The 115,343-nt window shown below is 63.7% G+C and carries 98 protein-coding genes, 1 tRNA gene, 1 pseudogene and 1 riboswitch (2 of these 101 cut by a window edge); of the genes and pseudogenes, 58 read left to right on the top strand and 42 right to left on the bottom strand.

Annotated elements, in window-relative coordinates; translation table 11 throughout:
- Together A6B35_RS05950 and A6B35_RS05955 are read left to right on the top strand one after the other, a co-directional pair.
- Positions 1-338 carry the 3' portion of an anti-sigma factor gene (locus tag A6B35_RS05950; RefSeq protein ID WP_081482147.1) on the top strand. It extends 331 nt beyond the left edge of the window, so only the last 338 of its 669 coding nucleotides appear in the window; its start codon lies beyond the left edge, outside the window; its stop codon occupies positions 336-338.
- A gap of 42 nt (positions 339-380) precedes the next feature.
- Entirely contained in the window at positions 381-1,841 is a 1,461-nt protein-coding gene (locus A6B35_RS05955) for a S8 family serine peptidase (RefSeq protein WP_040582814.1), read from the top strand.
- Positions 1,842-2,005: 164 nt separating this feature from the next.
- Here the strand turns inward: A6B35_RS05955 and A6B35_RS05960 are convergent, their stop codons facing one another.
- Positions 2,006-2,896, bottom strand: coding sequence for a LysR family transcriptional regulator (locus A6B35_RS05960; protein ID WP_006202346.1), 891 nt, complete (start codon positions 2,894-2,896; stop codon positions 2,006-2,008).
- 208 nt (positions 2,897-3,104) lie between these two features.
- Between A6B35_RS05960 and A6B35_RS05965 the strand changes: the two genes are divergently transcribed.
- On the top strand, positions 3,105-4,031 hold the full coding sequence (locus A6B35_RS05965; protein WP_006202345.1) for a DMT family transporter: 927 nt from the start codon (positions 3,105-3,107) through the stop codon (positions 4,029-4,031).
- 123 nt (positions 4,032-4,154) lie between these two features.
- Positions 4,155-4,910: a haloacid dehalogenase type II gene (locus A6B35_RS05970; RefSeq protein ID WP_006202344.1), complete on the top strand. Its 756-nt coding sequence runs from the start codon at positions 4,155-4,157 to the stop codon at positions 4,908-4,910.
- Between the two features lie 253 nt (positions 4,911-5,163).
- Here the strand turns inward: A6B35_RS05970 and A6B35_RS05975 are convergent, their stop codons facing one another.
- On the bottom strand, positions 5,164-6,186 hold the full coding sequence (locus A6B35_RS05975; RefSeq protein WP_006202343.1) for a substrate-binding domain-containing protein: 1,023 nt from the start codon (positions 6,184-6,186) through the stop codon (positions 5,164-5,166).
- 362 nt (positions 6,187-6,548) lie between these two features.
- On the opposite strand from A6B35_RS05975, the gene A6B35_RS05980 reads away from it, so the two are divergent.
- From A6B35_RS05980 to A6B35_RS06000, 5 genes are all read left to right on the top strand, one after another.
- The gene (locus A6B35_RS05980; protein WP_006202342.1) at positions 6,549-7,904 is read left to right on the top strand and encodes an ABC transporter substrate-binding protein; all 1,356 of its coding nucleotides are present in this window, start codon (positions 6,549-6,551) and stop codon (positions 7,902-7,904) included.
- Positions 7,905-8,134: 230 nt separating this feature from the next.
- Complete coding sequence (locus A6B35_RS05985; protein ID WP_006202341.1) at positions 8,135-9,148, top strand: carbohydrate ABC transporter permease; 1,014 nt, start codon at positions 8,135-8,137, stop codon at positions 9,146-9,148.
- 1 nt (position 9,149) lies between these two features.
- Positions 9,150-10,304, top strand: coding sequence for a carbohydrate ABC transporter permease (locus A6B35_RS05990; RefSeq protein ID WP_006202340.1), 1,155 nt, complete (start codon positions 9,150-9,152; stop codon positions 10,302-10,304).
- A 5-nt stretch (positions 10,305-10,309) separates the two neighbouring features.
- Complete coding sequence (bglA, locus tag A6B35_RS05995) at positions 10,310-11,974, top strand: beta-galactosidase BglA (RefSeq protein WP_040582801.1); 1,665 nt, start codon at positions 10,310-10,312, stop codon at positions 11,972-11,974.
- A gap of 27 nt (positions 11,975-12,001) precedes the next feature.
- The gene (locus tag A6B35_RS06000; protein WP_006202338.1) at positions 12,002-13,114 is read left to right on the top strand and encodes an ABC transporter ATP-binding protein; all 1,113 of its coding nucleotides are present in this window, start codon (positions 12,002-12,004) and stop codon (positions 13,112-13,114) included.
- Between the two features lie 182 nt (positions 13,115-13,296).
- Here the strand turns inward: A6B35_RS06000 and A6B35_RS06005 are convergent, their stop codons facing one another.
- The 3 genes from A6B35_RS06005 to A6B35_RS06015 form a co-directional block, all read right to left on the bottom strand.
- Positions 13,297-13,536: a DUF680 domain-containing protein gene (locus A6B35_RS06005; protein WP_006202337.1), complete on the bottom strand. Its 240-nt coding sequence runs from the start codon at positions 13,534-13,536 to the stop codon at positions 13,297-13,299.
- Positions 13,537-13,605: 69 nt separating this feature from the next.
- The gene (locus tag A6B35_RS06010) at positions 13,606-13,812 is read right to left on the bottom strand and encodes a DUF680 domain-containing protein (RefSeq protein WP_006202336.1); all 207 of its coding nucleotides are present in this window, start codon (positions 13,810-13,812) and stop codon (positions 13,606-13,608) included.
- Positions 13,813-13,882: 70 nt separating this feature from the next.
- Entirely contained in the window at positions 13,883-14,089 is a 207-nt protein-coding gene (locus tag A6B35_RS06015; RefSeq protein WP_006202335.1) for a DUF680 domain-containing protein, read from the bottom strand.
- 522 nt (positions 14,090-14,611) lie between these two features.
- A riboswitch (cobalamin riboswitch) is annotated at positions 14,612-14,813 on the top strand.
- Between the two features lie 114 nt (positions 14,814-14,927).
- Between A6B35_RS06015 and A6B35_RS06020 the strand changes: the two genes are divergently transcribed.
- Together A6B35_RS06020 and A6B35_RS06025 are read left to right on the top strand one after the other, a co-directional pair.
- Complete coding sequence (locus A6B35_RS06020) at positions 14,928-16,175, top strand: aromatic ring-hydroxylating oxygenase subunit alpha (RefSeq protein WP_006202334.1); 1,248 nt, start codon at positions 14,928-14,930, stop codon at positions 16,173-16,175.
- Between the two features lie 77 nt (positions 16,176-16,252).
- Positions 16,253-17,353, top strand: a complete 1,101-nt coding sequence (locus A6B35_RS06025; protein WP_040582812.1) for an FAD-binding oxidoreductase — start codon at positions 16,253-16,255, stop codon at positions 17,351-17,353.
- An 11-nt stretch (positions 17,354-17,364) separates the two neighbouring features.
- Here A6B35_RS06025 and A6B35_RS06030 read toward each other — a convergent pair whose 3' ends face one another.
- From A6B35_RS06030 to A6B35_RS06055, 6 genes are all read right to left on the bottom strand, one after another.
- Positions 17,365-18,111: a ferredoxin reductase gene (locus tag A6B35_RS06030; protein WP_006202332.1), complete on the bottom strand. Its 747-nt coding sequence runs from the start codon at positions 18,109-18,111 to the stop codon at positions 17,365-17,367.
- Positions 18,108-18,719 carry a sulfite oxidase-like oxidoreductase gene (locus A6B35_RS06035; protein ID WP_040582799.1) on the bottom strand — a complete coding sequence of 204 codons (612 nt, stop codon included), beginning with the start codon at positions 18,717-18,719 and terminating at the stop codon, positions 18,108-18,110. Before A6B35_RS06035 ends, A6B35_RS06030 begins: the two co-directional genes overlap by 4 nt.
- A gap of 135 nt (positions 18,720-18,854) precedes the next feature.
- On the bottom strand, positions 18,855-20,378 hold the full coding sequence (locus tag A6B35_RS06040) for a DegQ family serine endoprotease (RefSeq protein ID WP_006202330.1): 1,524 nt from the start codon (positions 20,376-20,378) through the stop codon (positions 18,855-18,857).
- Positions 20,379-20,597: 219 nt separating this feature from the next.
- Positions 20,598-21,347, bottom strand: a complete 750-nt coding sequence (locus A6B35_RS06045) for an MBL fold metallo-hydrolase (RefSeq protein ID WP_006202329.1) — start codon at positions 21,345-21,347, stop codon at positions 20,598-20,600.
- On the bottom strand, positions 21,347-22,513 hold the full coding sequence (locus tag A6B35_RS06050; RefSeq protein WP_006202328.1) for a diphosphate--fructose-6-phosphate 1-phosphotransferase: 1,167 nt from the start codon (positions 22,511-22,513) through the stop codon (positions 21,347-21,349). The genes A6B35_RS06045 and A6B35_RS06050 overlap by 1 nt, the downstream gene beginning before the upstream one ends.
- A 99-nt stretch (positions 22,514-22,612) precedes the next feature.
- On the bottom strand, positions 22,613-23,374 hold the full coding sequence (locus tag A6B35_RS06055) for a L,D-transpeptidase (protein WP_006202327.1): 762 nt from the start codon (positions 23,372-23,374) through the stop codon (positions 22,613-22,615).
- Positions 23,375-23,602: 228 nt separating this feature from the next.
- On the opposite strand from A6B35_RS06055, the gene A6B35_RS06060 reads away from it, so the two are divergent.
- Positions 23,603-24,226, top strand: coding sequence for a LysE family translocator (locus A6B35_RS06060; RefSeq protein WP_006202326.1), 624 nt, complete (start codon positions 23,603-23,605; stop codon positions 24,224-24,226).
- A gap of 35 nt (positions 24,227-24,261) precedes the next feature.
- Here the strand turns inward: A6B35_RS06060 and A6B35_RS06065 are convergent, their stop codons facing one another.
- Complete coding sequence (locus A6B35_RS06065) at positions 24,262-26,985, bottom strand: autotransporter family protein (RefSeq protein WP_081482144.1); 2,724 nt, start codon at positions 26,983-26,985, stop codon at positions 24,262-24,264.
- Between the two features lie 220 nt (positions 26,986-27,205).
- On the opposite strand from A6B35_RS06065, the gene A6B35_RS06070 reads away from it, so the two are divergent.
- The gene (locus A6B35_RS06070) at positions 27,206-28,528 is read left to right on the top strand and encodes a tetratricopeptide repeat protein (RefSeq protein ID WP_006202324.1); all 1,323 of its coding nucleotides are present in this window, start codon (positions 27,206-27,208) and stop codon (positions 28,526-28,528) included.
- An 82-nt stretch (positions 28,529-28,610) separates the two neighbouring features.
- Complete coding sequence (gene xylB, locus A6B35_RS06075) at positions 28,611-30,065, top strand: xylulokinase (protein WP_006202323.1); 1,455 nt, start codon at positions 28,611-28,613, stop codon at positions 30,063-30,065.
- A gap of 32 nt (positions 30,066-30,097) precedes the next feature.
- Here xylB and A6B35_RS06080 read toward each other — a convergent pair whose 3' ends face one another.
- Positions 30,098-30,460 carry a nuclear transport factor 2 family protein gene (locus A6B35_RS06080; RefSeq protein ID WP_006202322.1) on the bottom strand — a complete coding sequence of 121 codons (363 nt, stop codon included), beginning with the start codon at positions 30,458-30,460 and terminating at the stop codon, positions 30,098-30,100.
- A gap of 110 nt (positions 30,461-30,570) precedes the next feature.
- On the opposite strand from A6B35_RS06080, the gene xylA reads away from it, so the two are divergent.
- Both xylA and A6B35_RS06090 read left to right on the top strand, forming a co-directional pair.
- Positions 30,571-31,896 (top strand): xylose isomerase, encoded by a 1,326-nt coding sequence (gene xylA / locus A6B35_RS06085; RefSeq protein ID WP_006202321.1) that lies wholly within the window; start codon positions 30,571-30,573, stop codon positions 31,894-31,896.
- Between the two features lie 199 nt (positions 31,897-32,095).
- The gene (locus A6B35_RS06090) at positions 32,096-32,299 is read left to right on the top strand and encodes a hypothetical protein (RefSeq protein WP_006202320.1); all 204 of its coding nucleotides are present in this window, start codon (positions 32,096-32,098) and stop codon (positions 32,297-32,299) included.
- Between the two features lie 85 nt (positions 32,300-32,384).
- Here the strand turns inward: A6B35_RS06090 and A6B35_RS06095 are convergent, their stop codons facing one another.
- On the bottom strand, positions 32,385-33,365 hold the full coding sequence (locus A6B35_RS06095; protein WP_006202319.1) for a GlxA family transcriptional regulator: 981 nt from the start codon (positions 33,363-33,365) through the stop codon (positions 32,385-32,387).
- A gap of 77 nt (positions 33,366-33,442) precedes the next feature.
- Here A6B35_RS06095 and bcoG point away from each other — a divergent pair, with 77 nt between their 5' ends.
- The 13 genes from bcoG (at position 33,443) to A6B35_RS06160 (ending at position 53,076) form a co-directional block, all read left to right on the top strand.
- Positions 33,443-34,360, top strand: coding sequence for a 3-dehydrocarnitine:acetyl-CoA trimethylamine transferase BcoG (gene bcoG / locus A6B35_RS06100; RefSeq protein WP_006202318.1), 918 nt, complete (start codon positions 33,443-33,445; stop codon positions 34,358-34,360).
- A gap of 16 nt (positions 34,361-34,376) precedes the next feature.
- Positions 34,377-35,006, top strand: coding sequence for an HD domain-containing protein (locus tag A6B35_RS06105; protein ID WP_006202317.1), 630 nt, complete (start codon positions 34,377-34,379; stop codon positions 35,004-35,006).
- Positions 35,003-36,097, top strand: a complete 1,095-nt coding sequence (locus tag A6B35_RS06110) for a carnitine 3-dehydrogenase (protein WP_006202316.1) — start codon at positions 35,003-35,005, stop codon at positions 36,095-36,097. The genes A6B35_RS06105 and A6B35_RS06110 overlap by 4 nt, the downstream gene beginning before the upstream one ends.
- Positions 36,098-36,101: 4 nt before the next feature.
- Entirely contained in the window at positions 36,102-37,265 is a 1,164-nt protein-coding gene (locus A6B35_RS06115) for an acyl-CoA dehydrogenase family protein (protein WP_006202315.1), read from the top strand.
- A 65-nt stretch (positions 37,266-37,330) separates the two neighbouring features.
- On the top strand, positions 37,331-39,409 hold the full coding sequence (locus A6B35_RS06120; RefSeq protein ID WP_040582809.1) for an acetate--CoA ligase family protein: 2,079 nt from the start codon (positions 37,331-37,333) through the stop codon (positions 39,407-39,409).
- On the top strand, positions 39,402-40,184 hold the full coding sequence (locus A6B35_RS06125) for a carnitinyl-CoA dehydratase (protein WP_006202313.1): 783 nt from the start codon (positions 39,402-39,404) through the stop codon (positions 40,182-40,184). Before A6B35_RS06120 ends, A6B35_RS06125 begins: the two co-directional genes overlap by 8 nt.
- Before the next feature lie 21 nt (positions 40,185-40,205).
- Positions 40,206-41,168 carry an alpha/beta hydrolase gene (locus tag A6B35_RS06130; RefSeq protein ID WP_006202312.1) on the top strand — a complete coding sequence of 321 codons (963 nt, stop codon included), beginning with the start codon at positions 40,206-40,208 and terminating at the stop codon, positions 41,166-41,168.
- A gap of 141 nt (positions 41,169-41,309) precedes the next feature.
- Positions 41,310-43,550 (top strand): hypothetical protein, encoded by a 2,241-nt coding sequence (locus tag A6B35_RS06135; protein ID WP_040582797.1) that lies wholly within the window; start codon positions 41,310-41,312, stop codon positions 43,548-43,550.
- A gap of 10 nt (positions 43,551-43,560) precedes the next feature.
- A complete protein-coding gene (locus A6B35_RS06140) occupies positions 43,561-47,397 on the top strand; it encodes a DUF7929 domain-containing protein (protein WP_040582796.1) in 3,837 nt (1,278 codons plus the stop codon).
- Between the two features lie 126 nt (positions 47,398-47,523).
- Positions 47,524-49,476, top strand: coding sequence for a hypothetical protein (locus A6B35_RS06145; protein WP_006202309.1), 1,953 nt, complete (start codon positions 47,524-47,526; stop codon positions 49,474-49,476).
- Between the two features lie 244 nt (positions 49,477-49,720).
- The gene (gene rpe, locus A6B35_RS06150) at positions 49,721-50,398 is read left to right on the top strand and encodes a ribulose-phosphate 3-epimerase (RefSeq protein ID WP_006202308.1); all 678 of its coding nucleotides are present in this window, start codon (positions 49,721-49,723) and stop codon (positions 50,396-50,398) included.
- 341 nt (positions 50,399-50,739) lie between these two features.
- Positions 50,740-51,486, top strand: a complete 747-nt coding sequence (locus A6B35_RS06155) for a GntR family transcriptional regulator (RefSeq protein ID WP_006202307.1) — start codon at positions 50,740-50,742, stop codon at positions 51,484-51,486.
- Between the two features lie 63 nt (positions 51,487-51,549).
- Positions 51,550-53,076, top strand: a complete 1,527-nt coding sequence (locus A6B35_RS06160) for a malonate--CoA ligase (RefSeq protein WP_006202306.1) — start codon at positions 51,550-51,552, stop codon at positions 53,074-53,076.
- Between the two features lie 36 nt (positions 53,077-53,112).
- On the opposite strand, the gene A6B35_RS06165 is transcribed toward A6B35_RS06160, so the two are convergent.
- The 6 genes from A6B35_RS06165 to A6B35_RS06190 form a co-directional block, all read right to left on the bottom strand.
- Complete coding sequence (locus tag A6B35_RS06165; RefSeq protein WP_006202305.1) at positions 53,113-54,225, bottom strand: NAD(P)/FAD-dependent oxidoreductase; 1,113 nt, start codon at positions 54,223-54,225, stop codon at positions 53,113-53,115.
- 27 nt (positions 54,226-54,252) lie between these two features.
- Positions 54,253-54,603: a hypothetical protein gene (locus A6B35_RS06170; RefSeq protein ID WP_006202304.1), complete on the bottom strand. Its 351-nt coding sequence runs from the start codon at positions 54,601-54,603 to the stop codon at positions 54,253-54,255.
- Between the two features lie 61 nt (positions 54,604-54,664).
- Positions 54,665-55,843: an N-acetylglucosamine-6-phosphate deacetylase gene (nagA, locus tag A6B35_RS06175; protein ID WP_006202303.1), complete on the bottom strand. Its 1,179-nt coding sequence runs from the start codon at positions 55,841-55,843 to the stop codon at positions 54,665-54,667.
- On the bottom strand, positions 55,840-56,877 hold the full coding sequence (locus A6B35_RS06180; RefSeq protein ID WP_040582794.1) for an SIS domain-containing protein: 1,038 nt from the start codon (positions 56,875-56,877) through the stop codon (positions 55,840-55,842). Before A6B35_RS06180 ends, nagA begins: the two co-directional genes overlap by 4 nt.
- Positions 56,874-57,653 (bottom strand): GntR family transcriptional regulator, encoded by a 780-nt coding sequence (locus A6B35_RS06185; RefSeq protein ID WP_006202301.1) that lies wholly within the window; start codon positions 57,651-57,653, stop codon positions 56,874-56,876. The genes A6B35_RS06180 and A6B35_RS06185 overlap by 4 nt, the downstream gene beginning before the upstream one ends.
- Positions 57,650-58,531, bottom strand: a complete 882-nt coding sequence (locus A6B35_RS06190; protein ID WP_006202300.1) for a glucosamine kinase nucleotide-binding domain-containing protein — start codon at positions 58,529-58,531, stop codon at positions 57,650-57,652. The genes A6B35_RS06185 and A6B35_RS06190 overlap by 4 nt, the downstream gene beginning before the upstream one ends.
- Before the next feature lie 199 nt (positions 58,532-58,730).
- Here A6B35_RS06190 and A6B35_RS06195 point away from each other — a divergent pair, with 199 nt between their 5' ends.
- The 6 genes from A6B35_RS06195 (at position 58,731) to A6B35_RS06220 (ending at position 65,026) form a co-directional block, all read left to right on the top strand.
- Positions 58,731-59,690, top strand: coding sequence for an N-acetylmuramic acid 6-phosphate etherase (locus tag A6B35_RS06195; RefSeq protein WP_006202299.1), 960 nt, complete (start codon positions 58,731-58,733; stop codon positions 59,688-59,690).
- Positions 59,691-59,692: 2 nt separating this feature from the next.
- Positions 59,693-60,952 (top strand): ABC transporter substrate-binding protein, encoded by a 1,260-nt coding sequence (locus A6B35_RS06200; protein WP_006202298.1) that lies wholly within the window; start codon positions 59,693-59,695, stop codon positions 60,950-60,952.
- A gap of 219 nt (positions 60,953-61,171) precedes the next feature.
- Positions 61,172-62,101, top strand: coding sequence for a carbohydrate ABC transporter permease (locus A6B35_RS06205; RefSeq protein ID WP_006202297.1), 930 nt, complete (start codon positions 61,172-61,174; stop codon positions 62,099-62,101).
- A gap of 10 nt (positions 62,102-62,111) precedes the next feature.
- The gene (locus A6B35_RS06210) at positions 62,112-62,951 is read left to right on the top strand and encodes a carbohydrate ABC transporter permease (protein ID WP_006202296.1); all 840 of its coding nucleotides are present in this window, start codon (positions 62,112-62,114) and stop codon (positions 62,949-62,951) included.
- On the top strand, positions 62,948-64,009 hold the full coding sequence (locus A6B35_RS06215; protein ID WP_006202295.1) for a Gfo/Idh/MocA family protein: 1,062 nt from the start codon (positions 62,948-62,950) through the stop codon (positions 64,007-64,009). Before A6B35_RS06210 ends, A6B35_RS06215 begins: the two co-directional genes overlap by 4 nt.
- Before the next feature lie 18 nt (positions 64,010-64,027).
- On the top strand, positions 64,028-65,026 hold the full coding sequence (locus A6B35_RS06220; RefSeq protein WP_006202294.1) for an ABC transporter ATP-binding protein: 999 nt from the start codon (positions 64,028-64,030) through the stop codon (positions 65,024-65,026).
- 218 nt (positions 65,027-65,244) lie between these two features.
- Here the strand turns inward: A6B35_RS06220 and A6B35_RS06225 are convergent, their stop codons facing one another.
- The 5 genes from A6B35_RS06225 to A6B35_RS06245 form a co-directional block, all read right to left on the bottom strand.
- Positions 65,245-66,090: a fumarylacetoacetate hydrolase family protein gene (locus A6B35_RS06225; RefSeq protein WP_006202164.1), complete on the bottom strand. Its 846-nt coding sequence runs from the start codon at positions 66,088-66,090 to the stop codon at positions 65,245-65,247.
- Between the two features lie 158 nt (positions 66,091-66,248).
- On the bottom strand, positions 66,249-66,980 hold the full coding sequence (locus A6B35_RS06230) for an SDR family oxidoreductase (RefSeq protein WP_006202163.1): 732 nt from the start codon (positions 66,978-66,980) through the stop codon (positions 66,249-66,251).
- 188 nt (positions 66,981-67,168) lie between these two features.
- On the bottom strand, positions 67,169-69,538 hold the full coding sequence (locus tag A6B35_RS06235; RefSeq protein ID WP_006202162.1) for an aldehyde dehydrogenase family protein: 2,370 nt from the start codon (positions 69,536-69,538) through the stop codon (positions 67,169-67,171).
- A 48-nt stretch (positions 69,539-69,586) separates the two neighbouring features.
- A complete protein-coding gene (gene deoC, locus A6B35_RS06240; protein WP_040582749.1) occupies positions 69,587-70,636 on the bottom strand; it encodes a deoxyribose-phosphate aldolase in 1,050 nt (349 codons plus the stop codon).
- A gap of 152 nt (positions 70,637-70,788) precedes the next feature.
- Positions 70,789-71,616, bottom strand: a complete 828-nt coding sequence (locus tag A6B35_RS06245; protein ID WP_006202160.1) for a ferredoxin--NADP reductase — start codon at positions 71,614-71,616, stop codon at positions 70,789-70,791.
- A gap of 210 nt (positions 71,617-71,826) precedes the next feature.
- On the opposite strand from A6B35_RS06245, the gene A6B35_RS06250 reads away from it, so the two are divergent.
- Together A6B35_RS06250 and A6B35_RS06255 are read left to right on the top strand one after the other, a co-directional pair.
- Complete coding sequence (locus A6B35_RS06250; RefSeq protein WP_006202159.1) at positions 71,827-73,899, top strand: hydantoinase/oxoprolinase family protein; 2,073 nt, start codon at positions 71,827-71,829, stop codon at positions 73,897-73,899.
- Between the two features lies 1 nt (position 73,900).
- Positions 73,901-75,643, top strand: a complete 1,743-nt coding sequence (locus A6B35_RS06255) for a hydantoinase B/oxoprolinase family protein (protein ID WP_006202158.1) — start codon at positions 73,901-73,903, stop codon at positions 75,641-75,643.
- A 181-nt stretch (positions 75,644-75,824) separates the two neighbouring features.
- Here A6B35_RS06255 and gyrB read toward each other — a convergent pair whose 3' ends face one another.
- The 3 genes from gyrB to A6B35_RS06270 all read right to left on the bottom strand — a co-directional run bounded on the left by gyrB (position 75,825) and on the right by A6B35_RS06270 (position 81,734).
- Positions 75,825-78,296: a DNA topoisomerase (ATP-hydrolyzing) subunit B gene (gyrB, locus tag A6B35_RS06260; protein ID WP_006202157.1), complete on the bottom strand. Its 2,472-nt coding sequence runs from the start codon at positions 78,294-78,296 to the stop codon at positions 75,825-75,827.
- A 161-nt stretch (positions 78,297-78,457) separates the two neighbouring features.
- On the bottom strand, positions 78,458-81,076 hold the full coding sequence (locus A6B35_RS06265) for a caspase family protein (protein WP_006202156.1): 2,619 nt from the start codon (positions 81,074-81,076) through the stop codon (positions 78,458-78,460).
- Positions 81,077-81,164: 88 nt separating this feature from the next.
- A complete protein-coding gene (locus tag A6B35_RS06270; RefSeq protein WP_040582747.1) occupies positions 81,165-81,734 on the bottom strand; it encodes an NADPH-dependent FMN reductase in 570 nt (189 codons plus the stop codon).
- Positions 81,735-81,935: 201 nt separating this feature from the next.
- Between A6B35_RS06270 and A6B35_RS06275 the strand changes: the two genes are divergently transcribed.
- A complete protein-coding gene (locus tag A6B35_RS06275; RefSeq protein WP_006202154.1) occupies positions 81,936-83,318 on the top strand; it encodes a cytochrome P450 in 1,383 nt (460 codons plus the stop codon).
- A gap of 75 nt (positions 83,319-83,393) precedes the next feature.
- Here A6B35_RS06275 and A6B35_RS06280 read toward each other — a convergent pair whose 3' ends face one another.
- The 8 genes from A6B35_RS06280 to A6B35_RS06310 form a co-directional block, all read right to left on the bottom strand.
- Positions 83,394-84,368 carry a complex I NDUFA9 subunit family protein gene (locus A6B35_RS06280; RefSeq protein ID WP_006202153.1) on the bottom strand — a complete coding sequence of 325 codons (975 nt, stop codon included), beginning with the start codon at positions 84,366-84,368 and terminating at the stop codon, positions 83,394-83,396.
- Between the two features lie 246 nt (positions 84,369-84,614).
- The gene (locus A6B35_RS06285; RefSeq protein ID WP_006202152.1) at positions 84,615-85,067 is read right to left on the bottom strand and encodes a DoxX family protein; all 453 of its coding nucleotides are present in this window, start codon (positions 85,065-85,067) and stop codon (positions 84,615-84,617) included.
- A gap of 330 nt (positions 85,068-85,397) precedes the next feature.
- Positions 85,398-85,664, bottom strand: a complete 267-nt coding sequence (gene imm45 / locus A6B35_RS35440; protein WP_139032208.1) for an Imm45 family immunity protein — start codon at positions 85,662-85,664, stop codon at positions 85,398-85,400.
- Between the two features lie 113 nt (positions 85,665-85,777).
- Positions 85,778-86,779, bottom strand: coding sequence for an Ldh family oxidoreductase (locus A6B35_RS06290; RefSeq protein WP_040582746.1), 1,002 nt, complete (start codon positions 86,777-86,779; stop codon positions 85,778-85,780).
- 90 nt (positions 86,780-86,869) lie between these two features.
- Positions 86,870-87,679, bottom strand: coding sequence for an ABC transporter permease (locus tag A6B35_RS06295; RefSeq protein ID WP_040582751.1), 810 nt, complete (start codon positions 87,677-87,679; stop codon positions 86,870-86,872).
- Positions 87,679-88,344, bottom strand: coding sequence for an ABC transporter permease (locus A6B35_RS06300; RefSeq protein WP_065518307.1), 666 nt, complete (start codon positions 88,342-88,344; stop codon positions 87,679-87,681). Before A6B35_RS06300 ends, A6B35_RS06295 begins: the two co-directional genes overlap by 1 nt.
- Before the next feature lie 215 nt (positions 88,345-88,559).
- Positions 88,560-89,357 carry a transporter substrate-binding domain-containing protein gene (locus A6B35_RS06305; RefSeq protein ID WP_006204011.1) on the bottom strand — a complete coding sequence of 266 codons (798 nt, stop codon included), beginning with the start codon at positions 89,355-89,357 and terminating at the stop codon, positions 88,560-88,562.
- Between the two features lie 57 nt (positions 89,358-89,414).
- On the bottom strand, positions 89,415-90,227 hold the full coding sequence (locus tag A6B35_RS06310; RefSeq protein WP_006204010.1) for an ABC transporter ATP-binding protein: 813 nt from the start codon (positions 90,225-90,227) through the stop codon (positions 89,415-89,417).
- Between the two features lie 222 nt (positions 90,228-90,449).
- On the opposite strand from A6B35_RS06310, the gene A6B35_RS06315 reads away from it, so the two are divergent.
- The 3 genes from A6B35_RS06315 to A6B35_RS06325 all read left to right on the top strand — a co-directional run bounded on the left by A6B35_RS06315 (position 90,450) and on the right by A6B35_RS06325 (position 93,758).
- On the top strand, positions 90,450-91,298 hold the full coding sequence (locus A6B35_RS06315) for a dimethylarginine dimethylaminohydrolase family protein (RefSeq protein WP_040583314.1): 849 nt from the start codon (positions 90,450-90,452) through the stop codon (positions 91,296-91,298).
- Positions 91,295-92,875 (top strand): 5-guanidino-2-oxopentanoate decarboxylase, encoded by a 1,581-nt coding sequence (locus tag A6B35_RS06320; protein WP_006204008.1) that lies wholly within the window; start codon positions 91,295-91,297, stop codon positions 92,873-92,875. The genes A6B35_RS06315 and A6B35_RS06320 overlap by 4 nt, the downstream gene beginning before the upstream one ends.
- 175 nt (positions 92,876-93,050) lie before the next feature.
- Positions 93,051-93,758, top strand: a complete 708-nt coding sequence (locus A6B35_RS06325; protein WP_006204007.1) for an SDR family NAD(P)-dependent oxidoreductase — start codon at positions 93,051-93,053, stop codon at positions 93,756-93,758.
- A gap of 75 nt (positions 93,759-93,833) precedes the next feature.
- Here A6B35_RS06325 and rpsA read toward each other — a convergent pair whose 3' ends face one another.
- The 4 genes and pseudogenes from rpsA to aroA form a co-directional block, all read right to left on the bottom strand.
- Positions 93,834-95,531, bottom strand: a complete 1,698-nt coding sequence (gene rpsA / locus A6B35_RS06330; RefSeq protein ID WP_006204006.1) for a 30S ribosomal protein S1 — start codon at positions 95,529-95,531, stop codon at positions 93,834-93,836.
- Positions 95,532-95,737: 206 nt separating this feature from the next.
- On the bottom strand, positions 95,738-96,388 hold the full coding sequence (gene cmk, locus A6B35_RS06335; RefSeq protein WP_040583319.1) for a (d)CMP kinase: 651 nt from the start codon (positions 96,386-96,388) through the stop codon (positions 95,738-95,740).
- 78 nt (positions 96,389-96,466) lie between these two features.
- Positions 96,467-96,697, bottom strand: a pseudogene (locus A6B35_RS37495) (DUF6881 domain-containing protein); the annotation flags it as partial.
- A complete protein-coding gene (aroA, locus tag A6B35_RS06340) occupies positions 96,694-98,052 on the bottom strand; it encodes a 3-phosphoshikimate 1-carboxyvinyltransferase (protein WP_040583313.1) in 1,359 nt (452 codons plus the stop codon). The pseudogene A6B35_RS37495 and the gene aroA, both read right to left, overlap by 4 nt.
- Before the next feature lie 193 nt (positions 98,053-98,245).
- On the opposite strand from aroA, the gene A6B35_RS06345 reads away from it, so the two are divergent.
- The 4 genes from A6B35_RS06345 to A6B35_RS06360 all read left to right on the top strand — a co-directional run bounded on the left by A6B35_RS06345 (position 98,246) and on the right by A6B35_RS06360 (position 100,525).
- Complete coding sequence (locus A6B35_RS06345) at positions 98,246-98,638, top strand: TIGR02300 family protein (RefSeq protein WP_006204003.1); 393 nt, start codon at positions 98,246-98,248, stop codon at positions 98,636-98,638.
- Between the two features lie 172 nt (positions 98,639-98,810).
- Positions 98,811-98,886 (top strand) — tRNA-Ala (locus A6B35_RS06350).
- A gap of 150 nt (positions 98,887-99,036) precedes the next feature.
- A complete protein-coding gene (locus tag A6B35_RS06355) occupies positions 99,037-99,372 on the top strand; it encodes a hypothetical protein (protein WP_244425982.1) in 336 nt (111 codons plus the stop codon).
- 133 nt (positions 99,373-99,505) lie between these two features.
- Positions 99,506-100,525, top strand: a complete 1,020-nt coding sequence (locus A6B35_RS06360; RefSeq protein WP_006204001.1) for an LLM class flavin-dependent oxidoreductase — start codon at positions 99,506-99,508, stop codon at positions 100,523-100,525.
- 73 nt (positions 100,526-100,598) lie between these two features.
- Here the strand turns inward: A6B35_RS06360 and A6B35_RS34285 are convergent, their stop codons facing one another.
- Positions 100,599-101,006, bottom strand: coding sequence for a Ros/MucR family transcriptional regulator (locus tag A6B35_RS34285; protein WP_006204000.1), 408 nt, complete (start codon positions 101,004-101,006; stop codon positions 100,599-100,601).
- A gap of 575 nt (positions 101,007-101,581) precedes the next feature.
- On the opposite strand from A6B35_RS34285, the gene A6B35_RS06365 reads away from it, so the two are divergent.
- From A6B35_RS06365 to A6B35_RS06390, 6 genes are all read left to right on the top strand, one after another.
- Positions 101,582-102,451 carry a DUF6502 family protein gene (locus A6B35_RS06365; protein ID WP_244425980.1) on the top strand — a complete coding sequence of 290 codons (870 nt, stop codon included), beginning with the start codon at positions 101,582-101,584 and terminating at the stop codon, positions 102,449-102,451.
- Positions 102,448-103,530, top strand: coding sequence for a DUF5666 domain-containing protein (locus A6B35_RS06370; protein ID WP_006203998.1), 1,083 nt, complete (start codon positions 102,448-102,450; stop codon positions 103,528-103,530). The genes A6B35_RS06365 and A6B35_RS06370 overlap by 4 nt, the downstream gene beginning before the upstream one ends.
- 680 nt (positions 103,531-104,210) lie before the next feature.
- On the top strand, positions 104,211-105,650 hold the full coding sequence (locus A6B35_RS06375) for a glycosyltransferase (RefSeq protein ID WP_139032235.1): 1,440 nt from the start codon (positions 104,211-104,213) through the stop codon (positions 105,648-105,650).
- A 31-nt stretch (positions 105,651-105,681) separates the two neighbouring features.
- On the top strand, positions 105,682-106,002 hold the full coding sequence (locus tag A6B35_RS06380) for a hypothetical protein (protein WP_006203995.1): 321 nt from the start codon (positions 105,682-105,684) through the stop codon (positions 106,000-106,002).
- A 44-nt stretch (positions 106,003-106,046) separates the two neighbouring features.
- On the top strand, positions 106,047-106,499 hold the full coding sequence (locus A6B35_RS06385; protein WP_006203994.1) for a hypothetical protein: 453 nt from the start codon (positions 106,047-106,049) through the stop codon (positions 106,497-106,499).
- Between the two features lie 87 nt (positions 106,500-106,586).
- A complete protein-coding gene (locus tag A6B35_RS06390) occupies positions 106,587-107,300 on the top strand; it encodes a DUF2161 family putative PD-(D/E)XK-type phosphodiesterase (protein ID WP_006203993.1) in 714 nt (237 codons plus the stop codon).
- 87 nt (positions 107,301-107,387) lie between these two features.
- On the opposite strand, the gene A6B35_RS06395 is transcribed toward A6B35_RS06390, so the two are convergent.
- Positions 107,388-108,335 (bottom strand): GlxA family transcriptional regulator, encoded by a 948-nt coding sequence (locus A6B35_RS06395; RefSeq protein ID WP_006203992.1) that lies wholly within the window; start codon positions 108,333-108,335, stop codon positions 107,388-107,390.
- An 87-nt stretch (positions 108,336-108,422) separates the two neighbouring features.
- On the opposite strand from A6B35_RS06395, the gene A6B35_RS06400 reads away from it, so the two are divergent.
- From A6B35_RS06400 to A6B35_RS06430, 7 genes are all read left to right on the top strand, one after another.
- Entirely contained in the window at positions 108,423-109,130 is a 708-nt protein-coding gene (locus A6B35_RS06400; protein ID WP_006203991.1) for a DJ-1/PfpI family protein, read from the top strand.
- A 122-nt stretch (positions 109,131-109,252) separates the two neighbouring features.
- A complete protein-coding gene (locus tag A6B35_RS06405) occupies positions 109,253-109,984 on the top strand; it encodes a FadR/GntR family transcriptional regulator (RefSeq protein ID WP_006203990.1) in 732 nt (243 codons plus the stop codon).
- Positions 109,981-111,183: a PLP-dependent transferase gene (locus tag A6B35_RS06410; RefSeq protein ID WP_006203989.1), complete on the top strand. Its 1,203-nt coding sequence runs from the start codon at positions 109,981-109,983 to the stop codon at positions 111,181-111,183. The genes A6B35_RS06405 and A6B35_RS06410 overlap by 4 nt, the downstream gene beginning before the upstream one ends.
- 29 nt (positions 111,184-111,212) lie before the next feature.
- Positions 111,213-112,490 carry an ABC transporter substrate-binding protein gene (locus A6B35_RS06415; RefSeq protein WP_006203988.1) on the top strand — a complete coding sequence of 426 codons (1,278 nt, stop codon included), beginning with the start codon at positions 111,213-111,215 and terminating at the stop codon, positions 112,488-112,490.
- A 174-nt stretch (positions 112,491-112,664) separates the two neighbouring features.
- Entirely contained in the window at positions 112,665-113,588 is a 924-nt protein-coding gene (locus tag A6B35_RS06420; RefSeq protein WP_006205288.1) for a carbohydrate ABC transporter permease, read from the top strand.
- On the top strand, positions 113,588-114,436 hold the full coding sequence (locus A6B35_RS06425; RefSeq protein WP_006205287.1) for a carbohydrate ABC transporter permease: 849 nt from the start codon (positions 113,588-113,590) through the stop codon (positions 114,434-114,436). Before A6B35_RS06420 ends, A6B35_RS06425 begins: the two co-directional genes overlap by 1 nt.
- Before the next feature lie 3 nt (positions 114,437-114,439).
- Positions 114,440-115,343, top strand: the 5' portion of a protein-coding gene (locus A6B35_RS06430) for an ABC transporter ATP-binding protein (RefSeq protein WP_006205286.1). 164 nt of this gene lie beyond the right edge of the window; only the first 904 of its 1,068 coding nucleotides appear in the window; it begins with the start codon at positions 114,440-114,442; the stop codon falls past the right edge of the window.

Raw genomic sequence — 115,343 nt, forward strand, 5'->3', positions numbered from 1 at the left:
CGGCGGCCGCGGTGCTGCTGGCGCTCGTCATGGTGCAGTCCTTCGTACAGCCCGGCGGCAAGGGCAGCGATTTCGAAATTGCCGGCGCGCAGGACGATCTGGCAAAGATGCCGTTCGCGCTGGTCAAGTTCAAGCCGGAGGCGAAGATGTCGGACATCGCCGTCTTCCTCGGCGAGAACGGCCTGAAGATCGCTGGCGGGCCGACCGCAGATGGTGTCTTCCGCATCGCCATCGCGGCCGAGACCGCTGCCGACTACGAGAAGCTGGTCAGCCTTATTGCCGCCCAGCCTTTCGCGGATGCTGTGATCGAGGGAAGGAAACCGGGCAGTGGCGGCTAGAGCATGATCCCGAAAAGTGGAATCCGGTTTTCGGAAAAGATCATGCTCAAACAAAAAAATAGAGCGGTCATCGGATTTGCTGGATTTCTGCTGGCGACGACGACAATCGCCGCCACGCCCGTTTTTGCGCAGAGCACGAACCAGCCGCAGCCGAAACCCGACTGTCTCGACCGGACGAACGCTGCCGGCGCCGACTGCGCCAACGACGATGGTGGCGGAACGCTCGGCGCGACGGGCGCCGTCTTTCTGCCGGCGCTGATCGTCGATCTGTTCCCCAATCCCGCCGGCGGCGGGACGCCGCTGCCGACGCCCGACCCGCGTCGCGACCCGGCCAGCGCTTTGCCATCGCCGGCCGCGCCCGCCGATGCACCGGTGGTACCGGCCGCCGCACCTGGCGGTCCGGTCATTTCGCCGACCGATCTCGTCGCCACCGAGCCGCAGCGCGCCATCGTCGGTGAACACGTGCCCGACGAGGTGCTGGTCACGGTCGACGGCGATGCCGGCGTCGTGCAGCAGATCGCCGCGTCCTTCGGCCTCGAAGTGCGCTCGCAGCGCCAGTCGCGGCTGCTGGGCACCACACTGGCGCGCTTCGGCATTCTCGACGGCCGCCCGGTCGGCGTCGTGCTGGCGCAGTTGGCCGCCGACGGTCGCACAAGGCGGCGCGAGCCCAACCATGTCTATTCGCTGCAGCAGGCGGCTGGCATCGTCAACTATGCCTTCGATAGCATCGAGCTCGACGAGAAACAGGCCAGTGGCGAGAATGTGCGCATCGCCGTCATCGACACCGGTATCGACGACACCAATCCGGCGCTCTCCGGCGTCATCGCCGGCCAGTTCGACGCCATGCCCGACGTGCCGATCGAAAAGCGCGACCACGGCACGTCGATCGATGGCCTGATCGCCGGCGTCGGCGCGCTGAAGGGCATGGCGCCGGGCGCGAAGATCTACCACGCCCGCGCCTTCGAGGGCGGCAAGTCGACCATGGACGTCATCCTTTCTGCACTCGACTGGGCGGCCGAGCAGGATGTGCGCATCATCAATATGAGTTTCGTCGGCCCCAAGAACGACCTGCTCGGCATCGCCTGCCGCAATGCCCGCGCGCTCGGCATCGTCTTGGTCGCCGCCGCCGGCAACAACGGGCCGAAGGCGCCCTATGGCTACCCGGCAGCCTATGACGGTGTCATCGCCGTCACCGCCACCGATGCCAAGGACGGGCTGATGCCGCAGGCCAATCGCGGCGCCTACGTCTTCATCTCCGCCCCTGGCGTCGAGATGGTGGCGCCGAGCGGCGCCGGCTCCGAAGTGGTCACCGGAACGTCGTTTGCAGCAGCCATCGTGAGCGGGGCCGTCGCCAATCTGATCCACATCGCGCCCGATCGCTCGGCCGACGAGATCGAGAAGGCGCTGGCGGCAACGGCCAGGGATCTCGGCCCGACGGGGCGCGACAATGATTTCGGCTATGGGTTGTTGGACACCAAGGCGGCCGAAGCGGCGAAGGAGTGAGATTCAGGCGACACGCATTTGGGCCAAAACTCAATCAACTGACTGCCGCCAATGGCCGAGATGGATGGGTTCAGAAGCCGGACACTCACGCGAGGAACAGCATTCCGCCAGGAGGGGTCACAGGAGTGGGCTGGAAGCGTGCCGGCTTTCGCAGTGCGACGCGCTCAGACGGCGATTTGAAGCGCTCCGTAACGCTTTACTTCAGCTTCGATCTCTCTGACCAACGTCTCCAGCGCGGAGTTTCGAGAGTTGCGTGCTCGCCTGACTACATAAGCTAAGTCGGGAGGCTTGGGGAAATGGTTGTCGACAATCTCCATATCGGGCAGCAGATACCGATGACTCAAGAGTGCGACGCCGAGCCCCGCGGTCACGCCTGCGATGATCCCGGCTGCGCTGGAGCATTCGAACACGGTCTCCAACACCGTATCCTCGTCCTGCCCGACGTCGATGCCCCAGCGCCGGTAAAAGCAATTTTCATCGAAGGACAGAAATGGGACCGGCTTCCCGTTCGACAGAACCAAGTCGCGAGATTTCACCCAATGCAGGGTCTCGCGGAACAGGAGGAGGTCGGCGGGGCGGACTTCGTGCTGGAATACCTGAATGATGGCGGCATCAAGGGCTCCTTGGCTTAGCAGCTCCTGCAAGACGAGGCTCATGCGCACTTGCGTGCGGACGCTCACCTCTGGGTAGAGCCGGCGAAACCGGCCAAGAATGCGCGAAAGGTCTGTGCAGGTCGTATCCTCGGTCATTCCCAGCGCGATCTTGCCTTGCAAAGTGCTTTTCGACAGGCTCAGAACCGCCTCGTCATGGATGCCCAGGATGCGCCGCGCATAACCAAGCAGATCCTGTCCAGCCGTGGTGAACATCTGCGCGTTTGCTTTTCGGGTGAGGATTTCGCAGTCGAGACTCGTTTCGAGTCTCCTAATCTTGTGGCTGACGGCCGACTGCGACAAGCCGAGAATCTCGGCCGCACGCGTGACGCCGCCGTGCTTCTCGATCGCGACCAGTGCGCGTAAGGCGTCGACATCCAGGCGGCGGTTCATCACTCCGGCCATGACAATCCTCGCTCGATACAAAGGCAACGCGCCGATTTCTGATCCGCAGGCGCGTTTCAGGTAACATCATATGCTAGTTTTAGTGGCTATTTCATGAACGTATCGAAATTTGTCATGTGCAAGTGCGCGCTGGCGTCGTCAATAGTCGGGCCAACATCGGCCGTGCTCCGCTTCGGGGACCACGGGCAGGCCTGAACAAAGAGATCCCATGACGCTCCTGCAAACCAAAACCCATCGCCTCGCTTGGCCAATCATGGCGACGGCCCTGGTCGTAAGCTGGAGTTCCGGGTTCGTCGGCATCCGCTACGCCAGCGAGAATGCCGATGTCATGCTGGTGCTGTTCTGGCGGACCTTGATGTCCGGATTGATCCTCTTGCCATTTGCTCTCCTGATCGGAGCGCGCATAAGCGGGCGTGCCTTGATCCAGCAGATGGCGTTTGGCGTGGCGATGATGTTTCTCTATCTAGGCGGATTCGCGCTGGCCATCGGTCAGCGCGTGCCGACTGGCCTTGTCGCGCTGATTTCCGATCTTGTCCCTCTTGCCATCGCAGCCTTGTCGCAGCCGGTATTGGGACACCGATTGACCAGGAGACAATGGATCGGAACGTCACTCGGAGTGACGGGCGTGCTCATCGTCTCGCTGGACAGCCTCACCCTCGGGACGGCCCCGGCCTGGGCATATTTGTTGACAGTCGCTTCCATGATGGTTTTGGCGCTGGCAACGGTAGTGCAGAAGCGGATGGGGACGATCAATATGCCGATCCATCAGAGCCTGTGCATCCAATGCCTGACGGCGGCGATCCTCTTTGCCGCCTGCGCCGAATGGAATGGCGGGCTGATGCCGCCCCTAGACGCCCGTTTCGGGTTCGGCACCGCCTGGCTGGTGCTGTTTTCCACCTTCTTTTGCTACGGCACATATTATGCAAGCCTGCGCATCTACACGGCCTCACAGGTCAGCAGTGTGATCTATCTCAGCCCGCCGGTGACGATGCTCTGGGGCTGGTCGATGTTCGGCGAGCCGCTTTCGACGGCGATGTTCCTTGGCCTTGCGGTGACACTGTTCGGTGTCTGGTTCACGTCGTCGCGCAGCGCAGCGTCGACGGACTTTGAGCTCAGTCAGCAGCATATCGGATAGTCAGTCGAGGCCCCAGACCTAACGCTGGTTGGCTTAGCACCGGCTCATCCATCACCGAGAACGAAATCGACCGCGATCTATTCCCAGCATCGATTCAGTCATGGACATCAAGGAGGAGAACCCATGAAGCTCACAGATTTCAAAGCCCTGACCTTCGACTGCTACGGTACCCTTATCGATTGGGAATCCGGCATGATCGACGGCCTGAAACCGCTGACAGAAAAGGCTGCCCGCAGCTTAAGCCGAAACGAGATTCTGGAGGCGCACGCTCGGCACGAATCCAGTCAGCAGAAATGGACTCCGGAGAAACGCTACTGCGACCTTCTGCCGATCGTTTACAAGCGACTTGCGGAGGAATGGGGTGTCATCGTCACGCGAGAGGAATGCGTGGCGTATGGCGAAAGCGTGAAGGATTGGCCAGCTTTTGCCGACTCCGCGGAAGCCTTGCAGTACCTCAAAAAGCACTACAAGCTGATCATCCTCTCCAACGTCGACAACAAAAGCTTCTCGTTTAGCAACAGGAAGCTCGGCGTGGATTTCGACGCGATCTATACGGCGGAAGATATCGGTTCCTACAAGCCTTCCGACCGGAACTTCGACTATATGCTCGAAAAGCTCGGGACAATCGGAGTCGAGAAGGGGCAGATCCTGCATACGGCGGAAAGCATGTTCCACGATCACACTCTCGCCAAGCGCTTCGGTCTGACATCGTGCTGGATCTATCGTCGGCATGCGGATCAGGGCTTCGGCGCCACGATGGACCCCGGCGACGTACCGACGGTGGATTTCCGCTTCGACAGCATGGCCGACCTCGTGAAGGCGCATGCTGAAGAATTGCGGATGGCTGATACCCGAGCCGCCAGGCCGCCTGTTGGGTGACAGCACGCGCCGGTCGAACCGATCTGGAAAGAGACGGCCGCGGACCAGCGTTGGCCAAGGTCCGCTTCTGGGTCAAGCACGGACAGTGTCAGCGAGGTTTTATGTCTGCGTCACACGCGGGCGTATTGAGCAGAACGATCGACCCGACTCGGGATGTCGTCGATAGTTCCACCACGCCTATCGAGCCAGACTGGCAAGCCCGACCGCTGCTGGGTTCTCGATCTGTGCGCCCGGCGGCACAGGCTACACGATCCTAAACCGGCGCGCCGGCGACCGATCCCCTGACCACCAGATCGACCGGCCAGACTTCGCCGCGCGCACCCTCTTCCAGCCCTGATATTCGCGCCGCCAGCCGCTCGGCGACGCGCGCGCCGGCGAGGCGGATCGACGATCGTGTCGTCGACAGCGGCACGGAAAAGTTCTCAGGCCTTAGCCAAGGAAAAACGTCGTCATGGGCGATCAGTGACAGGTCGCCTGGGATGGTCAGGCCGAGGTCGCGCACCGCGCGCACCACGCCCAGCGCCATGATCAGGCTGGAGCAGGCGATCGCCGTCGGCGGCTCGCTCTGCTCGAGCAGGCGCCGGGCGGCGCGATAACCGTTCTCCTCGGTCATAGTGACGGAGCAGATATGGCGCTCGCCGAGCGTCAGGCCGCTGGCGGTGAGTGCCCGGCGCATGCCACGCTCGCGATGGATGGCGAAGGTCTCGCGGTCGTCGCCATTGATCAGTGCCAGCCGCCGGTGGCCGAGCTGGATCAGCAGCCGCGCCGCTTCGTGGAAGGCGCCTTCATTGTCGATGTCGGTGAAGGGGTAGTCGAAGCCGAAGCCTTCGCTGCGGCCGTGGACGATGAAAGGGATGCCGAGCGTATTGAGCAACGCCACTCGCCGGTCAACTGGCCGCGGCGAGGAAATGTAGACGGCGTCGACCTGCCGGTTGGCGACGATGCGGCGGTAGGTGGTCTCCTGGTCGTCGGCGTCAGCCGGGGACAGCACCAGGTCGAGTTCGTGCGAACGGGCATAGTCGCCGAGGCCCGAGAGGAACTCGACGAAATGCGGGTCGATCTCGACGGCAGCACCCGTTGGCAGCACATAGCCGATCATCCCGGTCTTGCCGGTCGCCAGCCGGCGCGCGCTCGGATTGGGGCGGTAGCCGTGGCGCTTGGCTGCGTCCATCACGCGGCGCCGCGTTTCCTCGTTGACTTCCGGATAGCCGTTCAGCGCGCGGCTTACCGTCGTCTGCGAAAGCGCCAACATATGCGAGAGCTGCTTCAGGTTCACCGGAGGCCTCCAAGCCTCAAAGCGCTTTTAATTTTGAATCCGAGCCGGCGCCAAGGCTGGCGCTGCCGAACAGAGCGAGCATACGCACTGGTCTGGCCAGTTTGAAGCAGAATTGCTGTTGCGCCGCCATAAAACTGTGCTGCAGTGCAGTTTAGTCGTCGCTTATTTGCCAAAACTAAATCGATTAGCCAGCCACCCTCTTGACTCGCGAGCGATTCAGTGGCGAGATCGAAAAGACCAAAGCGCTTTGGAAGACTCTTCGAAAGGTTGCGGTTCCTTTCTGACTGAGTCACAGTCCTGCGGCGTCGGCGGGCGGAATGGAGGTTCCGTCCGGGTGTTCATGACCACTGGGAGGAATAGCGATGAAGAAAATGCTTCTGCTGGGCGCCGCGTTTGCGACGCTCGCCCTGAGCCTGCCGGCGCAAGCCGAACTGAAGTTCAAGCCGGGCGAGGACCCGCGCTTCAACTGGGCGAACTACGAAGAGCTGAAGAAGGTCGACCTCAAGGGTGAGACGCTGACCATCTTCGGGCCGTGGCGCGGCGAGGACGAGGGCCTTATCCGCACCGTTCTCGAATATTTCCAGGACGCCACCGGCGTCGAGATCAAATACTCCTCGTCCGAGAACTACGAACAGCAGATCGTCATCGACACCCAGGCCGGCAGCCCGCCCAACATCGCCGTGCTGCCGCAGCCCGGCCTGATCCAGGACCTGGCCTCCAAGGGCCTTTTGACGCCGCTCGGCGACGACACCGCCAAATGGGTCAAGGACAATTACGGTGCCGGCCAATCCTGGGTCGACCTCGGCACGTTCAAGGACAAGGACGGCAAGCCCGGCTTCTTCGCCTTCCCTTACAAGGCCGACGTGAAATCGCTGGTCTGGTACTCGCCGGACAATTTCGAGGAAGCCGGATACAAGGTGCCGAAGACGCAGGAAGAACTGGCCGAGCTTGAAAAGAAGATCATCGCCGACGGCGGCACGCCCTGGTGCATCGGGCTCGGCTCCGGCGGTGCCACCGGCTGGCCGGCGACCGACTGGGTCGAAGACATCATGCTGCGCACCCAGCCGCCTGAAACCTACGACAAGTGGGTGAAGAGCGAGATCCCGTTCAACGACCCGGCGGTCGTCAACGCCATCGACATTTTCGGCAAGATCGCCACCGACGACAAGATGGTCGACGGCGGCGCCAAGGCGGTTGCCGCGACCGACTTCCGCGACAGCCCGAAAGGCCTCTTCGCGGTGCCGCCGAAATGCTATCTGCACCACCAGGCATCGTTCATCCCGACCTTCTTCCCTGAGGGCACCAAGGTGGGGCAGGACGCCGACTTCTTCTACTTCCCGCCTTACGCTTCCAAGCCTGAGCTTGGCACGCCGGTTCTCGGTGCCGGCACGCTGGCCATGATCACCAAGGACTCCAAGGCGGCGCGCGCGTTCATCGAATTCCTGAAGATGCCGCTGGCGCATGAGATCTGGATGGCCCAGGGCGGCTTTGTGACGCCGTTCAAGTCGGTCAACAAGGAAGCCTATGCCAGCGACGCGCTGAGGAAGCAGGGCGAGATCCTGGCCAACGCCTCGACCTTCCGCTTCGACGGCTCCGACCTGATGCCGGGCAAGATCGGCGCCGGTTCCTTCTGGACTGGCATGATCGACCTGGTCGGCGGCAAGTCGGCCCAGGATGTCGCCACCGACATCCAGAAGAGCTGGGACGCGATCAAGTAAGTCGTCGATCGCGGGCTTACCCGTCCTGACTGGATCCGGGCCTCGAAGCCCGGGTCCGACCTTCGGCCAACTGTAGCGTTTTCGTGAAGCATAGAGTTCCGGCATGAAGCGTGGCCTGCCGCGGCGAGAACCTGCCCGGCACCCGCTCGCGCTTCACAACTGAATCGGCTCATGATCCCGTCGCCAAGCTCTTTCTCGAGTGGCGGATCATGCGCAGGGGAGAGGGACCCATGGCGGCTCAGATTTTTTCGGCCATATTCGTCATCATCATCGGCGTCGGCGGCTGCGTCGCCTATTTCTGGGGCGCCAACAAGCTTGTGGACATTATTTTCCCGTCGCGCGGGGTCCAGGGTGCAGCAGCCATCGACAATCTGCGCCGGCAAGGAATGATCCGTCCCTGGCTGTTCGTAGGCCCGGCCATGATCATCCTCACCATCTATCTCATCTACCCGGTGGTCGAGACGCTGAGGCTGTCTTTCCTCGATCGCGGCGGCGGCAGTTTCGTCGGCTTCGCCAACTACGAATGGGCATTCGGCGACCGCGAATTCCGCAACTCGATCCTCAACAACATCGTCTGGCTGGCGGTGGTGCCGGCCGCCTGTACCTTCCTCGGGCTGATCATCGCCGTGCTCACCGACAAGATCTGGTGGGGCACGATCGCCAAGAGCCTGATCTTCCTGCCGCTGGCGATCTCCTTCGTCGGCGCCAGCGTCATCTGGAAGTTCATCTACGAATATCGCGGCGAGGGCCAGGTGCAGATCGGCCTGCTCAACGCCATCATCCAGTATTTCGGCGGCCAGCCGCAGGTCTGGATATCGCTGCCGTTCTGGAACAATTTCTTCCTGATGATCATCCTGATCTGGATCCAGACCGGCTTTGCCATGGTCATCCTGTCATCGGCGCTGCGCGGTATTCCGGAAGAGACGCTGGAGGCCGCTGTCATCGACGGCGCCAACCCGTTCCAGATCTTCTGGAAGATCATGGTGCCGCAGATCTGGGGCACGATCGCGGTGGTGTGGACCACCATTACCATCCTGGTGCTGAAGGTGTTCGACATCGTGCTGACCATGACCAATGGACAGTGGAACAGCCAGGTGCTGGCCAATCTGATGTTCGACTGGATGTTCCGCGGCGGCGGTGATTTCGGCCGCGGCGCCACCATCGCCATCATCATCATGATCGCCGTCATTCCGATCATGGTCTGGAACATCCGCCAGGCCAACAAAGAGACGGGAGGGCACTGAGATGGCCGTCGCAACCGGAAAGTCGTTTGCCAGCCGCTTCGGCGTCCACATCGCGGTGCTGATCTTCGTGGCGATCTGGACCGTGCCGACGCTCGGCATCCTCGTCTCGTCGCTGCGCGACAAGGACCAGATCATCGCTTCCGGCTGGTGGAACTCGTTCGCCAGCTCCAGCCAGACCGAAGCCGGCCGATTGCCGCCGGCCTCGGCGCAAGTCGAGAAGGACGGCAAGTTCGTGCTTGCCGGCAATATCTTCGGTGAGGGTGCTGCCCGCAACATCAGCGCCTTCGGCGTCAAGTCGGCCGCACCGACGCAATATCCGGCCGGCACGACCGCCGATCTCGGCGACGGCGTGACCTTGCAGCTCAACGCCGACGGCACCTTCGTCATGGGCTCGCCAAAAGCCTTCGAGGGCGATCGCGGCCAGCGCGTCTATTATGCGTCGTCGGCACCGCCGAAATTCACCACCGACAACTACCGGACGGTGCTGTTTTCGGAAGGCATCGGCCGCTCCTTCATGAACTCGCTCACCGTCACCATTCCGGCGACTGTCATCCCGATCCTGATCGCGGCCTTCGCCGCCTACGCGCTGGCCTGGATGCGCTTTCCCGGCCGGGCGTTGCTGATAGCCGTCATCATCGGCCTGCTGGTCGTGCCGCTGCAGATGTCGCTGATCCCGCTGCTGAAGCTCTACAACGGCGTCGGTACCTTCTTCGGCGTGCCGTCGAAGACCTATCTGGGCATCTGGCTTGCGCATACCGGCTTCGGCCTGCCCTTCGCCATCTATCTGCTCAGGAGCTACATTGCCGGCCTGCCGCGCGAGATCATGGAATCGGCGCGCATCGACGGCGCCAGCGATTTCGAGATTTTCGTCAAGATCGTGCTGCCGCTGTCGTTCCCGGTGCTCGCCTCGTTTGCCATCTTCCAATTCCTGTGGGTATGGAACGATCTCCTGGTCGCGATGGTTTTCCTTGGTACCGAGGGGGATCAGATCGTGCTGACCGCCAAGCTCAACGCGTTGCTCGGCTCGCGCGGCGGCGACTGGGAGATCCTCACGACATCGGCGTTCGTGACCATTATCGTGCCGCTGATCGTGTTCTTCTCGCTGCAGCGCTATTTCGTACGCGGGCTGCTTGCCGGCTCGGTGAAAGGAGGTTGAGAGTAATGCAATCGGCTTTGAAGGTGACATCCAGACCGGACCCCGCCGTCGATCGTGACTGGTGGCGGGGCGCGGTGATCTACCAGATCTATCCGCGTTCCTATCAGGACTCCAACAGCGACGGCATCGGCGACCTTAAAGGCATTGTCCAACGGCTGCCCTACATCGCATCGCTCGGCGTTGACGCCATCTGGATCTCGCCCTTCTTCAAGTCGCCGATGAAGGATTTCGGCTACGACGTGTCGGACTATTGCGACGTCGACCCGATGTTCGGCACGCTGGCCGATTTCGACGCGCTGACGGCGGAAGCGCACCGGCTGGGCCTCAAGGTGATGATCGACGAGGTGCTGTCGCACACCGCCGACATCCATCCGTGGTTCAAGGAAAGCCGCTCGAGCCGCACCAATGCAAAGGCCGACTGGTATGTCTGGGCCGATGCAAAACCCGACGGCACGCCGCCCAACAATTGGCTGTCGATCTTCGGAGGTTCGGCCTGGCAGTGGGACACCAGCCGCCAGCAATACTACCTGCACAATTTCCTGGCCGAGCAGCCCGATCTCAACTTCCACAACTCGGAAGTCCAGGACGCACTGCTCGACGTCACCCGCTTCTGGCTGGAGCGCGGCGTCGACGGTTTCCGCCTCGACACCATCAATTTCTACTTCCACAGCCAAGGGCTGGAGAACAACCCGCCGCTGCCGCCGGAAGAGCGCAACGACCAGACGGCGCCGGCGGTCAACCCCTACAATTACCAGGACCATCTCTACGACAAGAGCCGCCCCGAAAACCTCGGTTTTCTGGAACGCTTCCGCGCGTTGCTCGACGAGTATCCGGCACAGGCCGCGGTCGGCGAAGTCGGCGATTCGCAGCGCGGGCTGGAAGTGGTGGCGGCCTACACCGCCGGCGGCAAACGCGTGCATATGTGCTATTCGTTCGACTTCCTGGCGCCTGAAAAGATCAGCGCCGCCAAGGTACGCTCGGTTCTGGAAGCCTTCGGCAAGGTCGCCAGCGATGGCTGGTCATGCTGGGCCTTCTCCAATCACGACGTGATGCGGCCGGCCTCGCGCTGGGCCGCCGGCGAAGTCGATCCGACCGCCTATCTCAAGGTCATCTCGGCACTGCTGATGTCGCTGCGCGGTTCGGTCTGCATCTATCAGGGCGAGGAGCTCGGGCTGGGCGAGGCGGAGCTCCAGTTCGAGGACCTGCAGGATCCCTACGGCATCCGCTTCTGGCCGGAGTTCAAGGGCCGCGATGGCTGCCGCACGCCGATGGTATGGGATGCCGCCGCCAGGAACGGCGGCTTCTCGACCGCCAAGCCCTGGCTGCCGGTGCCAGGCAAGCATCTCTCGCAAGCGGTCAACGTGCAGCAGGGCGACGTCAACTCGCTGCTCGAGCACTACCGGCGCTTTCTCGCCTTTCGCCGCCAGCATCCGGCGCTAGCCAAGGGCGACATCACCTTCATCGAAAGCGAGGGCGACACCGTCGCCTTCACCCGCCGCGAGGGCAACGAGCAGGTCGTCTGCGTCTTCAACCTGGGCAGCAAGCCGGCCGAGGTCGCCCTCGGCGGCCAGGCGCTGCAGCCCTTGGCCGGGCACGGCTTTTCAGGACAGTCTGGCACAGGCTCGGTCCGCCTCGGCGGCTACGGCGCCTGGTTCGGGCGCATCGATTAATTCGCAGAGAACCACAGGGAGGAAATCATGGCCGATGTCACGCTGAGACAGGTGAAGAAATCATACGGCAATCTGCACATTCTCCACGGCATCGACCTCGACATAAAGTCGGGCGAGTTCATCGTCTTTGTCGGCCCTTCGGGTTGCGGCAAGTCGACCTTGCTGAGGTCCATCGCCGGGCTCGAGGAGATCACCTCCGGTGAGCTCAAGATTGCCGGTGAAGTGGTGAACGACGTGCCGCCGTCGAAGCGCGGCATCGCCATGGTGTTCCAGTCCTATGCGCTCTACCCGCACATGACGGTCTACGACAACATGGCCTTCTCGATGAAGATCGGCAAGGAAAGCAAGGCCGAGATCGACAAGCGCGTGCGGCAGGCGGCCGAGATCCTGCAGCTGACCAAATATCTCGACCGCCTGCCCAAGGCGATGTCGGGCGGCCAGCGCCAGCGCGTCGCCATCGGCCGCGCCATCGTGCGCAATCCGAAAGTGTTCCTGTTCGACGAACCGCTGTCGAACCTCGACGCGGCACTCCGTGTCGCCACCCGCATCGAGATCGCCAAGCTGAAGGAATCGATGCCGAATACGACGATGATCTACGTCACCCACGACCAGGTCGAGGCGATGACGCTGGCCGACCGCATCGTCGTGCTCAAGGAAGGTCATATCGAGCAGGTCGGCACGCCGATGGAGCTCTACAAGCGGCCAGGCAATCTGTTTGTCGCCCAGTTCATCGGCTCACCGGCCATGAACATCCTGCCGGCGACGGTCGACAAGACCGGAAACCCGACCGTCGTCAGCCATGTCGGCGGCCGCAAGGCAACGGTGCCGATCGCCACGCCGGCGTCTGCAAAAGGCGCTGCGGTGAGCTTCGGCGTGCGGCCGGAGGATCTGGTGATTGCTACCGGCACGGACTATCTGTTCGAGGGAACGGTGGACTATGTCGAGCAGCTCGGCGAGGTTCAGCTCGTCTATGTCGATATCGGCCGCGCCGACCTGCCGCTGGTGACGAAGATGCCGGGCAATGTCGAGGTCAAGCGCGGGGCGACACTGCGGCTGAGCGCGGACGCCGGCGACCTGCATATCTTCGACGCGGACGGCCACTCCTTCTCGCTCCACGCGCCGGAAGTGAAGGCGGCCTAGAGCAATTCCAGGAAAAGTGTGAAACGGTTTTCCGTCCGGAATTGCGTAAAAACAAAGAGATAGAGCGGTTCCGCGTTTCCGTGAAATGATGAACCGCTCTAACGTCAGGCCATTCGGCATCGCATAGAAACAAGAGCGGCGGGCCAGGCCCGCCGCTCTTGTTTTGCTAGCAACTTCGGCGGTTAGTGATTGCCGAAGAGGTTGCGGTCGCTGCCCTGGGGAGCTGACTTTTGCACGTCGCCCGACGAATTCAGCAGCTTGTAGACCGGCGACTCGGTGTTGCGCACCGACGAGGTCTGCGTGGTGTCGATGTTGGCGGTCGTCTGCTTGTTGACGGCACTCGAACCAACATTGTCGTTGCGGGCATAGGCGCTGCCGGCGGCGATCAGAAGCGCGGCGGCGGTAAGAGCGATCTTCTTCATTTTAGGACTCCTGGATTTCGTATCCACAAGCACGGCGGGCAAGCCCCGCCTTGCGGATGGGATCGGCTGTTAGTTGTTGCCGAACAGGTTGCGGTCGCTGCCCTGGTTGGCAGGCTTCTCGGCAGCCGGCTCCGACTTCTTGATCGAAGCGGTGTACGAGCTGTCGACTGCAGCAGCCGGCTGGTTGGAGCCTTTGGAGCCATAGTTGTCGCTGCCGGCGAAAGCGCTGCCGGAAATGGCCAGAACGGCGGCGGTGGCAAGGATGAACTTTTTCATGTCAAATATTCCTGAATTTTGATGTCCCGGGCGGCAGGCCCTGCCTGCCGCTTCTTAGCCGGAGACAGGCTTAGTTGTTGCCGAAGAGGTTACGGTCGCTGCCCTGAACGACGGGCTGGTTGTCGGCATGAGCCGGCTTCTTGATCGAAGCGGTGTGCGAGCTGTCGACCGTGGCGGCAGGCTGGTTCGCACTGTTGGAACCATAATTGTCGCTACCAGCGAAGGCGCTGCCGGAAATGGCCAGAAGGGCGGCGGCAGTGAGAACAATCTTTTTCATTTTTTAATACTCCAGTATTTTAGCTTTTCCGTCCGTCTAGCGGCGTGTCTTGGGAAGGAAATCGCGTCGTTCGGACAGCCCCGATGTGGGAAAGCCAGGTGGCGGTTTCCAATCACGAAGTTGTTCCGATTGGACCATGACTCTGCATCTTGAAATTGTACCAGAGCCTGCTACCACCGAGACTTTTATCAACTTTATCAATTGGTTATAAAAATCCACTTATGCATCACCAACTGTGTCGGAGTGCCAGCGTTCACACTGTCCTGCACGCACCGTCAACAGAAACGAACCGTTCGGTTCGATTTTAGAATCCTCTAATAGTCACTTTTCGATACTGTTAACCAACCTTGACGCCGGCTAAGCCCGATAGGCGGGCGATTCGTGACGGCGCCAGTGCGGCAAAAGCGAAGGTCGGCCTCCAGAAGATCGGCCTGCAGGAGATGGCTGCGGTATTCACCTTCCGTGTCGCGCCCGCATGGATGCGATGTCGCTTTCATGCCGACACCGAACCGGCCGTCGTGATTAGATCATGGCATCTCAGGTGCCGCTTGGTGACGACGAAGCGGAGAATTGGGAAGCCGGTCAAAACCCGGCGCTGCCCCCGCAACGGTGGTGGAGTTCAAGTCGCAACGGGAGACCACTGGGCCAGAAGCCTGGGAAGGTGTCGCGACCGTCCGCAAGGACACTCCAGAGCCCGGAAACCAGCCCGAGATTTCTAGACTCGACTGATCGCGGTGGGCGGTCAAGAGGTGGATGGTGCATGTCTGGCCTGGCGCCGGGTTGCCGCTAATCTTTCCTCCATCACCACCAGTTCAGTCCTTGAACACGAGGACAGGACATGGATGCGCGCAACGACATGCTGAGGCTGCTGCACAGCCGCAAGCAGGGCTACTCGCTGGAACAGCCCTTTTACACCGACGCCGATTTCTTCAAGCTCGACATGGAACTGATCTGGTATCGCGACTGGCTGTTCATAGGCCATGACTGCGAACTGCCGAAGCCCGGCAGCTTCATCACCGCCCAGATCGGCGACTATCCGGTCGTGCTGGTGCGCGACCAGCAAGGCAAGATCAACGCCTTTCACAATTCCTGCCGCCATCGCGGCAGTCGCGTCTGCAACACCGAGAAGGGCACGGCGGCAAAGCTGGTCTGTCCCTATCACCAGTGGACCTACGAACTCGACGGAAGGCTGTTGTTCGCCCGCCAGATGGCCGATGGTTTCGACAAGAGCCAGTTCAGCCTGAAGCCGGTCGCTTGCGAAAGCGTCGGCGGCTACATCTTCATCTGCCTGGCCAAGGAGCCGGCGGACTTCGCGCCGATGCGCGCCCTGGTCGAGCCCTATCTCTTGCCGCACCGACTGCGCGAGGCCAAGGTCGCCTTCGAATCGACCATCGTCGAAAAGGGCAACTGGAAGCTCGTCTGGGAAAACAACCGCGAGTGCTATCACTGCGCCGGTAACCATCCCGAACTTTGCAAAACCTTCCCCGAGGCACCGACCGTAACCGGCGTTAACGGCGCTGAGAGTGACCCCGAGATGCTTGCCCACTGGGCGAAATGCGAGGCGGCGGGCCTGCCGAGCAGGTTCCGCATCGACCCGGCCGGGCAGTACCGCGCCACGCGCGCGCCGCTGCTGCGCGATGCGGTCAGCTACACGATGACGGGCAAGCGGGCGGTGAAGAAGAACCTGTCCGACAGCGTTTCAACCGACCGCATCGGCTCCTTGCTCCTCTACCACTATCCGACGACATGGAATCACATCCTCGGCGACCATGCCGTCACCTTCCGCGTGCTGCCGATCAGCGCCACGGAAACCGCGGTGACGACGAAGTGGCTGGTGCACAAGGATGCGGTCGAGGGCGTCGACTACAGTCTCGAAGAGCTCACCCATGTCTGGACCGAAACCAACGACCAGGACCGCCGCATCGTCGAGGAGAACGCCTTCGGCATCCTGTCGCCCGCCTACGAGCCCGGCCCCTATTCGGAGCTGCATGAGGGCGGCGTCATCCAGTTCGTCGAATGGTACGCGGCCTTCATCGGCCCGCGCCTTGCCGAAGGCGGCCGGCCGGCGCTGCGCAGCGTCGCCTAGCACATGGCGCCCAAAAGTGTTGAGCGGTTTTGGGATCACGACATGTGCAGAACAAGAAGGGTGAGGGGATGAACGCGATGACCGATCTAGGCCTCTACCGCCACCTCGACGAGATGGCGCCCTGGAACGACAGGCTGCAGGTGCTGGAGGTGATCGGCGTCGTCGACGAGGCGCCCGACGTCAAGACCTTCACCTTCCGCTCCGACAACCAGACCTGGTTCCGCTACAAGCCGGGCCAGTTCGTGACGCTCGAACTGCCAACCGCCGGCGGCCCGCTGATGCGCACCTACACGCTGTCGTCGTCGCCGTCGCGGCCGTTTTCGATCGCGGTGACGGTGAAGGCGCAGGCCGGCAGCCTCGGCACGCGCTGGATGTTCGATCATCTGAAGCCAGGCACCCACGTGAAGGCCTATGGACCGGTGGGCGACTTTTCGCTGCACAGCCATCCTGCGGCGAAATACCTGTTCATCTCGGCCGGCTCCGGCGTCACGCCGATGATGTCGATGCTGCGCTGGCTGAACGACTGCGCGCCATGGACCGATGTCGGCTTCGTCAACTGCGCCCGGCGAGCGGAAGAGATCATCTTCCGCAAGGAACTCGAATTGCTGGGCAGCCGCATGCCCGGCCTGTCGCTCGGCTTCATGATCGAGGAACGGTCAAGCCGTGAAGGCTGGTTCGGCCATATGGGCCGTATCGACGCCATCCGCTTGCCACTGCTGGCGCCCGACTTTCGTGAGCGAGAGATCTTCTGCTGCGGCCCGGATCCGTTCATGCGCGCGGTGCGCGGCATGCTTGAAGCCTCGGGCTTCGACATGGCCAGATACCACCAGGAAAGCTTCGCCGCTCCCGCGGTCGAGGAAGTACCGGCGCCGTTTGCCGTCCCGGCGGACGGCGGCACCGGAGTGCCTGCCGAGGCCGTGACCCCGATCCGCTTCGCGCTTTCGGATGTCGACGCCGAATGCGTTGCCGGGCAGACCGTGCTGCAGACGGCGCGCGCCTCGGGCGTCAGGATCCCCGCGGCCTGCGAATTCGGCCTGTGCGGAACCTGCAAGGTCAAGAAGGTCTCGGGCGACGTCGAGATGAGCCACAATGGCGGCATTCTCGATCACGAGATCGACGACGGCTTTATCCTGGCTTGCTGCTCGAAGCCGCTGTCGGCGCTCGAAATCGAGGCCTGAAGCGTAGCGGTTCAAACGCCGTAGCGCTCGGTACGGATGAGGCCCGGCGGGACATCGGCATCGATCAAGGCCTGGGCGGCGGCTGACACGAAGGCGTTCGAGCCGCAGACGAAAGCAAGCCTCGGCGGCTCGGGCAGCCGCGCCATGGATTGCATCATCATCTGGGCGTCGATCCGCCGCGAATAGTCCTCGGGGCGCCGTGCGGCCTCGCGCGTCAGCGTCAGCACAAGGTCGAACCCGTCGCGGCGGTCGTCGAGCTTGATCAGCTCGTCGCGAAAGATCACCTCGTCCCAGATCCGCGCCGAAAACACCAACGCGACCGACACCGAAGATTTCCGCGCCGTCCGGTGGCGCACCATCGCCATCAGCGGCACCACGCCGGAGCCGCCTCCGACCAAGATCAATGGCCCGCCGTCGCTGTCAGACCAGACGAAATGGCCGCCGAGCGGCCCGCGCAGCTCGATCTCGTCGCCGACGACTGCGACCTCGTGGAAGAAGGGCGAGACCTCGCCATCCTCAAGCCTTTCGATCGCCAGCTCGATCGTTCCGCCGCTCTCCGGCGCGGAAGCAATGGAATAGGAACGGCGCGCCTGGTAGCCATCCGGCGCCGTCAGCCGGACATCGACATGCTGTCCGGCCTGATGGACGAAAGGCCGCGACAGCTTGAAGACAAAACTGGTGACGCGCGGCGTGCGCTTTTCGATGCGAATGATCTTCGCCGTCTGCCAGGGCGATTGCGCCGTCGCTGCCTCGCTCATGGGTCGCCGGAGTAGCGCTGCTCGCGCCACGGGTCGCCATAGATGTGATAGCCGCGCAATTCCCAAAAGCCCGGCTCGTCGCGCTCGGTGAACTGTACCCCGTTCAGCCATTTGGCCGATTTCCAGAAATAGAGATGCGGCACCAGCAGCCGCGCCGGCCCGCCATGGTCCGGCGTGATCGGCTTGCCCTCATAGAGCAGCGCCACCATCGCCTTGCCGGCGACAAGATCCTTCGCCGGCACATTGGTCGAATAGCCATCGAACGAATGCGCCAGCGTGAAGGCGGTCGGCGGCTCGATGCCGGCATCGGCGAGGATGTCGTCGACCAGCACGCCTTGCCATGCCGTGTCGAACTTGGTCCAGGCGGTCACGCAATGGATGTCGCGCGTCATCCGGGTCAACGGCAGCGCATTGAACTCAGTCCAGTTCCATTTCTTGATCGGCCGCGGTCCGTGCTTGAGCGTGAACGACCAGTCCTCGGTGCGCACGCGGGGTGTCGGCCCTGCCGACAGCACGGGAAAACCTTGCTCGAGATACTGTCCGGGCGGGATGCGGGCGTCCGTATCCGTCGGGGGCCTTCGCCCGGAAGAGAAGCCGCGGGTAACCATCGGGACAATCCGTTTGCGCTGCGTTCGAAAATCGACCGCAGCCAGTGTTCGCGAAGATATCCCGACGGGCAACAGGAATCTTGGGCGGCCCGATGAGCTCACCGCCGATGGCGGCAAGCCTGTCGAACTCGACCCTCAGCCGGCGGCGAAGGGCACCGCGACGAAGATCTGCGCGTCACCGCGATCGACGAGCAACAGCACGGATTTCCTGCCGGACTTGCCGGCCTGCGCGATCGCCTGGTTTGCCTGCCTGGCGTTCTTCACCGGGGTCTGGTCGACACCGACGATGACATCGCCCGGCTGGATGCCGGCGGCCGAGGCCGCCTTGTCCGGATTGACGCGCTCGACCAAGGCGCCGCGCTGGTCGTCGGTCAGGTTCAGCTGCTCGCGAACATCCGGCGTGAGGTCGGTGAGGCCGAGGCCGAGTGACGGCACGCGCAAGGCCTGTTCCTGGGACTTGCCGTCATTGCCCTCGGACGCGGCGGTCTTCGCATCATCGCTGTTGCGTCCGACATCGGCTGAAATCTGCATGGCCTTGCCGTTGCGCCAGACATTGAGCGTTTCCCTGGCACCCGGCGCGACGTCGGCGACGGCACGCGACAGGTCTTTCGGATCCTTTATCTCCTGGCCGGCGAAGCCGGTGATGACGTCGCCGGTCTTGATGCCCGCCTTGGCGGCCGGCGATCCGTCGGTGACCTCGGAAACCAGCGCCCCGCCGGGATGGTCAAGGCCCATGGCGCTGGCGACGTCCGGCGTCACCTCCTGGATCTGGACGCCGAGATAGCCGTACTGGATGTCGCCGCCCTTCATCAGCTTGGCGACCACCTTCTCGGCCTGGTCAGACGGGATGGCGAAGCCGACGCCGACGCTGCCGCCATTGGGCGAATAGATCGCCGCGTTGATGCCGACGACATTGCCCGCGACATCCACCAGCGGGCCGCCGGAATTGCCGTGGTTGATCGGCGCGTCGATCTGGATGAAGTCGTCGAACGGGCCGCTGTGCAGGTCGCGGCCGCGCGCCGAGACGATGCCGGCCGTGACGGTGGTGCCGATGCCGAATGGGTTGCCGAAAGCCAGCACCTGGTCGCCCGGCATCAGCTTGTCGGAATCGCCCCATTTGACGGTCGGCAGGGACTTGTCGGCCTTGACCTTGAGCACGGCGAGATCGTTCTTGGCATCGCGGCCGACCAGCTTGGCGGGAAGCTCGGTGCCATCATCGAGCGTCACCTTGATCGAGGTGGCGCCATCGATGACATGATTGTTGGTGACGATGGTGCCATCCGAGCCGACGATGAAGCCGGACCCAAGCGCCTCCGCGCGCTGCGACTGTTGTTGCGGCGGGGTCTTGGGCATGGGTGATGCCTGGTCGCCGAAGAACTGACGGAAATAGTCGTCGAAGGGGGAGTCTTCGCTCATCGTTTCCGGCTGCGCTTTCATGACGGTGGTGACCGTCACCACCGCCGGCTTGTCGGCCGCCACGATCGGAGCAAACGAGCCGTTCGGCGCCTTTATGCCGGCGACGGGGGTCTGGGTTGTCGGAACGGTGCTGCTTGCGCCCATATTGTTCGCACTGTCTGCGAAGGACACCACGAAGGGGGATAGGATCAGCGCAGCGCCCAGCAAGGCCGCGACGCGATGTCTGCGAAGGATATCTGACATGGTCGTTCTGTCCGGGCGAGAGTTGATCCGGCGCCGTGGCAGCTTCTCCTGTATGGGAAACCGGCCATCCGGCGTGTCGACGGTCGCGATTGCCTGTCTCGCCTGGCATGGCAGCCGACCGGATCGACAGACCTGCATCTAGGGTCTGGATGGGTCCGAATTAGGGTTCTTGTGCCATCTTACGAAGATTTAATGTCCGCAGGCGCTTCGGTCGGCGCTTCAACGCCCATTGCTGCGCCTGAGATAGGCCGAGGCGATCTCCCGCATCCGCTTGCCGTCGAAGCTCGGCCCGTGCCCGCCATGGCCGATGCGGATCGGCAGGTCGAGCAGCCGCTGCATGGTGCGACGATAGGCGGCGCGGTCGGAATCCGGCAGGTCGTCGATCAGCATGCCGTCATAGATGGCATCGCCGGCGAAAAACAGGCCGTCGGCCTGGTCGAACAGCGCGATCGAATCAGGCGAATGTCCCGGCAGGTGCAGCACCTTGAATTGCCGGTCGCCGATATCGACGACATCGCCCTCGGCAAGCGTCCTTGTCAGCGGTGCCGGCAGGATCCTGTAGTCGGCCGCTTTCCAACTGGGCGCCGGCAATTTCGAGACGGCGCCGTCGAGGTTGTGGAACATGTAGGCGTAGGTCACCGCCTCATCCATGCTGTCGAATTTTTCGGCGCTTTGCTCCGGTCCCGCCCGCAGCGGAAATTCGTGCAGCGAGCCGACATGGTCGAGATGGATATGGGTGGCGACGACCAGCAGCGGCTTGCCGGCAGGCGTGTCGATCTGAGGCGCCAACGGGCAGATGCCCATGCCGGTATCGACGAGCAGGTCGACGTCACGGCCTTTGAGATGCCAGATGTTGGCGCGCACGAAATCATGCACGAACGGCTCGGTCAGCATCGTCGTTCTGGGGTCGATGCTGGTCTTGCTGAACCAGTCGCCCACCAGACGTTCGCCCAACAGACTGGCGCCCATCAGACGAAGGGCTTTCCGACCTTGTATTTTTCCGGCACCAACCGCTTCAGATAGGCCATGCCGGCCTCGGACAGCTGATTGACGTCGGGCTTCATGAAATCATCGGGCATGTGGCGCGTCTTGCCGGCGACGTTCTTCAGCGGCACCTTCTTCAGCACCGTCTTCGTGCCGTCATATTGCAGCGCCACCGAGCCGCCGCCCTCCTCGGCGACCGCCACCGCGAAGGCGCCGGCGTCGAAGGCCTCCTTGGCGTCGACGGCGCTGATGGCGCCGACATAGCCGCGCGGCATGTAGCCCAGCGCATCGACGCGCGCCCGCTTGCCCGGCAGGCCTTCGGCGAGCGCCCGCTCGAGCGCCGCCGGCAGGTCGCTGCCCGACAGCTTGACGTTGCCATGGGCGTCGCGCTCAAGCTTCTCCGGTGGCACCAGGCTTTCGACCAGTGCCTTGCCGTCGGCGGTGCTGACGCCTTCGGATACGGCGACGATACAGCGCTTGTGGCGGTCGAGCGTGGCACGCACGTCGTCGATGAAGCCGGCGGCCGAGAATGGCCGCTCCGGCACGTAGACGAGATGCGGGCCGCTGTCGGGGTCGAGCTGCCATGCGGCCGCGGCTGTGGTGAGGAAGCCGGCGTGCCGGCCCATGACGATGCCGACATAGATGCCGGGCAAGGCGCGGAAATCGAGATCGACCGAGAGGAAGGCGCCGGCAACGAACTCGGCCGCCGAGATGAAGCCCGGCGTGTGGTCGTTCTCCTCGAGATCGTTGTCGATGGTTTTCGGCGCGTGCACGAAGGCCATCGTGCCGCCGGCGGCGTCGGTCAGAATCTGCTGCGTGCCGGATGTGTCGTTGCCGCCGATATAGATGAAGGCGTCGGCTCCGGCCTTCTTCAGGCCGTTGAGGATGACCTCGCAATAGGCCGCGTCGGGCTTGTCACGCGTCGAGCCCAGTGCCGCACTCGGCGTCGCCGCGATCAGCCTGAGCTGTTCCTCGGAGATGGAAGAGAGGTCGGCATAGTTGCCGTCACGAATGCCGCGCACGCCGTGGATCGAGCCCAGCACCTTGGCGCCGGGATGCCGCTTGCGGATCTCCAGTGCTGCACCAACCATGGTCTGGTTGATGACAGCGGTCGGTCCGCCGCCCTGCGCGATCACAAACGTTCCTGACATTCTTCAATTCTCCCGGATGGTGGCTTCGCAGGCACATTCGCCTGTCTTGCGGCATCACGCAACGGGAGAGTCAAACGGCTGCGAGCAGCCGTCGAACGATCAGACGACGACGACCGGGTTCTTCTTGGAAACGCGGCTGTAGAGGTCGATGATGTCCTGGTTGATCAGGCGCACGCAGCCCGACGACATCGCCTGGCCGATGCTCCACCATTCCGGCGAACCGTGGATGCGGTAGCCGGTGTCCTTGCCGTTCTGGTAGATGTAGAGCGCCCGGGCGCCGAGCGGATTGGTAAGACCGCCGGGCTGGCCGCCCTGCCATTTCACCAGTTCCGGCTTGCGCGCGATCATTTCGGGCGGCGGGGTCCAGACTGGCCATTCCTTGCCGTACTGGATGTTGGCGCGGCCGGACCAGCGGAAGCCGTCTTTGCCGATGCCGACGCCGTAGCGGATCGCCTCGCCGCCAGGCTGCACCAGGTAGAGCTTGCGCTCCTGCAAATGCACGACGATGGTGCCGGGCGCCTCGCCGGTCTCGTCGACGACGATCTGGCGACGGAACTCCGCCTTGACCTTCTGATAGGGCACCGCCGGCACCTCGAAGCCGCCGTCGTTGAGCGAGGCATACATCACGTCCGGGCCGGTGATGTTCTTGTCGACGCTGATCGCGGGACGGATCGGCCGCAGCGAGCCGGTGGTGGTGTCGTCGAGCTGCAGCTGCGGCAGGTCGAGCGTCTGGCTGCAGCCGGCCATGCCAAGCAGCGTGATCGCGCCGGCGCCTGACAGCACCGCGCGGCGGGAAAGCAGATTTTCGGTTTCGCTTGCGTCGCCATTCACTGGCGGCGTCAGATTTTGCGGCTTACGCATGCACCCAAACCCTACGCTGTCGGCGGGAAACACGGTCCGGCCGGATAGGGGCAGTTTCGCCAATCATGGTTGAAAAAGCGTGAAGGGCCGGACTTTGGTCTTAACCCTGTTCGGCTGTCACCCGCGCCGGCAAGGTGAAACGGCGCGCCTCGGGATTTCGAAGAAGCCCCCTTTACATTCTTGCGCACCCGAGGATTTATCCTTTTCTTTGCGCTCAAGGAGACATCGATGTCCTTCGAAAACTGGGCCGCCTTCGCCGCCGCCTCAGCCATCCTTCTCGTCATTCCCGGCCCGACCATCCTTTTGGTCGTGTCCTATGCGCTGGGCCAGGGCTGGCGCACGGCGCTGCCGATGGCGGTCGGCGTGGCGCTGGGCGACTTCACCGCCATGACGCTGTCGATGCTGGGCATCGGCGCGCTGCTGGCGGCATCGGCCACCGTGTTCACGGTGCTCAAGGTGATCGGCGCCTGCTACCTGATCTATCTCGGCGTAAAACTGTTCCGCGCCGGCGGCGCGCTCAAGGCCGAGCCGCGTACCGACGCGGTGTCTTCGGCGAAAATGATGGCGCATGCCTGGCTGGTCACCGCGCTCAACCCGAAAAGCATCACCTTCTTCGTCGCCTTCCTGCCGCAGTTCCTCGACCGGCACGCGGATTTCTGGACCCAGATGCTGGTCTTCGAAACGACCTTCCTGGCGCTCGCCTTCGCCAATGCCTTCGGCTACGCGCTGATCGCGGCCAGGGCACGCAAGGTGGTGCGCAATCCCAAAGCGATCCGCATCTTTAACCGCACCGGCGGCACGCTGCTGGTCGGCGCCGGCATTGCCACCATGGCGATGCGTTCGGGAAATTGAGGCGTCTTGGACCAAGCAGGTGAGGCGGGCCCGCCTCACCACTTCACACTGAAGCCAAGATTACCTTCGAGCATCAGCCGTTTGTCTCCGCCGAGGTTGGTGGTGTAGTCGCCGGTGGCGAAGAGGCTGACCTTGTCGGTCACCTTGGCGACCACGCCGCCGCCGAATTCCAGCGATGTTGACTTGCCTTCGGTCGAGATGTCGGTGCCCTCGAAATTCACATGGTCGGTGCCGCCGAAGGCGTGCCACAGATTGGCCTTCAGGTAGGGCTGCAGCGGGACGCCGTTGATGGCAATCTCGCCCTGCAGCCGCAACCCGACCCTGCCATTCACGCTATCGTCGAGGTCGAAGGACACGGCCGAAAACCTGTCCTCGGCATCGTCGAGCGACACATGCTGCCAGATCAGCTGCGCCTGCGGCTCGAGCGTCCAGCCTTGGCCGAGCGCGACCGGATAACCGCCCTCGATTGAGGCGGTGACGCCGGTTCCCTTGACGTCGATGCCGATGCCGCGCGACGAGGTGGCCGAGCCACCGAAGAAGGTCGCCATCAGGACACCGTCCAGATACCAGCCGCCCGGGCCGATCCGGGTCCAGTAGCCGCCGACGCTGGTGCCGCCGAGGTCGATGTCGCCGACGGCGAGACCGTCCTGTCCCAAGGCCTGTCCGTGCACATCGCCATTCATGCTGCCATAGGCAATGAACAGGCCGGCGCGATCGACCTGGCCCGAGCTTCCCTCGCGGCCGAAAGCGTCGAAGCCGGCCTGGAAGCCGAACAGCGTGCCGTCGAAGGACGGCGAGACCGTTCCGGACCAGTCCATCTTGGCGTCCTGGCCGAAGACGCGGCCCCAGACCGGCTGCAGTTCGGTGTCTGAAGACAAGAGACCCTGCTCGCCGCGCCGCTCGTGGAAGGTGCCGAGCGTCGCCATCGCCAGATGCTCGGCCACCGGCGGCACCGCCGAATAGACCGGCACCTCGATGCGGTAGAGCAGGATTTGTTGACCGGCCGCCGGGGTCGGCAGGTCGGGCACAGCCGTCGGCACCGGCGGCGGTGGCGGCGGCGGGTCCGCGGGTGGCGCTTCGGGTGGGGCCGGCGGTGCCTCGGGCTCCGGATCGCTCGCCTGCACCGGCGGCGTCGGATCGACCGGCGGATTGTTGATGTCACCCTCGGTCGGCACCGGCACCGGCGGCAATTCGGAAGGTGGCGGCGGCGCCTCTGTTGCAGGAGGCTCCGGCTCGGGCTGTGGCGCCGGCTCCAGCGCCGGCGGCGCTGCGGCGGGCGATGTCGGCGTGATCAGCGTCGAACGCAGATACCAGTTCTCCTCGCTGCCGGCGCTGACGCCGCCCTTGAACAGGTAATATTCGAAGGCACCGGCCGCGACCGGCGCGCTGAGCGCAAAGGCATTGGCGCTGGACGTGGCGCCGTTGATCGCCTGGACGACCATGATGCCGTCCGCCGCGGTCTCGGCGCCGGCGCCGCCGTCATTGACCACCGCGATGCCGGTGGAGCCGGAGGCCGTGCCACCGGAGAGCACGAGCCTGTCGGAAGCGGAAGAGTCATCGCCAAGCTCGGTCTGAATCAGCAGCAGGCCGCCGAGGCCCGTATAGTTGCCGGAAATCGTCAGCCGGTCGACAGCACCTGTGACGCCATTGGTCAGGTCGATGCGGCCGGCATTGGTAACCTGCGCCAGCTGGCCAGCGGTAAAGGCCTGGATCGTCGAATTGAAGCCGCCGCCATAGAGCGTGCTGGCCTGATCGACATTGAGCGATCCGGTTCCGGTGCCGCTGTCGCCGAGCGTGAGATTGCCGTCCAGCGTCAGTTCGGTGTCGTTGGTGGCGTTGATGGTTTCCCAGTTCTGGACTCTGGCAATACCGTCCAGCGAGACATTGTCGAAGGTGAGGGCATCGGTGCCGAGGCCGCCATTAAGGGCATCTGTGCCGCCGAGATTGGCCTTGGTGAGGTTGCTCAGTTGGGCCGTATCGTTGTCGCCGCCGAGATCGACCGTGCCGTAGATGATGCCGCCACCATTCCAGACGAAGCTGTCGGCGCCAAAGCTCATCAGCACGTCGCCGCCGACCGCGCCGCCGGTCACCGTTACGCTGTCGGTGCCGCCACTGACGCTGATGTTGCCGCCGATGGTGCCACCTGAGACGATGATCGTGTCGTTTCCGAAGCCGGTGACGAGGTTGCGGTCGATGGTGCCGCCGGACATGTCGAAGTAATTGTCGTCGAGCTTCATGTTGACGCGGCCGATGCGTCCGCCGGTCATCACCGCATGGTCGCCATCGTCGAAGAAATCGACAATGCGGCCACCGCTCATGGTGAAGGTGTCGAGCCCGTCGCCCTGGTTGAGCGAGCCGACCTGGCCGCCGCTCATGTTGAAATCGTCAATGCCGGCGCCCTGCTGGGCGTTGCCGGTGATGGTGCCGGACTGCATGTCGATGCGGTCTGTGCCTGCGCCAAAGGTGACGTTGCCGCTCACCTGTCCGGTGCCGCCGGCGGGAAAGGTCAGCGTGTTGTTGCCGCCGGTATCGGTGAGGCTGCCGCCCGAATCGCCGCTGTCACAGACAAACGCATCGTTGCCGGCGGACGGGACCAGGAGACAGGCCGCGAAAGCCGCGGAATTGAGCAGAAACGACGTAGTTGCGATGAGGCTAATATACCATAACTTCAACCGAAGCAGCTTTCGCTGCGGTAAAGCAATTGTTTCCCCCGTATCTCCCGAACTGACGCTCGGAAACCTCTCTTTCAGGTGCCGCATCGCGTCCTCGTCAATTCGCGATTGCAAACGCCCCGCCCGGCGCCGCAATGAAGCCACAATCCGACACATTTTACAAAGCCTATTCTGTCCTCCTTGGTTGATGAACTGCAAAACTAGTCGAATAGGCCGCAGTACTTATTGGTCCAGAGCCTGTTGGCGCATCGGTCGCCGATACTCTAAGGTCGGCGCCTCAGGATTTGTAGCGATCGAGAGGCTGGGCATGGCGGTCAAGGACGCATTCGGCCTGACATTGTCGGGCGCGACGGAGGCCGGTTTCGCGCCTTACGCCCAGGCCGTGCGCGAACTGCAGTGCTTCATTGGCGATCCGGTCGCCTCAGCAGACCGCGCCATCGCGCAAGATCCCGATTTCGTCATGGCGCATGTCTTCAAGGGCTATCTCTTCGGTCTCGCCACCGAGCGCGAGGCAAGCCTTGTGGCCAAGGCTTGTTACGAGGCCGCGCTGCCGCTTGCCGCCACGCCGCGCGAACAGGCGCATGTCGCGGCCCTTGGTCATCTCGCCGCCGGCCGCTGGCACGAGGCCTCGCGAACGCTCGAGGACATCGCCATCGACTTTCCGCTCGACATGGTGGCGCTGCAGGCCGGGCACCAGATCGACTTCTTCACCGGCAATGCCCGCATGCTGCGCGACCGCATCGGCCGCGCTCTGCCATCGTGGCAAAAGGATATGCCGGGCTACCACGCCGTCCTCGGCATGCAGGCCTTCGGGCTTGAGGAGATGGGCGACTATGCGCGCGCCGAGAGGCTTGGCCGCACGGCGGTCGACATCGAGCCGCGCGACGGCTGGGCGCAGCATGCCGTTGCCCATGTCATGGAAATGCAGAGCCGGCAAAAGGACGGCATCGCCTGGATGCGCGCCAACCCGGAGGCTTGGACGAAGGACAGCTTCCTGCAGGTGCACAATTGGTGGCATCTGTCGCTGTTCCACTACGATCTCGGCGAGACCGACGAGGTGCTGGCGCTCTATGACGGACCGATCTACGGCACGCCGTCGACGCTGGCGCTCAACATGGTCGATGCCTCGGCGATCCTGTGGCGGCTCTATCTCGGCGGCGCCGATGTCGGCGACCGCTGGGCAGCCCTTGCCGCCAACTGGCCCAAGGCCGGCGCCGGCAATTACGCCTTCAACGACGCGCACGCGATGATGGCCTTCGTCGGCGCCGAGCTCGAAGCGCCGGCCAAAACCCTGCTCGAAGCACAGCGCGAGGCAATGCGCGGCAACGACGACAATGCTGCCTTCACCCGCGATGTCGGCCATCCCCTCACACTTGCCATCAAGGCATTCGGCGACGGCAACTATGCCGAGACGGTACGCCTGATCCGGCCGATTCGCGCCATCGCCCAACGCTTCGGCGGCAGCCACGCGCAGCGCGACGTCATCGATCTCACCCTGATCGAGGCGGCGCTGCGTTCCGGCGACCATGCCCTGTCGCGGGCGCTAACGGCGGAACGCACGCTGGCGCGACCGGACAGCCCGCTCTCGGCATTGTTTTCTCAGCGCGCCGCCGAATTGTCCGAGAATTGACCGGCGGCGAATCTTGCCTTAAAAACTGGCCAAGCCAGATTTTTTCGAGATCCGAAAAAAATAATTGCAGTGGGAGGAAAGCATGTATCTCGGCCTCGATCTGGGCACGTCGGGCGTCAAGGCGCTGTTGATCGATGCCGGTCAGACTGTCGTCGGCTCCGGCCATGGCTCGCTCGACGTGTCGCGACCGCATCCCGGCTGGTCCGAGCAGGATCCTGCTCACTGGATCCAGGCCTGCGAGACGGCAATCGCCGAACTGAAGGCATCCCATCCGAAAGAACTCGCGACGGTGAAAGGCATCGGCCTCTCTGGCCAGATGCATGGCGCCACCTTGCTCGACGCCGCAGACAAGGTCCTGCGCCCCTGCATCCTATGGAACGACACGCGCAGCCATGCCGAAGCGGCCGCGCTCGACGGCGATCCGCGCTTTCGCGAACTCACCGGCAACATCGTCTTCCCCGGCTTCACCGCGCCGAAACTCGCCTGGGTGAAGAACAACGAGCCCGGTATCTTCGCCAAGGTGGCGAAGGTCCTTTTGCCGAAGGATTTCCTGCGGCACTGGCTGACCGGCGAGCATATGTCGGAAATGTCCGATTCGGCCGGCACGTCCTGGCTCGATGTCGGCAAGCGGCGCTGGTCCGCCGACCTTCTCGCCGCCACCTCGCTCGACGAGAAGCAGATGCCGTCGCTGGTCGAAGGCACGGCGAAAGCTGGCGGCCTGCGCGCCGAACTGGCCTCGAAATGGGGCGTCGAGGCCGGCATCCCGATCGCCGGCGGCGCCGGCGACAATGCAGCCTCGGCCTGCGGCATGGGCACGGTGGGCGCCGGCCACGCTTTCGTCTCGCTCGGCACGTCAGGCGTCCTGTTTGCCGCCAACGCGTCCTATCTGCCCAATCCGGCAAGCGCGGTGCACACATTCTGCCATGCGTTGCCCAACACCTGGCACCAGATGGGCGTCATCCTGTCGGCCACCGATTCGCTCAACTGGCTGTCGGAGATATCAGGCAAGGGCGCCGGCAAACTGACCGCCGAGCTTGGCGATACGCTCCAGGCGCCAAGCGGCGTATCGTTCCTGCCCTATCTCTCGGGCGAGCGCACGCCACACAATGATTCCGCTATTCGCGGCGCGTTCACCGGCCTGGCGCATGAGTCCAGCCGTGCCGTGCTGACCCAGGCGGTGCTCGAAGGCGTCGCCTTCGCCTTCCGCGACAGTCTCGAAGCTCTGAAGAAGGCCGGCACGACATTGACGCGGGTGACGGCGATCGGCGGCGGTTCGCGCTCACGCTACTGGCTGAAGGCGATCGCCACCGCGCTCCAGGTCCCGGTCGACATTCCTGCCGACGGCGATTTCGGCGCCGCCTTCGGCGCGGCAAGGCTCGGCCTGATCGCGGCGACCGGTGCGGATCCGCTCAGCATCTGCACCGCGCCGGCCACCGACGCCACCATCGAACCGGATACGGCGCTGATCGGCGCCTATGCCGACGCCTATCACCGCTACCGGGCGCTTTATCCGGCGATCAAGGGCGCCACGGCGTGAGCGGGCTTTCGCCCACGCCGCGGCATCGCGGCTCACTGCGCCGGCACCTTGTCGAGGAAACCGGTGACGCTCTTCAGCCGGCCGTTCTCGATGACGCCGATGTCGGTGCCTTCGATGACGGATTCGGTGCCTTCCGGCCCGAGGTTCCACGAGAAGCGGATCGTGTCGGCGAACCCGTCCGGCTTGCCCTTCAGCGAGAAGCGGAAGCCGGCAAAGCGCTGCTGCACGCCGTCGATGAGTGCGGCGACGCCGTCGTGGCCGTCGCCTTGCATGATCGGATCACGGTAGCTGACATCCTCGGTGAAGGTCGCTTCCAGCAGGGCCTGCCGTCGGTCCGCATCACCCTCGTTCCAGGCAGTGATGTAGTTTTGGGCGATCGTGTTGAGGTCGGTCATGGTCTGTCTCCTTCTTTGAGTGGCTTTGACACGAACCTTTTCGACCAGCGTGAGCGTGAAACCAATTACGCCTGAGGTAATCAGGGCGAACTTTCGAGAGGACAGAAATCATGAGCAGCGGATTTTTCGGCGACATCCAGAAGATCAAATATGAGGGACCGGATTCGACCAATCCGCTGGCCTACCGGTTCTACAATCCCGACGAGGTTGTCGCCGGCAAGCGGTTGGAAGACCATCTGCGCTTCGCGGTCGCCTACTGGCATTCCTTCGCCTGGCAGGGCGGCGATCCCTTCGGCGGCCAGACCTTCGACCGTCCCTGGTTTCCCAAGGCCGGTGGCATCGACACGATGGAGTTGGCCAAGCTCAAGGCAGACGTCGCCTTCGAGATGTTTTCGCTGCTCGGCGCCCCCTATTTCTGTTTCCACGACGCCGACGTGCGGCCGGAGGGCAAGGATTTTTCGGAGAGTGCGGCGCGCCTCGACGAGATCGGCGACTACTTTGCGGGAAAGATGAAAAAGACCGGCGTCAAGCTGCTCTGGGGCACCGCCAACCTGTTCTCGCACCGCCGCTTCATGTCGGGTGCGGCCACCAATCCCGATCCCGATGTCTTTGCCTATGCGGCGGCAACGGTGAAGAGCTGCATTGACGTCACCAAGCGGCTGAAGGGCGAGAACTACGTGTTGTGGGGCGGCCGTGAGGGCTACGAGACGTTGCTCAACACCGACCTTGGCCGCGAGCAGGACCAGGCCGGCCGCTTCCTCAGCCTTGTGGTCGACTACAAGCACAAGATCGGTTTCAAGGGCACCATCCTGATCGAGCCGAAGCCGCAGGAACCGACAAAGCACCAGTACGACTATGATGTCGCGACGGTGTACGGCTTCCTCAAGCGCTTCGGGCTGGAGAAGGAGGTCAAGCTCAACATCGAGCAGGGTCACGCCATCCTGGCCGGCCATTCCTTCGAGCACGAACTGGCTCTGGCCAACGCGCTCGGCGTCTTCGGTTCGATCGACATGAACCGCAACGACTACCAATCCGGCTGGGACACCGACCAGTTCCCCAACAACGTGCCGGAAATGGCGCTCGCCTACTACCAGGTCTTGCTAGCCGGTGGCTTCAAGACCGGCGGCACCAATTTCGACGCCAAGCTGCGCCGCCAATCGCTCGACCCGCAGGATCTGCTGATCGGCCACATTGGCGGCATGGACGCTTGTGCACGCGGGCTCAAGGCCGCCGCGCGCATGGTCGAGGACAAGGCGCTGTCGGGACCGCTGGCCGAACGCTATGCCGGCTGGAATTCGGCCGAGGCCAAGGCGATGCTGTCGGGCAAACGCACGCTGGAGGAGATCGCCGAGCGTGTGGTGAAGAAGAAGATCGAGCCACAGCCGCGCTCGGGCCGCCAGGAACTGCTCGAGAATATCGTTAACCGCTACGTCTAAGCGCGAAATTCCGTCCATACCTTTGCAGGGCGGCTAGGCATTGCTGCCCCGGAACGGCTTTGCGCGATGGGCAGGACCGACGACACGGTTCTGCCCCGCATCGCCCCTCAATCGCCTCGCTCTTGCCTTCAAACAGCCGTCACGGATCTCGTATAAGTATGGCTCCTGTGGCGGGTGAAGATGAAGGAGGCGAACCGATATGCAGCACGAACGCGAAATCGACGCCCTGCTCTCGTCCGGCGAGACCGGATCGATCATCGATCGGCTGATGGCGTTGCCGAGACCTACCGACGATGTGAAGAACGAATGGGATCGCGCTGTCAGCAGCCGATTCGAAGTCCGTCTGGCGAGACAGATGCGCTCGCAGATCGACAATGGCAGCGATCGTCAAAACGCGGCTTGAGCCACCAAAGCGCTCCGCGCTTTGGAATCTTTTGTTCCATGCATGTCGTTGTCCCAAACCGCTACACACTTTTGGGCGACACGCACTATCCCCGGCGCAGCCTGACCGGCGCTTCGCCGAAAGCTCTTGAAAACGCTCTGGAAAACGCTGCGGCGGACGAAAACCCCGTCCGCCCGGCGATGTCTGCCATGGCGACGCGCGTATCGACCACCAGCCGGCGTGCTGCACCCAGCCTGAGCCTGAGGTAGTAGGCGCCCGGCGTCTCGCCGATCGACTTGCGAAAAATGCTTTCCAGCGTCCGCGCCGTCACCCCGGCGCGCTTGGCCACCGCGGCGATGGTCAGCGGCTGGTCGACATGCGCTTCCATCAGCCGGATGGCTTGCGCCAGCCTGGGATCATAGCCGTCAAGGCGCCCAAGCGAGACCAGCGGCTGAGCGTCGGTGGCGGCGCGTGCCTGGTCGTAGATGAACACGCTGGCGACATCGAGCGCCACCGCCATGCCGAGTCGCGTGCGAATCAAATGCAGCATCAGGTCGAAGGTCGGCGAGGCGCCGCCCGAGGTGAAGACGGGACCGTCGATGACATAGCGGTCGGGGCGCACGTCGACGCCGGGAAAAGCGGCGGAAAAATCCTCCATGTCTTCCCAGTGGGTGGTGGCGCTGCGCCCTTCCAGCAGGCCGGCCCGCGCCACCAGCCAGGTGCCCGCCTCGACGCCGCCGCAGGCCCGTGCGGCACGCGCCGCGCGCCGCAGTCCGGCAAGCAGCGCCGACGTGGCATAGTTCTGCGTGCCGAAACCGGCGACCACGATAAGCACGTCGGTGACTTCGTTGGCATAGAAGCGGCCGCTGACCGCCACCGGCAGGCCACAAGTCGTCACCGGCGCCTCGCCCGTCATCGAAACCAGTTTGAAGTCGAACAGTGTCTCGCCGGCGATGCGGTTGGCGGCGCGCAGCGGATCGATGGCCGAGGCCACGCACATGATCGAAGAGCCCGAAAACACCAGCAGCGTCACCTTGAGCGGTGAACGCTCGGCGCGAAAGATTTCAGATTTTTCGCTTTTGATCACATCCCCTTCGTAAAACGCAAAACAGTTTCCGGCAAGTAGCGCAATGTTGTCGTCTGTTTCGATTGGGAGGAAATTTCATGCCACTCGCGATGAACCGTGAGGTCTTCATTACCTGTGCCGTGACCGGGTCCGGCGGCTCGCAGGACCGCAGCCCGCATGTGCCGCGTTCGCCCAAGCAGATCGCCGATTCGGCGATCGACGCAGCCAAGGCCGGCGCGGCGATCGTCCACTGCCATGTCCGCGATCCCGAGACCGGCAAGCCGCGCCGCGATGTGCATCTCTACCGCGAAGTCACCGAGCGCATCCGTGACGCCAATGTCGACGTGGTGCTGAACCTCACCGCCGGCATGGGCGGCGACATGGTGTTCGGCTCGCCGGAGGCGCCGCTGCCGTTGAATGAAAAAGGCACCGACATGGGCGGCGCCACCAACCGCGTCGAACATGTGCGCCAGTGCCTGCCGGAGATCTGCACGCTGGATTGCGGCACGATGAATTTCGCCGAAGCCGACTATGTCATGACCAACACGCCAGGCATGCTGCGCGCCATGGGCGGCATGATGACGGCGCTCGGCGTCAAGCCGGAGATCGAGGCCTTCGATACGGGCCATCTGTGGTTCGCCAAGCAATTGGTCGAGGAACAGGTGCTGAAGCCGGACGCGCTGGTGCAGCTCTGCATGGGCGTGCCGTGGGGGGCGCCCGACGACCTCAACACCTTCATGGCCATGGTCAACAACGTGCCGTCGACCTGGAACTGGTCGGCCTTCTCGATCGGCCGCAACCAGATGGCCTATGCCGCCGCGGCGGTGCTGGCCGGCGGCAATGTCCGCGTTGGCCTCGAAGACAATCTGTGGCTCGACAAGGGCGTGCTGGCGACCAATGCGCAACTGGTCGAGCGCGCGGCCAGCATCGTCACCAATCTCGGCGCCAGGATCCTCGGGCCGGAGGAAGTGCGCCAGAAGCTCAACCTGACCAAGCGGGCGCCGATCGCCGCGTAGTTTGGAGGGCGTCAAGATGACTACCGTCAAATTCACCGCGATGAAGGATGGCGACCGGGAGGACTATGAGTTCCTGACCGCGCATGAGATCGACTACGCTGCCAGGACCGGCGAGCGGCTGCTCGACGCGCTGGTGCAACTCGACGAGGGCCTGTCCGGCTACAAGATCACCCGGCTCGGCCATTCGCTGCAGGCGGCCACCCGCGCCTGGCGTGACGGCGCCGACAGGGACTGGATCGCCAGCGCCCTGCTGCACGACATCGGCGATATCTACGCGCCCTACAACCACGACGAGTACGCGGCTGCGATCCTAAAACCTTTCGTGCGCGAGCAATGCACCTGGGTGGTGGAAAAGCACGGCGATTTCCAGCGCCTCTATTACGCCCATCATCTCGGCGGCAATCCTCACGCGCGCGACCGCTTCGCCGGGCACGCCTTTTTCGACGATTGCGACCAATTCTGCGAGCGCTGGGACCAGTCAAGCTTCGACCCCGACTACGAGACGCTGCCGATGGAATTCTTCCGGCCCTTCGTGCTCGAAGTCTTTGCCCGCAAGGCCTACGACCCCTCGGTCATCCGCACCGGCGAGCGCGTGCCCCTCATCGATCCAGACATGGCGAACAAAAGAACCGGAGCCTCCGCATGAGCATCATCAACAAGGCGGCCGCCATTGGCGGCGGTGTCATCGGCGCCGGCTGGGTGGCGCGGCTGCTCTTGAACGGCATCGACGTGTCGATCTTCGATCCCGATCCGGAAGCCTCGCGCAAGGTCGGCGAAGTGATGAAGGGCGCGCGCCGCGCCTACAGGCAGATGCTGCCCGGCGGCCTACCCAAGGAAGGCAAGCTGACCTACGCCAAGACCATCGCCGAAGCGGTTTCCGACGCCGACTTCATCCAGGAAAGCGTGCCGGAAAGGCTCGACCTCAAGCACCGCGTGCTGGCCGAGATCGACGCACATGCGCCCGCCAACGCAATCGTCGGCTCCTCGACCTCCGGCATCAAGCCGACCGACATGCAGGTGGCGATGAAGAAACACCCGGAGCGGCTGGTCGTCGGCCATCCGTTCAACCCGGTCTACCTGTTGCCGATCGTCGAGATCGTCGGCGGCGAGCAGACTTTTCCTGAGGCGATCGAGGTCGCCAGGGAGATCTACGCCTCGATCGGCATGAAGCCTGTGGTGATCCGCAAGGAGATCGAGGCCTTCGTTGGCGACCGCCTGCTCGAGGCCGCGTGGCGTGAGGCGCTGTGGCTGATCAAGGACGGCATCTGCACGGTCGAGGAGCTCGACGACATCATGCGCTATGGCTTCGGCCTGCGCTGGGCGCAGATGGGCATGTTCCAGGTCTATCGCGTCGCCGGCGGCGAAGCCGGCATGCGCCACTTCATGGCGCAGTTCGGACCTTGCCTGCAATGGCCGTGGACCAAGCTGATGGACGTGCCGGAGTTCAACGACGAACTGGTCGACCTGATCGCCACCCAGTCGGACGAACAGGCGCACGGCCTGTCGATCCGCGAGTTGGAAAAGATCCGCGACGACAATCTGGTCGCCATCATGGAAGCACTGTCGAAGCAGAACAAGGGCAAAGGCTGGGGCGCCGGCGCCTTGCACAAGGACTACACCAGGCAGCTGGCCAAGCTGGCGGCCAAGAAGCCGACCGCCTCCAAAGCGGCCGTAAAGGCCAAGGCGAGCAAGCCGGTGAAGAAAGCCGACAAGCCGAAGAAAAAGAAGAAGGGCTGAGACCATGGATTTCGGTCTATCGGAGGAGCAAAGGCTCATCGTCGAGACGACGCGCGCGTTCGTCGAAAACGAGCTTTACCCGCATGAGCAAGAGGTGGAGCGCACCGGCGTGCTGCGCCGCGAGTTGATCGAGGAGATCAAGGTCAAGGCGATCGAGGCCGGGCTCTATGCCGCCAACATGCCAACGGAAGTCGGCGGTGCAGGGCTCGATACGGTGACCTGGCTGCTCTACGAAAAGGAGCTGGGCCGCGCCAACTACGCGCTGCACTGGACCTGCGTGGCGCGTCCCTCCAACATCCTTCTGGCCGGTACGCCGGAGCAGCGCGAAAAATATCTCTTCCCCTGCATTCGCGGCGAGAAGTGGGATTGCCTGGCGATGACCGAGCCGGGCGCTGGCTCCGATTTGCGCGGCATGAAGGCAACCGCCGTGCAGGATGGCGACGACTGGGTGCTGAACGGCACCAAGCATTTCATCAGCCACGCCGACCTCGCCGACTTTGCCATCGTGTTCATGGCTTCGGGAGAGGAAGAGTCTTCGCGTGGAAAACGCAAGAAGATCACCGCCTTCTTCGTCGACAAGGGCACCAAGGGTTTTACTGTGCGCGACGGCTACCGCAACGTCTCGCATCGCGGCTACACCAACGCCATCCTCGAATTCGACGATTGCCGCTTGCCGGCAAGCCAGGTGCTCGGCGAGGTGCATAAGGGTTTTGACGTGGCCAACTCCTGGCTCGGCGCCACCCGCCTGCAGGTCGGCGCCACCTGTCTCGGCCGCGCCGAGCGGGCGCTTGGCCACGCCGTTGAATATGCCGCCCAGCGCCAGCAGTTCGGCCAGCAGATCGGCAAATTCCAGGGCGTGTCGTTCAAGCTCGCCGACATGGCGACCGAATTGAAGGCCGCCGACCTGATGGTGTTCGAAGCCGGCTGGAAGTACGATCAGGGCACCGTCACCGATCAGGACATGGCCATGGCCAAGCTGAAAGCCACCGAAATGCTCGCTTTCGTCGCCGATGAGGCGATCCAGATCCATGGCGGCATGGGGCTTATGGACGACCTGCCGCTGGAGCGCATTTGGCGCGATGCTCGCGTCGAACGCATCTGGGAAGGCACTTCGGAGATTCAGCGACATATTATTTCGCGGGCGTTGCTTCGTCCGTTCGGTGCTTAGAGCATAACCCTCCAAAGCCGAGACTCGGTTTTGGGAAAAGATCGTGCTCAAACGAAAAGATGACCATGCATAAACTCGAACGTCTCCTGCGCCCAAAATCGATTGCCGTGTTCGGCGGGGCGCAGGCTGCCGCCGTGGTCGCCCAGTCGATCAAGATGGGCTTTGCCGGCGAGATCTGGCCGGTGCACCCGACCAAGGACGAAGTTTCCGGCCGCAAGGCCTATCGATCGGTCGCCGACCTGCCAGGTCCACCCGATGCCGCCTTTGTCGGCGTCAACCGGCATCTCTCCATCGAGGTGGTCAAGGCACTGGCCGAGCGTGGCGCCGGCGGCGCCGTCTGCTTTGCCGCCGGCTTCCTCGAGACGGAAGCCTATGACGAGGATGGCGAGCGTCTGCAGGCCGAGCTGGTCGCCGCCGCAGGCGAGATGCCGATCATTGGCCCGAACTGCTATGGCCTGATCAACTATGCCGACGGCGCGCTTTTGTGGCCCGACCAGCATGGCGGTATCAGGCTGGCCGAGGGCGGCAAGGGTGTGGCGATCATCACCCAGTCGTCCAACATCGCCATCAACATGACGATGCAGAAGCGCGGCCTGCCGATTGCCTTCCTGATGACCGCCGGCAACCAGGCACAGACCGGCCTGTCCGAAATGGCGCTTGGCCTGATCGAGGACGAGCGCGTCACCTCGCTTGGCCTGCACATCGAGGCCTTCGATTCGGTAGCCGGCTTCGAGCGGCTGGCGGCGCGGGCGCGGGAACTGAAAAAACCGATCATCGCCATGAAGGTCGGCCGCTCCGAACAGGCCAGGCAGGCGACGGTGTCGCACACCGCCTCGCTGGCCGGCTCGGACGCAGCATCCGGTGCTTTCCTGCGGAGGCTCGGCATTGCGCGCGTCGATTCCATCCCCGCCTTCATCGAAGCGCTGAAGCTCTTGCACATCACCGGACCGCTGCCCGGCTATCGTCTGTCGTCTATGAGCTGTTCGGGTGGCGAGGCCTCGGTCATGGCGGACAGCGCGGAAGGGCGCTGGGTCAATTTCCCGGAGCTCACCCACAAGCACCGCGCCCATGTCAAATCGACGCTCGGGCCGTTGGTCGCGGTCGCCAACCCGCTCGACTACCACACCTTCATCTGGAACAACGAGCCGGCGATGACCGCCACCTTCACCGCCATGGTGTCGGGCGGCTTCGACCTCAACATGCTGGTGCTCGACTTTCCGCGCCCGGATCGCTGCTCCGTCACCGACTGGTGGGCGACGCTGCGTGCCTTCGAATCGGCACTGAAGACCAACAAGGCGCATGGCGCGATCGTCTCGTCGCTGCCGGAGAACCTGCCGGAGGAGTATACAGCCGAGCTGATGACGCGCGGCATGGTGCCGTTGTTCGGCATCTCCGAAGCCATGGACGCCGCCGGAGCCGCAGCCTTCATTGGTTGGGCCTGGGCTGAACCGCAGGCGCAGCCCATCGACACCTCAGCTGCCGGCGCAGCCGGCGGCGACCATGTGACGCCAGACGAGGCCGAAGCGAAGGAGCGGCTGATCAAGGCCGGCTTGCCGGTGCCGAAGGGCGAACGCGCCGCCAATGCCGTTGACGCCGTGATTTCGTCGATGGCGCTCGGCTTCCCGGTGGCGCTGAAGGCGCTCGGCGTCACCCACAAATCCGAGGTCGGCGCTGTCATGCTCAACCTCAAGGACGCCGAATCCGTCAGCACGGCAGCCCACGATCTCTTGCCCCTTGGCACCGGCCTTTATGTCGAGCGCATGGTGCGCGACGGCGTCGCCGAACTGATCGTCGGCTTCACCCGCGACCCGATGTTCGGCGCCGTGATGACGCTGGGCACCGGTGGCGTGCTGGTTGAGCTGCTGCGTGACAGTGTCACCCTGATGCTGCCGGCAACCCGCGACGACATCGAGGCGGCCCTCCGTCGCCTGAAACTGTTCCCGTTGCTTGAGGGCTATCGTGGCAGGCCGAAAGCCGATGTCACGGCCGCCATCGAAGCCATCGCGGGCATCGCCGCCTTCGTGCAGCAGAATGCCGGCGAGATCGAGGAACTCGACATCAACCCGCTGATCGTCTGCGCCGAAGGCAAGGGCGCCTGGATCGCCGACGCTTTGCTGGTGCTGGGAGAAAAGAAGAATGGCTGAGGTCATCACCACCCGCCGTGAGGGCACGATCCTCGAAGTCACGCTCGACCGCCCCAAGGCCAATGCCATCGACCTCAAGACCTCGCGGCTGATGGGCGAGACGTTCAAGGCGTTCCGCGACGATCCCGAGTTGCGCGTGGCGATCGTGAAGACCGCCGGCGACAAGTTCTTCTGCGCCGGCTGGGATCTCAAGGCCGCTGCCGGCGGCGATGCTGTCGACGGCGATTATGGTGTCGGCGGCTTTGCCGGCCTGCAAGAACTGCGCGACCTCAACAAGCCGGTCATCGCCTGCGTCAACGGCATGGCGGTCGGCGGTGGCTTCGAGCTGGCGCTGTCCTGCGACCTCATCTACGCCTCGGATCATTCCTCCTTCGCCCTGCCAGAAATCCGCGCCGGCACGCTGGCCGATGCGGCGACGATCAAGCTGCCGAAGCGCATTCCCTATCATGTCGCCATGGATCTTCTGCTCACCGGTCGCTGGATGGACGTCGCCGAGGCGCATCGCTGGGGCCTGGTCAACGAAGTGCTGCCCAAGGAAAAGCTCGAGGACCGCGTCTGGGAGATTGCCCGGCTGCTCGCCAGCGGCCCGCCGCTGGTCTTTGCCGCGATCAAGGAAACGGCGCGCGTCGCCGAGGCGCTGACCTTCCAGGAGGCGATGAACAAGGTGACGCGCCGCCAGCTGCCGACCGTCGATGCCCTCTACGGTTCCGAGGACGGAATGGAAGGGTTTCGCGCTTTTGCCGAAAAACGCGACCCGGTGTGGAAGGGCAGGTAGGACGCAGTCAGTTCAGCAGCCATGACCGACTACACGAAACTCATCGACGCCGAGACCTGGGCCTTCATCGAGCGCACCAATTCCTACTATCCGCCCGATACGATCGACTACACGGTTCCCCAGCAGCGTGCAATCTATGACCGGATGTGCCGGGAGTTCTTTGCCGGCTATCCAAAAGGCGTGACTGCAGAAACCACCGTCATCGCGGCGCCCACTCACGACATCCCGATCCGCATCTACCGCAACGCGACGCCGAACCCGGCCGCTATGGTGCTCTATGTCCATGGCGGCGGCTTCATTCTTGGCGGACTGGACAGCCATGACGATGTCTGCGCCGAACTTTGTGCCTGCACCGGCTACGAGGTGGTCTCCGTCGACTATCGGCTGGCGCCGGAGCATCTTCACCCCGCCGCCTTCGATGACGTATTGGGCGCCTTCGAATGGGCCGCCAGGACCTACGACTGCCCGGTCCTGCTCTGCGGTGACAGCGCCGGCGGCAATCTCTGCGCCGCCCTTAGCCACGCGACGCGCGGCCGCGCTAAAAAACCGATCGGCCAGGTGCTGATCTATGCGGGCCTTTTCGGCGACCGTTCCAAGGGTCCAGGAGATCGCTTGCGCGACTCCTATGTGACGCATGCCGAGGCGCCGATGCTGACGGTGCGCGATATCGAATTCTACAAGCACATCCGCACCGGCGGCGTGGATCGGGCCGGCGACATCACCCTGTCGCCGCTCGCCGACACCGATTTCGCCAACCTGCCGCCGACCGTGCTGATCACCGCCGAATGCGACCCGCTATCCTCCGACGGCGAGGCCTATCGCGACCGCGTCGTCGCGGCAGGCGGTCGGGCCTGGTGGTTCGAGGAGCCGGGGCTGGTGCATGGCTATCTGAGGGCAAGGCACACGGTCGGCCGGGCTCGTGTGAGCTTCACCCGCATCGTCGAGGCAGTGTCCGTGCTGGCCAGGGGAGACTGGACCTGGTGAAACCCTTCGCCATTTGCGCCGATCCGCAATGATGGCGCCTTGCCGTCAGTCACTTCGATCCAACTGAGCGATCAACGCACGAGCCTTCGTCTCGGTCAATGAACCTTTCCGCCTCCGTCCGCGACTGATGTGAGGTGCCGCATGGTGCGGCCCGGAAAGGAAAAGCCCGCCATGACCAGAAGCCCAGAGGCTCCACGGTCTCCGGGAACAACAGGAGCTCAGCGCGACCATCGCCTTCGGGACGGGGTCGATGCGCTGGGCTTTTCGCTGATTCCGTTGACCCTGCGTAAGAGCCAGCGTATCGTGACCAGGAGGAAAGCAGACAATTCGATCAGGGACGAACGTGACGGAACGCCGCGCCTTGCCCTGATTCGCGCGGCAACTCCGGACGTTTCTCCCGTATCCTGTGGGGGGAATGTCATGTCTCGCGATCACGGCTCGTTCGTGCCCTCTCGCGCTGGCCGTTTGCGCCGCGCAAGGCAAACCGCCAGCGCTTTGCTGGCATTGGCGCTGACCGCCGGCCTGTGGCTGGGCAGCCCTGCCAAAGCGCAGGAAACCCAGATCATCTATCCCGGTTCGATGGCGGTGACCGGATTTTCCGGCACCATCATTCCCGGCTTCGAGGAAGGCCTGCCGCCCGGCGTCGATCCGGTCGACGAAACCTTCATCGACACGACGCGCGCAACCTTGCGCGTTTTCGACGTTTCAGGGCTGGGCGGACCGGCCCAGGGCCAGCTCGTCTACACGCCACCGCCCTTCGAGGTGACGGCTGAACAGATCGGCCAGGTGTTCGCCCTTGCCTATGACGACGGCGTACGCGAGGGCGTTCCCTCGGGCATTCCGAACCTCTATGCCGGTGCCACTTCGCTGCACGGCGTCCGCATCGTCACGCCTGACGAAGACGCCGACGGTCGTCCTGAGCGGCAGCGTCGCGGCACCGCGGGCGCCGCCTTCATGGACGGCCAGTTCGGCACCGAGAACGGCGGCGGTCCCGGCACGATCTGGAAGATCGACGGCATCACCGGCGCCGTGTCCAAATTCGCCGACATCGACACCAACAGCGGTCCCGGCATCGGCGATATCAGCTTCGACAGCATTCACCGCCAGTTCTTCGCCAGCGACCTCGACACCGGCCTCATCCATCGCATCGACGCCAACGGCGCGCTGATCGACAGCTTCGACCACGGCGTTGCCGGGCGCCCGGCGCACGGGCTCGCCCCTGTCGCCGACGACGGCGCAGTGATGGACATCCAGGGTGCCGCCTTCGACAGCGAAGACCCCGACAGCTGGGGCTACACCCAGGACGAACGCCGCGTCTGGTCCGTCGCCTATCATGGCGGCCGGGTCTACTACTCGGTCGGCGAAAAGGCCGAGATCTGGTCGGTGGGCATTGCCCGCGACGGCAGCTTTGCCGGCGATCCGCGCTGGGAGCTGACGGTCAGGGCCGACAAGGATTACGCCGTCACCGACATCGCCTTCGACAACCAGGGCTTCATGTACCTGGCGCAGCGCGGCCCGGTGGAAAACCGCTACGATTACAGCCAGTTCGCCGATTCCGGCAAAGGCGAGGTCATCCGCTACTGGCGCGAGAATCCGGACGATCCGGCGACGGAATCGGTCTGGGTGGAAGCGCCGCAGGAATATGCGGTCGGCTTCCCGCAAGGCAACCGGCAGTCGGCCGGCGGTCTGGACCTGCAGTATGGCTATGACGCGGACGGCAATCTCGACACCCGCTCCTGCGCCGACACGCTGGTCAACACCGGCGACAAGCTGCGTGACAATCCGGCATTGGCCGAACAGCTCGCCGCCGGCGGGCCGCCTGCCGTGCACGGCGTGCAGATCACTTCGACGCCGCTGGTCAAGCCGGCCAACGTGCCACCTTTCGGCTCGTGGTTCGTCGACTTCGACGGCTATTTCGAAGACCCCGAGGTGGAAGGCCATGTCGGCGACGTCGAGGTCTGGCGCCCCTGCGAGGGTCGTGCCGGCTACTATGAGGAGATACCGGGCGGCTATCTGCCACCGTTCTATCCGCCGGACTTCCCACCGCCCGGTGATCTGCCTCCCTGTCTCGATGTGGAAGACGTCCAGTATTTCTGCACGCCCTCCGGCCTCGAGGCCGATCTGTATCTCCATGACCATGCCGGCTTTGGCGGCGATTCGATCAAGGCTTCGTCCAGGACGCCAGGCGTCGGGGTGACTTCACCCATGTCGCATGCGCCCGGCGCGCCCTACACGATTAACATCACCGGCCATTATCCGGGCGACACCGTCAATGTCGGGCTCTGCTTCTACAGGCAGTCCGACCGCGACAAGGGCGGCTACTTCCCTTGCTGCAAGATGACCGTGCCGCTCAGAACGCCGGCCGTCAGCTGCGAACCGTGAGGAGGGAAAGATGATGAATCTCGCACTCTCCCCGCTCGCGACAAGCAAGCAATCAACCGTCATGGAGACGATCATGAAACCCCTGTCACTCGCCAGGCGCGGCGCGCGCTGGCTGATGGCGGCCGGTATCGCGGTCGCCATGCTGACGCCGGTACAAGGCTTCGCCCAGGACGCTGTCCTGATCAGCCCGGAGCTGAGGCTCGACCTCGACAATTCGCGCGTCGTCAATCCGAGGCCTGACCGGATCGTGCCTTTCTTCACCAAAAAGGGCACTCAAAGAGGCTGCGACTACGTCGTCTATTCTCTGAGCTTCGGCTTGCGCGGTGATCCGCAGGGATTTGCCGATCAAAGCTTCGTGGCCAGACTGAAAAAGATCAGGGTCGACTTCAAGGACCAGCTTCCGCACGGCCTTGAGATCGTCAACGTGAACGTGTCCGGCGACGGCACGGATTCGTCCGGCGGTCCGCTGCCGGGTGCCACGATCAGCACGTCGGCGGATCCGAACGACACGGCGACGGTTTCCGATTTCCGGATTTCCGCCACCGATCTCGACGGTGCCGGCGCTCCGAACGAGCGCGTTATCAACTTCCGCATCACAGCCAAGATCGATCACGCGGCGTTTCCCGCGCCGACGATCGTCGACAACCAGGGTGTGATCACGGTGACCGCCGGACCAGGCACCGCGAAGATCATCCCGTCGCAGGATCCGAGCAGGCCGGATGATGGCGATTTCCTGACCGGCGAAAAGACCTCGATCAGGATCGATCTGACCAAGTGCGACCGGCCGCCGCCACCTCCCGGCAAGGAGTGCTTCAAGGTGGAGCGCGGCAAGGTCGATTGCGTGCCCGGTGGTGGCGCCTTCATCTACCACATGCCGGTTGGCCCGGAGATGGGTGGCAAGTGGGTGCAGCTCTCGACGACGACGCCCGGCATCACCATCATCCCCGACACGCAACTGGTGCCGGCGGGCGGCGGTGTGCTCAACTGGAAGATCGTCGGGGCATCGCCCGGCGACGTCATCCACCTCATCGTCACCGGTATCGAGACCTATGCCGGTCCGGAAGAGGGTTGGGGCCTGTGTTGCTCGCAGACCATCGAAATCGTCATCCCGCGTGATCTCAGGTGCCCGCCCGACAAGGAGCCGGATCTCAAGGTCGAGAAGCGCGCCGACGTGTCGCGTTGCACGATGGCCGGCGGCTGCGACTTCACCATCCGGGTCACCAATGTCGGTGGCGCGCCCTATCACGGCAAGATCGTGCTCGACGAGGTGACGCTGCCGGCCGGTTCCACGCTCGATTCAGGGCCGAATCCGCCCTGGGTCTGCGTGCCCGGAGCAACGCCGATGACGTGCACCCATCCGGTGACCACGCTCAACCCGGGGGCTTCCGTCGACCTCAAACTCGGTTTCAAGCCGGCCGGGGGCTGGCAAGGCGGTGCCTTGCGCAACTGCGCCACCTACAATTATGGCGCCAGCGGCAAGCCGTTGTTCGGCAGCCAGCAGAACGATCGCGGCTGCGCCTCGATCCCGATCTGCCGGCGTGGCGATCGTGATCCGGAATGCCGGCCGCCGGTCGAAAAGAAGGTCGACCTGATCCTGAAGAAGCGTGCCCGCATCCCGGTCTGCACGCCCGACGGCATCTGTTACTTCGTGATCGACATCATCAACAACGGCAGCGTCCCCTATAACGGGCCGCTGACGGTCATCGACAACTATCCAGGCGGCGCGCCGGCATCCTCGACCTTCGGTCCGAGCCCGCCCTGGACATGTGGACCGAATGGCCCCGGCCAGTTCCGCTGCGACAATGCCGGCATCGTGTTGATGCCGGGCGCCTCGACGCCGATCGTCGTCAAAGCGGTGATGCCGGCCGGCTATCAGTCGGACACCGTCGAGAACTGCGCGGCGCTGAAGCCCATCCCCGGTGAGGTCGACCTCACCAACAACAAGGCCTGCGCCAAGGAACGCTTCCGCCATCCCAATGGCGGCAAGCCGGCCCTGCGCATCACCAAAGTGTGCAACGGCTCGCTCGCCGGTGCCGCGGTCATCTCTTGTCGCATCACCGTCATCAGCCTCGGCACCGCTGCCCCCACCGGTCCGGTGCGGGTCAACGATGCGGCAACGTTGGTGGCTGGCGGCGCGCCGGTCCAGATCCAGGCCGTCACTCCCGACGGCGCGGAATGGGCTTGCGGACCGGTCCCCGCCAATGCGCTGTCGTGCCAGATTCCCGGCGCCGTGATGACGCCCGGAACCTCAAGGCATTTCGACGTGACGGTCTCGGCCAATGGCGAGTTCGAGAACTGCGCGCGCGGCTCCTACGGGCCGGCGCCGGGAGACGACATCGTCTACCCGATTGGCCAGGCTTGCGCCAAGGGCGGCGGGGTCTCGACCATCCGCGTCGAGAAGACCGGCGACAGCGAGTGTCAGCCCGGCCGGCCCTGCACGTTCGAGATCACCCTCACGAACGACGGGACGACCCCCTTCTCAGGTCCGGTCCGCATCGGTGATGCGATCGGCGTGGAAGGCCTCGGCAGGCTGGAAGGCGTTGCGATCACCTCGATCGAACCGCCCTTCGGCTGCTCGCCGGAACCGGCAACCTTGCCCCTGTCCTGCATCGCCAACCTGACGCTCGGCGCCGGGGAAAGCCACGTGCACACTGTCACCGTGGTCATTCCCGACGACGGCCGTCTGGCCAACCTGCAGGGCACGGTGAACGGCCAGAACTGTGTTGGCGTCCTGTCTCCCGACACAAGGGTGCAAGGCGGCGGCGACGTGCTTACCGGCAATCAGGCCAACATCCAGGGTGATCGCGGCAAGGCCTATGCTTGCCATCCCTTCACCATCAAGAATGAGGTGGAGAAGGAATGCTCGCAAGGCTTCGTCATGAACGATGCCGGCAGGTGCGTCTGCCCGCCCGGCACCACCTTCCGAAACGGCCAGTGCTCGCCGGGCGGCGGCGGCATCACCGATCCGAAGCCGAAGCCCTGCGTCCTGCTGAAGGGCCAGATCCGCACTGAGGACGGACGCTGCATCTGCCCACGCGGAACCGAGCTTGAGAATGGTGCCTGCGTGAAGGTCACGCAGGGCTGCACCATCCCCGGTTCGGTCCCGACAGCGGACGGCAGCAGCTGCCGCTGCCCCGCTGGCACGCATCTCGACAGGAATGCGAATGCCTGCGTGCGCGACAAGCAGAAGCCCGAGCAGTGCACCATTCGCGGCCAGGTCCATGACGCAGACGGCGATTGCGTCTGCCCGAGGGGGACCGAGGTGCGCAATGGCGCCTGCCGGCCGATCCGGCCGAAACCGGAGCAGTGCACCATTCGCGGCCAGGTCCACAACGCCAACGGCGATTGTGTCTGCCCGAAAGGAACTGAGGTGCGCAATGGTGCCTGTCGTCCGGTCCGGCCAAAGCCGGAGCAGTGCACGATCCGCGGCCAGGTCCACGACTCCAACGGCAATTGCGTCTGCCCGAAGGGTACGGAGATCCGCAATGGCGCCTGCCGGCAGAAGAAGCCTCAGCTGGAGCAGTGCACCATCCGCGGCCAGGTCCATAACAAGCGCGGCGAATGTGTCTGTCCGCGCGGCACCGAGGTCCGTGACGGCGCCTGCCGCAGGGTTCGGCAGGAATGCGCGCCGGGCTCGCAGCTGATCAACGGCCAATGCCAGCCGATCATCATCAGGCGCTGCCCGTCCGGGACGACTGGAAGATATCCGAACTGCGTGCCGATCCGCAGGCAGCCGGAGATCAACCCGAACCTGCTGCTCAATCCGAACATCCTCCAGCAGGTCCTGCCAAGGCGCGCGCCACAGGTGGACCAGCAGGATCCGGCCACCCTGAACTCCAAGCCGTAGTCCTGGTACCAAAAGACCAAACCCCGCCGGAGCAATCCGGCGGGTTTTTCGTGGCTTGATCGATTGCGTGAACCTTGATGCGGCAAGCGGCGACCAACGCCTGAAGGAACACTTCAGGAGAGAGATATGTCTTCAGTCAGCTACGCCTTTCGCAATACGGTTGCGACCGTTGCCTTGCTCGCAGCCGGACTAGCCACCACCGCGGCCTTCGCCGAACAGGCCAACATCAAGTCGATGTCCTTCGACACGCAGAGCGTCAACACCACGCTCCATGTCGTTTCGAGCGACAAGCAGAAATGGGACACGCTGAAGAGCGGCACCGTCCAGTTCTGGGGCCACATGAAGATCAATACACGCTGGCCCGGTTACGTTCAGGATGTCGGCGTCGCACTCGGTGTCTGCGGACCCGGCCAATGCGGCCCGTTTCCGCCGATCTGGAGCGACGCGCCGGTCAGCCGCGACTACGACCACCAGGAAAACTTCGCCTTTGACCCGTCCGAAATACCGCTGTCGTCCGATACCGGCATTGCTGTCGTGCCCTATGGCGACCAGATCATCGCCAAGTGCAACCAGCACCTGCAAGCCGACGGGCCGACGAAATCCTATACGTTCAACCACACGTTTCACGCCAGCTTCACGGCGCTTACCGACAAGGCGCTCGACATGGACAATGCCGTCGCCGAAACCCAACCGGGCAGCTGGCCTTATCCACTCTTCAACTCGCATTACGCCGAGCACGGCACGTTCCAGGTCCAAATCGTCTGCGATCCGGTGATCAAGCCCGCGGTTCAGGACGTCGCTGCCGATTTCGGCAGGTTCGAGGTCGACAACGTCAAGCTGTTCTTGACCACCTACCAGTCCAATCAACCGGGCTCGACGCCCGGCACGGTCTGCCCCTCGCTGAAGGTTACCAGCCGGGCGCAGGCCAACCAGGCCGGGCCGGTCTCGATGCGCATCTGGCGACAGAAGGACGGCGGCCCGATCACTTCCGAGTTCAAGCAGGCGTGGGCGTCATATGACGCGGCCAAGAACGGCTATTTCGCGACCTACCAGAAATGGGAGAATGTCGGCGCAACTGCCTACTTCCAGTACAAGACCGAAATCGTCGGCAATGGTCCGTTCGAACCCTTCGACGGCTGGAAGGACATCACGGTGCATTGTACCGGCGCCGGCGGCGGCGGCTTCACCGATGCACCGCAGGCCGATCCCGACAACCCGCCGGCAAAGGCCGATTGGCAAGGCGACGTGACCGTTTCCGATAGTGCCGGAGGAAAGAAGCTGTGCCCACGCAAGGGCCAGGTCGCATTCGAAGTGAGCCGCGACGAGCCCGGCGCGTTCCACTACCGGATCAGCTGCTCGAACGGCGCCTTCTTCACCGGAACCAGGGTCGCCTTCAACGACGGCGGTGCGTTCAAGGCGAGCGCTTTCCACGATCTCAGCATCGTCAGAACCCGCGCGATCCAGTGCACGCTGCAGGAGATCAAGCAGAATGGCACCATCGCCACCGTCGATACGGACAAGGAGGATTTCACCTGCATAAAGCGCACCTTCGAACCGGAAGCCGACGATCTCGTCTCCAGCACGCGTCCGGACTTCGGCAAGCCCAGGCAGCCTCCGGTGGTGGTCGATCCAGGCCGCAAATGCCTGCCCGGCCAGAGGCAGGTGGGTAGCAAATGCATCGACAGGCCGCTCGTTGCCGCGTGCAAAAGCACCGAGAAGCTCGTCAACGGCAGGTGCATCGGCGTCAGCATCCACTGCCTGCCGGGCTATCGTCAGGTCGGCTTGAAATGCGTGAAGAACCCGGTGATCGCCGACAAATGCAGGCGCGACGAACTGCGCATCAACGGCAAATGCGTGCGCAAGCCTCCCGTCATCATCGACTGCAAGCGCGGCTACCATCTGGTCGGCAAGGCGTGCGTGAAAGATGCGATCATCACCACTGGCTGCCGGGCAACCGAAAAGCTTGTGCGTGGACATTGCGTGCCCAAGCCGGGCGTGACGGACTTGCAGAAGTTGAAGCAAGGCAGGGCCAAGTTTCTTCTGCCGGGGCAGGCCAAGCTGCGGCGGCAGGCGAACTGAAATCCTGACGCACAGGAAGGAGAGAGGCGGCTGAGGCTGCCTCTCTCCTTGTGTGGAGAACGCACCGGCGCCGGATTTCTGTCGACAAGCAGCGTCGGGACCATTAGAGCGACGTGCGTCCATTTGGACGCACAAAGTACGCTCTAACACTTTTGAATCTACGCATCGTGCTTTCCGAAAATCGGTTCCGATTTTCGGGCCGATGCGTTAGGGCGGAAGCGGGTTCCAAGAACGGGAAGCGGACATGGCTCAAAAGACCCTGATCGCGCCATCGGTGCTGGCGTCGGATTTCTCGAAGCTCGGCGACGAGGTCGAGGCCGTCGCGGCGGCTGGCGCCGACTGGATCCATCTCGACGTGATGGACGGCCATTTCGTGCCGAACATCACCTTCGGCCCGCCGGTGGTCAAGGCGATCCGCAACCGCACCAAGGCCTTTTTCGACTGCCATCTGATGATCGCTCCGGCCGACCCCTATCTGGCCGCCTTCGCCGAGGCCGGCTGCGACGGCATAACGGTGCATGCCGAGGCCGGCCCACATCTCGATCGCTCGCTGCAGACCATCAGGAACCTCGGCAAGAAGGCCGGCGTGTCGCTCAATCCGGCGACGCCGGAAAGCGCAATCGAATATGTGCTCGACCGGCTCGACCTGATCCTGATCATGACCGTCAATCCGGGTTTTGGCGGCCAGGCCTTCATTCCGGCCGTTGTCGACAAGGTGAAGCGGGTCAAGGCGATGATCGGCAAGCGGCCGATCCGGATCGAGATCGACGGCGGCGTCTCGCCGGAGACGGCGCCCCTGGTCACCGCTGCCGGCGCCGACGTTCTGGTCGCGGGCGCGGCAATCTTCAAGGGCGGCAGCGTCGAAGCCTATCGGGCAAACATCGAGGCGATCAGGACGGCAGCGGACCGCGCCGCCATCTGAAATCGATTGCAGCAAGATTCGACAGCTTCAGCCGACCCTGACGATGAAACCCGAAATGCTAGGCTAGGCACGGGCTTGGTCGCCAAACTTCCGATTGTAACGGCAAAGGAAACGCGCCAAACGCCTCTTGTTCGGCGCGCGCGGGTTTCTTCGGGACAAAGAGATTTTCCTGACAATAGTTACATTGGCGGATGGGGTACTACCATCTCTCCTCTTTAAGTCGAATACCGCCATCTTCTGCTTGAGCGTCGAAAGCAGGGCGCGGTATAGTACGCGTACGGGATCAATGCTGCTTTGACACAAGAATCCACAACGGGCCCAAGCAGGCAACAGGAGCTATATTGACATACGGAACCGCCGATCTGGGCGATGAAGGGGCCGGACCCAAAAGCACCCTCGCCAGCACGGTCTATCATCAGCTACGCGACGATCTTCTGCGCGGCGTGCTCGAAACCGAAAGCAAGCTTCGGGTCGAGTGGGTGGTTTCGCGGTATGGCGCCGGGGCTTCGCCCGTGCGCGAAGCTCTCAACCGTCTCGCCTCGGAAGGTCTGCTTGGCCGCCACGACCAGCGCGGCTTCTTCCTCATGCCTGTCAGCGCCGAGGAACTGGAGGAGTTGACCCGCACGCGCTGCTGGCTGGAAGAGCGGGCGCTGCGCGAATCGATCGCCCACCGTACGGCGGAATGGGAAGAGCAGCTCGTGCTGGCGCTGCATCGCCTGGCGCGCGCCCCGCGCCGCCTGCCGGACGAGCCCTCGTCGAACAATCCAGACTGGGAAAGGCTGCATCGCTCCTTCCATCGAGCGCTGATTGCAGCCTGCCGGTCGCACTGGCTGGTCGGGTTCTGCGACCAGCTTTCCGATCAGGCCTCCCGCTACCGGCTGATGTCGCAGGTCAGCCCGGCAATCGAACGCGACGATCTCGGCGAGCATCGCCTGATCGCCGAGCGCACGCTGGATGGCGACGCCGACGGCGCGGTCGAAGCCTTGCTCAGCCACTACCGCCTGACGGCGGCCATGTGCATGGAGCGCTTCGCCCAGGACGAACAGGTCAGGGCGGGCGCCGGCAAGGCATCGCGCGGCCGTAAATAGCTTCTCGTCCCGCGCCAAAAATCTGATACTTGCGCTGCTGCAGACGCCATATCAGGGAAAACCATGAGCAATCACCTGTTCGACGCTTTCCGCGCCCGCATGCCCGCGCCCGGGCGGCGGCTGATGGCGACGGATGACGGGCGCTCCATCACCTATGGCGATATGCTGGCCCAGTCGGCGCAGCTGGCGCATGCGCTGGTCCAATTCGGCGTCAGGCCGGGCGACCGCGTCGCCGTCCAGGTTGAGAAGAGCCCGGAGGCCATTTTTCTCTACCTTGCCTGCCTGCGCGCCGGTGCCGCTTTCCTGCCGCTCAACACCGCCTATACGCTGGCGGAACTCGGCTACTTCTTCGGCGATGCCGAACCGCGGCTGGTCGTCTGCGATCCCGCGAAGGCAGCCGATATCGGACCGCTGGCTGAGAGATCGGGCGCTGCCGTAGCCACGCTTGGCAGCAAGGGCGAAGGTTCACTGACCGAGAGTGCTTCACACCAGCCAAAGGAATTCCACGATGTTGCGCGCGAGCCCGACGATCTGGCGGCTATTCTCTACACGTCAGGCACGACCGGCCGCTCGAAGGGCGCCATGCTCAGCCACGATAACCTTGCTTCGAACGCGCTTGTGCTGGTCGAGCATTGGCGTTTCAGCACCGACGACGTGCTGATCCATGCGCTGCCGATCTTCCACACGCACGGCGTGTTCGTCGCCACCAACGTCATCCTGATGGCCGGCGCCTCGATGCTGTTCGAGCAGAAATTCGACGCAGGCCGCATCGTCGCGCTGCTGCCCGGCGCCACGGCGCTGATGGGCGTGCCGACCTTCTACGTCAGGCTTTTGCAGCAGGCGGGCCTGAACGGCCAGGCAGCGAAAAACATCCGCCTGTTCATATCCGGCTCGGCGCCGCTTCTGGCCGAGACGCATGCGGCGTGGCGCGAGCGCACCGGCCACGCCATCCTCGAGCGCTACGGCATGACCGAGACCAACATGAACACGTCGAACCCCTATGATGGCGAGCGCCGCGCCGGCACGGTCGGCTTTCCCTTGCCGGGCGTTTCCCTGCGTATCGCCGACCCTGACAGTGGCCGCCCGCTTGCCCAGGGCGAGGTTGGCATGATCGAGGTCAAGGGTCCGAATGTCTTTGCCGGCTACTGGCGCATGCCGGAGAAGACCAAAGCCGAATTCCGCGACGACGGCTTCTTCATCACCGGCGATCTCGGCCTGATCGACGCCGACGGTTACGTGCATATCGTCGGGCGTGGCAAGGACCTGATCATTTCCGGCGGCTACAACATCTATCCGAAGGAGATCGAGAGCGAGATCGACGCCCTTGCCGCGGTCAGCGAAAGCGCCGTGATCGGCATTGCCCATCCGGATTTCGGCGAGGGCGTCACGGCGGTCGTGGTTCGCAAACCGGGCTCCACCGTCGGCGCGGCCGATATCATTGGAGCTATTGCCGGGCGGCTCGCCAAATACAAACACCCCAAGCAGGTGATCTTCGTCGACGAATTGCCGCGCAACACCATGGGCAAGGTGCAGAAGAATCTTTTGCGCGAAACCTACAAGGATCTTTTCGCGACGAATGCCGGCTCATGAGCTGAGCTTGCTCCGGACATCGCAGCCTGCGCGAGATCAGTTCGGATACAACAGCCCGAAAACATGCTCGGCAATGGCGAGGCTCGCGGTCAGGCCGGGGCTCTCGATGCCGAACAAATTGACGATCCTGCCGGCGCCATGGTCAGCCGGGCCCTGGATCAGGAAATCGGCCGCCGGCTGGCCCGGGCCGGACAGTTTCGGCCTGACGCCGGCATAGGCCGGCAGCAGGGCGTCATCCGCAAGGCCCGGCCAGTAACGTCTGATTTCACCGTAGAATGAATCGGCTCGGCTCGGATCGACCGTATAGTCGACATGGTCGATCCATTCGACATCGGGCCCAAAGCGCGCGCTGCCGCCGAGATCGAGCGTCAGATGGACGCCAAGCCCGCCATCGACCGGAACCGGATAGATCAGCCGCGAGAAGGGCGACCGGCCCGAAAGCGCAAAATAGTTGCCGCGCGCCAGCCAGCGACGAGGGATGAGGTCTTGCGGGAAACCCTCGATCCGTCCGGCCAAGGCTTGCGCGTCCAGACCTGCCGCGTTGACGAAGGCGCCGGCCTTCAATTCGAACGGTTCACCGCTGGCGTCGAGTGTGCGTATTTGCACCCCATCGACGCCAGTGACCGCCGCGGCAACCGTGGTCAGGAAAGCGAAGGATGCGCCGGCGGCTTCAGCGTCGCCGCGCAGGGACAGCATCAGCGCGTGGCTGTCGACGATGCCGGTCGAGGGCGACAGCAACGCGCCGGCGCAGGTCAGATGAGGCTCGAGGCTTTCCGCCTCCTGGGGCGTCAGCAATTCGAGATCGGCAGCCCCGCTGCGTTGCGCATTGGCCCGGATCGTCTGCAGCCTGTCGAACTGCGCCGCTTCGACGGCAACGATCAGCTTGCCGGTGCGGGAATGGCCGATGCTGCGCTCGCGGCAATAGGCATAGAGCCTTTCGCGTCCTTCGACGCAGAGCCGGGCCTTCAGGCTTCCCGGCGCATAGTAGATGCCGGCATGGATGACTTCGGAATTGCGCGAACTGGTCCCGGTGCCGATGTCTGCCGCCTTCTCGACCACCAGCACCTCGCGGCCGGACAAGGCGAGCGCGCGGGCGACGCTGAGGCCGACGACACCCGCCCCGGCAACAACGCAATCGAAATCATGCATGAGCTCGCCCCCCGGGATCAGTCACTCTCAATGACCGGGTTCGAACCCAGCGCACGATGAGACGGACGCCACAAGCTTGTATGACCTCATCAGGTCAAGCATTGTCTGGACGCGAACGGAAAGGTTGTCCGGCACCTCGATTCGGACATGCAAGATGTCTGTTCCCTGATCAATTCCGAACCAGGCAGCAATCGGATGGGAACCATCGAATAGGCACGATGCCCATCGCGGCGGCGATGCATCTGTGTCGCTTTCCTTGAGATCGTCTTCCAGAATCCTGCGCAATCCGACGTCAAGGTCCTCGCCAGCCATGTGACTGATTTCGTCGATCAGTGGGTTCCAGTTGCTGACCCAGATCCAATTCTGCACCAAAGCCATCTGCCGGGCTCCACCTGGAACAAAAGCCATTGGCAGCAACCAACCGCTCGAGCTTTTGACCCTAGCGCAAAGTCCCGGCGCCGGCTGCAAAAACCCTGGCGCCGTCGATCCAGACGCCCTTGACGTTCAGATCGTCCGACAAGGCGACGATATCGGCCGCGGTGCCGTTGGCGAAACGGCCGAGCCGATGCGACTGGCCGATCGCCTGCGCCGGATAGAGCGAGGCCATGCGCAACGCCTCCGACAGCTCCAGCCCGACGACGCGGTGGACGTATCGGACAGCCGAGATCATGTCGAGATCGGCCCCCGCCAGCGTTCCGTCGGCCAGCCGCAGGCTGCCGTCCTTGCGGTAGATGGTGCGGCCGTTCAGCGTGAACGACGTCATGTCGGTGCCGATCGTCGCCATGGCGTCGGTGACCAGTACGATCTTGCCCGGCCCCTGCTTGGCGCGCAGCGCGATCGCCATGGTGGCGGGATCGACATGGATGCCGTCGGCGATGATCCCGGCAAACAATGTGCCGGCGTCGATGGCCGCACCCGCCAACCCCGGCTCACGATTGCCGATCTGGCTCATGGCGTTGAACAGATGGGTGACCACCGTCGCGCCGGCAGCGGCGAAGGCGCTCGCCGTGCCGTAGCCGGTGTCGGAGTGGCCGAGGCTGACGACGATGCCGGCCTTGGCCAGCGCGGTGACGCGCTCAGGCTCGACGGATTCAGGCGCGATCGTCGTCAGCAGGACGGGAAGTCCTTTGCGCGCAGCGATCAGCCTTGCCTGATCCGCGTCGGTCATCGGCCGGATCAGCGCCGGGTCATGCGCACCCTTGCGGGCAACAGACAGATGCGGACCTTCGAGATGCAGGCCGAGAAAGCCCGGCACCTTCTGTCGCGCGGCTTCGGTTCCTGCGGCAACCGCCGCCTCGGTGATGGGGGGCGTGTCGGTGATCAAAGTCGGCAACAGGGCTGTCGTGCCGAAAGGCGCATGCGCGCGGCAGATGGTCTCGATCGAGGCGACATCGGGGTGGTCGTTGAGCATGACACCGCCGCCGCCATTGACCTGCAAATCGACGAAGCCCGGCGCGAGCAGCCCGCCGCCAGTCTCGACACGGGCAACTCCGGACGGGATGGCGCTGGTCGCGACGATGGCCTCGACCAGACCGCCCTGCACGACGAGGGCGGCATTGTCGTGCCAGTCGGTGCCGTCGAAGATGCGGGCGCCAGTCAGGGCAAAACGGTCGCTCATACGGTTTCCGTCACTTTGCGCAGATTGCGCGGCGTGTCCGGATCGAGGCCACGATGACGAGCAAAGGCCTCGACGAACATGTAGAATGACACGATCAGCGCCAGCGGATCGGTCAGGGGATGGCCGGTGGCGACATGCGGCAGGCGCGTGGCGCGATTGGCAAGCGCCGAGGTGACGAACACCGGTGCCCCCTTGCCCGCCAGGCTATCGGCGGCCTCGGCCACCGAAGGCTCCGAGGCATCGCGGGTGGCGAGCGCCAGCACCGGGAAGCCCGGTCCGACCAGTGCCAGCGGGCCATGCATGACTTCGGCGGCGCTGTAGGCCTCGGCATGCATGCCGCAGGTCTCCTTGAATTTCAGCGCCGCCTCGTTGGCCATCGCCGCGGACGGGCCGCGGCCGAGGATGAACAGCGACTTCTGCTTCTCGATCGTCTCGGCCAGCGCGGTCATCCAGTCGCAGGCGATCGCCTTGCGGAAATGCTCCGGCAAGCGGGAGAGAGCGGCGAGCAGCTTGTCGTCGCCGGTGCTATGCGCCATCAGCGCCAGCCCGGCCACCGCCGAATTGACGAAGGTCTTGGTCGCTGCGACGCTGCGCTCGGGTCCGGCAAGGATATCGATCGCATAGTCCGAGGCGCGCGCCAGCGGCGAATCGGCGGTGTTGGTGATGGCGACGGTCAGCGAACCGCCGGCCCGTGCCGCCTGCGCCATGGCGACGATGTCGGGGCTCTTGCCCGACTGCGAGATCGCCAGGCAGGCCGAGCCGGCAAGCCTGAGCTTGGCGCCATAGATGGAGGCGATCGACGGTCCCACGGAAGCGACCGCAAGGCCGGCGGTCAGTTCGACGGCATACTTCATGAAGGTGGCGGCATGGTCGGACGAGCCGCGCGCGACGGTGACGACGAAATTCGGATCGCGCTCGCGGATGCCGCGCCCGGCCTCGGTCAGCACCGCCGCCGAGCCGTCGAGCAGGCGGGCGGTGGCCTGCGGGATCTCCTCAATCTCGCGCCGCATATGGGTGGTTGATGTTGTGCTCATGGCCGGCCCTCTTCGCCCGGCCCGCTCAGCCGGAGTTCGGCGACGAAATCATAGGCGTCGCCCCTGTAGATGGAGCGGGTGAATTCGATCACCTTGCCGCTCGCCAGATAGGAAATACGTTCGATGTGCAGCCCGGCAATGCCTGGCGGCACTTCGAGCAGACGCGCGTCGCTGTCGCCGAGATTGGCGGCCGAAATGCGCTGCACCGCCCGCACTGGCCGGTTACCGGATGTTTCCAGCGCCGCATAGAGCGACGAGCCGATTGCCTCCGGGTCGGGCAGCACGCTGGCCGACAGCGAGGCGCGCTCGATTGCCAGCGGCGTGTCGTTGGCAATGCGCAGGCGCGCCACGCGCGCCACAAGTTCGCTGGACGACAGGCCGAGCACCATCATCTCGTCGGGTGAGGGCGCATAGAGGCCACGATCGAGCCAGGCCGAACGCACCGCCATGCCGCGCCGCGCCATGTCCTCGGTGAACGAGGTCAGCCGCGACAGCGACTGCTCGACGCGCTCCATGCGCGGTGCCACGAAAGTGCCGGAACCATGGCGCTGGACGAGAATGCCGCCCTTGACCAGATCCTGCACCGCCTTGCGCACGGTGACGCGCGAAATGTCGGCCTTGCTGGCGATGTCGCGCTCGGACGGCAGCGCGTCGCCGGGTCCGATCAGGCCGCGATTGACCGCGTCCTCGATGCTCTTCCTGAGCTGCAGATAGAGCGGGGCGCCGCTTTGCGACGACTCCTTCAGCATGGCGAAGATCTGGTCGGCGGCGTTCATCCGGCCGTCTCCGCGGCATTGGCGAAGATGCGCACCGCCATCTGCACCGCGCCACCCAGCGCATCGTCGAGCGGCGGCTTGAGCAGCGCCTGGTAGCGCGCCGACAGGCGCGGCGCGTAGAGCGGCGCCAGCCCGCCGAGCAGGCAGAGCGGCGCGCCGCCCGAGAGATCGAGCGCGCCGAGCGAGGCCTCGACATCGGCGATCGCCTTGTCGAGAATCCAGTTGGCGACATTGTCGCCCGCGGCGGCGTGATCGAAGACCTTGGGCGCGAAGCCGCCGAAATCGCCGGGCTTGGCGTTGGTGGTGAACTCGACCACGTCCTCGGGATTGTTGCGGAAAACGGCGAGCATGGCGTCCGTCAAGGGCGAGGCCGGGCGAATGCCGTCATAGGCGAGCAGCGTCTGTTCGAGCAGGTCGCGGCCGATGCGCGCGCCACTGCCCTGGTCGCCGACCTGGAAACCCCAACCGCCGATGGCGCGCGACGTGCCGTTCTTGCGCGCCATATAGGCTGTCCCGGTGCCAAGGATGGCCATGGCGCCATCGCCGGAGCCGACCGCCCCCTCCAGCGCGATCTCGGCATCGGTCTCGACGCGGCTTTGGCTGAACGGCAGGATCGCTTCGAGCTGCTGCCTGTAGGTACCGACATTGGCGCCGGCGAGGCCTAGAATGGCCGGCGTCTTCGGGATCAGTTCCGGATCCCGTCCGGCAGCAATGAAGGCCTGCCGTGCCGCCTCGACGATGTTGCTCCGGGCGCCGGTGAGGTCGGTGCGGATGTTGGCGGCGCCGCTCTTGGCACGGCCGACGACCGTGCCGTCCGCCGTCGCTAGGGCTGCCCTGCAGCTGGTGCCGCCGCCATCGATGCCAAGCACGAAATTCACGCGATTTCTCCTCCGGCCGAATAATACCAATAAAATACCAATAGCCAAGAGTTAATTTCGGTTTCAAAAAGATTAAGGCGTATTTTATTGAAAAGCCCAGGTAATTTGCCGGCGAGTGGATTTTGCAGCCGTGATTTCGTTAATGCGTGTGGACAAGTGGTATTTTTTTGGTATTGTTTTGCGAGTTGGAGGGAATTGGATGGCCGAGAAGCGCACAGAAGCGCATCACCAGAATGCCAAGGGACTGGACATCCAGGCCCCGGACGCCATCCTTTCCTTCTTGGCCGAGGCACAGATCGAGGCCGCCAGGGCCGTGCGCGGTGCCATTCCCGCCATCGCCAATGCCGCCGAGATCATCGCCGGCCGCCTGGCAGGCGGCGGCAAGCTTGCCTATGCGGCTGCCGGCAGCTCGGGCCTGATGGCATTGGCCGATGCCCTGGAACTGCCAGGCACATTCGGCATTGCCCGCGATCGGATCGCCATCCTGATCGCCGGTGGCGACGAAGCCTTCAAGACACTGGCCGGCGGGCCGGAGGACGACACAGAGGAAGCCTCGGCGGCCGTCGCTGGTGCCGGCCTCAGTGAGGGCGACTGCCTGATCGCCATCTCGGCCAGCGGCTCGACGCCCTATGCGGTCAGGGCGCTGGAGGATGCACGCAGCCGCGGTGCCGCGACCGTCGCCATCGCCAACAACAAGGACACGCCGCTGCTCAAGCTTGCGGATGTCGCCATTCTGCTGGAGACACCGCCGGAGCTGATTGCCGGCTCGACCCGCATGGGCGCCGGCACCGCGCAGAAGATCGCGCTCAACATGCTGTCGACGCTCACCGCCATCCATCTCGGCCATGTCCATGACGGCTACATGGTCAATCTCACCGCCGACAACATCAAGCTGCGCGACCGCGCGGCACGCATCGTCGGCGCCATCAGCGGGCGCGGCAGGGACGATGCGGCGCGGCTGCTCGAAAAGAGCGGCGGCGTCGTCAAGACAGCCATTCTGCTCGCCGCCGGCGCCGCCAGCGCCGATGCGGCCGAGAAGATACTGGAAAGGACCGGCCGGAAACTGCGGCCGGCGCTTTCCGCGATCGAGGGGAGCAAGGGGCCGCAAGCCTCTGTTCTCATCAAAACCGAACCTGAAAAAGGTCAACAGGGAGACTGAGCATGACAACGAAACTACTGACGGCCCTTCTTCTAGGCACCAGCATTCTCGGCACCGCCGGGGTTGCCTATGCCGACGACGTAACCCTCAACATCGAAAGCTGGCGCGGCGACGACCTCACCATCTGGAAGGACAAGCTGATCCCGGCTTTCGAAGCCAAGAACCCCGGCATCAAGGTGGTGTTCGCGCCATCGGCGCCGACCGAGTATGACGCCGCGCTGGGCGCCAAGCTCGCCGCCGGCTCGGCGGGCGACCTGATCACCTGCCGCCCGTTCGACAAGTCGCTTGAACTCTACAAGAAGGGCAACCTCGCCGACCTCTCGTCGCTGCCCGGCATGGAGAACTTCTCCGACGTCGCCAAGGCCGCCTGGCAGACCGACGACGGCAAGGCGAGCTTCTGCGTGCCGATGGCCTCGGTCATCCACGGCTTCATCTACAACAAGGACGCCTTCGACAAGCTCGGCATCAAGATCCCGACGACGAATGAGGAGTTCTACGCCGCGCTCGACAAGATCAAGGCCGACGGCACCTACATCCCGATGGCGATGGGTACCAAGGACCTCTGGGAGGCCGCGACCATGGGCTACCAGAACATCGGCCCGAACTACTGGAAGGGCGAGGAAGGCCGCGCAGCTCTCATCAAGGGCGAGCAGAAGCTGACCGACGCTGACTGGGTCGAGCCGTACAAGGAACTGGCCAAGTGGAAGCCTTACCTCGGCGACGGCTTCGAGGCGCAGACCTATCCGGACAGCCAGAACCTGTTCACGCTCGGCCGCGCCGCCATCTACCCGGCCGGCTCGTGGGAGATCGGCCTGTTCAACACCCAGGCGCAGTTCAAGATGGGCGCCTTCCCGCCGCCGGTGCAGAAGGCCGGTGACACCTGCTACATCTCCGACCACACCGACATCGGCATGGGTCTGAATGCGGCCTCGAAGAATGCCGATGCGGCCAAGACCTTCCTGTCCTGGGTCGCCTCGCCGGACTTCGCCACCATCTACGCCAACGCGCTGCCGGGCTTCTTCAGCCTGAACAACACGCCGGTGAAGATGGAAGACCCGCTGGCGCAGGAATTCGTCTCCTGGCGCGGCAAGTGCAAGTCGACGATCCGCTCGACCTACCAGATCCTGTCGCGCGGCACGCCGAACCTCGAAAACGAAACCTGGGTGGAATCGGCCAACGTCATCAACGGCACCGATACGCCCGAAGCTGCGGCCAAGAAGCTGCAGGACGGCCTCGACAGCTGGTACAAGCCGGCGAAGTAAGAGCTCAGGCAACGGACCGGCCGGGCACATGCCCGGCCGGCATTCGAATAGCCTGATTTGAGATTGCGATTGTCGGCCCTGCCTCTCGGCCTTACCCTCGCTTTGCGGGGAAGGCGAAGCTGACGTGTCGCAGGCCTCCATTCTTGGATGCGGGCCGTGCATCGAGGCATCTTCTAGCATCGCATCACCTGGAACCGAGAGACGGCGGGGACCGAACTCATGGCCGCAGAAACACGACCCAAACGACCGTTCCGCTGGCACATCGGCATCTTCCTGGCGCCGGCGGTGCTGGTCTACACGGCGATCATGATCCTGCCGCTGGCCGGCACGCTGCAGCTGTCGCTGTTCCGCAACATCGAGCAGCATCAGGTCTTCGTCGGGTTGCAGAACTTCCGCACCCTGTTTGGAGACCCCAACTGGTCGGTCAATTTCTGGAACGCGCTGCGCAACAACGTCTGGTTCTTCATCATCCACATGCTGGTGCAGAACCCGATCGGCGTCCTGCTGGCAGCACTGCTCTCCAGCCCCAGGCTCAGGTTCTCCGCCTTCTACCGCACGGCGATCTTCGTGCCGACCATCCTGTCCTTCGTCATCGTCGGCTTCGCCTGGAAGCTGATCCTGTCGCCGCTATGGGGCGTGGCACCGCATATGCTCGATCTCGTCGGGTTGAAAAGCCTGTTCACGCCGTGGCTCGGCAAGGAAGAATACGCACTCACCGCGCTCAGCCTGATCTCGGTGTGGCAGTTCGTCGGCATCCCGATGATGCTGATCTATGCCGCCCTGCTGTCCATTCCCGACGAGGTGCTCGAGGCCGCCGAATGCGACGGCATCACGGGCATGTCGCAGTTCTGGAAGATCAAGCTGCCGCTGATCCTGCCGTCGATCGGCATCATCTCGATCCTGACCTTCGTCGGCAATTTCAACGCCTTCGACCTGATTTACACCGCGCAAGGCGCACTTGCTGGTCCGAACTATTCGACCGATATCCTAGGCACCTTCCTCTACCGCGCCTTCTTCGGCTTCCAGCTGCAGGTCGGCGATCCCAACATGGGCGCGGCGATCGCCACCATGATGTTCCTGATCATCCTCGGCGGTGTCTGCGTCTACCTGTTCCTCGTGCAGACGCGGCTGCGTCGCTATCAATTCTGAGGAGCGAGAAATGAGCATCGCAACCCGTTCCCTTCCCCGCACCATCGGCGCCCACGCGATCCTGCTGACCTATACGGCGATCGCGCTGTTTCCGGTGATCCTGGTCATCATGAATTCGTTTAAATCCCGCGCGGGCATCTTCGGCGCGCCGCTGACGCCGCCGACGCCGAAGACGTTCGACCTGATCGGCTACACCACGGTGATCGGCCAGGGCGACTTCATCCACTATTTCCAGAACAGCCTCGTCGTCACCGTCGCTTCGCTGTTCTTCGTGCTTCTGTTCGGCGCCATGGCCGCCTTCGCATTGTCGGAATACCGCTTTCGCGGCAACACGCTGATGGGGCTTTATCTGGCGCTCGGCATCATGATCCCGATCCGCCTCGGCACCGTCGCCATCCTGCAATTGATGGTGGCGAGTGGGCTGGTCAACACGCTGACGGCGCTGATCCTGGTCTACACCGCGCAAGGTCTGCCGCTGGCCGTCTTCATCCTGTCGGAATTCATGAAGCAGGTGTCCGACGATTTGAAGAATGCCGGACGCATCGACGGACTGTCCGAATACACGATCTTCTTCCGCCTGGTGCTGCCGCTGGTCAGGCCGTCGATGGCGACGGTCGCCGTCTTCACCATGATCCCGATCTGGAACGATCTGTGGTTTCCGCTGATCCTGGCGCCGTCGGAAGAGACCAAGACGGTGACGCTTGGCGCGCAACTCTTCCTCGGCCAGTTCGTCACCAACTGGAACGCGATCCTGGCAGCCCTGTCGCTGGCGATCATGCCGGTGCTGATCCTCTACGTCATCTTCTCGCGGCAGCTAATCCGCGGCATCACGTCTGGAGCCGTCAAGTGAGTTCGCAAAAACCCCTTCGCGTTGTCGTTGCCGGCCTCGGCAATATGGGCCGCAGCCATGCGCTCGCCTACCACAACAATCCGGGCTTCGAGATCGCGGCTCTGGTCAATCGCTCCGACGTGCCTTTGCCGGATGGACTTTCCGGCTACGGCATAAGGCGCTCATTCGACGAGGCGCTGCGCGACGAAAAGCCCGATGTCGCCTGCATCGCCACCTATTCGGACAGCCATGCCGACTATGCGGTGAAGGCGTTCGAGGCCGGTTGCCACGTCTTCGTCGAAAAGCCGCTGGCAACAACGGTCGCCGATGCGGAACGCGTCGTCGCCGCGGCCAAGGCCAACGGCAAAAAGCTGGTGATCGGCTATATCCTGCGCCATCACCCGTCCTGGATCAGGCTGATCGCCGAGGCACGCAAGCTCGGCGGCCCCTACGTTTTCCGCATGAACCTCAACCAGCAGTCCTCGGGCCATACCTGGGGCACGCACAAGCAGCTGATGCAGACGACGTCGCCGATCGTCGATTGCGGCGTGCATTATCTCGACGTGATGCTGCAGATCACCGACGCCAGGCCGGTCGAGGTGCGCGGCATGGGGGTGCGGCTGACCGAAGAGGTGGCACCCTCGATGTACAACTACGGCCATCTGCAGGTGCTGTTCGATGACGGCTCGGTCGGCTGGTACGAGGCCGGCTGGGGTCCGATGATCTCGGAGACCGCCTTCTTCGTGAAGGACGTGATCTCGCCGAACGGCTGCGTGTCGATCGTCATGAAGGAGGGTGTCAAATCCGACGATATCGATACCCACACCAAGACCTCGACCATCCGCCTGCACAGTGCCGCGACCGGGCCGGACGGCAGGTTCGCCAGGCCCGACGAGGTGCTGTCGATGGAAGGCGAGCCGGGCCACCAGGACCTGTGCGACCTCGAACAGGCCTTTGTGCTCAGAGCGATCCGCGAGGATCTCGATCTCAACAGGCATATGGACGACGCGGTCAAGTCGCTGGCCGTCTGCCTTGCCGCCGACGAGAGCGTGCGCAGCGGCGCCGCCGTCAAACTCTAAAAGCTAGGAACCAATATTGTGGGCTCGCTGAAGATCGAGAATGTGAAGAAGGCTTTCGGGCCGGTCGAGGTGCTGAAGGGCATCAACCTCGAAGTGACGGACGGCGAGTTCGTCGTCTTCGTCGGCCCGTCCGGCTGCGGCAAGTCGACCCTGCTCAGGGTCATCGCCGGGCTGGAGGATTCGACCTCGGGCCGTGTCGTGATCGACGGCGAGGACGTATCCGTCACACCCCCGGCCAAGCGCGGCATCGCCATGGTGTTTCAGACCTATGCGCTCTACCCGCATCTGACGGTGAAGAACAATATGGGTCTAGGGCTGAAGCAGGCCAGCACGCCGGCGGCCGAGATCGACCGCCGCATCGGCATTGCCTCCTCAATGCTGTCGCTGGAGCCCTATCTCGAAAGGCGGCCGGCCGAACTCTCCGGCGGCCAGCGCCAGCGCGTCGCCATCGGCCGCGCCGTGGTGCGTGAGCCCAAGCTGTTTCTCTTCGACGAGCCCTTGTCCAACCTCGACGCCGCGCTGCGCGTCAACACCCGGCTGGAAATCGCGCAACTGCATCGCCGGCTGAAGGCGACGATGATCTACGTCACACACGACCAGGTCGAAGCAATGACGCTGGCGGACAAGATCGTCGTGCTGAATGCCGGCAGGATCGAGCAAATCGGCGGCCCGATGGAGCTCTACAATTCGCCGGCAAATGAATTCGTCGCCGGCTTCATCGGCTCGCCGAAGATGAATTTCATCGACGGCGCCCGTCTCGGCGAGACGGCAAAGACCATCGGTGTGCGACCCGAGCATCTGACCGTCGATCTGAACTCCGGCGCCTGGAAAGGCACGGTGGTGCATGCCGAGCATCTCGGCGCCGACACCAATCTCTATCTCGACTGCGAAAAGGCCGGGCTGATCACGGTGCGCATCTTCGGCGTCTACAATGCCGAACCGGGTGCCACGCTTTACGCGACGCCGGACCCGGCGAAGACCTATCGGTTTGGGGCCGATGGGAAGGTGCTGAAGTAGGCTGGCGTCAACGCTTGTTACCTTCTCCCCTTGTGGGAGAAGGTGGATCGGCGCGCAGCGCCGAGACGGATGAGGGGTGTTCCAGCGGAGTGAGGCGTGAAAAGATCGAAGGATTCTAGGCGCTTACTTCTGCAAAGCCGCGATCCTTCCAACACCCCTCATCCGACCTCGCTTCGCGAGGCCACCTTCTCCCACAAGGGGAGAAGGTAGAGCTGCCGCTACGCGTCTGCCTTGAACGTCTGCTTCTGCTGCCCCAGCCCTTCGATACCGAGCTCAACCACATCACCCGCCTTCAAAAACACCGGCGGCTTCATGCCGAGGCCAACGCCGGGCGGCGTGCCGGTTGAGATGATGTCGCCGGGATGCAGCGACATGAACTGGCTGAGGTAGGAGACCAGATAGGCGACGCCGTAGACCATGGTCTTGGTTGAGCCATTCTGCATCGTCTTGCCGTTGACCGTCAGCCACATCTTGATGTTCTGCGGGTCGGCCACTTCGTCCTTGGTGACCAGCCAGGGGCCGATCGGACCGAACGTGTCGCAGGACTTGCCCTTGGTCCATTGGCCCTGCCGCTCGGCCTGGAAGGCGCGCTCGGACACGTCGTGCGAGACGCAATAGCCGGCAACATAGTCCAGCGCCTCGGCCTCGCTGACATATTTGGCGGCCTTGCCGATGACGACGCCGAGCTCGACTTCCCAGTCGGTTTTGACCGAGCCGCGCGGGATCAGCACATCGTCGTCGGGTCCAACGATGGCCGAGCTTGCCTTCATGAAGATGATCGGCTCCGGCGGCACGGTGGCGCCGGTCTCGGCGGCGTGGTCGGAATAGTTCAGCCCGATACAGATGAATTTGCCGGTGCCGGCGACGCAGGCGCCGATGCGTGGGCTACCGGAAACCGCCGGCAGTGATTTCGGGTCGAGCTTCGACAGCATGTCCAGCGAGGCCGGATGCAGCACCGTGCCGGCGATATCGGCGACATAAGCGGAGAGGTCGCGGATCGTCCCATCCGCATCGAGCAGGCCGGGACGTTCGCTCCCCACCTCGCCATAGCGCAGCAGTTTCATGCAGTCTTTCTCCTGATTGCGGCCCGAGGCCTTTTGCAAACTTTCCGCCGAGGCGACGATATGGTTTTCAGAAACCGGGCGGAACGTACCGAATGGATCTGTCTCGGGGCAAGCGCGGAAGCCGCCCCAGATGCTTGGGGACCAGGTTTTTCAGACTGTCAGATCGACCAGCCACCGTCGATATTGTAGGCCTGCCCCGACGTATAGGTAGCGCCGGCGAGATAGACGGCGAGATCGGCAATTTCCTCCGGTGTGCCAAGACGGCCCATCGGCTGGCGGGCGATGAAGGCGGCACGGGCTGCCTCATAGTCGCCCTGCGCATGCATACGGTCCTGTAGCGACGGGCTTTCGACGGTGCCGGGGCAGATGGCGTTGCAGCGTATGCCCTTGCCGACATAGTCGGCGGCGATCGCCTTGGTCAGGCCGATTACCGCAGCCTTGGTGACGCCATAGGCGAAGCGGTTAGGTACGCCTTTGCCGGCGCCGGCGACCGAAGACATGTTGACGATCGATCCGCCGCCACGCTCCAGCATTCCCGGCAGCACGGCGCGGATGGTGCGGATCATCGCGCGCACATTGAGGTTGAAGGCGAAGTCGAGATCGGCATCCGCCATTTCGAGGATCGAACCGGAATGGACGAAGCCGGCGCAATTGAACAGCACATCGACAGGGCCGATCTCGGCGAAGCCCGATTTCACCGCCTCGTCGTTCAGCACATCGAGCTTGCGGGTGTTGATCCCGCTTGTCTTGCCGAGCTCGGCCAGCAGCACATCGTTGATGTCGGTGGCGTGCACCACCGCACCCGCCTTTGCGAAGGCCAGCGCACTTGCCCGGCCGATGCCTTGCGCCGCTGCAGTGACGACAACCACCTTGCCCGCCAGATCCGCCATGCTGTTCTCCTCGACTGTCTATCGCCACCCGGATTTCTAGGGGCATTCGGCCAAGCTGCAATGTGCCAGGCAGGCACTATCGTGCCGCCTGTGCGGGTACTTACCTGCAGGCCAATTGTTTTTTCTCGTTAAAGAACATCCAATGACCCGTCAAGCCCGAACGTCGCTGCTGGACGCTCGGGGGACCGTCAGTCGCCGTAAGGCACCCAGACGTTCTTGACCTCGACGGCCCGGCGAAGGAAGGCGTCCCCCGCGGCTTCGCTCGAAGCCCAGTCGAGGCTGCGTCCATTGCCGGTCCAGACGCGCTTGAGGTTGCCGATCGAGTCGGCTTCGGCCTTCGCACAGGTCTCGGCATCGGCGAACACCCAGAGCCCGTCGACATCGTCATGCTTGGCCAGCACACCGGCAAGCTCGGCGCTGCGGCCGGTGACGATGTTGATGGCGCCGGCCGGAACGTCGGAATATTCGATGACCTGATAGAGATCGGTGGCCAGCAGCGGATATTTTTCCGAAGGCACCGCCACCACCGTATTGCCCATGGCGAGCGCCGGAGCAACCAGTGAGATCAGGCCGAGCAGGGGTGCCGCGTCGGCCGCGACGATGCCGACGACACCGACCGGTTCGTGCAGCGCCAAAGTCACAGCGCGGGCAGGCGGCTGGTGCACCCGGCCCTCGAACTTGTCGGCAAGCCCGGCATAGAGGAACAGCCGTTCGATCGACTGCTCCACCTCATCGCGCGCGGCTTTTGTCGCCACACCTGTGAGTTGGATAAGACGCGCAGCGAATTCATCGGCACGTCCGGACAGGTTTTCGGCCAGGTAATAGAGCACTTGGGCACGGTTGTAGGCGGTCGCTTCCGGCCAGCCCTTGGCACCGCGGGCAGCCGAGACGGCGTCGCGAATATCCTTGCGGTTGCCGAGACCGACCTCGCCGGCAAGCTTGCCCTTGGCAGTGGCAATGCCGAGCGAATAATTGCCGTCCGGCCTGACCTGCTTGCCGCCGATGAACAGCTTTGCCGTGCGGTCGATCGCGTCGCCGTCCGATTGCTCGACAGGTTGAGCAGAAGACGTCGCTGGCTTGATCAGCGGGCCGAGCGGCAGTTTTGCCGTCAGGTACTCGAACATCCCTTCGCGCCCGCCTTCGCGGCCAAAGCCGCTTTCGCGGTAGCCGCCGAAGCCGCAGGCGGCATCGAACATGTTGGTGCCGTTGACCCAGACGACGCCGGCCTTCAGCTGCGGCGCGACATGCAAGGCGAGGTTGACGTTCTCGCTCCACACCGAGGCTGCGAGACCATAGCGGGTGTTGTTGGCGAGCTCGATCGCTTCCTCGGTGTTGCGGAAGGTCATGGTGGCCAGCACCGGGCCGAACACCTCCTCCTGCGCCAGGATATTAGCCGGCGAAACACCAGTCGCGAGCGTCGGCAGATGGTAATAGCCGGAGGACGGCAATGCCGCGTCCGGCTGCCAGCAGGCGGCGCCCTGCTTTGCCCCTTCGGCGACCAGTCCCTTGACGCGTTCGAGCTGGGTCAAGTCGACGAGCGGGCCGATATCGGTGTTCTTGTCGAGCGGGCTGCCGACGCGCAGCCGGCCCATTCTGGTCTTGACCTTGGCGATCAAGGCATCGGCGACGCCTTCCTGCACCAGGAGCCGCGAGCCGGCGCAGCAGACCTGGCCCTGGTTGAACCAGATGCCGTCGACCAGACCCTCGACGGCGCTGTCGAGATCGGCGTCCTCGAAGACGACGAAGGCCGACTTGCCGCCAAGCTCCAGCGACAGTTTCTTTCCTGATCCGGCGGTGGCCTTCCTGATGATCTTGCCGACCTCGGACGAGCCGGTGAAGGCGATTTTCTGGATGCCCGGATGGTTGACGATGGCCGCACCAGCCTCCGGTCCGCCCTGGACGATGTTGACGACACCTTTCGGCACGCCGGCGCGTTCGCAGATTTCGGCGAACAGGATGGCGGTCAGCGGCGTGAACTCGGCCGGCTTCAGCACCACCGTGCAGCCGGCGGCGAGCGCCGGCGCGATCTTCCAGGCCAGCATCAGCAGCGGAAAATTCCACGGGATGATCTGGCCGACGACGCCGACGCCCTTGTGACCAGGAAAATCCTTGTCCAGCGCCTGCGCCCAGCCGGCATGGTGGATGAAATGGCGGATCGCCAACGGCACGTCGATGTCGCGGCTCTCGCGGATCGGCTTGCCATTGTCGATCGATTCCAGCACCGCGAACAGGCGCTGATGGCGCTGCATGGCGCGGCCGATCGCGTAGAGCACTTTGGCTCGGCTGTAGCCGGAGGAAGCGCTCCATTTTGGCAGTGCCTTGGCGGCGGCCGATACGGCCGCATCAATATCGGCAGCACCCGCATCGGACACCTTGGCCAGCAGCTTGCCGGATGCGGGGTCGCTGGTGTCGAAGGTCTTGCCGCTTGCCGCTGCTTTCCACTCGCCGATGAACAACGCCTTGCCGAAATCGCGCGCGGCTAGCCACGCATCCGCCTCATTGCGGGCCTCCGGCGCCGGGCCGTAATCCATGGCGTGATAGCGTTCGAGAATGTTCATTTGGGCGTCTCCGCTGGGAGGAGGTTTTGTGCGGGGCGGTGTAGCGCCTCAAGCCATCGCGTGGCGATGGTTGGCCGAGTAATGGCCGGTCAGATGGTGTTCGAGCTGGCGCTCAATGTCGGTCAGCAGGCTCGACGCGCCGAAGCGAAACAGGTCGGGTTCCAGCCATGGCCGGCCGAGCTCTTCCTTCATCAGCACCAGCCAGTCGAGCGACACCTTGGCGGTGGATATGCCGCCGGCCGGCTTGAAGCCGATGAGATAGCCGGTTTCCCCGAAATAGGCGCGGATGGCGCGCACCATGGCGAGGCCGACGGGCAGCGTCGCGTTGACGCTTTCCTTGCCGGTCGAGGTCTTGATGAAATCCGCGCCCGCCATCATCGCCACCATCGAGGCCAGCATGACGTTGCGCAGCGTGGCGAGGTCGCCGGTGCCGAGAATGACCTTGAGATGCGCATCGCCGCAGGCTTCGCGCATCGAAACGATCTCGTTGTAGAGCTCCTGCCATTTCGCCCCGAAGACCAGACCGCGCGGGATGACAACGTCGATCTCGTCGGCGCCGTCGCGGACCGAAGCCTCGATCTCCTGCAGGCGCGTCGACAGCGGCGCGAGACCGTGCGGAAACGCGGTCGAGACGGCGGCGACATGGATGCCGGTGCCACGCACCGCATCGACGGCGGTGGCGACGAAGGGATGATAGACGCAGACCGCCGCCGGGCGGATGGTCTCGCCCGCTATGCCCAGGCCTTCGACGATGTCGCGGCGGAACGGGTTGATCGCCTTGGCGCAGAGCCGGCGCACGCGCTCCTCTGTGTCGTTGGAATTTAGTGTCGTCAGGTCCATGCAGGCGACGGCGCGCAGCAGCCAGGCGGCCTGGTTGTCGGCCTTGATCGAGCGCCGCTTGGTCAGGTTGGCGACGCGCCGCTCCAACGCCGAGCGGTTGACGCTGCGCACGGATTCCATGAAGCCGAGATCGAGCCGCATGCCGGGATTGCGGGCAATGGCGTGGTCCGGCAATACGGGCGTGTTGGCGGCGGCACGCGGCGGCAGCGGCGTGACCTTGGACGTGCCGGCACCGGCCTCGCGGATTGTGCTGCTCATCTCCTGCCCTTTCATTCAGCGGCGTGCGCCGAAGATAGCCCGCGAAGTCGTACTTCACGAGTCTTTCAATGGCTCATAGCGGAAAAAGGCCACGAAAGCAGCAGGCTTTTGACCGTACGGTCAAAATTTGATTTTGGAACGAAGGGGTCTGCTCAACCCACGAAGGCGCGCTCGACAACGAAGGTCGCGGGATGGCTCAGCGAGCCTTCCTCGAAGCCCAGGCTTTCGGCGAGTTCCTTGACGTCCTTCAGCATGTGCATCGAGCCGCAGATCATGATGCGGTCGGTCTCGGGATTGAGCTTGTCGATGCCAAGGTCGCTATAGAACTTACCCGAGCCGATCAGCGCGGTGATGCGGCCCATGCGATCAGACTCTTCGCGCGTCGTCGAATTGTAGAGGGTGACGCGGCCGCCGGTCAGTTCGCCAATCAACGGGTCGTTCTCGAGTGCTGCCACCAGTTCCTGGCCGTAGGTGAGCTCGGCATTGTCGCGGCAGGTGTGGGTCAGGATGACCTGGTCGAATTTTTCGTAGGTGTCGGGATCGCGCAGCAGGCTGGCGAAGGGCGCGATGCCGGTGCCGGTCGAGATCATGAACAGGCGCTTGGCCGGGGTCAGCGCGTCGAGCACCAGCGTGCCGGTCGACTTCTGGCGCATGATGACGGTGTCGCCGACCTCGATCTTCTGTAGCTCGGAGGTCAGCGGGCCGTCCGGCACCTTGATCGAGAAGAATTCGAGTTCGTCGTCCCAGGACGGGCTGGCGACCGAATAGGCGCGGTACACCGGCTTCTCGGCATTGGGCAGGCCGATCATGACGAACTCGCCGGAGCGGAAGCGCAGCGACTGCGGCCGGGTGATGCGGAACGAGAACAGGCGGTCGGTGTAATGCTTCACCGAGACGACCGTTTCGGCATAGACATTGGCCGGTATAGGAAACGGCAGCGGCCGTGCGCCAGCGGTGTTGAACGCGGATGTGGTGTTCATCAAACCTAACCTTCCAGGACGCCGGCGCCAAACTCTCTCGTGCGCGCCCGAACCAGTCAGGTTTCGGCGTGCCCTTTGCACACTGCGAAGCGGTAAGCTCTTGTGTCCCGAATTTATTAGTATACAAATGATATTTGCGTCAAGAGACCAGCGTAAAACACCTTTCCAAACTGAGACATATCCGTAGTCCGCGCATTTCGGGTTTCGACAATGAAAGAGAATTTTTCGGCGTTGCCGGGCAATGTCGTCGCCGGCATCGATGTTGGCGGAACCTTTACCGACCTGCTTCTGATCGACGGCAAGGACGGTGGCCGGGTGCATATCGCCAAGACCCCGACCACAGTCGACAACCAGGCCTTCGGCGTGGTTTCAGCGCTTGGCGCCACCGGATTTCCCATCGACGGCATCGACCTCATCGTGCACGGCACCACCACCACCACCAACGCCGTGCTGGAGCGCCGGTTGGCCAAAACCGGCATGATCACCACGCGCGGCTTTCGCGACGTGATCGAGCTGGGCCGCCGCACGCGGCCGCAGCCCTATGGCATGACAGGAACGTTCGTGCCGGTCATTCCGCGTAATCTCAGGCTCGAAGTGTCGGAGCGGGTCGAGGCCTCTGGCGCGGTCCGCGTTCCGCTCGACGAAGCCGAGATGCGCACGGCTGTCTCACAGCTGATCGACGCCGGCTGCGAATCCCTCGTCATCCATTTCCTGCATTCCTATGCCAATCCCGCGCATGAACGCCGCGCCGCCGAGATCGCCGCCGAACTTTGGCCGAACGGCTACATCACCACGGGCCACGCGCTGCTGTCGGAAGCGCGCGAGTTCGAACGCGGCGTGACGGCTTCGGTCAACGCCTCGGTGCAGCCGATCCTCGAGCGCTATGTCGAGCGCCTGCGCAAGGAACTCGCGGCAAAAGGCTACGCCCGCGATTTTTTGATCATGAACGGCAATGGCGGCATGATCTCGGCCCGCTTCGTCACCCGTGAATCGGCAAAGACCGTCATGTCGGGACCGGCCTCCGGCGTCATCGCCGCCGCCTATACCGGAAAACGTGCCGGCTTCAAAAACCTCGTCACCTATGACATGGGCGGCACCTCGACCGACGTGGCGCTGATCCGCAACGCAGAACCGGCCGTGTCGAACGAGATCGAGATCGAATATGCGATGCCGATCCATGTGCCGATGGTGGCCGTACACACTGTCGGCGCCGGCGGCGGCTCGATCGCCCGCGTCGATGCCGCAGGCCTGATCCAGATCGGACCGGAAAGTGCGGGCGCCAATCCCGGCCCGATCTGTTACGGGCGCGGCGGCAATGAGCCGACCATCACCGACGCCAATCTGGTGCTCGGGCGGCTGGCGCCGAAGAAATTGCTGGCGGTCGAAAACCCTGTCACCGTCGAGCGCGTCGCCGGCATATTCGAGGACAGGATCGGCAAGTCCACCGGCCTGTCGGGTGTCGAAGCGGCCGGCGCGGTGCTGCATCTCGGCAATATGAAGATGGCCGGTGCCATCCGCATGGTCTCGGTGTCGCGCGGCCACGACCCGCGCGATTTCGCGCTGTTCGCCTTCGGCGGCGCCGGGCCGCTGCACGCGACGGCGCTGGCACGCGAGCTTGGCCTGCCCAAGGTGCTGGTGCCAGCGCGGCCGGGCATCACCAATGCGCTCGGCTGCGTCGTTGCCGACCTTAGGCATGACTTCGTCAACACGGTCAACCAGCCGGTGGCGCTGCTCGATGAAGCCTTGCTTCACGAGTTATTGGAACGGCACCGGAACGAGGGCGAGGAACTGATCGGCAAGGAAGCGGTGAAGCCGGAGACGATCCGCGTCACCCATTCGGCCGACATGCAGTTCGTCGGCCAGACCCACATCATCAACGTGCCGGTGCCGTCCTCTTCCGTCACACGTGAAATGCTGCAGCTTCTGTTCGAAAAGGCCTATTTCTCTCGCTTCAAGGTCGAGCTGCCGGAGATCCGCGCCAATCTTGTCAATCTCAACACTTCGGTGACCGGTGTCAGGGCAGCAATCGATCTTTCCCGCCTGATCGACCCGGCTGGGCGCGCAAAAACGCTCGACGAGGCACGACGCGAAATCCGGCCGGTCTGGTATACTGGCGCATGGCATGACACGCCTGTCTACGCACGCGAAAAACTGCCGCTCGATGCGGTGATAGAAGGCCCGGCGATCCTCGAGCAGATGGACGCCACCACCGTGCTCGAACCCGGCGACCGGGCGCGTTCGGACGCCGACGGCAACATCATCATCGATATCGGCGAGGCCTGAGATGGCAAAGCTCGACACCATCACGCTTTCGGTACTCCAGGCGGCCCTGCAGCAGGTCTGCGACGAGATGGATTTGACCTTCTCGCGCGCCGCCTTCTCGCCGGTCATCGCCGAGGCCAACGACCGCTCCGACGGCATCTATTCGGCGCTCGACGGGTCGCTGATCGCGCAAGGCAGCCAGGGCCTGCCGGTGTTCGTCGGGGTTATGCAGTATTCGACCAAGACGGTGATCGAGATGATCGCCGACGGCCGTTGCCTGCCGCCGGAGCCCGGCGACATCTACATCGTCAACGATCCCTATCTCGGCGGCACCCACCTGATGGACGTCCGCTTCGCCATGCCGGTCTACCGGGATGGCGAAATCTTCTGCTGGCTGTCCAACACCGGCCACTGGCCCGACATTGGCGGCTCGGTGCCGGGCGGTTTCTCGGCCTCGGCGACAGCGGTCGAGCAGGAAGGGCTGCGGCTGCCGCCGGTCAAGCTGTTCAAGAAGGGCGTACTCGACGCAGAAATCTACGCCATCATCTGCTCGAACATCAGGGTCGCCGACCAGCGCATCGGCGATATAAGGGCGCAGGCTGCGGCACTGCTGATCGGTCAGGACCGCCTTAATGGAATCCTGGATCGTTACGGTGACGAAACTGTCGTCGAGGCGATCGCCGAACTCCGCCGCCGTGCCGCTGAGCAGATGCGCGCCAACATCGCCGCCATATCCGACGGCACCTACCGTTCAGAAGCCTTCGTCGATTCCGACGGAGTAGTGAACGAGCCGCTGACCATCGCGCTCGCCGTCGAGAAGCAGGGCGACACGCTGACCTTCGACTTTGCCGGCTCATCAAGACCTTGCGCCGGGCCGATGAACAGTGTGTTGGCGACGACCTTGTCGTCGATCTATCTCGCCATGCGCCACATCTTCCCGGATGTGCCGATCAGCGCCGGCGCCTTCGAACCCCTTATCGTCAAGCGGCCGGAGGGCACCTTCCTCGACGCCCGATATCCGCGCCCGGTGTCGGGCTGCGCCGCCGAAGTGTCTCAGCGCATCGCCGAGGCGGTGTTCGCGGCCATGGTGCAGGCGCTGCCCGACAAGGTGACGGCGGCTCCCGCCGGCTCCAGCGGCAATTTCGCGCTCGGCGGCAACGACCCGGTGCGCGGCCGCGACTACGTCATGTACCAGATCTCCGGCGGCGGCTATGGCGGCAATGCCGGCCATGACGGCCTGACCAATGGCTGCTCGACGATAGGCATTTCCAAATCGCCGCCCGTCGAGATCATGGAGCAGGCTTTTCCGGTGCTCTATCGCCACTATGCCTTGCGCGAAGGCTCGGGCGGCGCCGGCAAGCAGCGCGGCGGTTTCGGGCTCGCCTATGAGGTGGAGATCCTGCGCGGCGACGCCCGCGCCTCCTTCGTCATGGACCACGGCCGCTTCGGTCCGCAAGGCGCGCTGGGCGGCAAGGACGGCGCGCCCAACACGGTGACGGTGTTCCGCGGCGGCGAGGAACATGTGCCGCCGCACCTCTCCAAAGAACAGGACATCGCGCTCAAGGCCGGCGACCGCGTCCGCGTCGGCACACCGGGCGGTGGCGGCTATGGCAATCCGCTCGAACGCGAGGCAAATCTGGTGCTGAGAGACGTGGCGCTCGGTTACTACACGCCCAAGGAGGCCAGTGATAAGTTCGGCGTCACCTTGGCGGCGGACGGGCTGACCGTAGATCGGGTAGCAACCGAGAAGCGGCGCGCCGGCTAGAGCGGGTCATCGTTTCACAGTAACGCCGAACCGCTCTATCTCTTTGTTTTTACGCAATTCCCAAAGGAAGGCGCTACGCGCGCTTTTCCCGGGAAAACCGTTTCAGACTTTTCCTGGAATTGCCTCATTCACGCCCTGACGAAACGAAACGACTCCATCAAGGCGTGAATCTAAGCCGGCTTTAAATATCCAGATTGGCAACCGACAGCGCATTGTCCTGGATGAACTCGCGCCTCGGCTCCACCTCGTCGCCCATCAGCCGCGAGAACAGCGAGTCCGCATCGGTGGCGTCATTGACCTTGACCTGCAGCAACGAGCGCACATTCGGGTCGAGCGTGGTTTCCCAGAGCTGTTCGGCGTTCATCTCGCCAAGGCCCTTGTAGCGCTGCATGGTCAGGCCCTTGCGGCCGGTCGCGAACACCGCATTGAGCAGCGCCAGCGGTCCCGAAATGGTCTCGGAGACATCCTTGCGGCGCAGCACGGGCGGTGTGCCGTAGACTTCGGTCAGGCGCGGCGCATAGCGGTCGAGCTGGCGGGCGTCGGCCGAATTGATCAGCCCGAGATCCAGCTGCGCGAATTCCTTGACGCTGCGCACCGTGCGCTCGAACACATAGCCGCCGACGCCTTCGTTCGAGGTCGACATGCGCCCGGTCCAGCCGCGCTCGGTGTCCTCGGCGATGATGTCGAGACGCTTGGCGACACGGTCGGCCATGGCGTTGGCGCGGCCAAGATCGCCAAGCACATCCGGGTTCAGCGCGCCGGCGATCGCCGCCTGCTCGACCACACCGCGGTTGTAGCGCGTGTGCAGCCCGTTGATCAGCTGCCGCACAGCCAGCGCGTCGTCGATGGCGCTGCGCAGATCCTGTCCGGCCCGCACCTCGCCGGAACCGAGCGAAAGCGACGCTTCCTCAAGCCCCGAGCCGATCAGGAATTCCTCGAACGCGCCTTCGTCCTTGATGTATTGCGAACTCTTGCCGCGCGTCACTTTGTAGAGCGGCGGCTGGGCGATGTAGAGATGGCCGCGCTCGATCAATTCCGGCATCTGCCGGAAGAAGAAGGTGAGCAGCAAGGTGCGGATGTGGGCGCCGTCGACGTCGGCGTCGGTCATCAGGATGATCTTGTGGTAGCGCAATTTGTCGGCGTTGAACTCGTCCTTGCCGATCGAAGTGCCGAGCGCGGTGATCAGCGTGCCGATCATGTCGGAGCCGAGCATGCGGTCGAAACGCGCCCGCTCGACATTGAGGATCTTGCCGCGCAACGGAAGAATCGCCTGGTTCTGACGCGAACGGCCGCCCTTGGCAGAGCCGCCGGCCGAGTCACCCTCGACGATGAAGATTTCGGACTTGGCCGGGTCGCGTTCCTGGCAGTCGGCCAGCTTGCCGGGCAGCGAGGTTACGCCGAGCGAGCTCTTGCGGGTGATGTCGCGCGCCTTGCGCGCGGCTTCGCGCGCCGCGGCGGCCTGGATAACCTTCTCGATCACCACCTTGCCTTCGGTCGGGTGTTCTTCCAGCCAGGTGCCGAGTGCCTCGTTGACCAGCCCTTCTACCACCGGGCGGACCTCGGACGAGACCAGCTTGTCCTTGGTCTGCGAGGAGAATTTCGGGTCCGGAACCTTGACCGACAGCACCGCTGTCAGGCCCTCGCGGCAGTCGTCGCCGATCAGCGACACCTTCTCCTTCTTGGTCTGGCCGGAGGATTCGCCATAGCCGGTGATCTGGCGCGTCAGCGCACCGCGGAAGCCGGCCAGGTGCGTGCCGCCGTCGCGTTGCGGGATGTTGTTGGTGAAGGCCAGCACGTTCTCGTGGTAGCTGTCGTTCCACCACATCGCCACCTCGACGGTGATGCCGTCGCGCTCGGCCTTGATGGCGATCGGCTTGTCGATCAGCGGTTTCTTCACGCGGTCGAGATATTTGACGAACTCCTCGAGCCCGCCATCATAGTGCAGTTCGTGGCGCACGATGTCTGCGTGGCGGGCATCGGTCAGCACGATGCGCACGCCGGAATTCAGGAAGGCCAGCTCGCGCAGCCGGTGCTCCAGCGTGCCATAGTCGAACTCGACCATGGTGAAGGTTTCGGAGGACGGGAAGAAGGTGATCTCGCTGCCGCTGCGTCCCTCATAGGTGCCGGCGGTCTTGTTCTGCTCGTAGCTGCCGGTGACCTTCAGCGGCGCGTCGGCGTCGCCATGGGTGAAGCTCATCTCGAAGATCTGGCCGTTGCGGCGGATCCTGAGTTTCAGCCAGGCCGACAGCGCGTTGACCACCGACACGCCGACGCCGTGCAGGCCGCCCGACACCTTGTAGGAGTTCTGGTCGAATTTGCCGCCGGCATGCAGCTGCGTCATGATCACTTCGGCCGCCGAAATGCCTTCGCCGGTGTGGATATCGGTCGGAATGCCGCGGCCATTATCGATGACAGTGACCGATCCATCGGGATTGAGCGTCACCGTGACGAGGTCGGCATGGCCGGCCAGCGCCTCGTCGATCGCGTTGTCGACCACCTCGTAGACCATGTGATGCAGGCCCGAGCCGTCATCGGTGTCGCCGATATACATGCCCGGCCGCTTGCGGACAGCGTCCAACCCCTTCAAAACCTTGATGGAATCGGCGCCGTATTCGGCTTCCGCGCCATTGGCGCTTTCAGTCTGATCGCTCATGAAAACCTGTCTGATTGATGGCGCTGGCCCGGTGCCGCAAATTGGCTCCGAATCGCGCCGTTTTGGTGTCCTAGATATAGGCGCAAAAGGCGGCTTTTCCAAGGTTTGCGAGGATTTCCGGGGCGCAAGAGCCGGCTATCGGCGGCCGGCCTCGGCCAGGCCTATTTCACGCGGGCCAATCGATCCTTGAGAAACTTGATCATGAACTTGTAGCGCGGCGCCAGCCGGCCGGTGCGGTCGAGCTCCAGCGTCATCTCCAGCGCCTCGGAAAGAACCGCCTTCGGGTTCTTGGCGACCTGGGAATAGTCGATCATCGCAACCACCAGATCGCGCTGCCAGGTGGCGTTGTCGGGGTCGGATTGGGCAAGCTGCTGGCGGATGTCCAGGCTGTCCTGGAACGCCTGCCGCGCACCCTTGATGTCGCGCTGTTTGACCTTGAGCATGCCGATCTCCGACAGCGTTATCGACAGGTCGCGCTGCCAGTCGAGATTGGCCGGGTCCAGCTTCGCCAGCCTGTCGACGATGACGAAACTGTCGAAATACAGTTTCAGCGCGCCCTTGCGGTCGCCCTGGATGGCAAGCACGCCGGCGACCTTTTCGAGACTGACCGAGAGGTCGCGCTGCCACTCCGTGTTTCCGGGGTCGCCGTCCGCGAGCTGACGGGCCTGCGCCAGCGCTTGTTGATAGGCCGCAAGCGCTGCCGGCCAATCCTCCTGATCCTTCAGCGCATTGCCGATCTTGGTGTTGCCGACCGACAGATCGCGCTTCAGCTCGGTGTTATCGGGGTCGCGGCTCAGCAGCCGTTCGACGATTCCCAGGCCTTCGCGGTAGGCGGCGAGCGCGCCGACGGCGTCGCCGCGCTCGCGCTTGAGGTCGCCGATCGTGTCGTGGCTGACCGAGACGTCGCGTTGCCTTTGCGCGTCGTCGGGCACCTTCGCGGCCAAGGCAAGGCGGATCGTCAGGCTTTCCCCAAAGGCCACCTGCGCATCGTCCAGCTGTCCCGCGGCACGCGCGAGGCGGGCGATCTCGTCATAGGAAATGGTCAGGTCACGCTGCAGGTCGGCGCGCTCCGGCTCGTTTTCGGCAAGCACTTTCTTGATCGACAGGCTTTCCTGGTAGACCCGTGAGGCGCCGGCCAGATCGCCGTTTGTCACCAGCACGTCGCCGATCTTGTCGTCGTTCATGGCCAGATCGCCGAACCATTCCAGCCGGCCCGGGTCGGCCGAAATCAGGTCGTGCAGCATCGCGCGCGCCGTCTGGTAGTTCTGCAGGGCCGCCGGCAGATCGCCTTGCGCCATCCTGATGTTGCCGAGCTTGGTGTGGCTGATGGCGAGATCGCGCCGCACGCCCGGATCGGTTTCCTGCCGCGACCTCTGTTCGAGATTGGCCCGCAGCGCCTCGAAGGCGCGGCCGGCGGCGGTGATATTGCCAACGGTGGTGTAGAGTTTGCCCAGCTCATCCTGGGTACGGATCTGGCGGTCGAAATCGTCGGGCTCGAGCGCCGACTGCCCGGCCTCGCCATAGAGTGCCAGCACCGCCTCATAGTCCTTGATGGCGGCGGCATAGTTGAGGTCGGCGCGAGCCGCGCCGCCCGACAGAAAGCGCGTCGCGGCTTCGGACAGTGTGCGACTGGCGAAATTGGCCTTCAGGGCCTTGCGCGACACACTGTCGATACCGGCGGCCTCGGCGAGTTTTGCCCGCGCGGCATTGAAAGCGCCGAGCGAAAGCTGCTCTTGCGCCTGCTGGCGCAGCGCGCTCACCTGCGGATCGCTGGCGCCGAGAACCTTCATTTCGCTGCGCACCTTGACGAAGGCGTCGGCGGCCTCGCGCAGCCTGGCGTTCAGGCTTTCCGCCGAAAGATGGCTGGTATCGGCGCTGATCAGCGCGCCATAGAGCGGCGCCAGCGGCATGTCGGCATCGCTGGCGATCCGCTCGACCTCGTCCCGCATTTGTGGTGTCACCTCGGCCATGGCCAGCAGCAGCCGCTCGCGCTCCGGCAACTGCTCCCGGGTGGATGCGGCGAAGAACAGTTGCGGCAGGCCGCTCTCGACATAGGGCAGCTGCTTTCCGCGGGTGAGGTCGTAGACCTCCTGCTGCACCAGCGTCAGCACCGAGCGGATCTCGAGCCCGTCGGTACCGAGATATTTCGCCAGCGCCGCCGTAAAGGGCGAGTTCTGGCCCGTGCCGTCGCCGGCAGTCTCGCCGGGCGCGGCGGAAAAGGCAAACAGGGTATTTTCCGCCTTCCCGATACGGCCGAGACCGGGCCGGACCTTGTCCGAGACAGTCTTGGCCAGCGCTGTCGCGCCGCGGCCTTCGCCGGCGCTTGCCGTGAACGGATCGCTGCGGCAGGCGTCGAGCACGATCAGCCCGACCTTGGCCGTCGCGGCGACGGCCTCGCGCACCTCTTCCAGCGGCAGGCTGGTCCTTTTCAGCGCATCGAGCGAGGAAGCGTCGGCATCGACCGGCAGCAGCCGATTGTCGCCGGAGATTTCGACGCCATGACCGGAGAAATACACCAGCGCCACGTCGGCGCCCTTGGCATCCTCGCGAAAATCGTCGAGCGCGCGGCGCATGCGGCGCAGGTCCCGGTTGGTTTCGACGACGACCTCGAAGCCGAGCTTCTTCAGCGCCGCTTCCATCGCCTCGCCGTCATTGACGGGATTGGCCAGCGGCCGGACCAGCCGGTAGTCGTCATCGGCGACGATCAGCGCCACGCGCCGCTCCGCCATGGCGGCGGCGGCCGTCGACAGGATCAGCAATAGCGCAAACAGAAATCGCAAAGTCGAACCGCCCCGGCCCGGTCAATGGCCGGAGCATTTCATCTCTTTATGGCGTGAACAAGCCGGCTTTTCTGTCAGCAAATGGGGCTTAGCCGGCTCGCAGCGGCTTCAGCGCCTCGCTCCAGCGGAATAGCTCGTCGAGCATCGTTCTGGAACCGCCAAGCACCTGCTCGCTGGGCTCGAAAGCGCCATCCTCATCGAGCAGCTTCTGATAGGCATGCAGCGCCACGCCCTCGGGGATCGGCATCACGCCGACCGCGGTCAGCAGCGGCTTGACCGCCTGCGCCGCGCGCAGGCCGCCGGAGACGCCGCCATAGCTGAAGGTGGCTGCGGGTTTGTATTTCCACTCGCGGGAGAGATAGGCGACCGCGTTGACGATCGCTGGCGCCACGAAATAATTGTACTCCGGCGCCACGAAGACGAAGGCGTCGGCGGCGTCGATCGCCTTCGACCAGGCCTTGGTATGGTCCTTCTCGTATTTGGCGAGCTTCGGATGGTGCGGCTCGTCCAGCAGCGGCAGGTTGAAGGCGGCGATGTCGGTCAGGACGGGCTCGAACTTGCCGTGCTCGCGCGCAAAGCCATCCAGCCACTTGGCGAAAACCGGCCCGGCGCGGCCGGGCCGCGTGCTGCCGATGATGACGTTCAACCGATGTTTCAAGGCGGGCTCCTGGAATGGCGGGATTGGAGTGGTAGTATCTGTTGGTAACCGCCACCTAAGCCACGCGCCAACAAGCGGCAAGAAGGTACGGCGAGGGGGCCGGTCACATTCCGGAGAGCGGGATTCCGGTGCCCTGCCGTTCGGCCGCATGGACGCCGGCATTGCCGCTCACTACATTGGGGTATCAGCGGAGCATCTCCCATGGACACGCAGCCCGCGCCTTTCGTTCCGCCCGCGCCGAAGCCGCGCACGACGCCGCCGTCGACGCTGGAGATGATGCGCATCGTCTACCGCAACCCGCTCGAGCTGTGGGGCGAGCACACCTACAACGAACCCTGGATATCGGTGACCGGCGTTGGCGGACCGTTGGTCGTCGCCAACGATCCCGGTCTTATCCGCCACGTACTGGTCGACAACGCCAGGAACTACAAGATGGCGACGGTGCGCCAGATGATCCTGCGCCCGATCCTGCGCGACGGCCTGCTGACCGCCGAGGGCGAGGTGTGGAAGCGCTCGCGCAAGGCGATGGCACCGGTGTTCACGCCGCGCCACATCTTCGGCTTTGCCCAGCCGATGCTGAAACGCACGCTGGACTTCGTCAGCCGCTACGAGGCCGGCGGCACCTCCGACATTGCCCACGACATGACGCTGCTCACCTACGATATCCTGGCCGAGACGCTGTTTTCCGGCGAGATTTCGGGCGAGCCGGGCAGCTTCGCCAGGGAGATCGACCGGCTGTTCGAGACCATGGGCCGCGTCGATCCGCTCGACCTGCTGCGCGCGCCCGAATGGCTGCCTCGGCTGACCCGCATCCGTGGCCGCAAGACCATGGCCTATTTCCGCAAGATCGTCACCGACACCGTCCGGATGCGCGAGGAGCGGTTGAAGCGCGATCCAGATGCCGTGCCGCAGGACTTCCTGACCCTGCTGCTCAAGGCCGAGGAGCCGGATGGGCTGACGCGCGCCGAGGTCGAGGACAACATCATCACCTTCATCGGCGCCGGCCACGAGACGACGGCCCGCGCGCTCGGCTGGACGATCTATTGCCTAGCCGAGGCGCCCTGGGAGCGCGAAAAAGTCGAGCGCGAGATCGACACTGTCTTGGCACGCGAGCCTGACCCGACGAAATGGCTCGACGCCATGCCGCTCACCCGCGCTGCCTTCGAGGAGGCGCTCAGGCTCTATCCGCCGGCGCCGTCGATCAACCGCGAGCCGATCGAACCGGAGACCTGGAACGAGCTTTACATCCCCAGGCGCGCCGCGGTGCTGGTGATGCCGTGGGTCGTGCATCGCCACAGAAAGCTGTGGGACAGGCCCGACGCCTTCATGCCGGAACGTTTCCATCCAGGGAATCGTGAAAAAATCGACCGCTTCCAGTATCTGCCGTTCGGCGCCGGCCCGCGCATCTGCATCGGCGCCAGCTTCGCCATGCAGGAGGCGATCATCGCGCTGGCCATCATGCTGTCGCGTTTCCGCTTCGACACAACGGCTGAGACGAAGCCCTGGCCGGTGCAGAAGCTGACGACGCAGCCGCAGGGTGGTCTGCCGATGCAGATCACGCCGCGCGTGCCGATATTCAAGTGATGCCGGCCTGCGAAGGAGGGCTTCTCGGCTCGGCCTGACCTGAATCTCAACACACCTACAGGCAGCTACGCTGAATTAAGCAGCCGACTTGCGCTGGAACTGGCCGGCGGCGCGGAAGCGCCAGAGGTAGCTTGGCAGGATCGTGCCGATCGACTGCGGCTGGATGCCGAGGCCTGCAAGCGTCCTGTTTTCCCTGGCGGCCGCGTCCGAGACGACGTTGTGCTCGCGCAGTTGCAGCACCTGGTCCTTGGTCAGCATTGGGTTGGGCAGCAGGCCGAGGATCGACGCCTGCATGTTCGCCATCCACCATGGCACCGGTATCAAAATCCGCTTGCGCTCGATGACGGTGAGCAGTTCTTCCATGCATTCCTTGAAGGTGAGCACCTGCGGCCCGCCGAGCTCGTAGATCCGGCCGCCTTCGACCTTGCCTTCGACCGAGCGCGCCACCGCCTCGGCGACATCGCCGACATAGACCGGCTGGAACTTGGTCAGCCCGCCGCCGAGCAACGGCAGCACCGGCGAATAGCGCGCCATGCCGGCGAAGCGGTTGAAGAAGGCGTCCTCCGGTCCGAAATTGATCGAGGGACGGAAGATGACGGCATCCGCGATCGTCTCCAGCACCGCCTTTTCGCCGAGCGCCTTGGTGCGGGCATAGTCCGATTGCGCGTTGAGGTCCGCGCCCAGCGCCGAAATATGGGTGAGGCCGGCACCGACCGAGCGCGCGGCTTCGGCGATGGCGCGGGAGCCGAACTCATGCACGGCGGAAAATTTCTGCCGGCCGCTCTCATGCAGGATGGCGACCAGGTTGATGACATGGTCGGCACCCTGCACGGCACGGTCGACCGACCAGCGCACGCGTACATTGGCCTGCACCGGCTGGATCTGGCCGACATTGCCGAGCGGCTGCAGATGGCCGGCGAGATCGGGCCGACGGACGGGTACCCTGATGCGGTAGCCGCGCTTGGCCAGTGCGCGCACGACGTGGCGGCCGACAAAACCGGACCCGCCGAAGACGACGACGAGCTTGGGGGTCTGCAGGATTTCGGTCATGGCTGGCTCCGGCGCTCGCAAGCTTGGCTGAAGCCGCTTCTTAATCCGTTTCGAGGCAAAGGCAAAGAGCGACCGGAGGTCGCTCGTGACCTTGTTTCAGGGCAATTCCAGGAAAAGTGTGAAGCGGTTTTCCGTCCGGAATTGCGTCCAAACAAAGAGAGCAATTCCAGGAAAAGCGTGAAGCGGTTTTCCCGGGGAGAAGCGCATGGCGCTTTCCCTTGGGAATTGCGTCCAGACAGACCCGCCTCAGAACGCCTTGCCGATGCGCGCGTCGACCGAATGGCGGTTACCGCCGCGGATGACGAAGAAGAGCAGGATCGCCGCCCACAGCAGCGACTTTTCGGCGCCGGAAAAACCTTGGCCGACGGTGATCCAGTGGAACCACACGGTCACCAGAAGCACGAACATCCCGGCGAAGGCAGCCGGGCGGGTAAGCAGGCCGATGGCGATGAAAATGCCGCCGAAGAATTCGGTGCAGGAGAGAAGCAGCGACCAGAACGCGCCGGGATAGAAGCCGAGGCCCTCGACCATCTCGGCGGCGCCGAACGGATCGGTGATCTTCTGCGAGCCATGGATGGTGAGAAACCCGCCGGCGATGACGCGCAGAAGGGTTTCGGCCCCATCATGCAGCGACGAATACAGGCGGCCAAGCCCTGGAATGATCAGTCTGCCGCGGGAAGCGTCGGTGGTCACGGACATCGTAGCTCCTGTTGTTGTGATGACTCCTCGCAAACGCCCGATGGCTCCCATCAAGTCAAGTTAACAAAAGTTAACATTCGAAGTCATGTTTAGCATCGCAGAGCACGAAACGCAGAAAACCCCGCCGAAGCGGGGTTTTCCGGGTGACGTTCGTGCCGAAACCAGGGTCCAACGAGACGGCCTGACCTGAGACGGTATCAGCTTGGCGTGAGACGCCCGCCCCAGCCCTGGACGCATTCCGACAGTAGACACCGACCGGGCAAACCCCGACCCGGTCAGGCATTGGTCGCTGCCGCACCGGGAAAGGTTCAACAGGCGTGCTGCGAACAGCTATTCTTCGGGTAGTTTCTCTGGCTCCGAGCGACCACCCGTACTAACCCAGACTTCGCCAGATGCGGAGTTGCCGTCGACCCATTCTTGCCAGTGGCGAGTTAGCCATTCGGGCGAAATAGCGACCTTGTTTTGGACTCGCGCTTCCATCGGAAAAATCACGAGTACATTGCCTGCGCCGGAGCCACAATCGCGAACAAGACCCAAGCCTGACGCCTCATGCGTTGCAAAGAGCAGATAGTCGAGGATTTCTTCTCTGGGTTCCATCCTGCGATATCGAAGCAGCGATCCACGAAAAATGGGCTGATCGTCTCGCAAATCTTGCAGTTGGTCCAGATCATTTCCGAAAACCCAGTCGAGCTTGTCAGGTCGGAACGGCTTCAGGCCGAGTAGCGCTCGGCGAATTCGGAAATGCGCTGCACCACCGCCTTGGGCGCGTTTATGCCCCGCGCTTGCGCCTTCTCCGCCGCCTCGGCCCGGGCGCGTCCCGGCACGTGCACGCCGTAGCGCCGCCGCAGCCGGTCGAGCTGGTCTCTCATGCGCTGCTCGAAATCCGGATCGAGCAGCTTCGGCTCGACGGCAAGCACGAACAGGCCGGTTCCCGGGCTGTCCGGCCCGCCGCTGAACCAGGGTGCGTCGAGCGACCAGTTGGCGCCGGACAGGCCGGCCGCCAGCACCTCGACCATCAGCGCGATGTTGGCGCCGCGCTGGCCGCCGAAGGCAAGCATTGCGCCCTTCATGGCCGCCGCCGCATCGGTGGTCGGGTTGCCGCTGGCGTCCAACGCCCAGCCTTCGGGGATCTTCCTGCCGTCCTCGGCCGCCTTGCGGATGTTGACAAAGGCAGTAGCGCTCGACGACTGGTCGATGACCAAGGGCGATCCGTCGGCGGCGGGCGCGGCAAACGACATCGGGTTGGTGCAGTAGACTGGCTTGACCGAGCCTGAACCGGCAAGCACCGCCGGCCCGTTGGTGGCGGCGAAGGAGACCAGCCCTTGCTGGGCCAGCCGTCCGGTGAAATAGCCGAGCGCGCCGCATGTATAGGCGTTCTTCTGCGAGAAGATCGAGACGCCGAACAGTTTTGCGGCCTTGGCGAGATCGTCGATCGTGCGGTCGAATCCGGTATGGGCGAGGCCGCCGCGCGCATCGGAAAGGTAGACGGCGAGCGCCGGCCTCGTGATGACGGGATCGGCATTGCCGTCGATGCGGCCGGCTTCGATCGCTTCCAGATAGTCGATGAAATGCGTCAGCCCGACGGAGGTCAGCCCTTCTGCCTCGGCCGCGACGATCGAAGCGGCGAGCGACTGTGCGTTCTCCTCGTTGGCGCCGGCGCCCAACGCCGCCATCCGGCACAATCCGGTTGCCTGCTCGAGACTGAGTTGCATGGCGATGAATCCTAAGTGAGTAGGGAGTAGTCAGTAGTGAAAACGAGTCGGCGAATGGCCGACTACACCCTTTTCGCTACTCACCACTCACTAACCAATCTTGTTCGGGATCCGCGCTTCGATCCGGCTGAAGGCGAAGACGAGAATGCCGGTGATCGCCATATAGATCAACGCCAGCAGCAGCAAGGGTTCATAGGTGAGGTAGGTGTCCTGTCGCACCTTGGAGGAGACGGCGAAGATGTCGATGACGCTGATCGTCGCCACCAGCGGCGTTGACTTCAATTGCAGGACGGTTTCGCCGGTCAGGGTTGGCAGCGCCCGGTAGATGGCCTGCGGCAGCCAGATGCGCCGGAAAATCTTCCAGCGGCTCATGCCGAACGCACGGGCAGCCTCGAGCTGGCCCTTCGGCACGCCGGCGAAGGCCCCCCGCATCACCTCGCCCTCATAGCCGGCGAAGGACAGTGTCAGCGCCAGGACGCCATAGGGCCAGGCCTGGCGGAGATAGGGCCACATCCAGGACTCGCGGATCCAGGGGTACTGCGGAAACAGCGAGCCCAGCCCGTAATAGAGCAGCCAGAGCTGGATCAGCAGCGGCGTTCCCCGGATCACGGTGCAGAAGGCCTTGGCGGGGGCGGAAAACCAGAACGGGCCGGCGGCCTGCGCCAGCCCGAGCGGCACGGCAAGCAGGAAGCCCAGGAAGCAGGTGACGGCCAGGATCCACAGCGACCGCCAGATGCCCAGCAATCCCATTTCGTAATATTGCGGCAGCCAGTCCCAGCGCATGAAGAAGGCGGCGCCGAGGACCAGCGCCAGCGCTATCAGGATCAGCACGATGCGATGCGGCTGCAGCCACAGCGACGTGCGCGCGGCAACGTTGATGACGGTCGCTTCGCCGGCCATCAACGCGCCTCCTTGATCGAAGGCATGCCGCGCCGCGACCAGGCCTCGATGCGACCGAGGATCAGGTTGGAAAACAGCGACAGCATGAGATAGAGCGCGCCCGCCGCGACATAGAAGGTGAAATAGGCCTTGGTGACGCCCGCCGCCTGCCGCGTTGCCAGCGCCAGTTCGAAAAAGCCGACGACTGCCAGCAGGGCGGTGTCCTTGGTGGCGATCAGCCAGAGATTGGCAAGGCCGGGTATGGCGAAAGGCAGCATCGCAGGCAGCGTGATGCGCCTGAGAAGAAGGCCGGGAGACATGCCATATGCGCGCGCAGCTTCAATTTGTCCTTGCGGAATGGCAAGGATCGCGCCGCGGATGACCTCGGTCGAATAGGCGCCCTGGACAAAGCCCAGCACGGCAATACCGGCCGCAAGCCCGCTGATGTCGATACGCTGATAGCCCATCGCCGTCAGCAGCTGGTTTATCAGGTCGGTGCCGGCGTAGTAGAGCAGCAGGATCAGCACAAGTTCCGGCACGGCACGCACCACGGTCGTGTAGACGGCAAGGAGATCGCGCACCACCGGGCCGCCATAGAGCTTGCCATAGGCGCCGCACGTACCGATCAGCAGACCGACGCACGTTGCGCCGACCGCGATCTCTATCGAATGAAGCAGACCGAGCAACAGAGTCCCGCCCCAGCCGGGCGGCACGGGCGAGAGAAGCTCGATGATGCCGGCCGCCGAGGCCGGAAGAAGTGCTTCGATCAGCTTCGCCCCCAAATGGCTGGCGCCAGGACTGCTGGAGGTTTCCGCCAGCAGCAAGCTTGCATGGACAGGTCTCGACGAAACCATGCGGAGTGGGGAGCACTCCGCATGGTCATTCGTTCAACTGCGCGCCGTCAGTTCGACTGGCTGTCTTCGCCGTAGATGTCGAAATCGAAGTATTTCTTCGAGATCTCTTCATACTTGCCGTTGGCGCGGATCGCCTTGATGCCGGCGTTGATCTTGTCCTTCAGCTCGGTGTCTTCCTTGCGGATGCCGGCGCCGACGCCGGGTCCGAGAACTTCGAGGTCCGGAGCCACCATGCCCTTCAGGTCGCAGCACCCCTTGCCCTGGTCGGACTTGAGGAACTCGCCGAGTGCGATCGAATCGGCCTGCACCGCGTCGACACGGCCGGCAGCGAGGTCCTGGTTGGCCTCGTCCTGGGTCTGGTATTCCTTGATTTCGGCAGCCGTGGCGCCGAAGTGCTTCTTGGCGTAGACGGCATGCACGGTCGACACCTGCACCCCGATGATCTTGCCCTTGAGGTCATCCGGTGTGGCGCCGAATTTCTGGTCCTTCGGCCCGATGATGGCGGTCGGTGTGTTGTAATACTTGTCGGAGAAGTCGATCGTCTTCTTGCGCTCGTCGGTGATCGACATCGAGGCGGCGATGACGTCGATCTTCTTGGTCGTCAGCGCCGGAATGATGCCGTCCCAGCCGACGGGGGTGATGACACACTCAAGTTTTTCTTCAGCGCAGACGGCGTCGATGAAATCGATCTCCCAGCCGACCCATTTGCCCGAGGCGTCCGGTGAGGCGAAGGGCGGATAGGGTTCGGCGGCGACGCCGATCTTGACCGGATCGGCCTTGGCCACGCCCATGGCGGCGACGCCGAGCAGCAGCGCTGCGGCGAATGTCTTCAGAACAGTCTTCATGTCAGAACTCCCAGTTTGTTGTTGGTTCCCGGTTCTTCGCCCGCTTTCGGTCTGGATCTAGCCGATGTTGCGGATGAATTGCTTGAGCCTTTCGGATTTGGGCGCACCGAAGATCTGCTCCGGTGGTCCTTCTTCCTCGACCAGCCCGTTGTAGAGGTAGACGACATGCGTCGCGACCTCGCGGGCAAACTTCATCTCATGAGTGACCAGCACCATGGTGCGGCCTTCGCGCGCCAGGTCGCCGATCACCTTCAGCACCTCGCCGACCAGTTCCGGGTCGAGTGCCGAGGTCGGTTCGTCGAACAGCATGACGCGCGGATTGATCGCCAATGCGCGGGCGATCGCAGCCCGCTGCTGCTGGCCCCCAGACAGATAGGCCGGATAGACGTCGCGCTTTTCGGCGAGGCCAACGCGAGCAAGCAGCTTTTCGGCCTGGGCGATCGCCTCGTCACGCTTGACGCCAAGCACGTGCACTGGAACCTCGATGACGTTCTCAATCAGCGTCATGTGACTCCACAGGTTGAAGTTCTGGAACACCATGCCGAGCTTGGAGCGGATGCGTTCGATCTGCCTGCGGTCGGCGGGAACGGTGTGGCCGTGGCTGTCGGCCTTCAGCTTGATCTCCTCGCCATTGACGCGGATGATGCCGCTGGTCGGATTTTCCAGGCAGTTGATGCAGCGCAGCAGCGTCGACTTGCCGGAGCCTGAGCCGCCGATGATGGCGATGACCTCGCCGTCGCGCGCCGACAGCGAGACGCCCTTCAGCACATGCAGTTGGCCGAATTTCTTGTGCAGGTTCTCGACATGGATGGCTTCGGCGGCGCCGTCCTGCGCCGTATGTTTCAGTGCGGGAGCCGTAGCCGACGCCATTACGCTTTCGGTGCTCCGCGGAGCCGCCGGACCCATCGCTGCTGCAATCGTTTACCCATTACCCGTCGCAAAACAGAACTTCCCTGTCGCAAGATGGACTGTTCCGCTTGCCTCCGTCAACCACGGTTTTTGGACCATTGATCACAGCCTGTTGTGGTGGTTAGTGGCGGCAACGGACGTTTTAGGGAGAAGTTGGTGGGCAAAACATTCGGGTCGCAGTCCATGGCCGGGCAACTGGAACGCGTTTTGATGCGCTCCGCTGCCAGCGCCATGCGCCATGCCAGGGCTTCGGAGTGGCACTATGGTCCAGGCTTCGATCCCGGCAAGGCCGCCGCCCAGCATGAGGCGCTGGCCAGGCTGGTGGCGGGCTCGGGCGCCGAGATCGAATGGCTGACCGACGCCGATGACGGACTGGCCGATTCCGTCTTCACCCACGACCCCTCGCTGATGACCGACCATGGCGCCATCATCCTTGCCATGGGCAAAACGCTGCGCCGTGACGAACCGGCCTTGCACGAAGCCGCCTACAGTCGCATGGGCATTCCCGTCCTTGGCCGCATCGAAAGCCCCGGCCAGGTCGAGGGCGGCGACTGCGTCTGGGTGGACAGAACCACGCTGGCCGTAGGCCGCGGCGTGCGCACCAACCAGGACGGCATCCAGCAGCTTGCGAACCTTCTGGCGCCGAAGGGCATTCAGGTCTACGGCTTCGACCTGCCGCTGTGGCACGGCGAGGAGGCCTGCCTGCACCTGATGTCGGTGATCAGCCCGCTCGCCGACGATCTGGCGCTGGTCTACGCGCCGTTGCTGCCGGCTGCCTTCTACCAGATGCTGCGCGCCCGCGGCATTCGCCTGGTCGAGGGCGACGCCGACGAATTCTTCGCCTCCAACGGGCTCAGCCTCAACGTGCTGCCGACCGCCCCGCGCCAGGTGATCGCGGTCGCCGGTTTTCCGAAGACCGCCGCCGCCATGCAGGCCGCCGGCTGCACGGTCTCGACCTTCGAGGCCGACGCGCTGTGCATCGCCTGCGAGGGCGGTCCGACCTGCCTCACGCGTCCGGTGCTCAGACAATGACCACGATCGGCGAAGCCCTCATCACCTTGCTCGAAGCCCATGGCGTCGACACCGTTTTCGGCATTCCGGGCGTCCATACGGTCGAACTCTATCGCGGCCTGGCCCGCTCGAAGATCCGCCACGTCACACCGCGTCACGAGCAGGGCGCCGGCTTCATGGCCGACGGCTATGCGCGCGCCAGCGGCAGGCCGGGCGTCGCCTTCGTCATCACCGGGCCGGGGCTGACCAACACCATTACCGCCATGGGCCAGGCACGCGCCGATTCGGTGCCGATGCTGGTGATCTCGGGCGTCAACGCCATGCCAACCCTCGGCAAAGGTCTTGGCCATCTGCACGAACTGCCCGACCAGCGCGGCATGATGGAAAAGGTGGCGCTGTTCTCGTACCGTGTCACCGAGGCCGGCGAACTGCCCGGCGTGCTCGCCCGCGCCTTCGCGCTGTTCTCGTCATCGCGTCCGGGTCCGGTTCACATCGAAATCCCGACCGATGTCATGGTCAAGCCGGGCGACGGCATCGAGGCCTTGCTGAGCAATGTCGCGCCGCCGGTTCCCGACGCGACGGCTATAGAGGAGGCAGCCAGGCTTAGCGCGGCCGCCCGCCGGCCGCTCATCCTTGCCGGCGGCGGCGCCAGGCGGGCCGAGGCGCCGTTGCGGCGGCTGGCCGAAAGGCTCGGCGCGCCGGTCGTCGAGACCGCCAATGCACGCGGCCTGCTGCACCGCCATCCGCTATGCGTGCCGGCAGGCCCCTGCCTGAAGGCGGTGCGGGCGCTGATGGCGGAGGCCGACCTGGTCATTGCCGCCGGCACCGAATTCGGTCCGACCGAGTATGACGGCTATAGCGACGGCGGTTTTGTCCTGCCCGCCAATCTGATCCGCATCGACATCGGCGCCGACCAGCTCGCGCGCCGCCCGGCCACCGTCGCCATCCAGGCGGATTGCGCCGAGGCGATCGAGGCCTTGCTGGCTCGTCTTGGCGATGTGCCGGCGACATCGGCCGTCGGCCCGGCCCGCGCCGCCGCGACCCGGCAGGCCGCCCTCGCCGAGCTTGGCCCGGCCATGCAGGCGCAGATGCGCGCGGTGGAAGTGATCCGCGATGCCTTGCCCGGATCGATCATAGTCGGTGACTCGACGCAGCCGATCTACGCCGCCAACCTGTACTACGACCATGACCGGCCGGGCGGCTGGTTCAACGCCGCCACCGGCTTCGGCGCGCTGGGCTTTGGCCCGCCGGCGGCGATCGGCGCCGCGCTTGCCGTGCCCGAGGCGCCGGTGGTCTGCCTCACTGGCGATGGCGGCTTCCAGTTCACCTTGCCGGAACTGGGCGCCGCACTCGATGCGGATGCGCCGGTCATCTTCGTCGTGTGGAACAATCGCGGCTATCGTGAGATCGAGACTTCGATGCTGAACGTCGGCGTCGAGCCGGTCGGTGTGTCGCCGGCGCCGCCGGATTTCTGCAAGCTGGCCGAGGCCTATGGCATTGCCGCCGAACGGCTTGCCGGCGTTGGCGGCCTGGCGGATGCGCTCAAGCGCGCACGCGCGACCGGACTTCCCTACGTCATCGAAATCACCGTCGACTGAATTTTGGCCGGGCAACCCTTCATGCGCAGGCTGGCAAGCATCCCGGCTGGCCGGCGGCCCGAGCGATGCAAAGACGCGACCCAGCCATGTCGATATTTCAGTTGAGTGATCGAGTGAAAGGCGCGACTTTCGCCGGCGGCGTGGCCTAAGCATAAGAACACTGGAGCAGTCGAATATGACGGAAACACTGGACGGCAGGCATATCGTGGTGACCGGCGGCACCGGGGCGCTGGGCGGCGCGGTTGTCGGCAAGCTCCTGGAGCAGGGCGCGGTCTGCCATGTGCCCAATGCCCATGCCGCCGCACCTTCGCATTTTCCCTTCACCACGCATGACCGCGTCAGGCTGGCGCACAATGTCGACCTGTCGGATTCCGCCAAGGTCGAGGCGTTCTACCACCAGCTTCCGGAACTCTGGGGTTCGATCCATCTGGCGGGTGGCTTCACCATGGCGCCGGTCGAGAAGATCGAATCCGCGTCCTTCGCCGAGATGATGGACACCAACGCCCGCACCACTTTCCTGTGCTGTCGCGCCGCGGTCCGCTCGATGCTGGCGTCGAACACGGCTGGCCGCATCGTCAACGTCTCGGCGCGCGCCGGGCTCGAGCCCAGGCGCGGCTCCGGCATGGTCGCCTATGCCGCCAGCAAGGCAGCGGTCGCGGCGATGACCCTGGCCATGGCCGAGGAATTGAAAGGCAAGGGCATATTGGTCAATGCCGTGGCGCCCTCGACGCTCGACACGCCGGCAAACCGCACCGACATGCCGGACGCCGATTTCAGCAAATGGGTCAGCCTTGAGGCCGTCGCCGAGGCGATCGCCTATCTCGCCTCGCCCGCCAATCTGGCGATGAGCGGCACGCTGGTGCCGCTTTACGGCCGGGCCTGATCCTTCGGCATATCCCAAAGAAAAACCCCGCCGGATCGCTCCGGCGGGGTCTTGTTTTCAGTCGGTACGAAGGGCTTAGCTGCCCTGCTTCTTCAGCGCGGCACCCAGGATATCGCCCAGCGAAGCGCCGGAGTCGGTCGAGCCGTACTGAGCGACCGCTTCCTTCTCTTCGGCGATTTCCAGCGCCTTGATCGAGACCTGCAGCTTGCGGGTCTTCTTGTCGAAGGCGATGACGCGGGCGTCGACCTTCTGGCCGACGGTGAAGCGCTCGGGGCGCTGCTCGTCGCGGTCACGGCTGAGGTCGGAGCGCTTGATGAAGGTCTCGATGCCGCTGTCGACCAGCCGCACTTCCAGACCGCCATCCTTGACGCCGATGACTTCGCAGGTGACGACGGCGTTCTTGCGCAGTTCGCCCGAAGTCGCCGCTTCGCCGACCGTATCCTTGGCCAGCTGCTTGATGCCGAGCGAGATACGCTCCTTCTCGATGTCGACGTCGAGCACCTGCGCCTTGACCATGTCGCCGCGATTGTACTCTTCGATGACCTGCTCGCCCGGACGGGTCCAGTCGAGGTCGGAAAGGTGCACCATGCCGTCCACGTCGCCTTCCAGGCCGATGAACAGGCCGAACTCGGTCTTGTTCTTGACCTCGCCCTCGACCTGGCTGCCGACCGGATGGGTGCGCGCGAAGGCTTCCCACGGGTTTTCCAGCGTCTGCTTGAGGCCGAGCGAAATGCGCCGCTTGGCCGGATCGACCTCGAGCACCACCACGTCGACTTCCTGGGTCGTCGACAGGATCTTGCCGGGATGCACGTTCTTCTTCGTCCACGACATTTCCGAAACGTGGATGAGGCCTTCGATGCCCGGCTCCAGCTCGACGAACGCGCCGTAGTCGGTGATGTTGGTGACGGTACCCTTGATCTTCTTGCCGATCGGGAACTTGGTGCCGATCTCCGACCACGGATCGCTCTCGAGCTGCTTCATGCCGAGCGAGATGCGGTGGGTTTCCTGGTTGATGCGGATGATCTGCACCTTGACCGTCTGGCCGATGTTGAGGATCTCGGTCGGATGGTTGACGCGGCGCCATGCCATGTCGGTGACATGCAGCAGGCCGTCAATGCCGCCGAGGTCGACGAACGCACCGTAGTCGGTGATGTTCTTGACGACGCCTTCGACCACCTGGCCTTCTTCGAGGTTCTGCACGATTTCCGAGCGCTGTTCGGCGCGGCTCTCTTCGAGCACGGTGCGGCGCGACACCACGATGTTGCCGCGGCGGCGATCCATCTTGAGGATCTCGAAGGGCTGCGGGTTGTGCATCAGTGGGGAAACGTCGCGGATCGGGCGGATATCGACCTGGCTGCGCGGCAGGAAGGCCACGGCGCCGTCGAGGTCGACGGTGAAGCCGCCCTTAACCTGGTTGAAGATGACGCCTTCGACGCGCTCGCCCTTGGTGAACTTCTCTTCGAGACGGACCCAGCTCTCTTCGCGGCGGGCCTTCTCACGCGAAAGCATCGCTTCGCCAAGCGCGTTCTCGATGCGCTCGACATAGACTTCGACGGTGTCACCGACCTTGAGGGTGGTGTCCTTGCCCTTGACGCCGAATTCCTTCAGCGGCACGCGGCCTTCGACCTTGAGGCCGACGTCGATGATGGCCATGTCCTTTTCGATCGCGGTGATCGTGCCCTTGACGACCTGGCCTTCGCCGGAATGGCCGGCGGTAAAGGATTCTTCGAGCAGGCTCGCGAAATCATCGCGAGTGGGATTTGCAGCTGACATATTTTCTCCTGGAATGCCCCACATCTCAAGCGGGACGGGCGCCGTGGGTTAGCGTTGCGTTGGCCTGCCGGCGTTCCGGGCTACAAAAGCCCTGGGCCGCTCTAAGCGGCAATTCCGGCGCATGAAGAATGCTGGCAGGCTGGTTCGTGCCCGATATGGGTATTTTCTTCGCCGCCGGCAATCGGCAGCGCGAGGAAAAACCCGGATCAGGCCTTGTTTCTCTTGGCCAGCACGTCGTCGATGATCGCCATGGCTGCAAGAAACGCGGCTTCTATAGCCATTTCGCTGGTATCAAGCAAGTGCGCGTCGGCGGCAGGCTTGAGCGGCGAGTCGGCGCGGCCCATGTCGCGTTCGTCGCGGCGCATGATGTCGGCGAGGATCTCGGTGAAATTAGCGGTTCCGCCGATGCTTTCGATCTCCGCCAGTCGGCGTCGTGCCCGCACCTCGGCGCTGGCGGTGACATAGAGCTTGATGTCGGCGTCTGGGCACACCACCGTGCCGATGTCACGCCCGTCGAGCACCGCCCCCGGCGGTGTCTTGGCGAAGTCGCGCTGTTTTTCGACCAGGATGCGCCGAACCGTCGGATACACCGCGACCTTCGAGGCGGCCTCGCCGGCCGCATGCGCCGACAGCACGGCGCGGTCGAGCTTGGCCAGATCGACCTGGCGGGCCGCTGTTTCGGCCGCCGAGACATTGTCGAGGGGTAGCGCGTGTTGAAGCAGTGCATAGGCCACCGCGCGATAGGTGAGGCCGGTGTCGAGCAGGTTCAGCCGGTAGTGGTCGGCCAGCCGCCGGGCAAGCGTGCCCTTGCCGGCTCCAGCGGGTCCGTCGATGGCGATGGTGAAGACGTGTGTCATTCGAAACCTCGATGCAAGTGCCTCACTCCATCGGCGCTCGAAGTCAACCGCCGCGACTTCCAAGGCTTCGAACTGGCTGTCCGAATTGATCTCTGCGAGGTCAGGAAAGCCTTCCGTCGAATTTCCGGTCCCTCCGACTTCTATATCCTCCGACCCGTCAATGGCGGGGCCGCGAATGGCGAAGCCCACGGAGCCGTCTGCATAGAATTCTATTGTTCTGTTCTGAAAATTGTCGTCGGCGACTTCATACCAGAGGTGGGACGGCTCCTCTGGTATGTCATGCTTCCAATGAACGAAAAAGTATCTCACCCAATCTCCGCGCCCAGCCCCTTCATCAATCCCATGAACTCCGGAAAACTGGTCGCTATCATCGCCTGGTCGTCGATGGTCACGGGCTTTTCCGTCGCCAGCCCCATCACAAGAAAACTCATGGCGATGCGGTGGTCGAGATGGGTCTGGACGGTGGTGCCCTGGCCGTTGGGGTGCTGGCCCAGACCCTTGCCGCCGGGCCTGCCGCGCACGGCAAGCGTCGCTTCGCCCTCGGTGCAGTCGACGCCGTTGAGCTTCAGCCCGTTGGCGACCGCCGAGAGCCGGTCGGATTCCTTGACCCGCAATTCTTCCAGCCCCTGCATCAGCGTCTCGCCTTCGGCGAAGCTCGCCGCCACCGCCAGCACCGGATACTCGTCGATCATCGACGGCGCCCGCTCGGGCGGCACGATGACGCCCTTCAGTTCGGAGTAGCGCACGCGCAAATCGGCGACATCCTCGCCGCCGGCATTGCGCGGGTTCACGATGTCGATCCGGCCGCCCATTTCCTGCAAGGTCAGCAGCAGCCCGGTGCGGGTTGGGTTCATCAGCACGTTTTCGATGGTGATATCGGAGCCCGGCACGATCAATGCTGCGACCAGCGGGAAGCCGGCCGAGGACGGGTCGCCGGGCACGGCGATGGTCTGCCCCGTGAGCTTGCCCTGGCCTTCGATGAAGATATGGCGCACACCGCGCTCGTCGGTCTCGACCGTCAGATTGGCGCCGAACCCTTTCAGCATCTTTTCGGTGTGGTCGCGCGTCATCACCGGCTCGATGACGGTGGTGATGCCCGGCGTGTTCAGTCCGGCGAGCAGCACGGCGGACTTCACCTGCGCCGAGGCCATCGGCACGCGGTAGGTGATTGGTGCGGCATGCTTCGGACCGCGCAGCGTGATCGGCATGCGGTCACCGGGCGTCGCCTTCAGCACCTGCACACCCATCTGGCGCAAGGGTTCGAGCACGCGGCCCATCGGCCGGCCGGACAGTGAAGCGTCGCCGATGAAGGTGGTTTCCATGTCGTAGGTGCCGACCAGGCCCATGGTGAGGCGCGAGCCGGTGCCGGCATTGCCGAAATCGAGGGGGCCTTCCGGCTGCAGCAGTGCGCCGTTGCCGGTGCCGCGGATCACCCATTCGTCGTCATGCTTCTCGATATGCGCGCCCATCGCCTTCATGGCCGCACCCGTGCGCATCACGTCCTCGCCTTCGAGCAGGCCGGTGATGCGGGTCTCGCCGGAGGCCAGGCCGCCGAACATGAAGGAGCGGTGCGAGATCGACTTGTCGCCGGGCACGCGCGCTGCGCCGGAAAGAGCTGGTGATTTGCGGGCCGTGGCCGGTTTCGGGGCGGCAGCGTGAGACATGGTTTTCCCTGGATGGAATGCCGGCGGACCGGCCATTTTCTTTTGTTGCGGCGGTCTCGTATCACGGCGGACGGAAATGGTCATCCCCTTGTGCCGGGCCTTCGAAGCTGGGCTTTTGTGACGCCGGCTTTTGGCTTTGACAGCGCGGTAAACAGTGGTTATGGGGACCAACCTTTTATCTACGAGGCTTGCCGTGGCAAAACCCGAACTTGGCACCAAACGTATAGACCCGGAAACGGGTCGAAAATTCTATGACCTGAACAAGGACCCGATCGTCTCGCCCTATACCGGCAAGAGCTATCCGCGTTCCTATTTCGACGAAGGCAAGATCACCGCCATCGAGGAGGACGAGGAAGTCGCCGAGAAGGAAGTCGACGCCGAGGAGGAAGAGGGCGCCGAGATCGTCTCGCTCGAAGAGGCCGATGAGGAGGCGAAGACCGGCGACGATCTTCCCGATCTGGGCGACGACGAGGACGATGTGGACCTCGGCGACGACGAGGACGACACCTTCCTCGCCGACGAAGAGGAAGAAGACGACGATGTTGCCGACATGATCGGTGTTGGCGACGACGACGACGAAGTCTGATCGGCTGCGGGCGCACGCGCCCGCAGGCTTTCTTGGGTTGTGACGAAAAAGCGGCTCCGGAAGGCTTGATATTGACGGAAGGCGGGGTTAGAAGCCGCCTGCACTAACGGCGCGGTCTTGAAACCCGCGCCGATCTCTTCGCCGGAAACGGCGCCGGCTGACTGCCGGGAGTGGGGCCATAGCTCAGTTGGGAGAGCGCTTGAATGGCATTCAAGAGGTCGTCGGTTCGATTCCGATTGGCTCCACCAAACAGTCCTTTTCCGATGCTTGGTTTCGCGGCATTCATGCTTGCCGCCTGCCAGTCGGCTCCTGAAACACCGCCACCGCCTGCCCCACAGCCCGCCCTTCCCGCTGTTGCGGCTCCTGCTCCGGAGGGTTCGGCGGTTCTGGATCCCTCCGTGGCGATCACGCCCCCCGCCAAGGGCGTTCCGTCCAGATACGCCGCTTTTTCCGGCATATGGGCCGGACGGCTGGATGGGATGTATGAAGGCAAGCTGGCCGTGCTGACGATTTCTCCACGCGGGCAGGTGACGGTCACCTATGCGTGGGGCGATCTGGCCGACAACAGGCCAGGAGTGGCCGACGGCGCCGGGAAGATTGTTGGGCAGACATTGAAGCTTGGCCGCCTTCCCAACGGCGCCGACGTCAGCGCTGCGATGCAGGCGGACGGAACGCTTTCCGTCACCTATGCGCTTGCCGGGCAGACCTACACGGGCGCGTTCTCCAGGCAATAGTCGAGGCAGACAAACGCCGTTCTCGAAACCTTGACAGTCTGTGTCATGGACGATGGGTGTGTGGACGCGCTACCCACGGACCCGACGTAATCCTGTCGCGCCGACGAGGATGTAGAATGAACGGGCTTGTCGCATGAAGAAGATCGGCTTCCTTTCCTTTGGCCATTGGTCGCCCTCGTCCCAGTCGCAGACGCGGTCGGCTTCCGATGCGCTTCTGCAGTCGATCGAGCTGGCCGTCGCTGCCGAGGAACTGGGCGCGGACGGCGCCTATTTCCGCGTGCATCATTTTGCCCGCCAGCTTGGTTCGCCCTTTCCGCTTCTGGCTGCGGTTGGCGCCAAAACCAGCCGCATCGAGATCGGCACCGCCGTCATCGACATGCGCTACGAGAACCCGCTGTATATGGCGGAGGACGCAGGCGCGGCCGACCTGATCGCCGGCGGTCGCCTGCAGCTTGGCATCAGCCGGGGATCGCCGGAGCAGGTGATCGACGGCTGGCGCTACTTCGGCTACGTGCCGCAGGAAGGCCAGAGCGATGCCGACATGGCACGCAGCCACGCCGAGGTTTTCCTCGAAGTGCTGCGCGGCGAAGGCTTCGCACAACCAAACCCGCGGCCGATGTTTCCCAATCCGCCTGGAATGCTGCGTGTCGAGCCGTTCTCGGCCGGTCTGCGCGACAGGATCTGGTGGGGCGCCGCCACCAACGCCACCGCGCAATGGGCGGGCAAGCTCGGCATGAACCTGCAGAGCTCGACGCTCAAATTCGACGAGGGCGGACAGCCGCTCCACATCCAGCAGGCCGAGCAGATCCGGGCTTTTCGCGCGGCGTGGAAGGAAGCGGGGCATGCGAGCGAGCCGCGGGTGTCCGTCAGCCGCAGCATATTCGCGTTGGTGAACGACCGCGACCGCGCCTATTTCGGCGGCAACGGGAGCGAGGATCATTTCGGCTATATCGAGCCCGACAAACTTGCCGTGTTTGGCCGCACCTACGCCGCCGAGCCGGATGTCCTCGTTGAACAACTGAGAGAGGACGAAGCGATCGCCGAGGCCGATACGCTGCTGCTGACCGTCCCCAACCAGCTCGGCGTCGACTACAACGCGCATGTCATCGGGGCGATACTGAAGCACGTCGCGCCGGCCCTCGGCTGGCGCTGACGTTCCGACCTTGTTCGGCGCGGACGGGCGCGACGCCTACGCGCTTGCGCAAACCGCCCTGCGGCAGCGCAACTCACTTCGGCTTTCGGCCGAGCCCCATCGATTTGGCCAGTGTCGAACGACGTGCGGAGTAATTTGCCGCTACCATCGGGTAGTCGGAAGGCAAGTTCCACTTCGTTCGATATTGTTCCGGCGTAAGGCCATAGTGTACCCCGATATGCCGCTTCAATGACTTGAAGCGCTTGCCGTCTTCGAGGCAGATGATGAAGTCGGGCGTGACAGACTTTCTCACAGGAACGGCTGCTTTAAGTTCGCCAGGCTGGACCGGGGTAGCTCCAGCTGAAATGACCTTGAGTGATGTGTAGATCTGGCCGATGAAATTTGGAAGGTCGGTGGCAGGAAGAGGGTTGTTTGAAATGTAGGCCGACACGACATCGGCAGTTATCGAAACAAGAGGATCGAGATTATCTTGGTGCAGCATAGGGAGCGTCTCTTCTGCGGTTTTGAGTGTTTTGCGGGGGGATTTTCCGAGGGCGGAATTTGTGTAAGGGCCAATTTCGGTCTGGCCTTTTTCGGGCCTGTCTTTGATCCTGCTTAAGGTCGGCTTTGTGTAAGGTTTCTTCAAAGATGCCTCTCATTGGCAAGGCTGCGGCGGTTGCTGCTGTTCGGTTTCCAGTTCCGGAAAGCAAAGTGTGGGAAAATTTCACACATGTCAACTGAGGCGAAGTTCTTTAGTCGAAGGCGAGGATTTCCCCTGCTGATTGCATACTGGACCGGTGACTGGCCCCGGGCATTCGATCTTGATTGGGTGCAAACTTCGAGACTCAGGAGCATCCGAAAGATCGACCATTGTGTCACCCGAGTATGGTCCTCTTGTGGAAACATTTCCCACAAGCTATTTTCGGCCAGAGTTTTCGAGGGATGGATGGTCGATTTCGTGACGAGAGCAACTCCAGGAAAAGTGCACAGCGGTTTTCCGTCCGGAATTGCGTCAAAACAAAGAGTTAGAGTGGTTCAACAGTTCTATTTGAACCGCTCTAGCTAGTGAGGACGGCGATGAGCAAATCGGGGGGACAACATCTGGACGCCACTGGGGTCCAGGGCGCGTTGAACCGGGCACTTCGCCCGTTGGTGCGATTGGCGATCAAGTGCGGGGTGACGTTTCCGACCTTCGTCGATCTGCTGCGTCAGCTTTACGTCAATGTGGCGGAGCATGAATTCGCCTTGCCCGACAAGCAGCAGACCGACAGCAGGGTCAGCCTGCTTACCGGCGTTCATCGCAAGGAAGTCAGTCGGCTAAGAGGCGCCGGGGCTCCGGTGCGGGTGGTGCCCGATTCCGTCTCCAGGACGAGTGCCATCGTTGCGCGCTGGCTTGCGGATCCGTCGTTTGTCGATGCCAGGGGCATTCCGTTGCCCCTGCCGCGAGCCAGCGAGGCTGGAGAGGCATCCTTTGCCAGCCTTGTGGAATCGGTAACGCGCGATTTGCGGCCGAGGGCCGTCCTGGACGATTGGCTTGATCGAAAGCTGGTTGAGATCGACGAGAACGATCGCATCGTCCTGATGGAAGGAGCCATGGTTCCGCGAGGCGACGGCGAGGTTCGGCTCTACTACTTTGCCCGAAATCTCGGGGATCATGCCGCCGCCGCCGTCCAGAACATCCTGGCCGATGATCCGCCCTTCCTCGAGCGCGCCGTCCATTACGACGGGCTATCCGAACAGCTTGCCAAATCGCTCGAGGCCTATAGCCGCAAACTCGCAATCGACACGCTGCTCCATCTGAACAAGCATGCGAACCAGTCCATCCAAAGTGATCCCGGCGGGACCAGCCGGTGGAATTGCGGCATCTATATCCTGACCTCCGATGGGACGTCGCTCGTTGCTGAAGAACCGCCCCAGCAAAAGGATGCTGGCGGGGAGACTTCATGAGCTGGAGGCTGACGAGGCGGGATTTTCTGACGCTTGGCGCTGCCGTGCCGGCAGTGTCTTGCAGCATGCTTGCAAGAGCGACAGAGCAGCCGAAGGACCAGGGAATCGGCGGCACTGGCTGGACGGCGGGAACAGACAGCGATCAAGGCATCGGCGGCACCGGTATCGTAGGAACCATCCAGCGCTTCGGCAGTATTTTCGTCAATGACGTGCGCGTTGCGTATCAGCCGGACGTGCCGGTGTTGGTCGACGGAGTTCGTGCCACCTCAGGCAGCCTGAAGATAGGGCAGGTCGTCCGGATCGTGGTGGAACAGCAGGCAGGTCAGCCCATCACCCGCGCGATCCATGTCACCAGCGAGGTGGTTGGCCCTGTCGAGCGCGCCACTGCCGGCTCGATGTCGGTCCTCGGGCAGGACATCGATACCAGCCAAATTCCTGAGGGATTGGTGGTCAGGACGGGCGATGTCGTGGCCGTCTACGGCATTCGCCGGCCCGATGGGAAAATCGTTGCGAGCTTGATCGAGGCTAGGCCCGACTTGATCGAGGCCAGACCTGATGAAGCGCACTATTCGGTTCGCGGCCTGGCAATCGTGAAGTCAGGCGAACTGCTGGTCGGGCGGCTCAAGATCGGACCAAGATCATCAGAGTTTGCAGATAGGCGCGTTCAGCTGGCCCTGGCCAAGGCCGACGGCGGATACAGAGTGATGCATCTGGAGGCGGAAGCTCCGGTTCCGCAGGCCTATGTCGCGAGCATCCTGTACGAGACGTTTCTGCAACGCCGGGGACACGAGCTCAAGTCAGGTTTGGGCGTCGCCATCGACGACCAGAACGGCGATTCGACATCGACCGGCAATGTCCGGGCGTTCCTCGATGTCAGGTTTGACCGAGAGGGGAATATTGTCTCGGCGTCACGTCAAGGCAATGCCGGCAGGCAATCGCCAAACCGGCCCAACCCGCCGCCTGGTCGACATCCCCCTGGCCCTGGCGGTCCGGGTGGTCCAGGCGGTCCTGGCGGGCCTGGCGGGCCTGGCGGGCCAGATGGTCCTGGCGGCGAACCCGACGGCCCGGCTGGGCCTTAGCAGTCGATCGCCCTACAGGCATCCGCTGTGGCGGCGAGGCCTGTTGGGTTCAAATGTCGGGCGTCGCGCCGAGAGGCACCTAAACCCACAAAAAAATTGCTGCTGGCGAGGTCGTTTCAAGAAAAGGATGATCCGACCGGCCTGTCTTCGGGGATAGACGAAGACAGGCCGGTCGGGGCAGCCGTAAGACGGGCTCGCTCAAACGGGGGGAGCTCGCTCGAGCCTCTTTTTGTTCGGCTGCTTGCGGCGGATCACATAGGACGGGGGATCCGCCGAGACTCGATCTCGGCACATTGCATGGCAGGGATCGAAGTACCTTGCTCCTCTTCTGCATCAGCATCGCTGACCAATTCAGATTGTGGGAATTTTACCCACGAGTCAATTCCCAATGTTTCGTTTTTATGAGGGTTCTCGCGAATCGCGGTGGCCCGACTCCATCATTCATGACCGCAGACGCAAGTCCGCAGCGCCCTTCGCGTCGTCGGGAGCTCAGCATGCTTGACGTGGGCAATTTTCCCACGTATAGCGAATCCAGCTTGTGGGAGAGCATTTTGGAAAATCCGAAGCCCAGGGCCGAGATCAAACGAAAGCGGCCGCAGCAATACGGTCTGAACAGGCATGAGCTCCATTTCGGCAACTGGATTGCCCAATAGCGCGGAAGCTTCACCAAGGGTAAATCATTGAAAAAATTGTATATCGACGCCACCCTGCCGTTCCGCTGGGGGCCGCACCCGCCTGTGGGCATCCCTCGCGTCGAAACAGCGCTCATCCGTCAGGCTCTTCGATGGAAGACCTCGCCGGTCAGTTTCTTCTTTGTCGACTCGCAGGGGCGGGGTCAGACGTTGGGCGAAGTGGAACTTCGCTATCTAAGGCAGTTGGTCGACGGTGAACTGCCGCAACCTGTCGAGGGCGAGGAAAGCTCGTATCTGGCTCGCCTTTGGAAAGTGTTGTCGATCATGCGGGCCGCGCCCTTCGTTTTCGGGCGCGAGTTCGATCGTGTGGCGGCGATCTTCGTCGCGGGTTGTGAGAAGCGAAGCGGGGTCAAGTTTCAGCTGTCCAAGACGGCCATTCGCCTCTTCAAAGTCCTGAAATCATCCCTGCGCCCAAGAAGGGCAGAAACAAGAGATCCGCTGAAGGATGAAGGCGCCATATGCTTTCTCTCAAGCGCGAGCATCCACGAGATCGCCTCGAAGAAGCTCACGGGCAATATCAAGAGCAGCGTTTTCACCTTGATGCACGACATCATCCCGATCGATTTCCCGCAATTCGTCGGTCCTCATCACGCCCGCAATTTCGTCCGCGATACGGCCTGGCAAATTGAAAATTCGGACCTGCTCGTCTGCGTGTCGAAGTACACCGCCGACAGGGTGAAATGTCACGCAGCAACATCCGCTCCCGGCCGGGTTCCGGAAGTCGCGGTTGCATCACCCGGTGCCTTTCTCAAGGAGGGCGTTGCGGATCAGCGGATGCCTTCCGAAAGGCAGCTCGAAGGCCGAAAGTTTGTTCTGTACTGCTCGACCATTGAGATCAGGAAGAACCATATCCTGCTGCTCAAAGTATGGCATCGCTTGCTGCCCGTCCTGGGTGACCGGCTGCCAATTCTCGTCTTTTGCGGTCGCTGGGGGTGGATGTATGAAGAGCTGGTTGCCTTCATGGCGGAGCATCCGGAGCTCAGCCAGTGCGTCCAGTTTCGCTCCAATATCACGGACCGGCAGCTTGCGGAGCTCTACCGGGACGCTGAATTCAGCGTCTATCCTTCTGCGGTGGAAGGCTGGGGCCTGGGAGCGGCCGAGTGCCTCGATTTTGGACTGCCGGTCCTGATCTCGGATGCGCCTTCGCTGGCCGAGGCAACGCAAGGACTAATGCCGACGATACCGGCGCGCGATGTCGAGGCGTGGTGCGCCGCGGTCGCCAAAGCCTGCACGGATCCGGCCTGGCTTGCCGAACTGCGTGCAACGATCGCATCGCGGTACCGCCCGATCGGCGAGCGGGAGTTTTTCGCAGCCATCTTCAACCATGTCTCCGCGCTCGATGATCTAAGCGATCTCGGGCACGAATTCTCCTGGCCGGCTCCCATGGCGGCTGAGGCGAGGCGGCAACCCGAGCGAATTGGTGGCTGAACAACGAGAGTCTTCGGTCACGGGAATCACTATGGATATTTCAACAATCGGCAGCTCGGAGACCCGGCCCGGGGACGATACCGTCCAAGTCCGTGTCATGGGGACGCCGAGATCGGGCACAAACCTCGCGAAATATCTGGTCGAGCGCTATCTGAAGACACCGGTCGTTTTCGATCAGGGGTTTTGGAAACACGGGATTTTTCCCGCCCTCATGAGCGGGCGCGATCTACAATATGGGGAATTGCCCATCATTGTCGTCAGCAAGGATCCGGTTACCCAGATACCTCATGGTACCGCTATGCCAGGAACAATACTGTTTTCGAGCAGGGCAAATGTCTCGGGTCTTTTCTGAGCCGGCCATTTGAAATCAGGCAGGATTTTACCGAACCGAAGCAAATGGAATACAGGTTCCGCAATCCATCGGATTACTGGAATCAGTTTTACTTCGCCATGGATGCTCTTCGCCGTACCGGCGCCCCGGTACATTTCGTATGCTATGAGCAGCTCGTTTCATCTCCCGCTCTTGCTCTGAATTCGATCTCCCATTGTCTCGGTCTTTCGTCGCCTTTCGACGTCGCCGGTGCTGTGGCAATTCCACAGCACGCACTCGGCGCGAGCAACGACATCGACCGGGCTGCGGGCTTGACGATCGATCAAACCGCGTTTGATCCCGCACGTGCGGATTTGGCATCCGCCCTTGCCCGCATCGGATGGCACAATGCGCGAACCATTCTTCGCGACATCGATGATGACGTGCTCAGCGCAACAGGGCGAACCGGGTTTCGCAAGACCTGCCGGGAAGCGGCCGGCCCTGCAGCGATGCTGAGGTCTCTCGTCGGTTTCTGGTGAGGCTCGTCGCGCCAGGCACCGTAGACGTTGCGGGCATCACGCGGTCTTCACGGTGCCAGCCTGGCCCGAATCGGCTAAGTCTTGCGCATGCAGGAAACGTCCCTCTACCCGCCGGTAAAGCGGTTCCTTGAGAGCCAGGGATTCACCGTCAAGGGCGAGATTGGCGGCTGCGATATCGTCGGCGTGCGCGATGGCGAGCCGCCCGTGGTCGTCATTTGCGAGCTGAAACTGCAGTTCAACCTCGAGCTCGTGCTCCAGGCAGTCGATCGGGCCGCGGCCTGCGACGAGGTCTGGCTTGCAGCGCGCATGTCGGCACGCGGCAAGGGTCGCGAGCAGGATCGCCGGTTCAGGGCGTTGTGCCGGCGCCTTGGCTTCGGCCTGCTGGGCGTTGGCGGTAAGGGCGAGGTCGAACTGCTGCTCAGCCCTGCCGCGCTGCCGCCAAGGCGCGACCCGAGGCGACGGTCGCGATTGATGGACGAGCATCGGCGCCGGCGCGGCGATCCCGCACCCGGCGGCAGCACGCGCGTACCGATCATGACCGCCTACCGACAGGACGCGCTGGCTTGCGCCGCCGCCATGGCCGATGGCCCGAAGCGGCCGCGCGATTTGAAGGCCGTTTCACCACGCGCGGCCAGCATCCTGCTGCACAATTACTACGGCTGGTTTGCGAGGGCCGAGCGCGGCGTCTATGCGCTGACCGACCTCGGTCACGCCGCCATGCAATCAAATGGGATCCTTCAGGGTTCGCAACAGGGCTCCCCGTATGAGGCCGATCAACTCGGAATGAAGGTCGGCACGTGACTTGCTGCCGTCGTCCTCGCAGATCGGGTCGAGAACCCATTTCGCGCTTGGCAGCGCATTCGCTTTTCAGTCCAATAGGTTTGTGCGTCAGAAACGCTCGCGATAGTCGCGCGGGTTCGCGCCGAGGACGCGCAGAAAGCCGCGCCGCATCGTCTCTTCCGAGCCGAAGCCACAGCGCCGAGCCGTCTGGTTGACGGTCAGGCCCCGTTCCAGCATCCGGCGCGCCGCCTCGATCCGGATCTCTTCGATTGCACGGGCGGGTGTCCGGCCCGTTGCGTCCCGATAGTGCCGCGAGAAGCTGCGCGGGCTCATGTTGGCGTGGTCGGCCAACTGCGCGAGCGACAGGTCGCCGGCCAGATTCTCGAGGATCCATCCATGCAGCCGGTCGAAGCGCCCGTCGCCTTCCTGCAGCTTGAGGGTCTGGCTGAATTGCGCCTGGCCGCCCGGACGTTTCAGGAAGACCACCAACTCGCGCGCCACCGCAAGCGCCATGTGCCGGCCAAGATCGGCTTCGACGAGGGAGAGGGCGAGATCGATCCCGGCCGTTACGCCCGCGGATGTCCAGACATTGCCGTCGCGAATGAAGATCGGATCGGGTTCGAGGCTGACCGCCGGAAAGCGCCGGGCGAACTCCGCGCAACGTCCCCAATGGGTAACCGCGCGACGGCCATCGAGCAGGCCCGCCTCCGCCAGCAGCATGGCGCCGCTGCAGACGGAAGCTGTTCGCGTCGCATCGCGCGAGCGGCCGATGACCCACCGGACCAACTGGGGATCCTCGCAGGCCGCGTTGACACCCCAACCGCCAGGCACGATCAGCGTATCGATCTCAAGCCCGTGTGCCGGCAGCGCGGCCGCCTCCAGCACAAGACCGGCCGATGTCCTGATCCGCGGCGAGGCGGCAACGACCGCGACTTCGTAGGGAGCTGGCTCGCCGGCCTGCGTCCTGAAATCGTTGGCGCTGGCGAAGACCTGCAGCGGTCCGCTGACGTCGAGAAGTTGCACCTCGGGATAGGCAAGCAGTTCGATGCGGCGCATCTGTTTTGGCCTGAAATGAGGGATGAATGGCAATCGTGCCAAAGCATGATGCCCTAGATTGCCCGGAGTCAACCCACGGAGATTTCCATGTCCCTTCGTTTCGGCATCCTGGTATTCCCCAACGTTCAACAGCTGGACCTCACTGGTCCCTACGAAGTCCTGGCAACTGCCAAAGGCGCCGAGGTGGAATTGATCTGGAAGGATCGCAATCCGGTGACGTCCTCGACGCGGCTGTCCCTCAGCCCGACGGCGACCTTCGACGATTGCCCGCCTCTCGATGTGCTGTGCATTCCAGGCGGGGGCGGCGTCAACGCGCTGCTGGAGGACCAGAGGGTCCTCGATTTCGTGTGGGAGCGCGCGGCCCAGGCGCGCTACATCACCTCGGTATGCAGCGGCGCCCTGGTGCTCGGCGCGGCCGGGTTGCTGAAGGGCAAGCGCGCGACGACGCATTGGTATGCTCATGATTTCCTTGAAGAGTTCGGGGCGATCCCTGTCGACGAGCGTATCGTGGAGGACGGCAAGCTGATCACCGCAGGCGGCGTCACCTCAGGCATCGATTTCGGTCTCCTCTTGGTCGCCAGGCTTCTCGGCCAGGCCGAGGCCGAAACGGTGCAGCTCACACTCGAATATGCCCCGGCTCCTCCCTTCCGATCCGGCACGCCCGCGCAGGCTTCGCCTGCCGTGCTGGCGCAGGCAAAAGAGCGGCTTGCGGCCTCGAGGCAGGCTCGCGAGGAGATGTTTGCCCGCTGGCGCAGGGCCAGTGTGGACCCAGCGCCGTCGCGCGCTCACGGCTGAACCGGCCCGGTCGAATGGCGCATCTCCGCGCTATTCGGCCCTGCTCCATTTCGGCGGTTGACTCGCCCGTCTGTCTGTGCAGAAATTGGTTGGACCATTGAACCACTTAAGGTCCAGCCTGCGTGACCGATTTCCTTCCGCCGATCCAGACGACGGCCCGCGACGATGCGGTGCTGAAGGCGTTGGCCGGTTTCGTCATGCAGGAAAAGCTGGGGCCTGGCGAGAAGCTGCCGACTGAGCGCATCCTCGCCGAGCGCCTCAAGGTCAGCCGCAACACGGTGCGCGAGGCGCTGACGCGCTGGGAGGGGCTGGGTCTCGTCGAACGCCGCCAGGGCAGCGGCACCTATCTCAAGGCAGCCGTTTCGCTCGATATGCTGCACATGCCGCTGACATTGGCCGGCGGCAATGATTTCGCTGGCCTGATGTCCACGCTGGAGATCCGCCGCGCGCTGGAGGCGGAAGCGGCAGCCCTTTGCGCCGTCCGCGCCGGCAAGGCCGAGATCGCTGAAATCGAACGCAAGCTCGACATCATGGAAGAGGCCTTCCAGACCCGCGCCGGCATGTCGTCGGACGAGGACTGGGAATTCCACCAGGCGATCTTCCGCGCTTCGGGCAATCCGCTGTTCGAACAGATCATCGCCGCCATGTACGAGCTGTTCCACCGTTTCTGGGAACATCCGCTCGGCGTGCGCGACTTCGGCCATGCCAGCTTTCCCTACCACCGCACCATCTTCAACTGCATCGCCGCGCACGACCCGGAAGGAGCCCGGGCCGAGGCGCTGAAGCTGATCGCCACCGTGGAGGACGATCTGAAGCGCGGCGCCGCCAATCTCAAACTTTCGGACAGAAAATGAACGAGCACCCCACCGGCTTCGGCCCAGGCACTTTTGGCAGCGACTATCTCGCCGAGGCGGCGACGCTCCTCGCCCATGACGATCCGTTTCCCGGCGGTGCGGTGGTGCCGCCGATCTACCAGACATCGCTGTTCACCTTCGCCAACTATGCCGAGATGGCCGATACTTTTGCCGGCCGGCGCCGCCAGCCGATCTATTCGCGCGGCGACAACCCGACGGTGATGGAATTCGAGGCGCGCGTGGCCGCGCTTGAGGGCGCGGAAGCCGCACGCGGCTTTTCCAGCGGCATGGCGGCGATCAGCGCCACGGTGCTCGCCTTCGTCGGCGCCGGCGAGCGCATCGTCGCCGTGCGCAATTGCTACGGCGATGCCTACCGGCTGTTCGAGCGGCTGTTCCCGCGCCTCAACATCAAGGTCGACTATGTCGACGGCTCCGATCCGGACGCCGTTGCGGCCGCACTGCCCGGCGCCAAGCTGCTCTACCTGGAAAGCCCGACCTCGATGCTGTTCGAGCTGCAGGACATCGCGCATCTGACGCGGCTGGCCAAGGAGCAGGGCATCGTCACCAGTATAGACAATTCCTGGGCCACCCCGGTGTTCCAGAAGCCGATTTCGCACGGCGTCGACCTCGTGTTGCATTCGGCCTCGAAATATCTCGGCGGCCACAGCGACACGGTCGCCGGCGTGGTGGCGGGTTCGGCGGCCCATATCGGCCGCATCAATGAGCAAACCTATTCCTCGCTCGGCGGCAAGCTGTCGCCGTTCGAGGCGTGGCTGCTGCTGCGCGGCCTGCGCACGCTGCCGCTCAGGCTGCCGCACCACATGAAGAGCGGGCTCATCCTGGCGGAACGGCTGAAGGCGCACGGCCAGGTCGAGCGGGTCAACCACCCGGCCTATTCCAACCATCCGGGCAAGGCGACGCTGGCCGGCTATGCCGGGCTGTTCTCCTTCGAGGTGACGGAGGATGTCGACATTCCGGCCTTCGTCGACGCGCTGAAATTCTTCCGCATCGGCGTCAGCTGGGGCGGCCATGAGAGCCTGGTCGTCCCGGCAAAGGCCTCGCTCGAGCAGACGCCGGGCCTGAATTCGATGGCGCGCTTCGGCGTCAGCCCCCGAACCATCCGCTTCAACGTCGGATTGGAAAATGTCGAGGATCTCTGGGCCGACATCGCCCAGGCCTTCGACAAAGCAAAAAAATAACGAGGCAGTTCAAAATGGGAGTACCGAACATGAAAAGATTGACATTCATGCTTGCCGCCTTCGCCGGACTGGCGATCTCCGCCGGCAGTGCCATGGCCGAGTCCACCCTCAAGATGGTCGAGGTCATCACCAGCCCGCCGCGCACCGAATTCTTGAAGAAGCAGATCGCCGAGTTCGAGGCCGCCAATCCGGGCGTCAAGGTTGAGCTCGTCTCGCTGCCCTGGGGCCAGGCGTTCGAGAAATTCCTGACCATGGTGCAGGCCGGCGACACCCCCGACATCGTCGAGATGCCGGAGCGCTGGATGGGCCTCTATGCCACCAACGGCCAGCTCGAGGACCTTGGGCCCTATATGGCCAAGTGGGACGACGCCAAGACGCTCGGCGACCGTGCCAAGCAGTTCGGCTCGACGGTCAACAACACCCAGTTCATGATCCCCTACGGCTACTATGTGAACGCGCTGTTCTGGAACAAGAAGCTGTTCAAGGAGGCTGGTCTCGACGGCCCGCCGGCGACGCTCGATGAGTTCGTCGAGGATTCCAAGAAGATCTCGGCCATTCCCGGCAAATATGGCTACTGCCTGCGCGGCGGTCCGGGCGCCTTCAACGGCATGCACATGTTTATGAACATCGCCGCCGGCAAGGGCGGCTACTTCAACGAAGACGGCACCTCGACAATCAACGATGAAGGCTCGGTCAAGGGCCTGCAGATGCTGGCCGACATGTACAAGAACGGCCTGGCGCCCAAGGATGCGGTAAGCTGGGGCTTCAACGAGACCGTCACCGGCTTCTATTCCGGCACCTGCGCCATGCTTAACCAGGATCCGGACGCGCTGCTCGGCATCGCCGACAAGATGAGCGCCGACGACTTCGCCGTGGCGCCATTGCCGGTCGGACCGAGCGGCAAGTCTTATCCGACGCTCGGTTATGCCGGCTGGGCGATGTTCGCCAATTCCCAGCACAAGGACGATGCCTGGAAGCTGATGGCGGCGCTGCTGTCGCCCAAGGGCAATCTGGAATGGGCCAAGGAAGTCGGCGTCGTCCCGATCCACAACGGCGCCGACCAGGATGCCCATTTCAAGACCGAGCAGTTCAAGGGCTGGTTCACGGAGCTGAGCGACAGCTCCAAATATGAAATGGTGACGCCGCCGACGCATCTGGAGAACCTGGGCAACTTCGTCGACCAGGTGGCGATCAAGAACTTCCAGGAAGTGCTGCTCGGCCAGAAGACGGCCAAGGAGGTCGCCGACCAATGGGCCGCGTTCCTGACCAAGGAACAGCAGGACTGGATGGCGAAGAACAAGAAGTGATCCTTATTCCTTCTCCCCGTTCACGGGGAGAAGGTGGCCCGAAGGGCCGGATGAGGGGCAGCGCCGTACTTTCGTGAGTTCGCGCCGCCCCTCATCTGCCTGCCGGCATCTTCTCCCCGTTGGGGGAGAAGGACGCTGTCCCCGACGCTGCCCCAGGAGACGATCCACAAGCCGATGACCTATGCCGTGTCCGCTATACGACCCGCAGGCAAGCCGCGACGCAAACGGCTATCCCATGCCGCCATCGAGCCCTGGCTCTATCTTTCGCCGGCTATCGTTCTGCTGGTCGTCGTTCTTCTCGTGCCGCTGATCATCGGCATCAGCTATTCGTTCCGAAAGTTCTCCGCCTTCAGGTCGGAATATGTCGGCCTCGGCCAGTACGAGACCATGCTGTCCGACCAGGTGCTGGGGCAGGCGCTGGTCAACACGCTGTGGTGGACGGTCGCCAGCCTGTTCTTCCAGTTCTTCCTCGGCCTCGGCCTGGCGCTGCTGCTCGACAAGCCGTTCATCGGCCGCAAGGTTGTGCAGGCGGTGGTGTTCCTGCCCTGGGCGGTGCCGTCCTTCCTGTCGGGCCTGACCTGGGCCTGGCTGTTCAACCCGATCATCGGGCCCTTGCCGCACTGGCTCTTTGCGCTCGGGCTGAAGGCAGAGCCGACCAACATCCTGTCCGATCCGGCCACCGCCATGTGGGGGCCGATCATCGCCAACATCTGGTTCGGCATTCCGTTCTTCGCCATCACGCTGCTGGCGGCGCTGAAGTCGATCCCGTCGGAACTGCATGAGGCCGCCGCCATCGACGGCGCCTCGCCCTGGCAGCGCTTCACCAAGGTGACGCTGCCCTTCCTGGCGCCGACCATCGTCATCACCGTCATGCTGCGCACGATCTGGATCGCCACCTTCGCCGACCTGATCTTCGTCATGACCGAGGGTGGGCCGGCCGGCTCGACCAGCACGGTGCCGGTCTACATTTATGTCAGCGCCTTCAAGTCGCTGGACAAGGGCTATGCCTCGGCGGTAGCGGTACTGCTGCTGGTGCTGCTGATTGCCTATGCGGTGGCGCTGATCGCCATCCGCCGCTTGCTGGTGAGGCACGTCTGATGATCGCCGGGCGCTCCACTTCCTCGCGCATCGTCGGCGGCATTGGCCTCTACGGCGCCATCGCCGCCTACATGATCTTCGCGCTGTTCCCGATCTTCTGGACGCTGAAGATCTCGGTGACGCCGGAACGGCTGCTCTATTCCGAAGGCATCACCTTGTGGCCGTCGCAGACGACGTTCCGGAATTTCGTCACCGTGCTCGAAGCCTCCGACTTCCCGCGCTATTTCATGAACAGCGTCATCGTCTCGGTGTCGACGGCAGCCTTCGTCACCGTCATCGCCACGCTCGCCGGCTATGCCATGTCGCGGTTCACCTTCCGCGGCAAGGCGACGCTGGCGATCCTGCTCCTGCTCACCCAGACCTTCCCGCTGGTCATGGTCATCCCGCCGATCTATCGCGTCATGGGAGAGCTCGGCCTCACCAACAGCCTGGTCGGACTGATCATCATCTACACCGCCTTCAACACCGCCTTCGCCACCTTCCTGATGCAGTCCTTCTTCGACGGCATCCCCAAGGATCTCGAAGAAGCAGCGATGATCGACGGCTGCACGCGGGCCCAGGCCATGCGCAAGGTGATCGTGCCGCTGACACTGCCAGGCATGGGCGCCACGCTCGGCTTCGTCTTCACCGCCGCCTGGAGCGAGCTTCTGTTTGCACTGATGCTGATCTCCAGCGACGATCAGAAGACGTTTGCCGTCGGCCTGCTCACCTATATCGGCAAGTTCGCCGTCGACTGGGGGCAGATGATGGCGGCTTCCATCCTGGCGCTGATCCCGGTCTGCATCTTCTTCGCCTTCCTGCAACGCTATCTCGTCACCGGCCTCACCGCCGGCGCGGTCAAAGGATAATCGATGGCTTCCGTCACGCTGCAACATGTCGAGAAGGACTACGGCTCGCTGCGAATCCTGCACGGCGTCGACCTCGAAATCGCCGACGGCGAATTCGTCGTGCTGGTCGGCCCGTCCGGCTGCGGCAAGTCGACCTTGCTGCGTATGATCGCCGGGCTGGAGGAGGTCTCGGGTGGCGAGATCCGCATCGGCGAGCGGCTGGTCAACGACGTCGCGCCGAAGGACCGCGACATCGCCATGGTGTTTCAGTCCTACGCGCTCTACCCGCATATGGATGTGTCGTCGAACATGGGCTTCAGCCTGCTCTTGAAGAAGGCCGAAAAGACGACGATCGACACCAGGGTGGGTGCGGCCGCCAAGCGGCTTGGCCTCGACAGTTTTCTCGGCCGCCTGCCGCGCCAGCTGTCCGGCGGCCAGCGCCAGCGCGTCGCCATGGGCCGCGCCATCGTGCGCGACCCCAAGGTGTTTCTGTTCGACGAGCCGCTCAGCAATCTCGACGCCAAGCTGCGCGTCCATATGCGCGCCGAAATCAAGGCGCTGCACCAGCAGCTCAAGACCACATCGGTCTATGTCACCCACGACCAGATCGAGGCCATGACCATGGCCGACCGCATCGTCGTCATGCATGACGGTTTTGTTCAGCAGGTCGGTCATCCGCTCGAACTCTACGACCGGCCGATCAACATGTTCGTCGCCGGTTTCATAGGCTCACCCGGCATGAATTTTTTGCCGGCAAAGGTCAGCAGAAGTGGCAAGGTCGACGCCGTACTGGCTGACGGCCAGAAGTTGAGACTGCCCGATGGCCTGCCGTTGAAGGATGGCGATGCGCTGACCGTCGGGCTCAGGCCTGAACACATCCAGCTCTCCGAAGATGGGCCGCTCAAGGCCGAAGTCGAAGTGGTGGAAC

Origin of the sequence: Mesorhizobium amorphae CCNWGS0123 (assembly GCF_001686985.1) — a bacterium.
Lineage (GTDB): Bacteria > Pseudomonadota > Alphaproteobacteria > Rhizobiales > Rhizobiaceae > Mesorhizobium > Mesorhizobium amorphae.

Excerpts from the sequence above, each read along its gene's own strand:
- A6B35_RS06030 (WP_006202332.1), bottom strand. The coding sequence starts at position 18,111 with ATGAGCGAGGCAGCGACGGCGCAATCGCCCTGGCAGACGGCGAAGATC.
- A6B35_RS06320 (WP_006204008.1), top strand. The coding sequence starts at position 91,295 with ATGACCACGATCGGCGAAGCCCTCATCACCTTGCTCGAAGCCCATGGC.
- A6B35_RS06090 (WP_006202320.1), top strand. The coding sequence starts at position 32,096 with ATGCAGCACGAACGCGAAATCGACGCCCTGCTCTCGTCCGGCGAGACC.
- A6B35_RS06020 (WP_006202334.1), top strand. The coding sequence starts at position 14,928 with ATGGATGCGCGCAACGACATGCTGAGGCTGCTGCACAGCCGCAAGCAG.
- A6B35_RS06305 (WP_006204011.1), bottom strand. The coding sequence starts at position 89,357 with ATGAAGACTGTTCTGAAGACATTCGCCGCAGCGCTGCTGCTCGGCGTC.
- A6B35_RS06280 (WP_006202153.1), bottom strand. The coding sequence starts at position 84,368 with ATGACCGAAATCCTGCAGACCCCCAAGCTCGTCGTCGTCTTCGGCGGG.
- A6B35_RS06255 (WP_006202158.1), top strand. The coding sequence starts at position 73,901 with ATGGCAAAGCTCGACACCATCACGCTTTCGGTACTCCAGGCGGCCCTG.
- A6B35_RS06420 (WP_006205288.1), top strand. The coding sequence starts at position 112,665 with ATGACCTATGCCGTGTCCGCTATACGACCCGCAGGCAAGCCGCGACGC.
- rpsA (WP_006204006.1), bottom strand. The coding sequence starts at position 95,531 with ATGTCAGCTGCAAATCCCACTCGCGATGATTTCGCGAGCCTGCTCGAA.
- imm45 (WP_139032208.1), bottom strand. The coding sequence starts at position 85,664 with ATGGAACCCAGAGAAGAAATCCTCGACTATCTGCTCTTTGCAACGCAT.
- A6B35_RS06105 (WP_006202317.1), top strand. The coding sequence starts at position 34,377 with ATGACTACCGTCAAATTCACCGCGATGAAGGATGGCGACCGGGAGGAC.
- A6B35_RS06180 (WP_040582794.1), bottom strand. The coding sequence starts at position 56,877 with ATGAGCACAACATCAACCACCCATATGCGGCGCGAGATTGAGGAGATC.
- xylA (WP_006202321.1), top strand. The coding sequence starts at position 30,571 with ATGAGCAGCGGATTTTTCGGCGACATCCAGAAGATCAAATATGAGGGA.
- A6B35_RS06245 (WP_006202160.1), bottom strand. The coding sequence starts at position 71,616 with ATGAACACCACATCCGCGTTCAACACCGCTGGCGCACGGCCGCTGCCG.
- A6B35_RS06315 (WP_040583314.1), top strand. The coding sequence starts at position 90,450 with ATGGCCGGGCAACTGGAACGCGTTTTGATGCGCTCCGCTGCCAGCGCC.
- A6B35_RS06165 (WP_006202305.1), bottom strand. The coding sequence starts at position 54,225 with ATGCATGATTTCGATTGCGTTGTTGCCGGGGCGGGTGTCGTCGGCCTC.
- A6B35_RS06325 (WP_006204007.1), top strand. The coding sequence starts at position 93,051 with ATGACGGAAACACTGGACGGCAGGCATATCGTGGTGACCGGCGGCACC.
- A6B35_RS06015 (WP_006202335.1), bottom strand. The coding sequence starts at position 14,089 with ATGAAAAAGATTGTTCTCACTGCCGCCGCCCTTCTGGCCATTTCCGGC.
- bglA (WP_040582801.1), top strand. The coding sequence starts at position 10,310 with ATGCAATCGGCTTTGAAGGTGACATCCAGACCGGACCCCGCCGTCGAT.
- A6B35_RS06385 (WP_006203994.1), top strand. The coding sequence starts at position 106,047 with ATGGAATACAGGTTCCGCAATCCATCGGATTACTGGAATCAGTTTTAC.
- A6B35_RS06025 (WP_040582812.1), top strand. The coding sequence starts at position 16,253 with ATGACCGATCTAGGCCTCTACCGCCACCTCGACGAGATGGCGCCCTGG.
- A6B35_RS06080 (WP_006202322.1), bottom strand. The coding sequence starts at position 30,460 with ATGACCGACCTCAACACGATCGCCCAAAACTACATCACTGCCTGGAAC.
- A6B35_RS06070 (WP_006202324.1), top strand. The coding sequence starts at position 27,206 with ATGGCGGTCAAGGACGCATTCGGCCTGACATTGTCGGGCGCGACGGAG.
- A6B35_RS06210 (WP_006202296.1), top strand. The coding sequence starts at position 62,112 with ATGAGCATCGCAACCCGTTCCCTTCCCCGCACCATCGGCGCCCACGCG.
- A6B35_RS06425 (WP_006205287.1), top strand. The coding sequence starts at position 113,588 with ATGATCGCCGGGCGCTCCACTTCCTCGCGCATCGTCGGCGGCATTGGC.
- A6B35_RS06115 (WP_006202315.1), top strand. The coding sequence starts at position 36,102 with ATGGATTTCGGTCTATCGGAGGAGCAAAGGCTCATCGTCGAGACGACG.
- A6B35_RS06130 (WP_006202312.1), top strand. The coding sequence starts at position 40,206 with ATGACCGACTACACGAAACTCATCGACGCCGAGACCTGGGCCTTCATC.
- A6B35_RS06185 (WP_006202301.1), bottom strand. The coding sequence starts at position 57,653 with ATGAACGCCGCCGACCAGATCTTCGCCATGCTGAAGGAGTCGTCGCAA.
- A6B35_RS06050 (WP_006202328.1), bottom strand. The coding sequence starts at position 22,513 with ATGTCAGGAACGTTTGTGATCGCGCAGGGCGGCGGACCGACCGCTGTC.
- A6B35_RS06000 (WP_006202338.1), top strand. The coding sequence starts at position 12,002 with ATGGCCGATGTCACGCTGAGACAGGTGAAGAAATCATACGGCAATCTG.
- A6B35_RS06250 (WP_006202159.1), top strand. The coding sequence starts at position 71,827 with ATGAAAGAGAATTTTTCGGCGTTGCCGGGCAATGTCGTCGCCGGCATC.
- A6B35_RS06135 (WP_040582797.1), top strand. The coding sequence starts at position 41,310 with ATGGTGCGGCCCGGAAAGGAAAAGCCCGCCATGACCAGAAGCCCAGAG.
- A6B35_RS34285 (WP_006204000.1), bottom strand. The coding sequence starts at position 101,006 with ATGCTGCACCAAGATAATCTCGATCCTCTTGTTTCGATAACTGCCGAT.
- deoC (WP_040582749.1), bottom strand. The coding sequence starts at position 70,636 with ATGAGCAGCACAATCCGCGAGGCCGGTGCCGGCACGTCCAAGGTCACG.
- A6B35_RS06040 (WP_006202330.1), bottom strand. The coding sequence starts at position 20,378 with ATGTCAGATATCCTTCGCAGACATCGCGTCGCGGCCTTGCTGGGCGCT.
- bcoG (WP_006202318.1), top strand. The coding sequence starts at position 33,443 with ATGCCACTCGCGATGAACCGTGAGGTCTTCATTACCTGTGCCGTGACC.
- A6B35_RS05955 (WP_040582814.1), top strand. The coding sequence starts at position 381 with ATGCTCAAACAAAAAAATAGAGCGGTCATCGGATTTGCTGGATTTCTG.
- A6B35_RS05990 (WP_006202340.1), top strand. The coding sequence starts at position 9,150 with ATGGCCGTCGCAACCGGAAAGTCGTTTGCCAGCCGCTTCGGCGTCCAC.
- A6B35_RS06045 (WP_006202329.1), bottom strand. The coding sequence starts at position 21,347 with ATGGGCGCCAGTCTGTTGGGCGAACGTCTGGTGGGCGACTGGTTCAGC.
- A6B35_RS06395 (WP_006203992.1), bottom strand. The coding sequence starts at position 108,335 with ATGCGCCGCATCGAACTGCTTGCCTATCCCGAGGTGCAACTTCTCGAC.
- A6B35_RS06285 (WP_006202152.1), bottom strand. The coding sequence starts at position 85,067 with ATGTCCGTGACCACCGACGCTTCCCGCGGCAGACTGATCATTCCAGGG.
- A6B35_RS06060 (WP_006202326.1), top strand. The coding sequence starts at position 23,603 with ATGTCCTTCGAAAACTGGGCCGCCTTCGCCGCCGCCTCAGCCATCCTT.
- A6B35_RS05965 (WP_006202345.1), top strand. The coding sequence starts at position 3,105 with ATGACGCTCCTGCAAACCAAAACCCATCGCCTCGCTTGGCCAATCATG.
- A6B35_RS06235 (WP_006202162.1), bottom strand. The coding sequence starts at position 69,538 with ATGAACATTCTCGAACGCTATCACGCCATGGATTACGGCCCGGCGCCG.
- A6B35_RS06290 (WP_040582746.1), bottom strand. The coding sequence starts at position 86,779 with ATGCAACTCAGTCTCGAGCAGGCAACCGGATTGTGCCGGATGGCGGCG.
- rpe (WP_006202308.1), top strand. The coding sequence starts at position 49,721 with ATGGCTCAAAAGACCCTGATCGCGCCATCGGTGCTGGCGTCGGATTTC.
- A6B35_RS05970 (WP_006202344.1), top strand. The coding sequence starts at position 4,155 with ATGAAGCTCACAGATTTCAAAGCCCTGACCTTCGACTGCTACGGTACC.
- A6B35_RS06200 (WP_006202298.1), top strand. The coding sequence starts at position 59,693 with ATGACAACGAAACTACTGACGGCCCTTCTTCTAGGCACCAGCATTCTC.
- A6B35_RS06415 (WP_006203988.1), top strand. The coding sequence starts at position 111,213 with ATGAAAAGATTGACATTCATGCTTGCCGCCTTCGCCGGACTGGCGATC.
- A6B35_RS06410 (WP_006203989.1), top strand. The coding sequence starts at position 109,981 with ATGAACGAGCACCCCACCGGCTTCGGCCCAGGCACTTTTGGCAGCGAC.
- A6B35_RS06230 (WP_006202163.1), bottom strand. The coding sequence starts at position 66,980 with ATGGCGGATCTGGCGGGCAAGGTGGTTGTCGTCACTGCAGCGGCGCAA.
- A6B35_RS06390 (WP_006203993.1), top strand. The coding sequence starts at position 106,587 with ATGCAGGAAACGTCCCTCTACCCGCCGGTAAAGCGGTTCCTTGAGAGC.
- A6B35_RS06140 (WP_040582796.1), top strand. The coding sequence starts at position 43,561 with ATGATGAATCTCGCACTCTCCCCGCTCGCGACAAGCAAGCAATCAACC.
- A6B35_RS06120 (WP_040582809.1), top strand. The coding sequence starts at position 37,331 with ATGCATAAACTCGAACGTCTCCTGCGCCCAAAATCGATTGCCGTGTTC.
- A6B35_RS06205 (WP_006202297.1), top strand. The coding sequence starts at position 61,172 with ATGGCCGCAGAAACACGACCCAAACGACCGTTCCGCTGGCACATCGGC.
- A6B35_RS06110 (WP_006202316.1), top strand. The coding sequence starts at position 35,003 with ATGAGCATCATCAACAAGGCGGCCGCCATTGGCGGCGGTGTCATCGGC.
- A6B35_RS06035 (WP_040582799.1), bottom strand. The coding sequence starts at position 18,719 with ATGGTTACCCGCGGCTTCTCTTCCGGGCGAAGGCCCCCGACGGATACG.
- A6B35_RS06055 (WP_006202327.1), bottom strand. The coding sequence starts at position 23,374 with ATGCGTAAGCCGCAAAATCTGACGCCGCCAGTGAATGGCGACGCAAGC.
- A6B35_RS06295 (WP_040582751.1), bottom strand. The coding sequence starts at position 87,679 with ATGGCCGGCGAAGCGACCGTCATCAACGTTGCCGCGCGCACGTCGCTG.
- A6B35_RS06380 (WP_006203995.1), top strand. The coding sequence starts at position 105,682 with ATGGATATTTCAACAATCGGCAGCTCGGAGACCCGGCCCGGGGACGAT.
- nagA (WP_006202303.1), bottom strand. The coding sequence starts at position 55,843 with ATGAGCGACCGTTTTGCCCTGACTGGCGCCCGCATCTTCGACGGCACC.
- A6B35_RS06005 (WP_006202337.1), bottom strand. The coding sequence starts at position 13,536 with ATGAAGAAGATCGCTCTTACCGCCGCCGCGCTTCTGATCGCCGCCGGC.
- A6B35_RS06365 (WP_244425980.1), top strand. The coding sequence starts at position 101,582 with ATGAGCAAATCGGGGGGACAACATCTGGACGCCACTGGGGTCCAGGGC.
- A6B35_RS06160 (WP_006202306.1), top strand. The coding sequence starts at position 51,550 with ATGAGCAATCACCTGTTCGACGCTTTCCGCGCCCGCATGCCCGCGCCC.
- A6B35_RS06065 (WP_081482144.1), bottom strand. The coding sequence starts at position 26,985 with ATGCGGCACCTGAAAGAGAGGTTTCCGAGCGTCAGTTCGGGAGATACG.
- A6B35_RS05960 (WP_006202346.1), bottom strand. The coding sequence starts at position 2,896 with ATGGCCGGAGTGATGAACCGCCGCCTGGATGTCGACGCCTTACGCGCA.
- aroA (WP_040583313.1), bottom strand. The coding sequence starts at position 98,052 with ATGTCTCACGCTGCCGCCCCGAAACCGGCCACGGCCCGCAAATCACCA.
- A6B35_RS05980 (WP_006202342.1), top strand. The coding sequence starts at position 6,549 with ATGAAGAAAATGCTTCTGCTGGGCGCCGCGTTTGCGACGCTCGCCCTG.
- A6B35_RS06010 (WP_006202336.1), bottom strand. The coding sequence starts at position 13,812 with ATGAAAAAGTTCATCCTTGCCACCGCCGCCGTTCTGGCCATTTCCGGC.
- A6B35_RS06125 (WP_006202313.1), top strand. The coding sequence starts at position 39,402 with ATGGCTGAGGTCATCACCACCCGCCGTGAGGGCACGATCCTCGAAGTC.
- cmk (WP_040583319.1), bottom strand. The coding sequence starts at position 96,388 with ATGACACACGTCTTCACCATCGCCATCGACGGACCCGCTGGAGCCGGC.
- A6B35_RS06225 (WP_006202164.1), bottom strand. The coding sequence starts at position 66,090 with ATGAAACTGCTGCGCTATGGCGAGGTGGGGAGCGAACGTCCCGGCCTG.
- A6B35_RS06370 (WP_006203998.1), top strand. The coding sequence starts at position 102,448 with ATGAGCTGGAGGCTGACGAGGCGGGATTTTCTGACGCTTGGCGCTGCC.
- A6B35_RS06195 (WP_006202299.1), top strand. The coding sequence starts at position 58,731 with ATGGCCGAGAAGCGCACAGAAGCGCATCACCAGAATGCCAAGGGACTG.
- A6B35_RS06145 (WP_006202309.1), top strand. The coding sequence starts at position 47,524 with ATGTCTTCAGTCAGCTACGCCTTTCGCAATACGGTTGCGACCGTTGCC.
- A6B35_RS05985 (WP_006202341.1), top strand. The coding sequence starts at position 8,135 with ATGGCGGCTCAGATTTTTTCGGCCATATTCGTCATCATCATCGGCGTC.
- A6B35_RS06170 (WP_006202304.1), bottom strand. The coding sequence starts at position 54,603 with ATGGCTTTGGTGCAGAATTGGATCTGGGTCAGCAACTGGAACCCACTG.
- xylB (WP_006202323.1), top strand. The coding sequence starts at position 28,611 with ATGTATCTCGGCCTCGATCTGGGCACGTCGGGCGTCAAGGCGCTGTTG.
- gyrB (WP_006202157.1), bottom strand. The coding sequence starts at position 78,296 with ATGAGCGATCAGACTGAAAGCGCCAATGGCGCGGAAGCCGAATACGGC.
- A6B35_RS06360 (WP_006204001.1), top strand. The coding sequence starts at position 99,506 with ATGAAGAAGATCGGCTTCCTTTCCTTTGGCCATTGGTCGCCCTCGTCC.
- A6B35_RS06310 (WP_006204010.1), bottom strand. The coding sequence starts at position 90,227 with ATGGCGTCGGCTACGGCTCCCGCACTGAAACATACGGCGCAGGACGGC.
- A6B35_RS06400 (WP_006203991.1), top strand. The coding sequence starts at position 108,423 with ATGTCCCTTCGTTTCGGCATCCTGGTATTCCCCAACGTTCAACAGCTG.
- A6B35_RS06275 (WP_006202154.1), top strand. The coding sequence starts at position 81,936 with ATGGACACGCAGCCCGCGCCTTTCGTTCCGCCCGCGCCGAAGCCGCGC.